Below are 110950 nucleotides of genomic sequence, written 5' to 3' on the forward strand. Positions count from 1 at the left end.
CAGCTCCAGGCGGTGTGCCAATGGATGCCGGGTCAGGTCGGCATAAAATCGCACCAGCTTCTGCGCCTCGTTTTTCCAGTTATAGGTCTGCTCGACGGCACGTCGGCCATTCGCGCCCAGGCGCCGCGCCAGCGCTGGGTCTTGCGCCAGGCGGTCGATGGCGGCGGCGATCGCGGCCGGATCGCGCGGATCGACGCACAGGCCGCAATCGCTGGCCTCGACGATGGCGCGCCAGCGCGGGAAGTCCGACGCGATCACGGGGATGCCGGCCGCCATGTATTCGAACATCTTGACCGGCAGCGCATCGCGGTAGCTCGCGGTCGGCAGCAGGGTGACCAGGCCGGCGAACGCGTTTTCCATGACCCGGCCCACGCCGGCGCGGTCGAGGTGGCCGAGCGCGCGGACGCGGGCCCAGCCCGGCAGCAGCGCCACGTCGCGCGCAAGCGCCGGGTCGGCGAAGCCGCCGGCCAGGGCCAGCCGGACCGGGGTGCGCAGCAGGGCGCAGGCCTGCACCATCTCGCGGATCCCGCGGATCGCCGAGATGCTGCCGACGTAGCAGATATCGGTGCGCGCATCCCAGCTGCGCTCGGGAGAGAATTCTTCGGGCAGCGGATAGTTGGCGACGTCGATCGTTTGCGCATTGCAGTGCGCCAGCCGCTCGCGGATGGGGGGCGTGGCGGCCAGCAGGCCGTCGAGGCGGCTGCAGGCGTAGCGTTCATAGCGCGCGTACAGGCCCGCGATCGCGCGGGCGACGCTATGTGCCAGGTAGGGTTTGTCGAGCAACTGGGTCGGCACGTCCTCGTGGGCATCGAACACGACGCGCATGCCGGCGCGCCGCAGGCGCAGGCCGGCCGGCAGCAGTTCCGGGTCGTGCAACTGGTAGGCATCGGCATCGAACGCCAGCGCGCGCGCCGCGACCCGGCGCGTGGTCCACAGCATGCGGTCCAGGCGTCCCACGAGGGCGCCTGGACGGCGTCCCACGACGGCGCCTGGACGGCGTCCGGATGGCCCGCCGGCGCGTTTTCCGGCGTCGACGATCCGAACCCCGTCGCGCAGCTCGTCGCCCAGGCCGTCGGCCACCACCAGGATCACCTCATGACCGTGGCTGGCCAGCGTTCGGCATTGCTTGACGAAGATCCTGGTGTCGTAGCGCGGGTGCGCCGAGGTCAGGTGAACGATGCGCGGCATGTTTCCTCTCGTAGGCATAGCGGCTGCAGGCGCCGAGGGTGGCGCTGAGCAGCATATCGGTGAAGTAATGGGACGACAGCAGCAACAGCACGGTCACGCAGGCGAAAGCGAAGGCCAGCAGGAACAGCGGGCGCCGGCGCGCGGCGAAATACTCGTGGAAGAACATCGGCGTGATCGGGACGATGGCGAGCGCGGCCACGTAGAGCATGCCGAACAGGCCCAGGTCGACCCAGGCCGACAGCACGTTGTGCGAGTAGTGGCCGGGCTTGTAGCTGCCATAGTCGCCCAGGATGGGATGGGCGGCGATCGATTGCACCGCATGCACGGTCAATTGTTGGCGCTTGTTGGCCGAGGTCGAGTGCGACAGGTCGAACAGTTCGAGGATGCGGTTCGAGGGCAGGGAGGCCAGGATCTGGTCGAGGTAGAGGCCGATGGCGGCGGCGATGCACACGCCGGCCAGCACGAAGTACAGCTTGTGGCGCGAATAATAGAATTCGATCAGGGGAATCGCGAACAGGAGGGCCACGAACTCGCTGCGCGCGGTGTTGACGAACAGGGTGGCCGCGCCCACGGCATGCAGGACCAGGCGCAGCGGCAGGTTGCGCGTGAAGGTGACCACCGCGAGGTAGGTAAACAGGTAGGAGCGCGAGAAACCCTGGTAGGTGGCGAGCGAATTGGCATCCTTGGCGATGCCGAGCGCCCCGAGGTAGAACACGCCGTCGACCGAGTACGAGAACACGATGGTCGACATCCCCGCCAGGCTGAGCAGGCCAACGACGCGGAAGCGGCGGCTGTCGAAGTCGATGAAGCAGAACTGCAGGTAGACCAGCACCATGAACAGGATGGCCAGCATGTGGTAGGCCACGATGGCGCGGTTGGCGCCGGCCGCCGCATTGACCACCACCACGCCGATGAAGTAGGCGAAGAAGACGCCGTAATGGACGTCGACCAGGGTCAGGCGCTTGGCATCGCGCCGCATGCGGGCAAGGTAGACCAGGCACATCGGGCCGGCAAAGGCCAGCGCCACCGGGGCGAAGTAACCGCCCAGGAAGGCGCCGGTGGTGCCGGTGCCGAGCAGGGTATGGTAGAAGAAGAAGCCCGGGAACAGCATGAAGAAGCAGGCGATCATCAGCCATTGCTCGCGCCGGGCGCGCGCCGCGCCGCGCTGCCGGGCGGGGTCGCGCAGTAGCGCTTGCTGCCAGGTATCGGCCGCGCCGCCGGCATGCAGGGCCGAAGGCGGCGCCGAAGGCGGAGCGACAGGCGGCGCAAGATGCGGCGTGGACGAGGGATTCATGCGGCGGCCAGCCCGTTGCGCGAGCAGTTCCAGGACATGTGCAAATAGACCAGGTAGAGGCACGAGTAGCCGATCACGTACCACAGCACGTTCTCGTGCACGCTGCCCGGCAGCAGGAAGGCGCCGAGGGTGGTGGCGAACAGCGTCACCTGCCACAGCAGGTCGGCCTTCTGGCGGCCGGCCACGAAGAACACATAGCTCAGCGGACTGGCGACGAAGTTCAGCAGGAACAGCGGCGCCATCAGCTGCGCCAGCTCGCCCGCCTCGCGCCAGGAGGGACCGAACACGGTGGCGAACAGGGTCGGGGCGAAAGCCATCAGCAGCAGCGCCGGGCCGATGCCCATCACCAGCAGCGCCTTGAAGGTATGGCGGTAGGTGCGGCTGCAATTGCCGTGCTCGCGGAATTCGAGCACCGATTCGCGCTTGAAGACTTCGAGCACCGAGGCCGCCAGCAGCGACACCGGCGCCGACAGCACGCGCTGGGTGAGCGCGTAGAGGCCGGCGGCCAGCGCGCCGTGGCGCATCCCGATCAGGAACAGCGGCAACTGGCTGACGGCGCCGTTGAGCAGGTTGGACGGCAGCGAGTAGCGCCAGAAGGCCTGGTGACGCCGCAGGTAGGCGCGCTGGTCGGGATCGGGCAGGCAGGCGATGGGCGCGCGCGGCGGACGCAGCAGGCGGCGCGCGTACAGGTAGCCGGCCAGCAGGCCGCACAGGTGGCCGGCGATCAGGCCGGACCCGCCAAGGCCGGCGTACAGCAGCGTGAGCTGGGTGAGGACGATGACGGCGGCCGCCACCACCTTGGCGCGCGCCGCCTTGCCGAAGGCGTTGTGCGAGGTGGCGTAGGCGAGCGTGGTCTGCATGCAGGCGATCAGCCAGGCGCCGGCGCCGATGGTGAGCAGGGCCGCCCATGGCAGGTGCAGGGCCGGTTCGAAGCCGGCCAGCCGCGCCGCGGTGGCGACCAGGGTCAGCAGCAATGCGGCGATGGTGGCGCTGTAGAACACGACCCGGAAGCAGGTGCGCTGGTGCTGTTCTTCGTGGTCGAGGATCATCGCCGCCTCCATGCGCAGGGTGGCGCCGATCGCCGACAGCGCGATCACGCCGAGCCAGACGCTGTAGGCGCCCAGCTCTTGCGGCGTGCACATGCGCGTCAGCAGCGGCGCCGCCAGCAGCGGCAGGGCCTGGGCGCCGAGGGCGCCACCGAGGACGGTGGCGACGTGACGCCAGAATGGCGGCAGTTGCCTCATGAAGTCGTGGCCGGCGTAACGGTCGTTGCGGAGGCCGAGGCAGTGGCCGAGGCAGTGGCTGAGGCGGTGGCGACGGCGGCGGCAGCCGGCGCGGACGCCGCCGCGTCCGTCGTGACGGCCGGCAGCGCGCTGCCCGTCTGGCGACAGGCTTGGAGCAGGGCCATGGCCACCCGCTGCACGCCGGCGTTGTCGAGGAACGGCCCCATCGGCAGGCTCAGGACGCGCCGGGCCAGTCCTTCGGCCACCGGATAGGCGTCCGGCGCCAGGTGGGCATAGGCGGCCTGGCGGTGGATCGGCACCGGATAGTGGACGGCGGTCGGGATGCCGGCGGCGGCAAGCTCGCCGCGCACCCGTTCGCGGTCGTCGACCAGCACGGTGTACTGGGCGTGGACGCTGCTGCGGTCGTTGCGCACGGCGAGGACGGGAATATGGTGGCGCAGCAGGGCGTCGTAGGTGGCCGCGGCGCGCTGGCGCTGCCCGACTTCCCATTCGAAGCGTTCGAGCTTGGCCAGCACCACGGCGCACTGCAGGGTGTCCATGCGTCCGCCCACGCCCAGCCGGGCGTGCACGTAGCGGTGCGACTGGCCGTGGACACGGATTTCGCGCATGGCCTGGGCCAGGGTGTCGTCGTCGGTGAACAGGGCGCCGCCGTCGCCATAGCAGCCCAGTGGCTTGCTGGGGAAGAAGCTGGTGCAGCCGATCGTGGACAGGTGGCAGCTCTGGCGCCCGCGGTAGGTCGCGCCGAAGCTCTGGGCGGCGTCCTCGATGACGGCGATGCCGTAAGGTTCGGCGATGGCGTTGATGGCGTCCATGTCGGCCGGCTGGCCGTACAGCGAGACCGGGAGGATGGCGCGCGTGCGCGGCGTGATCCGCTCGGCGACCAGGCGCGCGTCGATGTTGCCGGTGGCGGCTTCGACGTCGGCGAACACCGGGGTGGCGCCCACCAGCATCACCGCTTCGGCCGCGGCGATGAAGGAGAACGGGGTGGTGATCACCTCGTCGCCGGCCTTGATGCCGAGCGCCATCAAGGCGATGATGAGCGCCTCGGTGCCGGACGACACGGTGATGCAGTGGCGCGCGCCGGTGCGGGCCGCCAGGCGCGCCTCGAGCTCGGCGACTTCGGGGCCGAGGATGTACTGCCCGTGGTCGAGGACGGCCTGGATGCGGCTGTTGATCAGCTCGCGCGAGGCGAGATACTGGGATTTCAGGTCGATGAATTCCATGGATTATCCTCGTGCGGCGTTCTGGCTCGGGCTTGGATTCGGGTCGCTGGCCGTCAGGTCGCGCGCGCCTGACGGGCTGCCAGCCGGGCTGCCAGCCGGGCCGTCGGCCGGGCTGCAGGCGCCGTCTTGCAGAATGTAGGATTCGCCGGAAAGCGGGCAGCGGGCTTCGCCGTTGCCGCGCAAAGGCAGGGCCAGGCGGTCGCCGGAACGGCTGACCCAGCCGATCTGGCGCGCCGGCACGCCCGCCACCAGCGCATGCGGCGCGACGTCGCGGTTGACCACGGCGCCGGCGGCAACGAAGGCGTACTGGCCGATCGTCACCCCGCACACGACGGTGGCGTTGGCGCCGATGGTGGCCCCGCGCCGCACCAGGGTGCGCCGGTATTCGTGCTTGCGCGGCACCGCGGCGCGCGGGTTGTAGACGTTGGTGAACACCATGCTGGGACCGCAGAAGACATCGTCTTCGAGCGTCACGGCGTCGTAGATCGAGACGTTGTTCTGGATCTTGACCCCGTTGCCGATGCTCACGTCGTTGCCGACGAAGACGTTCTGGCCCAGCGAGCAGGCGGCGCCGATGCGCGCGCCGGCGCAGACGTGGGCGAAATGCCAGACGTGGGTGTCGTCGCCGAGCTGGGCGCCGCGGTCGACGATGGCGCTGGAATGGATGATGATGGCCATGGTCAGTACTCCAGCGGCAGGGCGACGCGGCGGCCGTCGCGCGCCGAGCGGTAGGCGGCGACCAGCACCTCGAGCGACTTCAGGCCCTCGCGGCCGTCGGTCTCGGGCTCGGCCTCGCCGCGCAGCACGCGGATCACGTTGTCGTAGTAGAGCGGATGGCCGAAGCCATAGACCGAGGTGGTCTGGTAGCTGGCATCAGCCACCAGGGCGTCGTCGGGATCGCCTTGCGCGAATTCCCATTGCTGGACTTCGTTGACGGCGACGCCGCCGATGCGCGCGCTGCCATGCTCGCCGAGGATGGTGATCGAGCCTTCGAGGTTGCGCGGCCAGGTCAGCATGGTGACGTTCATCGAGCCCAGCGCGCCATTGCGCCAGCGCAGGCTCATCACCCCGGTGTCCTCGACCTCGATGTCGCGCGCCAGGGTGGCGGTATAGGCTTGCAGGCTTTCGATCGGGCCGACGATCCATTCGAGCAGGTCGACGTAGTGGCTGGCCTGGTTCATGAAGGCGCCGCCGTCGAATTCCCAGGTGCCGCGCCAGCCGGCGCTGCGGTAGTACTCGTCGGGGCGGGTCCAGAACACATTGAGGTTGACCATGTAGATGCGGCCGAAGCGCTTCTTGTCGACCGCGCGCTTGAGCAGCTGCAGGGTGGCGTTGCGGCGGTTCTGCTTGACCACGAACAGCCGCACCCCGGCCTCGTCGGCGGCGGCGACCATGCGCTTGCCGTCTTCCCAGCGCGTGGCCATCGGCTTCTCGGTGATCACGTGGCGGCCGGCCGCGGCGATGCGGATCGCCTGGCCCGGGTGCAGCCCGGACGGGGTGGCGAGCACGAAGGCGTCGGCGTCGAGCTCGGCCAGCATGCGGTCGAGGCTGGCATACGGGCGGGCGCCGGTGATGCCGGCCGCTTCTTCGCGCGCGCGCGGGTCGATGTCGCAGACGCCGGCCAGCTCGCAGCGGTCGGCGTGCTCGCGCATGGCGTTCATGTGGTTGCGGGCGATGCGGCCGCAGCCGACCAGGGCGAAGCGGATCTTGCGGTCGAGGATGGGGGGAGGATAGTGGCGCATGCGGGCTCCGGGCGTGGCGGTGGGATCGATGATGTCGGTCGTGGACGATCGGCCGGCCGCTCAGGCCTGCACCACGTTCGGCAGCCGGTTCGGGTAGACGCCTCGGGTGTCCACGATCAGGTTGGCGTACTGGCGCACCAGGTCGTAGTCGAAGGCGCTGTGGCTGGTGGCCAGCAGCACGACGTCGTAGGACGCGAGCGAGGAAGGGTTCAAGGGCACGCTCGACAGTTCGAAGCGGTGCTCGCGCATGCGCGGGAAGACCGGGACGTGCGGATCGGAATAGTCGACCGCGGCGCCGCGCGCGCGCAGCAGCTCCATCAGCGCCACAGAGGGCGATTCGCGCATGTCTTCGACGTCCTTCTTGTAGGAGATGCCCAGCACCAGGATGCGGCTGCCCATCACCGCGCGGCCGCGCTCGTTGAGGGCGTCGGCCACCTTGCCGACCACCCAGCCCGGCATGTCGCTGTTGATCTCGCCGGCCAGTTCGATGAAGCGGGTGTGCAGGCCATACTGGCGCGCCTTCCAGGTGAGATAGAAGGGATCGATCGGGATGCAATGCCCGCCCAGGCCGGGGCCGGGGTAATACGGGGTGAAACCGAACGGCTTGGTGGCGGCGGCGCGGATCACTTCATGGATGTCGATGCCCATGCGGTCGGCGATGATCTTCATTTCGTTGACCAGGCCGATGTTGACGGCGCGGTGGATGTTCTCGAGGAGCTTGGTCAGTTCGGCCGCGCGGGTCGAGCTGACCGGCACCACCGTGTCGATCGCGGCGCGGTACAGGGCCAGCCCGGCTTCGAGGCAGGCACTGGTGGAGCCGCCGCATACCTTGGGGATGGTGCGGGTATGGAAATCGGGATTGCCCGGGTCTTCGCGCTCGGGCGAGAACACGAGGAACACGTCCTGGCCGACGCGCAGGCCGCGCGACTCCAGGCGCGGGCGCAGCTCTTCCTCGGTGGTGCCGGGATAGGTGGTGCTCTCGAGCGACAGCAGCTGGCCGGGACGCATGTGCGGCAGCAGGGATTCGACGGTGCCGATCACGAACGACAGGTCGGGTTCGCGGTAGGCGGTGAGCGGGGTCGGAACACAGATGATCAGGGCGTCGGCCTCGCCCGTGCGCGCGAAGTCGGTGCTGGCCATGAAGCCGGCGGCGCGCGCCGCTTCGATGGCGGGGGCGCCGATGTGGGCGATATAGCTGCCGCCGCGGTTGAGCCGCGCGACCTTGTCGGCGTCGACGTCGATCCCGAGGACGCGGAAGCCCTCGGCGGCGTAGCGCAGCGCCAGCGGCAGGCCGACGTAGCCGAGGCCGATGATGCCGATCACGGCATGGCGGTCGCGCAGCCGGGCCAGCAGCTGTTCCAGGTGGATTGATTGGTTCTCGTCTCGCATGGGTTTCCTCGACAGTGACGGTATGACGGCAGGTATGACAGCAACGATATGAAGGTGACGACGTTGGACGGCGGCGCTGACAGGCCCTAGATCCGGAACGGCACGAACCTGCGGATCAGGCCGGCAGGCGCGGGTTCCTCGGCGGGCGCCTGCGGCAACGGCGCCGGCGTCGATGGCAGGTATTCGGACACGATCGCCTTGACCATCGACTCGATGGGGCCGCGCTCGTGGGTCTCGCAGGCCATCATGAGACAGGTGATGCAGGTCTCGAGCACATTGGGCCGCAGCGCGCTTTCCTTCATGCGCATGATGCGCGGGTGCTCGCTCGGGAAGACGGTGCCGTCGGTGAGCAGTTCTTCGTGCAGTTTTTCGCCCGGGAACAAGCCGATGAACTGGATCTCGATGTCGCCGCGCGGCTGCTGGGGCGTGCGCTCGGTGAGGCCGTGCATGGCGATCATGGTGCGCGCCAGGTCCAGGATGCGCACCGGTTCGCCCATGTCGAGCACGAACACGTCGCCGCCCTTGGCCATGGCGCCGGCCTGGATCACCAGCTGGGCCGCCTCGGGAATGAGCATGAAGTAGCGCGACACCTCCGGATGGGTGATCGTCACCGGCCCGCCACGCGTGATCTGGCGCTGGAACAGGGGAATCACCGACCCCGAGGAACCCAGCACATTGCCGAAGCGGACCATGCAGAAGGTCGTGCCCGTCCGGTTGCCTGTCCCATGGGTCGGGCCATTGGCGGCGCCATTGCCGGCCCCAGTGCCGGCGCCATCGCCAGGTGCGCAGCCACCGGCGGCCCGGGCGGCGGCGGCCTGGAAGATCAGCTCGGCGATGCGCTTGCTGGCGCCCATGATATTGGTCGGCCGCACCGCCTTGTCGCTGGAGATCAGCACGCAGGTCTGGACGCCGTGGTGCGCCGCGCCGGCGGCGATGATCTGGGCTCCCAGCACATTGTTGCGCAGGCCTTCGACGATATTGGTCTCGACCAGTGGCACGTGCTTGTAGGCGGCGGCATGGTAGATGGTGTCGATGCCGCCGGCGGCCAGCACGCGCTCGACCAGGTCGGCATTGCAGACCGAGCCCAGGTGGGCGTGAATGGGCAGGTCGGGAAAGCGCGCCGCCAGCTCTTGCCGGATGGTGTACAGCGCGTATTCGGAATGGTCGATCAGGTGCAGGCGCGCCGGGCTCAGGGTGACGATCTGGCGACACAGCTCGCTGCCGATGGAACCGCCGGCGCCCGTCACCAGCACCCCCTTGCCGCGCACGCAGCGTGCGAACAGGTCGAGCCGCGGCGGCACCGGCGGCCGGCCGAGCAGGTCTTCGAACTTGATTTCGCGGATGGCGTCGCGCAGGACCGACTTGTCGCTGGCCTTGTCGTCGGCCAGGTCGACCAGCCGGGTAAGGATCTTGGTGGGCACGCCGGCCTGGCCCAGGCGCTGCATCAGTTCGCGCAGGCGCTCGGGCGCGGCGGCGGGCAGGGCGATGACGATGGTGCGGATGCCGAGCGCGGCGCCGAGCTCGACCAGGCGCGAGGTGTGGAACACGCGCAGGCCGGCCACGGTGCGCTCGTTCAGCGCGTGCTTGTCGTCGAAGAAGCACAGGGGGCGGTATTCGTCGCCGTCGCGCATGGTCTGGGCCAGCCGGGCGCCGGCCTCGCCGGCGCCGTAGATGGCGACCGCCAGCGCCTTGCCGGCGCAGGGGCCGCGCTTGCTGCGCAGCAGCTTGCGCACGCCGATACGCGACATGACGACATAAGAAAAAGCGATGAACCAATATATTGCCAGCGCGCTGCGCGGAAATCGCGCCTCATTGAGGAATACCAAAGTGAGATAGGCGCATAATATGGCAATGCCCAATGCCAGGCCGGTGAGGGTGAGCAGGCGATGGTCGATAAAGCGGATGACGGCCCGGTATAAATCGGATAACCAGAAAGCCGCAATCGTCAGCACCGCCACCAGTAAATAAGAGCCGGGGCTGAATTGTTTTGCAAGCTGTAAATCGCCACCGCGCAATATCATTGCGATTAAAAAACACATGGGAAGCGCGACCAGGTCGACCGCGATGGCCAGGGCGGCCTTCGCAGTGCGATGCATGGAGACGATTCTTGCGCAAAACTGGTGAGACAGGGTGTGGCGTTGAATTGACATGGCAATCGGCTTCTCGCTGAAAGAGAACGACATGCTGCTGCAATCAAAATAGTGGTTTACTGCACGATCAGTCGTTTTGAATAACGTGCTGTGTTGAATAGGGCTGAGCCGATTGGTTTTGTGTGTATAAGCTTATTATCTGTCTGCGATTGAATGGCAGGCTTGAGGTCACTCAACAGCGGTCAGGGATATAATGCGTGAATAGAGAAGTTGAAGTGAAGAAGTGAATATAAGAAATGGCCTTGAATAATAATTTCCAGCTGCTATTTATTTAATCTGGCGTATTCAGGCAAGGGCGGGATCGGCGAATGCCGACGGGAATGGCGGAAACAACAAGGCGTCCCGACCCGGCAGGCCGGAACGCTGGCGACGCTGTCAGGCCGGGGCCGGGCCTCAGGCCGCGGGACGCCCCGGACGCGGCTGCGGCGCCATCGGCGGCGCCGTGATCCGTTCGTTCAGGCGCAGGAACTTGAAGCCGGCCAGCGCCTGGCCGCGCTTGCCCGCGCGCGCATTGCGTTCCTGGCGTTCGAGCGTACGCCCGATATACGATTCGAACGTTTCCTCGCGCACCTGCGGTTCGGACGAATGCAGGAAGTGGCGCTCGCCGTTCGGTCCCAGCACCACCAGGCCCACGTGCGAGGCCCAGTACTCGCCGTCGCGGGTCGAGATCACGTTCACGAAATCACCTTCCTGCAACTGGCTGGCGATGGCCGCCACCTGTTCCTTCGGCACATAGGCCTGGCGGCTGGTCTCGACCGGGATGTCGCGCACCGTGTTGTGGCGGGTGGCCAGGAAGCGCGTGCGGTCGACCTTCATGTCGTACCACGGGCCGCCCGCTCCGGCCAGCTCGCCGCTGACGTCGGTCACCAGCCACCTGTTGGCCACGTTCCAGTCCATCTCGGTGTAGTGGTTGCGCGTGGCCACGCCGATCACGCCGTCGCGGTAGCGGATCCGCTGCAGCATCCAGAAGAACTCTTCCCACGAGCCGGACAAGGCCATCGCATAGGTGTGCTCGGCGAACACCACGCAGTCGCTTTGCGCCAGGCTGTACAAAGGCAGGCTGTCGTGGATCTCGTAGGGGAATTCCCCCAGCAGGTGCAGCGAGTAGGGCTGGCCGATGTTCTGGCGGCCGATCGCGGCGATACGCTTGCGCAGGTCCGGCTCGGCGCCCTGCATGTGGGCGATGTACTGGCCGGCTTCGAACGGCGTCATCTGGTAGACCTGCTTTTGCAGCAGCGCCGACAGGGGCGTGGGCGGCGGCGCGCCCGGGATGGGTTTGGTGGCGGGCGCGGTCGCGCACCCGGTCAGGACGGCGCTGGCAAGCAGCAGGCAGGCAAGGCGCATGGCGTTCATCAATGTGGGGAAAAAACGTCAAGCTAATCTGGTGCGCCCGGCTTGGGTAATGAAATTTCTTCGCCCAGCCATAACCCCGGGGAGGGCGCCATTTATGTACATTCCTTCAAGTTATATAGAAGCGAACACAAGTGATTATTCACCGGTGAAATGAACATGAATACTCCGAGCATGGCAGCCTTCAGCCTGCCTTAAGTAATAACGATAGCACTATTCCCAGGAGAGAGAGCATGTTCAAGCAGAAGCCGCTCGCAGCGGCCGTATCGATGGCAGTCTGGAGCCTCGCAGCCCTGCCGGCCATGGCCCAGGAAGCCGCAGCGCCGGTGCCGATGCAGACCGTGGAAGTGACGGGCATCCGTGCCTCGCTGGCCAAGTCCCTGTCGGTCAAGCGGGACGCTTCGGCCAACGTCGAGGTGATCACGGCCGAAGACGTGGGCAAGATGCCGGACAAGAACCTGGCGGACTCCCTCCAGCGCCTGGCGGGCGTGGCGGTGCGCACCGACTACGACGAAGCGGAAAAGGTGTCGATGCGCGGCACCAATCCGGACATGTCGCTGATCATCTTCAATGGCCACGCGGTCAGCAGCGCCGACTGGTACGTCGCCGACCAGGCCTCGAGCTCGCGCTCGACCAGCCTGTCGCTGATGCCGTCGCACGTGCTGCAGCAGGCGGTCGTGTACAAGACCTCGCAGGCGAACATCGTCGACGGCGGCCTGGCCGGCACCATCAACGTCAGCACCCGCAAGCCGCTGGCGCAGAAAGAGCGCTTCTCGGGCGTGGTCAGCGTCGGCGCCAGCTACGCCGACCTGCCGGGCCGCTACGCGCCGGACATGAACGGTTCGGTCACCTGGAAGAACGAGGCGGGCACCTTCGGCGTGCTGGCCGCGCTGTTCGCGGAAAAACGCCATGTGCGGCGCGACTCGGTATCGCGCTTCGCCTACGGCACCAACAGCGGCTGGGACGTGATCAACACCAGCACCATGAAGGGCATCACCGACGAATCGCTGGCCGGCACCGGCTATACCGCGGCGGACCTGAACGGCGTGCGCCTCCCGGGTTCGATGAGCTCGGAATTCGTGGAAGGCGTGCGTGACCGCAAGGGCGGCATGCTGTCGCTGCAGTTCAAGCCGAACCGCGACCTCGACGTCACCATGACCGGTTTCCACTCCGCGATGGAGGCCAACAACCACGGCCGCCTGACGTCGAGCGCCATCTACTCCATGCTGCTCGGTAAGAACGCGCCGCTGGGCGGCACCACCGCCGCCGCCGTCAACACCAGCCACAACGGCCAGCAGGTCTTCGCCCAGATCCGCAACCCGGTCATCGTCGACGAAACCACCGTCTACGGCCACCCGCTGAAGGTGCTGAAGGCCGCCGACATCGTCTTCGCCGACGGCACCAGCCCCCAGTACGTGGGCAACTCGGAGGGCTTCTACCGCGACGGCGCCAAGGCCGAGAGCTCCTTCCTCGACCTCGACGCGAAGTACCGCGTCAACGACGACCTCACCGTCAAGACCCTGCTGTCGACCACCCGCGGCGTCGGCCAGACCCGGCTCGACCAGGGCCTGACCCTGGCGCGCTACGGCACCGGCATCTCGTACGCGCTGGGCGACCTGCACGACGCGCCGTTCGTGCAGTACCATAACGCCGGCAGCAACCAGCCCGGCCTGAACGCGGACGGCAGCGGCTACACCATCGTCGACCGCGCCGCGTCGGGCGTCAAGACCGTCGACAAGGAGTGGAGCGCGCAGTTCGACGCCGAATACCGCGTCGACCGCGGTTTCCTGCAGTCGCTGGCAAGCGGCGTGCGCTTCGCCGATCACAAGCGCACCAGCGGCCGCCGCGGCCCCGCCTTCCGCAACGGCATCACGCTCGACCCGGTCACCGGCCGCGTGATCTCCAACACGCCGACGCCGCTCACCGGCTGGCAGGCATTCCCGGGCGACTTCGGCAAGGACCTCGACGGCCCGGCCGGCTGGGACAACACCGGCTTCACCTACACCCCGGAAGGCATCAAGGACTACATCGCCAGCAATACCAAGGTCACCAGCGACGCCTGGGAACGCCGCGTGAACTCCGAGATCGACATGCAGGAGCGCCAGAGCGCGGCCTACGTGATGGCCAACCTGGAAGGCGAGCGCTGGTCGGGCGACGTCGGCGTGCGCTTCACCCGCACCGAGGTCAAGGCGAACATCGCCACCCCGATCCCGTCCGGCGCCTGCCAGCGCGTGGAGCCGGGCCAGCCGGCGATCACCTGCGCCGCCTATCCGGGCGCGATCACCGATGCCGGCGACGCCACCGCCTACTTCGACGGCGTGCCGTTCAATCCGAATGCCGGCATCCTGTACTACAAGACGCCGACCAAGCGCACCTTCGACAACTGGCTGCCGAGCATGAACCTGCGCTACGACATGGGCAACGACATGCTGGCGCGCTTCGGCGTCAGCCGCACCATCGGCCGCCAGAACTACAACCTGCTGGGCAGCGGCTTCGGCACGCCGGGCTGCGACGCCAACGGCTGCCGCGTGACCGGTCCGAACCCGGACATGGAGCCGCAAACCTCGGACAACGTCGACCTGTCGTGGTCGTGGTATTTCGCGCCGCGTTCGATCGTGGCGGTGAGCGTGTTCCACTCGTCGATCGACGGCTATCCGAAGACCGGCGCGGTCGGCAGCGCCACCGTCGACCTGCTCGATCCGCGCGACCAGACCGTGAAGACCTTCTTCATCAACACGGCCTCGCAGCAGGGCGCCAGGATCAACGGCATCGAGCTGCAGTACGAGCAGCCGTTCGGCAAGACCAATTTCGGCTTCACCTCCAACGTCAGCCGCGCCAAGACAAAGGTCGACGACGGCCGTCCGATGGTGGGCGCATCCGAATGGACCGGCAACGTCGGCCTGTACTACGAAGACGACAAGCTGTCGACGCGCCTGGTGGCGAACTACCGTGGCGAGTACGTGAACAGCACCACCGCGCCGTCGCCGACCGCCAACAGCCAGGGCCTCTCGGTGATCAACGGCATCGCGATGCCGACCGCGCCGGCCTATGCCGACGCGGTGACCACGCTGGCGTTCTCCGCCAACTACTACTTCACCAAGAACCTGGAACTCGCGTTCAGCGCGACCAACCTGACCAATGCCAAGCGCGCCCAGTATCGCTACAGCGAAGAAGAGCAGCAGAAGTTGGATGTCAGCGGTCGCCAGTACTACCTGAACCTGCGCTACAAGTTCTGATCGGGCAGGGCACGGTAAAAGGGAAGCATCGGCTTCCCTTTTTTTTTCGTGCGTGACGGTCCCGCCGCGCGCATGACATGGCCTGCTCGGCCGTATTGACGCGCACAGTGTGCGTCACCTAACGGTGCAATGGCTGCGGTTTCGATAAGATGCACCTGTCTGAGTGAGGAACGCGCGATTCGATTCGCTGCCATCCGAAACCTCAACAGGTTAGCCGGTCGCCTCGAGGATCGGCACCAATTTCAGGGCCGCGCCGCCGCTGGTGCAGGCGCGGCCCGTAACGGAAGCGGAGGTTGCCATGTACGATGTCAAGCATCCACCCAAGCACCTGGTGCGCGCCTATCTCGAACGTCGCTCGCGCGACCCGAAACCGCCGCCGACCCCGGAAGAAATCCGGCGCCAGCTTGGCTGGGGCATGCTGATGCCGGCCGACCTCAAGTTGGGCACCAACCGCTCCTGAATGTCACTTTTTCCGCGCCGACGTCCCGCGAGGACGCGGCGCCCAGCCCCACCACAGGAGACATCCATGACCAGCAAGATCGGCAGCAAACACATCGCCCAGCACCGCGGCAAGAAGGAACGCCTCGAGATCAAGCGCGCCAACGTGGCGCGCGAAGCGGTACGCCAGGCTGAAGCCCGCGCCAAGTACCGCAACCAGCCGAAAGGCCAGGCCCAGCGCGAGCAGGCGCAGACGGCCGCCTGATCCACCCCGTACGCCTTATTTGGCCCGCCTGCGGCCCGCCCGCGAGGCGGGCCTTTTTACGTCCATCCTCCCCGATCTTCTTCATTCGCCGCCGCGCGCCGCGCGCGCTCGCCATTCGCCGCCTTCCACCCGCCATTCGCCGAATAGCGCTTTCGCGATTGCCTTCCCGCTTGTTATCGTGTATCCAGTTCGATAACGAGAGGAGTGACGCAATGGATACTGAAGACGCCTATCGCTGGCGCAAGCAGGTGCTGTGGGGCCTGCTCCTGATCGTGGTGGGCGCGGTGGTGCTGCTCGACCGCCTGCACTATATCGACGCCCAGGACTACTGGCATTACGCCCCCTTGCTGCTGGTCGTGGTCGGCATCGGCCAGACCATCGGCTACCCGAGCCCGAAGGAGTTCAGCAGCGGCTTATGGACCGTGTTCACCGGCCTGTGGCTGTTCGCCGTGCTGGAGAACGCCTTCGGCCTGACCTTCCGTAACAGCTGGCCGCTGTTCATCCTGATGTGGGGCGTCAAGCTGGTGCTGGATCCGTTCATCGCGCGCCGCTTCGCCAACAACCAAAGGAACCGCCATGAAAAATGATCCGCATGCCAAAGGCGTGACGAGCCAGGTCGTGCTCGGCCTGCTCGTGATCGGGATGGGGCTGCTGTTCCTGCTCGATAACCTGGGCTTCGTCGACATGCACCGCGCGTTTTCGTTCTGGCCGATGGTGTTCGTCATCGTCGGCGCCGTCAAGCTGTGCGACACCCGCACCCAGGGCGGCATCCTGCTCGGGGCCGGGCTGGTCGGCGTGGGCATCCTCCTGATGCTGGACCGGATGGACATCATCGACTTCAGCTGGCGCACCATCTGGCCGCTGGTCCTGATCGGCTTCGGCGCCTTGCTGGTGGCGAAGGCGGTGCGCAGCAAGCGCGCGCTGGAACACGGCGTGGCGTTGGCCGACGGCGCGCCCGCCGGCGCCGGCGAGGTGCTGGACATCACCGCCATCCTGGGCGGCTACGAGCGCCGCGTCACGACCCGGAACTTTCGCGGCGGCGAGATCACGGCGGTGATGGGCGGCTGCGAACTCGATATGCGCGGCGCGTCGATCCAGGGCGAGGCGGTGATCAATGTGTTCGCCTTCTGGGGCGGCGTTTCCATCAAGTGCCCGCCCGACTGGGCCATCGTGTTGCACGGCACGCCGATCCTGGGCGGCTTCGAGGAAAAGACCATCGCGCCGCCGGACGACGCCAAGCGGCTGGTCATCCGCGGCTACGCGATCATGGGTGGCGTGGAAATCCGCAACTGATGGGCGGCGGATTCTGGGCGCGGCGCGGCGCCGCGCTGTACCTGGCGGCCTGGCTGATGCTGGGGCTGATGCTGGCCGGGCTGCTGTCCGCCACCGGCGGCGCCGGCCTGGCGCCCAGTCTCCTGTTCGTGCTGCCGCTCGTGCTGGTCTACGCCGCCGTGTGCGGCTTCTCGGCGTATTACCTGTGCCGCGCCTATCCGCTGGCGCGCAAGTCGACGCCGGCGGTGCTGGGCGTGTTCTTCCTCACCGCCGTGTGCGCGGCCCTGCTGTGGTGCGCCGCGGCGTCCGGCTGGGCCGCCTGGTGGCAGTGGCTGGCGCCGGCCGGTGACGGCGTGACGATGTCGCGGCCGCTGACGGCGGTGATGTTCGGCGTCGGCGTGCTGCTGTACGGGATGACCGCCTGCGCCCACTACCTGGCGCTGGAGTTCGAGCGCGCGCGCGGCCTTGAGCGGCGCGAGCTCGAACTCAAGCTCCTGGCCCAGGACGCCGAACTGCGCATGCTGCGCACCCAGGTCGATCCGCATTTCCTGTTCAACAGCCTCAATTCGATCAGCGCGCTGACCGCGATCGACGCCGGCGCGGCGCGCGACATGACCTTGCAGCTGGCGGGCTTCTTTCGCCATACGCTGGGACTCGAGGCGCACCGCAAGGTGACGCTGGCCCAGGAGGTGGCGCTGGTCGGGCGCTTCGTGGCGATCGAGCAGGTGCGCTTCGGGCCACGCCTGGGCGTCGAGCGCCACGTGGACCGGGAGGCCGAGGCTTGCCTGCTGCCGCCCATGATCCTGCAGCCGCTGGTCGAGAACGCGGTCAAGCACGGCATCGGCCAGCTGCCCGAGGGCGGCGTGGTGCGGGTGCACGTCGAGCGCGCCGGTTCGCGGCTCAGGCTGCGGGTGGAAAACGACGTCGACCCGGATGGCGCGGATGGGACCAATGCGGCTGCGGGCGGCGGCGTCGGCCTGGCCAATGTGCGTGCGCGCCTGCTGGCGGAGTACGGGATCGACGCGAGCGTGCATGCGGCGCGCGTCGACAATATTTTCAGGGTGGAGCTGGCGCTGCCCGCCGACACAGGAGAATGAGGGATGCGAACCCTGATCGTGGACGATGAACACCTGGCGCGCGCGCTGCTGCGCGAGTACCTGGCGGCGCATCCCGACGTCGAGATCGTGGGCGAATGCGCCAATGGGTTCGAGGCGGTGAAGGCGATCGCCGAGCACGATCCCGACCTGGTCTTCCTGGACATCCAGATGCCCAGGCTGGACGGCTTCGAGGTGGTGGAGCTGGCCGGCGCCAGGCCGCACTATATCTTCGCCACCGCCTACGACCAGTTCGCATTGCGCGCCTTCGAGGTGCACGCGCTCGACTACCTGCTCAAGCCGTTCTCGCGCGAGCGCCTGGCCGAGGCGCTGGCGCAGGCGCGCCTGCGCGCGCCGCAGCCGGCCCGGGCCGGCATCGCCGCGGCGGTGAAGGATGCGCAGGCACGCCAGCAGCCGCTCGAACGGATCCTGATCCGCGACGGCGCCCGCGTGCACGTGGTCGCCGCCGGCAACGTCGACTACATCGAGGCCCAGGACGACTACGTGCGCATCATGGCGGGCGGGAAGGGCTACCTGAAGCACCAGCGCCTGTCCGAGCTCGAGGCGCAGCTCGACGGCGTCGTGTTCGTGCGCATCCACCGCTCGTTCATCGTCAATGTCTGCGCGGTCGAACGCATCGAGCCGGTCAGCAAGGACAACCATTGCGCGGTGCTCAGGGGCGGCGTCAGGTTGCCGATCAGCCGCAGCGGCTACCAGAAGATACGCGAACGGCTGGCGTGAGGTTCACCGGGACCCGAGCTCCCACCAGGCCGGCATCAGGTTCCGGATGCCCGGCTGGGCGAAGCGGTCGTCGATCAGCCACACCACGCCGCGATCCTGCTCGGTGCGGATCACGCGCCCGGCCGCCTGCACCACCTTCTGGATGCCGGGATACAGATAGGTGTAATCGTAGCCGGCGCCGAACAGCGCCTGCATCCGTTCGCGCAGCTGCTCGTTGACGGGATTGACCTGGGGCAGGCCGAGGGTGGCGACGAAGGCGCCGATCAGGCGCTCGCCCGGCAGGTCCACGCCTTCGCCGAAGGCGCCGCCCAGCACCGCGAAGCCGACCCCCGCGCCTTTGACGTCGAAGCGGTCGATGAAGCCCTGGCGTTCGTGCTCGCTCATGCGGCGTTCCTGGCGCCAGGCCGGGATGGCCGGATCCAGCCGCTCCAGCGCGTTCGCCACCTTGTCGAGATAGTCGAAGCTGCTGAAGAAGGCCAGGTAGTTGCCGGGACGTTCGCGGTACTGGCGCGCGATCAGTTCGGCGATGGGCTGGACCGAGGCGGCGCGCACCTGGTAGCGGGTCGAGATACCGCGCGCGACGTGGACCTCGAGCTGGCTCGCCTTGAACGGCGAGTCGACCTCGACCCAGGCCGTGTCTTCGGGCATGCCGAGGGTGTCGAGGCAGTAGTGCCAGGGCCCGAGCGTGGCCGAGAACAGCGTGCTCGAATGGGTGGCGGCGAAGCGCGGCCCGAGGAAGGGCGCCGGCACCACGTTGCGGATGCAGATCGTCGAATCGCGTACGGTGGGACGGTCGGCGTGCCGGCTCAGGTCGCACAGCGAGTGTGGCCCGAACGATTCGGCCAGCCGCACGAACCCCATGGCGTCGAAGTAAAAGCGCTGCAGGTCGGGGTCGAGCGGGCCGGGAAAGGCCGCCAGGTGTTCGTTGATGGCGCTGCCCGCTTCCTGCAGCGCGTCGACCAGCTTCGCTGGAATCTTCTCGAGCAGCTGGTAGGGCGCCGGCGCCGTCTTGTCGACCGCGGTCCAGGCGCGGCCCACGCGCTCCAGCACCTTCTTGACGGCTGGCGGCGAGCCGGCGCGGGCCAGGCGCAGCAGCTCGCGATCGAGCTCGGTGCTGTACATCGAGCGCGCGCGGCCGACCAGGTTGTGGGCCTCGTCGACCAGCAGGCTGGTTTTCCAGCCGTTGGCGAGCGCCAGCGCGTACAGCATGGCGCTGCCGTCGAAATAATAGTTATAGTCGCCGACGATCATGTCGGACCAGCGCGCCATCTCGCTGCCCAGGTAATAGGGGCAGACTTCGTGCGCCAGCGCGACCTCGCGCAGCGCCTCGCGGTCCAGCACGGGCACGGCCGTCGCGGCCGCGCGGGCGGCCGGCAGGCGATCGTAGAAGCCGCGCGCCAGCGGACAGGATTCGCCATGACACTCCTTGTCGGGATGCTCGCAGGCCTTGTCGCGCGCGGTGAGTTCGAGCACGCGCAACGGGGCTTTGCTGCCGGCGCACAGGGTCGCGGCGCCGTCCAGCGCCAGGCGCCGGCCGGGGGTCTTCGCGGCCAGGAAGAAGACCTTGTCCAGCTTCTCGCGCGGCATGGCCTTGAGCACCGGGAACAGGCTGCCCACGGTCTTGCCGATGCCGGTCGGGGCCTGCGCCAGCAGGCAGCGCCCACTGGCGTTGGCGCGGTAGAGGCTTTCGGCGAGCTGGCGCTGGCCGGGGCGGAAGTCGGCATGCGGGAACGACAGCGACTGCAATGCGGCGTCGCGCGCCGCGCGGTGCGCCGCTTCGCTGGCGGCCCAGCCCGAGAAGCGCTGGCACAGCTCTTCGAAGTGCGCGCGCAGCCAGGCGCTGTCGCGCGTCTCGCGCAGCACGGTTTCGACGCCGCTGACGATGTCGTAGTAGACCAGGGCCAGGTTGACCGACTCCATGCCCTGTTCCTGGCACAGCAGGTGGCCATAGACGCGCAGCTGGGCCCAGTGCAGGTGGCGGTGGTTGTCGGGAATGGCGTCCACCCGGCCGCGATGGGTCTTGACCTCTTCGATCAGATTTTCATTGGCGTCGTAGCCGTCGGCCCGGCCGCGCACGTGCAATTCGTTCCATTGGCCGGACAGCGCGACCTCGCTGCGGTAGCCGTCGCCGCGGCGGCCGGCCACGACGGCATGGCCGGCAATGCCTTCCTGGGCGCTGGGGGAGGGGGTGAAGCGCAGGTCGAGGTCACCCTGCTTGGCGGTGAACTCGCACAGGGCGCGTACGGCGATGGTGTAGCTCACGTAATCTCAGGCCGCCATCTCGGTAGGCTCGATCCACTGCAGGTAGCACACGGCGACCGGCATGTCATGCGCCGCGCAGTAGTCGATCCAGCGCAGCTGGTTGTCCTGCAGGCGGTCGCCCGGGCCTTTCACTTCGATCATCAGGTAACGGCCTTCGCTTGGCCAGAACTGGATCAGGTCGGGAAAGCCCGTGCGGTTTTCCTTGACGTCGGCCAGGATGCGTTCGCACCACTTGCGCAGGTGGGCGGCCGGGATGCAGGCCAGGGCCAGCTCGATGAGGTCCAGCGTGACGCCGTCCCAGTGCACGAACGGCGATTGCAGGCCGGCTTTCTCGCGGTACGTGCGCAGGATCGTGTCGCGGTAGCTGCCGCTGTCCAGCTCCGCCAGGCAGGCGGCGAATTCGGCCTGCCGGCGCTGGTGGAAGTCGGCGCTGTGCAGGTCGGCCGGGCCGCGGTGGAAAGGGTGGAAGAAGGCGCCGGGAATGGCGGCGAACACGGCGCGCCAGCACAGCAGGCCGAACAGGGTGTTGGCGAGCGCGTTCTCGACGTAGAACACGGGCGCATCGCTCCCGTGCAGGTGGCCGCGCACGGCGCCCTCGACCCAGCGTTCGCCGTTCGGCGGCGCCAGCGACAGCTCGATGCGCTCTACCTGCGTCTTGGCGCGCGGCGCCAGGCGCGCGTGGCCAAGGCGGCGCGCCAGGCGCGGCGCGATGCGGGACAGGTGCTGGCGCTCGGCTTCGTTCTCGGGCGCGCACTGAGCTGCAAGCAACAGGGCATGGGCCTGCTCGAAGCGCTCGTGTTTTTCGAGCACGCGGATCGCGCGCGCCCGCGCGCCGGGAAAGCGGCAGCGCGCGTAGGCGGCGTAGGCGCCGTCCCAGTCCTTCAGCTTTTCGTAGTGCTGGCCGATCTGGAACGTCAGTTTTTCGCGCCGGCTCTCGAGCCAGTCGTTGTCGAAGGCGTGCACGGGCAGGTCGCGCACCACCTCGTCGACGTCTTCGCCGGCGGCGAAGCGCTCGCGGCAGGCATGCAGCTGCAGGTAGTGGTCGACGTCGGCACGGCGGCGAAAACCGCGCGAGGCGGGCGAGATGTCCACGCTCTCGTAGCGGAACAGGCCGAGGTCGGACAGCACGAAGTCGGTCCAGCCCTGGTGCAGGTTGCCGAAAAAGACCAGGCGCAGGCGGTCGCACAGCGGCTTGACCAGGATGCGCCAGGCGACGTCGGGACAGGCCGGATGCCAGCCGGAGAAGCGGCGCGCCTCGGGGAATGCGGGGCGCAGGGCGTCCAGCTGTTCGTCCTTGCGCGCTGTCTTGCGCGGCAACTGCGCGCCGAAGGCGTCGAGGATCTCGGGCTTGGACAGCAGGTCGAACAATTCGTCGAGCGTGAGTTCGGGGTCGGGTTCGATCCAGCCGGTGCCGAGCAGGTGGGAGGCAGCCTCGACCGGACAACCGATCTCGGCATAGCTCAGTTTGCTGGCGCGGAACAGGTTACCTTTGCGCATGACCATGCGCACGAACAGGGCGCGCGCATTGTGCGGCAAGGTCGGGAACCGGGCCAGGAAGGCCTGTTCGCCGTCGTCGAGCAAATCGCCATAGCGTTCGCCGATCCAATCGAGAACCCGCTGGAAGTTATCCAGATAATAAAACTCGTTTTCCAACACCCTGATCATCACCGAACGCCCACCTGTACTTATATACAGTATAGCGTTTTCTGGCGGCGGCCGCCCGCCAGGTGCGGCCTATTTGCCACGCCTAGCGTGCAGGAGGGGCAGGGGTTTCATCTTCCGCCGGCGCGGCATGACCGTTGGCATGGTAGATCACGGCCGAGATCAGGGCGACGTCGCTGTCGTCCTGGGCCTCGCCGGCGCGTGCGGGATTCACCGTCCGGGCCTGACGCGCGGCCTGGCGTGGCGCCTGGACGCGAGAGCGGGCTGGGGCGGCGGCGCGCGCTTCCGGACGGCGCGCCGGGGCCGTCTTGACGGACGCCGGCGCGGCCTTGGCTGGGGCCGTCGTAGGCGCGGCGGCCGGTTCGAGCAGGCGCAGCGGCGGAACGGGCGCAGGCGCCGCCGCCAGCACCGGGTCTGGCTCCGGTTGGGGCGCCGTGTCGACGATCAAGGCCGTCTCGACCGGCGCCGGGTCCATGCTCGCGATCGGGGCGGGCGCCGCATCGTGCCGCGCCACTTCCATCGGCGCGGGACCGGCGCCGGCCGCCAGCCAGGCCAGGGTCGCCGTCAAACCGACGGCGACCGCCACCGCCGCGCCATACCAGGCCAGGCGCGCGCCGTGACCGGCGCCCGCGCGCCGCGCCGGCTCGCGCTCGAGCTTGGCGAGGATGCTGTCTTCGCGGCCGCCGCGGCGCGCCGACGACATCAGGTTGGGACGCATATGGGCATGCATGCGGTTGTCTTGATTTTCGTCTGATGGACGCACGACATTACTCCTAAGATTGGCTTCTCCTGTTCTGATTAGAAACAATCCTGGGGAGTCCGATGCTGATCTTGATCGCCCTTCTGTACGTTTGTCTCGCTTCAGGCCTGGCTTGGCTTGTTCTTTTTCCAAGTGGACGGGCCTGGATGGCGCGCGGGATGCATGCCATGCGTGGCCTGGCCGGCCGCGCCGGTGCCTGGAGCCATGCCGGCACGCGCGCCGCCGGCGCCATGCGCGACAGCGTCACCCTGTCGCTGCGCGAGCGGGTGGTGCAGGGAGTGCGCCGCCACCAGGTGCTGCTGGCCATCGGCGCGCCGGCGGTGTTGATTCCTTCGCTGCTGGCGCTGGCGCTGAGCAATCCGGCCATGCTGCCGGTGTACGAGGGCAGCAGCGCCTTGCCCGACGAACAGGTGGCGGCGCTGCTGGCCGGCGAGCAGCTGGTGCCGCCGGTGGCGCTGCCGCCCAGCGTGTTCACCACGGCCGAGGTCGAGCTGGTGCGGCCGATGCTGGTCGGCGCCAGCCGTAACTGGGGCTTGCTGCATCCCGACTTCAGCCAGCGCCTGCTGCTGGCGTTCAAGATCATGAAGGAACAGCATGGCTACGAGATGGCGCTGCTCGAGGGCTACCGCAGTCCGGCGCGCCAGGATGAGCTGGCCGCGACCGGCGGCCACGTCACCAATGCGCGCGCCTTCCAGAGCTGGCACCAGTATGGCCTGGCGGCCGATTGCGCCTTCCTGCGCGACGGCAAGCTGGTGATCTCGGAAAAGGATCCGTGGGCCATGCGCGGCTACCAGCTGTATGGCCAGGTGGCCGAATCGCTGGGCCTGACCTGGGGCGGGCGCTGGAAAATGATGGATTTCGGCCACATCGAGTTGCGCATGCGCGGGGTGATGGGGCGCTGAGGCGTCGTCGTCGGTGGGTTGTTGCGCGGTTTTTCGGATTTTGGCCGCATTGCGCAGAGTCAAGCAGCGTGCCGTATGCCCGTGCGACCATTTCCTGTGAGATCTTTCTACAAGAGACCCCGCCATGGCACGACTCTGGAAGTTCCTGACCGACAGCCGCGTGCTGGCCGCGATCGGTCTCACCGCGCTGGCGGCCATCCTGGTAATCGGCGCCGGCCTGCTCGGCGTCGGCCTCGTGTGGGCCGCGATCGGCGCCCTGGCGCTGCTGGCCTGCTGGGGCATCTGGTGGATGCTGCGCCGCGCCTGGCGCGCACGCCAGGCGCGCAAGCTGGCGGGCGCCATCGCCGGGGCAGGCGCCGGCGAGGACGGCGGCAAGGACGAAGTCGCGGTGCTGCGCAAGAACCTGCTGGAGGCGGTCGGCACCATCAAGACCTCGAAGCTGGGCCTGACGCGCGGCGCCGCGGCCCTGTACGAGCTGCCCTGGTACATGATCATCGGGAACCCGGCGGCCGGCAAGAGCAGCGCCATCGTGCACTCGGGGCTGAGCTTCCCGATCCCCGGCAACAAGGCGCTGCAGGGCGTGGGCGGCACCCGCAACTGCGACTGGTTCTTCACCACCGACGGCATCCTGCTCGACACCGCGGGGCGCTACTCGGTGCAGGACGACGACCGCGCCGAGTGGTTCGGCTTCCTCGACCTGCTCAAGCGATACCGCCAGCGCGCGCCGATCAACGGCATCCTGATCGCGGTCAGCGTGGCCGAGCTGATGGCCGGCCCGGCTACCGCCTCGCACGAACTGGCCAAGAACCTGCGCACCCGGGTGCAGGAACTGACCGAGCGCCTGGGCGTGCACGCGCCGGTGTACGTGGTGTTCACCAAGGCCGACCTGGTCGCCGGCTTCCTCGACTTCTTCCACGGCAGCGAACAGGCCGAGCGCGAGCGCATCTGGGGCGCGACCCTGCGCTACAACCGGCGCGCCGCGCCGCAGGACGTGCTGGCCTTCTTCGACGAGCACTTCGACGAACTGGTCGACGGCCTGAAGGAAATGAGCCTGGCCGGCATGGGCGCCAACCGCAGCACGACGCTGCGTTCCGGCGTGTTCACCTTCCCGCTGGAATTCGCCGCGCTGCGCACGCCGCTGCGCGCCTTCCTGGCCACGCTGTTCGAAGAGAATACCTATCAGTTCAAGCCGGTGTTCCGCGGCTTTTATTTCACCAGCGCGCTGCAGGAAGGCAGCGTGCAAGACCTGTCGAGCCGGCGCGTGGCCAGCCGTTTCGACCTGGCGCTGCAGGAGAGAAAGGGGGGGCGAGGGTGCCGGGGAGCCGGCAGGTTCGCAGGCGGGGGCGCAATCCGGTTATTTCTTGCTCGAGCTGTTCCGCAAGGTGGTCTTCGCCGACCGCGAACTGGTCAAGCGCTACACGAATCCGGCCGCGGCGCGCTGGAAGCTGGGCGCCTTCTTCGCCGCCACCATCCTGCTGGGCTGCGCGATGGGCGGCTGGTCGTGGTCGTACATGGGCAACCGCCAGCTGGTCGCCAACGTGCAGTCGGATCTCGACAAGGTGATGAAGCTGCAGGCGGGCCGCATCGACCTGCAGTCGCGCCTGGAGGCCCTCGACATCCTGCAGGACCGCATCGAGCAACTGGAGCGCTATGCCGACGACAAGCCGTGGGCGCTGGGCTTCGGCCTGTACCAGGGCGATATTCTGGCGCGCAAGCTGCGCGACGAATACTTCGCCGGGGTGCGCGCGGTGATGGTCGAACCGGTCGCCGGCGCGCTCGAGACCATGCTCACGGAGGTCAACAACAATGCAGCCGCCCTCGATCCGGGGCGCCAGGTGGCCGCGCCCGCGTCCGTGTCCGCCAGCGCGCCCAGGCTTGGCCAGCCTTACCAGGACGCGTCGCCCACGGATGTCGGCGACGCCTACAACGCGCTCAAGACCTATCTGATGCTGGGCACTAAATCGTATGCCGAGCCGGGCCACCTGAACGATCAGCTCACGCGCTACTGGCGCGGCTGGCTGGAGGCGAACCGCGGCAGCATGCCGCGCGAGCAGATGATCCGCAGCGCCGAGCGCCTGATGACCTTCCACCTGGCCCACATCGACGACCCGGCCTGGCCGCAGATTTCGCCCAAACTGAGCCTGCTCGACACCACGCGCGAGCACCTGCGCCGCGTGGTGCGCGGCACGCCGGCGCGCGAGCGCGTGTACGCCGACATCAAGACCCGCACCGCCACCCGCTTCCCGGCGGTGACGGTGGCGCGCATCGTCGGCGAGCAGGATGCGGCGCTGGTGGCCGGCAGCCACGCCGTCAGCGGCGCCTTCACCCGCGCGGCCTGGGACAAGTTCGTGCTCGGCGCCATCCGGGATGCCTCGAACAAGGAACTGAACACGGTCGACTGGGTGCTCAAGACCACCGCGCGCGACGACCTGACCCTGGAGGGCAGCCCCGAACAGATCCAGAAGGCGCTGATCGACCTGTACAAGGCCGACTATGCGCGCGAATGGTCGAAGTTCGTGCAGGGCGTGGCGATCGCCGACCTGCGCGGCTTCGACGCCAGCGTGCAGGCCATGAACCGCCTGGGCGACCCGCAATCCTCGCCGATCGCCAAGCTGCTGCGCACCATCTATGAAGAGACGGCCTGGGACAATCCGGGCGGCCTGCGCGCGCCCATCGGCAAGACCGAGCGCGGCGTGATCGAGTGGTTCAAGCAGGTGGTCTTGCGGCGGGCGCCGTCCGACGCGCGCACGCTGGCCGACAGCGTCGACCCGTCCCAGCTGCTGGCCCAGCAACAACAGGGGGCCGGCCCGATCGGACGCGAGTTCGCCGGCGTGGCGCGCCTGGTCGGCGCCAGGGAAAAGGAAGCGTCGCTGATGACCGGCTATCTCGACGCGCTGTCGCGGCTGCGCACGCGGCTCAACGCATTGAAGAACCAGGGCGATCCGGGTCCCGGCGCCAAGCAGTTCATGCAGCAGACGCTGGAGGGCAGCGGCTCGGAGCTGGCCGACGCGCTGCGCTACGTCGACGAACAGATGCTGACCGGGATGAGCGACAGCCAGAAACAGGCGCTGCGCCCGCTGCTGGTGCGCCCGCTCACCCAGACCTTCGCCATGATCGTGCTGCCGTCCGAGGCCGAGATCAACAAGACCTGGCAGGCGCAGGTGGTCGAGCCGTTTACCCGCACGCTCGCCGCCAAGTACCCGTTCGCCCAGGATTCCAGCGTCGAGGCGACGCCCGGCGAGATCGGCCAGGTGTTCGGCCCCGAAGGCGCAGTGGCCAAGTTCGTGGGCACGGCGATGGGGCCGCTGGTGGTGCGGCGCGGCGACGTACTGGCGGCGCGCACCTGGGCCGACATCGGCATCTCGCTGGCGCCGCAGGCGGTGGCCGCCTTCCCCGGCTGGGTGGCGCCGCTGTCGAACAACGGCGTGGCGGCCAGCGGGGCGGCCCAGACCGTGTTCCAGGTGCTGCCCCTGAGCGCGCCCGGCACGCTCGAGTACACGCTCGAGATCGACGGCCAGCAGCTGCGCTACCGGAACACGCCGCCCAGCTGGAACAATATGGTCCATCCGGGCCCGCAGGGCGTCTCGGGCGCGCGGGTCTCGGCGGTCACCTTCGATGGCCGCACGGTGGAGCTGTTCAACCAGCCGGGCCAGTTCGGCCTGCAGCGCCTGTTCGAGGCGGCCCAGCGCAAGCGCAAGGACGGCGGGGTGTTCGAGCTGCGCTGGAGCGCGCAGAACGTCTCGGTGGCGGTCGACCTGAAGATCGTCAGCAGCCCGCAGTCCACCGGGGGCGGCCAGAGCCAGGCCCAGGGTTTCCGCGGCCTGCGCCTGCCGCCGGCGATCGTCGGCCGCCATGAAGCCCAGGACGCGGCGCCGGCGCTGGCCAGCGCGGGAGGCCAATGATGCGCGCCGACCGCATCGGCTACTTCGGCAAGGTCCCGGCGCGCGCCGACTTCGTCAAGCTGGCCCACGACCCGGCCGCGATCGGCATGCTCGACGCCTGGCTGGCGCAGGTGATGACCCTGCTGCCGTCGGACGCGCGCTGGCGCTTTCACTACGATGCGATGGCGCCGGTGAGCTTCGCCCTGGTCGGCCCGGCGCGGCACCACGCGGTGGCCGGCCACCTGCTGGCCAGCCACGACCAGTCGGGGCGGCGCTTTCCCTTTCTCGCCACCCGCACGCTGGCGGTGAGCGATCCCGCCGCCTTCGTCGCGCGTTGTCCGCTGGCGTTCGCGCCGCTCTGGGTGTTCCTGGAAGAGATCTGCCCCAAGGTGCTGGGCGAGGGCGACCCCGCCGCCTACCTGCAGGCGATCGCCGACAGCGCGATCGGGTTGGGAGACGAGGCGGCGCTGGCGCGCTGGATGGAGCACGGCACGATCGCCTCGCTCGACGGCCTGCTGGGCCGCGCAGTGTCGAGCGCCAGCGCGAATGCCAGCGCGGCGCGCCTGGTGCTGGCGCTGGGATTGCTGCTGCAGCCGGTCATGCACAGCCAGCCGGCCGAGCTGCATAAGAGCCTGGTGCTGCCGCTGCCGCACAACGCGTCGGCGCGCTATCCGGTGGCCGCCTTCTGGCTCGAGCTGATCACGCCTTTCCTGCGCCGCGCGCAATTCGACCTGGCGCTGTTCATCACGCGCCAGGAAGAACGGCCGGTGCTGGTGGTGGGCTTTTGCGCGGCGCTGGCCGAAACCCTGCGCGCCGTGATCGATCCCCTGGTCGGCGCCGAGCTGCAGGTGCGCCTGCTGGACACGGACTGGATCGACGAGCAGCTGCAGTTCGACGCCGACGTGCGCCAGCTCTCCAGCCACCTGGCCCAGCCCGACCTGCCGCTGTCGCTGGCGCGCGACCTGTTCATGAAGACCTTCATCGGAGCCTGACGTGAAACTTCGCACCCTGACCCTGTTGCTTGGATTGGCCGCCGGATTGGCCGCCGGATTGCCGCTGGCCGCGCAGACGGCGCCAGGCGCGGCCGAGGCCCCGGTCGTGGTCAGCGGCATGGTGGCCGACGAAGCCGCCAAGGCCGCGCTGCTCGAGCGCCTGCGCGCCGTGTACGGTGCGCAGCGCGTGGTCGACCAGCTGTCGGTCGGCACCGTCTCGACGCCTGCCAACTGGAACAATTACGTGGGCAGCCTGATCGGGCCGAACCTGCGCCTGGTGAAGGGCGGCCAGCTGAAAGTCGAGGGCAACAGCGTCAGCCTGCGCGGTGACGTGGCGAGCGAAGCCCAGCGCCAGCAGATCGCCGGCGAGATCGCGGCCCGGCTCAATCCGACCTATACGGTCAACAACGGCCTGCGGGTGACCGTCTCGCAGCAGAGCGTGCTGGATGCGGCGCTGGCCGACCGCATCATCGAATTCGAGTCGGGCAAGGCGACCCTGACCCCGGCCGGCACCGAGGTGCTGGATGGGATGACGGCGGCCCTGAAGAAGCTCAATGGCGTGAAGGTCGAGGTGATCGGCCACACCGACAACGCCGGTTCGCGCGCCGGCAACCTGTCGCTGAGCCAGGCGCGCGCCGAGGCGGTGAAAGCCTATGTGGTGAGCCAGGGGATCGCGGAAGCGTCGATCGCGGTGTCGGGCGAAGGTCCGGACCGGCCGGTGGCCGACAACCGCACGCCGGAAGGCAAGGCGCGCAACCGGCGCATCGAGTTCAAGGTCATCCAATAAGACCTGGGTAGCAGGACCGGCGGCCCCGGGAACCACGATCCCGGGGCTGTTCTGCTTTCAGGGCAGGGTGATGGTCACGTGCGCGGCTTTCGGCGGCAGCTTGACCAGGTCGTTGTAGTGCGCCAGCGCCAGCTCGGACTCGTTGCCCAGCACGGTGCGAAAGCCCAGGTAGGCTCCCAGCCCGGCCAGCGTGAACACCGCCGCCAGCACCCACAGCGAGAGGTCGCTGCGCAGGCGGTTGACCACCTGGTCCGGCCGCTCGGCGTGCGGCGCGAAGCCGCGCGTGCGGCCGCGCATGCGCGCGATCTCGTCGCCCAGGCGCGCCACCAGGTAGTCCAGCTTGTCCTTGCCGTCCAGCGCATAGCGGCCCTGGAAGCCCAGCAGCAGGCACATATGGAAGACCTCCAGCGCCTCGACCTGCTGCGCTCCCTTGGCGCGCAGGTCTTCCAGCCGGTGGAAGAAGTGCTCGCCGGCGAGCTGGTCGCCGAACACGCGCAGCTGCAGCGGACGGGTTTCCCAGGCCTCGCGCACCTCGTAGCTCGAGCGCAGGATGATCTCGTCCACCGCCGAGCAGTAGGCGTACTTGGCCGCCGTCACGTCTTCGGCCGCGATGCCGAGCGCCTTGGCGCTGCGGTCGACGTCGGCCAGGAAGGCGGTCATATTGTCGGCGAAGGCGCCCTTGTCCTGCGGCCCGCAGCCGTTTTTCAGCAGGAACAGGGCGTGGAAGCCTTCGTACATGATGTCGACCAGGCGCTGGCGGCGGCTGCCGGGTTTTCCATCCTCGCCTCGTTGCGCGGCGCGGCGCTCGACGAAGGCGCTCATGCCGACACCGCGATCAGTTCGAGCCGCAGCTCGCGCACGCCGTTCGGCACGTAGACCGAGATCGCCTGGGTCTTGAGCATCGCCTCGTACAGCGCGCCGCGGCCTTCGAGCACGAAGTAATAGGTGTCGGGCCGCACCGGAATCGCGCTCGGCACCTGGGGCGCATGCACCAGCTTCACGCCGGGCAGCGCCGACAGCACGAACTTGTCGACGTCTTCCGGCGCGCCGACCTTGAACTGCAGCGGCACCGCCTCGACCAGGCGCAGCGCCGGCATGTCGGCCGCCACCGCCAGGTACAGGGTGGTCTGGGCATTGATGCGGCCCGAATCGAGCGCGCCCAGGTAGTAGGACGGGCGGTCCTTGTGCAGGGCGATGGTGAAGTAGCGGGACGAGATCACGGTATCCAACAGGTCGCGGATGATGCCGTCCAGGCGCGCGAACTGCGGGCCGGGATCGGCGTGGACGTAGGAAGGCAGGTCTTCGAGCCGGTAGCTGCGCGAATAGGTCATCAGGCCGCCGGCCAGCTCGAGCATGGCGCCGTACAGGCGCTCGGGATGCAGCTCGCGGTGGTGCAGGTAGTGGGCCAGCGCCGCATAGCCGGCGCTGGCCGTGTGCAGCAGCCAGAACGAGGACACGTCGCCGCCGCGGATCTCGACCACGTTGCGGCTCGGCTCGCGCAGATCGCCGTACAGCGCATTGACCTTGGCCAGCAGCTTTTCCATCAGCCGCGCCAGGCCGACGTAAAGGCCGGCGCCGGGCATCGTCACGGCGTCGATCGACAGGCTGGGTGGAATGAAACCGGGGTCGATCTCGAAGCCGCCGGTGGCCACGCGCCGCAGGCGCAGCAGCGCGAAGCTTTCATAGGCTTCCAGCGGCTCGCTGTCGGCCACCAGGCGCAGCGCCTTGCGCAGATAGGTCACGGGGGCGTCGGCGGCCTGGGTATACAAGTCCTGGGTCTCGCGGTCGATGCGCCCGAAGCGCACGTCGATGGTCTCCGGTCCGTCCGGGCCATTGGCGCAGTTGTCGCCGTGCGTGCGCAGCGCCGGCAGGGCGGCGTGATAGGTGACCGTTTGCTGCGCCGGCGGCAGGTCGCCAAGTCGCACCTGCGGCGGCAGCACGTCGTCGCCCGGCGCACGCACCACTTCGCCGTCCGGGAACAGCAGCGCGAGTTCGTCGATGCGCAGGATGTCGCTGCGCAGCGCGTCGAGATCGACCGCCAGCCTGCGCACGCCCCAGCAATACGGGTGCAGTGCGCAGGCGGTCTGGTTCAGGCGCGCTTCGTGGTAGCGGTCCTGCTGCTGGAAATGCTGGGGCCGCAGGAACAGTCCCTCGCCCCATAAGACCTTGGATGGCATGCTCACGATCGCCTCCTCGCCGTTCAGAAAGGACTAGCTTGCAGGAAAGTTGCAAACGATTATTGACAGCGCACAGAGCCCAGTGCCGAAGCGCCGTCTTTGGCGGCGGCGGAGCCCACGCTCATCGCACAGGCGTGCAGGCCGACGTTCAGGCCGTCGCGCTCGGCATCCAGGCTGCTGACCGCGGTGCGCCAGCGGCCGGCGGCCGGGGTGTGGAACAGGGCCACGATGCCGACGTGGCCGGCTTCGCGCGCGACTTTTTCGGTCACTTCGTAGCGTTGGCCCGGCACCAGCATGATCTCGCGCACCTCGACCAGGTCGGCGCCCAGGCTTTCGCGCTCCAGGCGCGGATCGAGGAAGGTGGCGTAGGGCGCGCCCTCGAAGGCATCCTTCTGGCGCAGCTTGTACAGGCGCACCGCCAGCGCCAGCGGCTGGCCGCGCGCGTCCACGTTCAGGCGCGTGGCGGCGTGCAGCTTGAGTGGCACATTGCGCGGCGGCTTTTGCGACTCGGGCAGTTCGGCCGGCTTGCGCAAGCCGGCCGCCTCCAGGGCCACGCTGGCCAGCGGCGCCAGCGCGGCGCCGCCGCAGCCGGCGAGCGCCGTTGTCAGCACGATCGCCGGCACGATGACCACGACCGGCAGCTTGAACGGGTTGGGCGTCCCCATCAACGATCTCCTCGCAATTGTCCTAAGGCACCAGGCTTGGATTGAACCCGATCCCCGCCAGTGCACACTGACACCGCGCAAACGCAAGCGACATCCAACACCCCTTGCTTGAACTCGCTTTTCATTGACAGTGCACAACTTCTTGGCAAGCACGATGCGAATAATGGGGGCTTGTTCACCCACTGGAGAGACGAACATGATCCGCAAACGCCTGTTACCCCTGCTGGTCGGGGTCGCCGCCCTGGCCGGGTGCGCCACCGACGGCACGGGCACGACCGCCAAGCGCGCCGCCGTGTCCGAAAACATCTATGCCGAAGCCGATGCCGCCCTCGCGGCCGGGCAGAGCGACAAGGCCGTGAGCCTGCTCAAGGACGCGAGCAGGGCGCATCCGGTCGACAAGAAGCCCTGGGTGCGCATGGCCCAGATCCGCTTCGACGCCACCCAGTACGGCGACGCCATCAGCAGCGCGCAGGAAGCGCTGGCGCGCGACCCCGACGACACGCTGGCCTACAGCATCCTGGCCGTCAGCGGCCTGCGCGTGGCCAGCAAGGCGCTGGCCGACCTGACGCGCAAGAACAATCTGCAGGGTTCGGTGCGCAGCGAAGCGCAAGACCTGGCCAAGCTGCTGCGCACCAGCCTGGGCGAAGAGGTGCTGGTCACGACCCGCCCGGCCGCGCGCCCGGCGTCGAGCCGCAGGACCCCGAGCCAGCCGGCGGTGGCGGCGCCGCCGCGTCCGGCGGCCAGCAGCGGCAGTCCGTTCGACGTGCTGCAATAAATCCATCTTCCCCCACTGGAGTCGACATGGCCAAGAGCGAAAGCGTACAAAAACGCTTGCAGAAGGTGCGCGCGCCGCGCGTGCAGATGACCTATGACGTCGAGATCGGCGACGCGATCGAGAACAAGGAGCTGCCCTTCGTGGTCGGCGTGGTCGGCGACTTCGGCCTGGATCCCAAGGCCGAGAAGAAGCGCCTCAAGGACCGCAAGTTCGTCAATGTCGACGCCGGCAACTTCGACGAGGTGCTGGGCGCCGTCGCGCCCGTGGCCACCTTCAAGGTCGACAACCACCTGTCGCCGGACGGCGGCCAGTTCGGGGTGCAGCTGCAGTTTCGCGAGATGAACGACTTCCGGCCCGAGTCGGTGGTGCGCTAGGTGGCGCCGCTGGCCGGGCTGCTCGATGCGCGCACCAAGCTGGCCGACCTGCGCAACAAGCTGGCCGGGAACGACAAGCTCGAAGACATCCTGACCGAGGTGCTGGGCAACACCGAAAAACTCGACAGCCTGCGCAAATCGGGCAAGGGAGAGTGAGATGGCGGCGGTATTCGAATCCACCCAAGCTGCGGCGGCGGCGCCGGAACTGGACGCTTCGCTGCTCGACCAGATCGTCGAAGAAAGCCGCGTGGCGGCGTCGAGCAGCGAGCACGAACGCGCGCGCGACCTGATCTCGGAACTGGTGACCCAGGTGATGCAGGGGACGATGGTGATCTCGTCCAACCTGTCGGCCACCATCGATGCGCGCCTGGCGGAACTGGACCGCATGATCTCCGATCAGCTCTCGGCGATCATGCATGCGCCCGAATTCCAGAAGCTCGAGCGCAGCTGGACTGGCCTCAACTACCTGGTCAGGAACAGCACCACGAGCGCCAACCTGCAGATCCGCATGCTCAATGCCAGCAAGCGCGAGCTGGTCAAGGACTTCCAGTCGGCGATGGAGTTCGACCAGAGCACGATGTTCAAGAAGATCTACGAGGAAGAATTCGGCACCTTCGGCGGCGCGCCGTACGGCACCCTGATCGGCGACTTCGAGATCTCGCGCCAGCCCGAGGACATCTACTTCCTCGAGCAGATGTCGCATGTGGCCGCGGCCAGCCACGCGCCCTTCATCACCTCGAGCAGTCCCGAATTGTTCGGCGTCGAGAGTTTCGGCGACCTGGGCAAGCCGCGCGACCTGGCCAAGGTGTTCGACACCGTCGAATACGCCAAGTGGAAGGCGTTCAGGGAATCCGAGGATTCGCGCTACGTCGGCCTGTGCCTGCCGCGCTTCCTGGGGCGCCTGCCATACCACCCGGCCGACGGCATGACGACCGAAGGTTTCAACTACGTCGAGGACGTGGACGGCAGCGACCACTCCAAATACCTGTGGTGCAACGCGGCCTATGCCTTCGGCGCGCGCCTGACGCGCGCCTTCGAGGACTATGGCTGGTGCGCCGCGATCCGCGGCGTCGAGGGCGGCGGCCTGGTCGAGAACCTGCCGACCCACACGTTCAAGACCGACGAGGGAGAAGTGGCGCTGAAATGCCCGACCGAGGTCGCGATCACCGACCGCCGCGAGAAGGAGCTGTCCGATCTCGGTTTCATCTCGCTGGTGCATTGCAAGAACACCTCGTATGCGGCCTTCTTCGGCGCCCAGTCGGCCCAGAAGGCGCGCAAGTACAACAACGAGGCGGCCAATGCCAATGCCGTGCTGTCGTCGCAGCTGCAGTACATCTTCGCCGTGTCGCGCATCGCCCACTACATGAAGTCCATGATGCGCGACAAGATCGGCAGCTTCGCCGCCGCCTCCAACGTCGAAGATTACCTGAACCGCTGGCTGACCCAGTACGTCCTGCTCGACGATAACGCGAGCCAGGACCAGAAGGCGCAATTCCCGCTGCGCGAAGCCAGCGTGCAGGTGTCCGAGGTGCCGGGCCGCCCCGGCGTGTATCGCGCCGTGTCGTTCCTGCGGCCGCACTTCCAGCTCGATGAGCTTTCCGTTTCGCTCCGTTTGGTCGCGGAGCTGCCGCAGTCGACCAAAAGCTAGCACTTATTCTTAACTTACTTGGAGTAGAACATGGCAATTGACGTGTACCTGCAGATCGACGGGATCAAGGGCGAATCGATGGACGACAAGCACAAGGACTGGATCGAGTGCACCTCGGTGGCGTGGGGCGTGAGCCAGCCGCGTTCGGCCACCGCATCGACCGGCGGCGGCCACACGGCCGAGCGCTGCGAGCACCAGGAGATCGCGCTGACCAAGCTGGCCGACCTGTCGTCGCCGATCCTGCTACAGACCTGCTCGGCCGGCAAGACGATCCCGAAAGCCAAGCTGGAATTCATGCGCGCCGACGGCCAGGGCGAGCGCATCAAGTATTTCGAGATCGAGCTCGAGAACGTCCTGATCGGCGGCATCAGCCCCAGCGTATCCGAAGGCAGCATCATCCAGGAGCAGGTCGGCCTGAAGTTCTCGAAGATCAAGTGGAAGTACACCCAGCAGAAGGTCACCGGCGGCGCCGGCGGCAACACCTCCGGCGGCTGGGACCTGGCGGCCAATAAGGTTGTCTGAGCGGCGTCGCCGTTCCCGTTCGCGCGGCGGCTGCACGTCTTGCATTGCAGCGCGCCGCGCATCCGACATCCCCGGGAGGCACCATGAAAGGCTTCACGCCGGGCCTGCTCGACCGCCTGATGGTCGACGAGGGCGCGGCCGGCGCCGCGCTGGGCGTCGAGCAGCTCAAGGACAGCGTCGCGCGCGACCTGGAAGCTCTGCTCAATACCCGCATCGCGCTGGACGTCGCCCACCTCGAAGGCTATCCGGCGGCGCGCACCTCGATCCTGCACTACGGCCTGATCGACTTCGCCGGTTTCTGCCTGACCAGCAGCATCGACCGCGCCGCCGTCTGCGCCAGCATCGAAGATGCGATCGCCACCCACGAGCCGCGCTTGCTCGACGCGCGCGCCGTGCTCGAGCCGGAGGCGGGCGACGTCAACCGCCTGCATTTCGCGATCCATGCCCGGCTGGCGGTCGACGGCCTGCTCGAGCCGGTCAACTTCAATGCGGTGCTGCAGCCGTCGTCGCTGCACTACGAAATCAACCGCGCCGCCCGGCCGCCCCGGGGCTGAAGACGCGGCGCCACCACGCCACCATGACAAGGGAGCCACGATGGACATCAACCTCAAGACGCTCATCTCCAAGCTGAACGACACCACCCGCGCCGCCGCCAGCCGCGCCGCCAGCATCTGCATGGGGCTGGGCCAGTACGAGGTCGACGTCGAGCACCTGTTCCTGGGCCTGATCGAACAGCCGGGCAGCGACCTGACCGCGATCGCGCGCCAGTGCGACATCAGCCTGACCGGCCTGGAAGCCGACCTGCGGCGCGAAGTGGGGCGTTTCGCCACCGGCAGCGCGCGCACGCCCGTGTTCTCGCGCCACCTGCCGCTGCTGTTCGAACATGCCTGGCTGATCGCATCATTGGGCTCGGGCCAGCCGAACCGGATCCGCAGCGCCCATCTGCTGCTGGCGTTGCTGACCGAGCCGTCGCTGGCCCAGCTGGCGCAGCGCGCATCGCCGCTGTTCGGACGCTTCCCGCTCGACCGCCTGAAACACGACCTGGAGCGCCTGACGCGCGGCTCGGTCGAGGCGCCCGAGCTCAAGGCCGAGGAAGCGGTCGGCGCCGGACCGGACCCCGCCTCGGAACTGAGCCAGGCCGCCACCCGCGCCACGCCGGCCCTCGACCAGTACACCTCCTGCCTGACCGGGCGCGCGCGCGACGGCAAGGTCGACCCGGTGATCGGCCGCGACATGGAGATCCGCCAGGCGATCGACATCCTGATGCGGCGGCGCCAGAACAACCCGATCCTCACCGGCGAGGCCGGCGTCGGCAAGACCGCCGTGGTCGAGGGCCTGGCGCTGCGCATCGCCCAGGGCGACGTGCCGGACGTGCTGAAGGGCGTCGAGATCCATACGCTCGACATGGGCCTGCTGCAGGCCGGGGCCAGCGTGAAGGGCGAGTTCGAGAACCGCCTCAAGAACGTCATCGACGAAGTCAAGAAGAGCCCACACGCGATCATCCTGTTCATCGACGAGGCCCACACGATGATCGGCGCCGGCGGCACGGCCGGCCAGAACGACGCCGCCAACCTGCTCAAGCCCGCGCTGGCGCGCGGCGAGCTGCGCACGATCGCGGCCACGACCTGGGGCGAGTACAAGAAGTATTTCGAGAAGGACGCCGCGCTGGCGCGCCGCTTCCAGGTGATCAAGGTCGAGGAGCCGGACGAAGACACGGCGGCGGCCATGCTGCGCGCCATGGCGCCGCTGATGGAACAGCACTTCGGCGTGCGCGTCTACGACGACGCCATCACCGAGGCGGTGCGCCTGTCGCACCGCTACATCAGCGGCCGCCAGCTGCCGGACAAGGCGATCAGCGTGCTGGACACCGCCTGCGCCAAGGTGGCGCTGGGTCAAAGCGCCACGCCGGCGCTGCTGGAAGACTGCGTGCGCCGCATCGAACGGCTCGACGCCCGGATCAGCGCCCTGAACCGCGACGGCAGCGCAAAGAGTGACGCAAATTCGAACCATGCCGAGGTGCTGGCGGCGCTGGGCCAGCAGCGCGCCAGCGCCGCGGCCGAGCAGGAGATGCTGCAGCGCAGGTGGGAAGAAGAGCAGGCGCTGGCCGGCCAGATCGGCAAGCTGCGCGCCGAACTGGAAGCCTCCGGCAGCCGCGACGAGAACAGCGGCGCGAAGGATCTGCGCGCGCTGAACGAAGCCCTGCGCGCGCTGCAGGGCGAGGCGCCGCTGGTGCCGGTGCAGGTAGATGGCCATACGGTGGCCGAGATCGTCGCCGCCTGGACCGGCATCCCGCTGGGCCGCATGGTCAAGGACGAGATCCGCACCGTGGTCAACCTGAAATCGATGCTGGACGAGCGCATCCTGGGCCAGGGCCACGCCAGCCATGTGGTGGCCCAGCGCGTGCGCACCGCGCGCGCCAACCTCGATGATCCGAACAAGCCCAAGGGCGTGTTCCTGTTCGTCGGCACCTCGGGCGTGGGCAAGACCGAGACCGCGCTGGCGCTGGCCGACATCCTGTACGGCGGCGAACGCAAGCTCATCACCATCAATATGAGCGAATACCAGGAAGCGCACAGCGTCTCCGGCCTGAAAGGCTCGCCGCCGGGCTACGTCGGCTATGGCGAGGGCGGGGTGCTGACCGAGGCGGTACGGCGCAATCCCTACAGCGTCGTGCTGCTCGACGAGGCCGAGAAGGCGCATCCCGACGTGCTCGAGATGTTCTTCCAGGTGTTCGACAAGGGCGTGATGGACGATGCCGAAGGACGCCAGATCGACTTTCGCAACACGATCATCATCCTGACCTCGAACGCCGGCTCGAGCCAGCTGATGGCGGCTTGCCTGAACAAGGCGGCGAGCGAGCTGCCCACGCCCGAGCAACTGGCCGAACTGCTGCGGCCGGCGTTGATGAAGCACTTCAAGCCGGCCTTCCTGGGCCGCCTGGCGGTGGTGCCGTTCTACCCGATCGGCGACGAGGTGCTGGCCAACATCATCCGTCTCAAGCTGGCGCGCATCGGCGCGCGCGTGCTGGACAACCACAAGGCCAGCTTCGAATACGACGACGCGCTGGTGGAGGCCGTGCTGCGGCGCTGCACCGAAGTCGATTCCGGCGCGCGCAACGTCGACAATGTCTTGAACGGCACCTTGCTGCCGGAGATCGCCGACAACGTGCTGGCGCGCATGGCCGACGGCGGCGGCATCGCCCGCGTGAAAGTCGGCGCCACCAAGGCCGGCAAGTTCAAGTACGCGATCGAACCGAGAGAAGCCTGAGGAGGGCGCCATGCTGGACACCGATGCTTTGCTGGCGCCGATCGCGCCCGACAATCCCTGCGGCGACGACCTGGCTTTCTCGCCCGAGGTCGACGAGATCGCACGCGCGCGCCTGGCCGACGACCCGTCGCTGGAGCAGGGTGCCTGGGTCACGGCGCTCAAGGAAGCCGACTGGAAGCTGGTCGGCAAGCGCTGCGCCGGCTTGCTGCAAACCCGCAGCAAGGACTTGCAACTGGCCGTGTGGCTGGCCGAGGCGAACGCGAAGACCGGCGGCATGCGCGGCCTGGCCGAGGGCCTGGGACTGGTGGCGGCGCTGTGCGAGCGCTACTGGGAAGGCCTGCACCCGCAGGCCGACGAGGATGGCTTCGAGCGCCGCATCGGGGTCCTGGCCTGGCTGGCGGGCCGGATCGCGCCGCTGGTCAAGACCATGCCGCTGGCGGAGAACGGCGTGCTGACCCTGCAGGCATGGGAAGTCGCGCGCGCCAGGGGACCGGAAGCGGTGGCCGAACTGGAGACCGCGCGCGCGCGGATCAAGGGCGATGTCGTGCAGGCGCTGCTGGCCGATTGCGAAGCCTGCCAGGCCGCCTTGCAAGAGCTGGAACGGGTGGTCGACGCCCAGCTCGGCGCCGATGGGCCGGGATTCAGCGTCGGGCGCGCCGCGCTGCGCGACGTGGACGACCTGATCAAGCCGGTGGCGATGGCGGGAGCGGCGCCGACCGAGGCGGCGGCGGCCGGCGGCGCGGGTATGGCGTCGACGGCGGCGCTGCCGGCGCGGGTCGACGGACAGGTGGCGCACCGTGACCAGGCGCTGGCCCAGCTGCGCCAGGTCGCCGAATTTTTCCGCCGCACCGAGCCGCATAGCCCGGTGGCTTACCTGGCCGAGAAAGCCGCGCGCTGGGGCGAGCAGCCGCTGCACGCCTGGCTGCGTTCGGTGATCAAGGATGACGCCTCGCTGGCGCGGCTGGAAGACTTGCTGGGGATCGAACATCCGGCGCCGTGACGCCGGACGTCCATGGGGCCGGTTACTCGGCTTTTTCGGTCCTGGCGGCGCCCGGCGTCACCATCGCGCTGGCGCGCTCGAACTGGGCTTCGACGGTCTGCACCGCCTGGCGGGTGGCCTGGGTCACCTGCTCGTAGCCCTTGAAGGCATTCTCGATCGCGGCCTTGATGATCTCGACCGCGTTTTCCGAGCCCGGCTTGACGTTCTGGGTGACGTCGTAGATCAGCGCCGACAGCGTGTTTTTCGCTTCCGCCACGTGGGCATCGGCGGCGCCGCGGAATTCGTCGTGCATCTCGTCGATGATGGCCTTGAGCTGGGCCGCGTATTCGGTGGCATTGGTGACGCCGGCGGCCGGCTGCATGCGCGCGGCCAGGGTGTCGAACGCCGCTTTCGGATTGCCGGCCTGGGTGGCTTCGGCCATGCTGCGGCCGGCCGCCATCGTGCTGTCGACCGAGGTCTTGGCGGCGTTCAGGTTGAGGGCGACGACCTGCTCGACGCCCTTGACGGTCTTGCCGGCCAGGGCGTTGAAGGTCTGCATCTGCAGGTCGAACAGGGTTTTCGTGGCGTTTGCGAACTGCTCCGGGTTGGTGAACATGGTCGTCTCCTCAGTGGCTGCTCTGTTATGGTATGAGATCGAACGGCGATGTTTGTCAACACGCCGCGCCTTCCACTTTCATTATTTAACAACAATGAGTTTTTCGCAACGCATGTCCCGATAGGGGCCGTTTGATTTTTCCCAGCCTTCGCCCAGCGGGGTCTGGGAACAGGCCAGCTCGCCGGTGAGCTTGCTGCGCCATTGGTAATAAGGCGCCGGTCCGGCCAGGGCGGAGGAGAGGATGAGGACGAGTGCCAGCCCGAGGGCCGCGGGTCGGAGAATCTGCATGGCTCCATGCTCGGACGTTCTCGACCGCAAGTCAAGCGTCGCTTGAGCTTCCCACGGTGGGAAGGTGTATGCTTGCTCGGGAAAAAGGTCGGAAAACAACGGGAGAAATGCCATGCAGTCCACACCCAAGCTGAACATCGGCGACGCCGCGCGCGCGTCCGGCGTGACGGCGAAGATGATTCGCCATTATGAATCGATCGGCCTGGTGAAAGCGCCGCACCGCACCGAGGCCGGTTATCGCCTGTACGGCGAACAGGACGTGCGGGTGCTGCAATTCATCCATCGCGGTCGCGCGCTCGGGTTTTCGCTGGACCAGATCAGGGATTTGCTGGCGCTATGGGAAGATAAACGCCGGGCCAGCGCCGACGTGCGCGCGATGGCGCTGGCGCATATCGCCGAGCTGGATCGCAAGATCGCGGAAATGGCAGCGATGCGCAGGACGCTGGAAAGCCTCGCCGCTTCCTGCCATGGCGACGATCGTTCGGATTGTCCGATCCTGGACGACCTGGCGACGCATTGAAAGCAGGGCGCAAGAAGGGAGAAAAACGCAAAACGCCGTAGTCCTCATGAGAAGGCTACGGCGTTTTGCGGGACGATGCGTCCGAAAAACAAGGTAGATTTTGGTGCCCACGGAGGGACTCGAACCCCCACACCTCGCGGCACATGGACCTGAACCATGCGCGTCTACCAATTCCGCCACGTGGGCACTGAAACAACCGCACAACCATACAACCAGAAAACGTTGGTGCCCACGGAGGGACTCGAACCCCCACACCTCGCGGCACATGGACCTGAACCATGCGCGTCTACCAATTCCGCCACGTGGGCGTTTTCTGTACAACAAACAACCAGTCAATCTGTTGGTGCCCACGGAGGGACTCGAACCCCCACACCTCGCGGCACATGGACCTGAACCATGCGCGTCTACCAATTCCGCCACGTGGGCACTGCAAACCAACTCTGCTACAATAGCAGGCTTTGTCATTTTCCGCTAGATCAACATTTCCAGATCGTCACGCCAACTACACCGCTTGCCACTGCTGCTTTCTTCGCTTCGTCGTTGCCGCCGTTGCTGAAGAGAGCGAGATTATAGCGGATGATTTTCAATAGTCAAAGACCCACGATGAAGTTCCGATCGGGGCAATGAATAAACTTCGCGCGATGTCCCGCAGCACGCCACGTTAGGCGAATCGGATGGACCTCCGTTACACTACGCCTGTCAAGGTGTCAATCAAGCATGACGCCGCCTATTATTCATGAGCGGCGCAATTACTGGCCAAAAGAAAAAAGAACCGATTTGAAGCAACCTACTCATACCATTCCAAGCCGCGAGGAAATCCTCGCAGTCTTCCGCGAAGCTTCAGGAGCGCTCGATGCGGCCGGCCTGGCGCGTGCCCTCAAGGTCAAGCCCGCCGCCCAGGAAGTCCTGGGCCGCCGCCTGAACGCCATGGAGCGCGACGGCCAGATCCGTTCCGACCGCAGCGGCACCTATATGCTGGCCGACCACTCCGGCTTCATCGCCGGCCGCGTCAGCGCGCATCGCGACGGCTTTGGATTCGTGATCCCGGACGAGCCAGGCCCAGACCTGTTCCTGTCCGACCGCGAGATGCAGAAAGTGCTGCACGGCGACCGCGTGATGGCGCGCGTGACCGGCCAGGACCGCCGCGGCCGCCAGGAAGGCTCGATCGTCGAAGTCGTCGAGCGCGCCAACACCCACATCATCGGCCGCCTCCTGAACGAAGGCGGGGTCTGGATCGTCTCGCCCGAAGACCAGCGCATCAGCCAGGACATCCTGGTCTCTGGTTCGCCGGGCAAGGCGCGCGCCGGGCAGGTGGTCAGCGTCGAGCTGCTCGAGCAGCCGGGCCGCTTCCAGAAGCCGACCGGCCGCATCACTGAAGTGCTCGGCGAACTGGACGACCCGGGCATGGAAATCGAGATCGCGGTGCGCAAGTTCGGCGTGCCGCACGTGTTCTCGGCGCCGGCACTGAAACAGGCCGCGCGCCTGCCGAACGAAGTCGTGAACGCCGACCTGGCGGACCGCGTCGACCTGCGCGACGTGCCGCTGGTGACCATCGACGGCGAGGACGCGCGCGACTTCGACGATGCGGTCTACTGCGAGCCGGTCAAGATCGGCGCTGCCCGCGGCTTCCGCCTGCTGGTCGCGATCGCCGACGTCAGCCACTACGTGAAGCCGAACGACGCGCTCGACGCGGACGCGATCGAGCGCAGCACCTCGGTCTATTTCCCGCGCCGCGTGATCCCGATGCTGCCCGAGAAGCTGTCCAACGGCCTGTGCTCGCTGAACCCGGCGGTCGACCGTTGCACGCTGGTGTGCGACATGGTCGTCACCGAGGACGGCGAAGTCACCGCCTACCAGTTCTACCCGGCCGTGATGCACTCGGCGGCGCGCCTGACCTATAACCAGGTGGCCGACATCCTGGCCAGTACCGACGGCGAGGAAGCGCAGAAGCGTCCGGCCATCGTCCCGCACCTGCTGAACCTGAACCAGGTGTTCCGCGCGCTGCTCAAGGCGCGCCAGGAACGCGGCGCGATCGATTTCGAAACGACCGAAACCTATATCGTCTGCAACGCGCTGGGCAAGATCGAGAAGATCATCCCGCGCACCCGCAACGACGCGCACCGCCTGATCGAGGAGTGCATGCTGGCCGCCAACGTGTGCGCCGCCGACTTCCTGCTGCGCCACAAGCATCCGGGCACCTTCCGCGTGCACGCGGTGCCGACCGAGGAAAAGCTGAACCAGCTGCGCACCTTCCTCAAGCAGGTGGGCCTGAACCTGGGCGGCGGCAGCAAGCCGACCGCGCGCGACTACGCCGCTGTGATGCAGGAAATCCGCGAGCGTCCCGACGCGGCCCTGTTGCAGACCATGCTGCTGCGCTCGATGCAGCAGGCGGTCTACAGCCCCGACAACGTCGGCCACTTCGGCCTGGCCTACGAGGCCTATGCCCACTTCACCAGCCCGATCCGCCGCTATCCCGACCTGCTGACCCATCGCGCGATCAAGGCGATCCTGCTGGGCAAGCGCTACGAGCCGAAGGGCATCGAGCTGGGCAAGCTGAACACGACCCAGTCGAACGCCGCGCGCAAGCAGGCCGCCAAGGACAAGGCCGAAGGAAAGCCGCAGAAGAGCGAGAAGGACCTGACCGTCTGGGACGCGCTCGGCGTGCACTGCTCGGCCAACGAGCGCCGCGCCGACGAAGCCTCGCGCGACGTCGAGAACTGGCTCAAGTGCTTCTTCATGCAAGACAAGATCGGCGAAGAGTTCACCGGCACCGTGGCCGGCGTGACCACCTTCGGCATCTTCGTGCAGCTCGACGAGCTGTTCGTCGAGGGCCTGGTGCACATCACCGAGCTGGGCGCCGACTACTTCCAGTACGACGAGGCGCGCCATGAACTGCGCGGCGAGCGCACCGGCCAGCGTTACCAATTGACCGACCGCGTGACCGTCAAGGTGGCCCGCGTCGACCTGGAGTCGCGCAAGATCGACCTGACCCTGGCGGCGCCGGGCGCCCAGGCCCAGGCCGAGCGGGCGCCGCAGGCGAAGGCGCCATCCGCGCCGGCGGCCCTGCCGTCGCCGCTCGAGCGCGCGCTGCAGGCCGCGCACGAGGCCACCGAAACGAAGCCGCCGAAGTCGCGCAAGGCGCGCGCCAAGGCCGTGGCCGAGGGCCTCTTGAGCGCGGCGGCGCCCGCTGCGGCTCCAGTCCCCGCTCCGGCTCCGGCGATCGAGGACGAGGCCGAGGAAGACGTGGTCTTCGTGCCGCCGCCACGCAAGCCGCGCGCGGCCAAGACCGCCGCCACCGGCGTCGCCAAGGTCCCGGCCAAGGCGGCGAAGAAGGCAGTGGCCGCGGCCCCTGTCGCCGAGGCCCCGGCGCAGGCGCCAGTGAAGGCGCCAGCGAAGGCGCCAGCCAAGCCGGCGGCGAAGAAGGCCGCAGCGAAACCGGTAGCGAAAACCGCCGCCAGGAGCACGACAAAAGAAGCCGCACCCAAGGCGGCCAAGACCGCATCCAAAACCAGCAAGACGAAGTAAGAGAAAGTAAGAGAAGAAGTAAAGAATGAAAAATAAAATGATTTTCGGCTTCCACGCCGTGACCTCGCGCCTGCGTCACGAGGCCCAGTCGGTGGAAGAGATCTTCGTCGACGCCGAGCGCAACGACGGCCGCATGAAGGACCTGATCGCCAATGCGAAGGCGGCCGGCGTGCGTGTGATGCCGGTCGACGCCTCGCGCCTCGACAAGATCACCGGCACCCGCCGCCACCAGGGCGTGATTGCCTTCGCCAGCCAGCTGGCGCTGGCGCGCAACCTGGACGAGCTGCTCGACGCCATCGAGGGTCCGCCGCTGCTCCTGATCCTGGACGGCATCACCGATCCGCACAACCTGGGCGCCTGCCTGCGCGTGGCCGACGGCGTCGGCGCGCACGCGGTGATCGTGCCGAAGGACCGCGCGGTCGGCCTGAACGCCACCGCCGCCAAGGTCGCCAGCGGCGCGGCCGAGACCGTGCCCTACATCACCGTCACCAACCTGGCGCGCACCATGCGCGAGCTGAAGGAGCGCGACATCCTCCTGATCGGCACCTCGGACGACGCCGAACGCGGCCTGTACGAAGCCGATTTCACCGGCCCGGCCGCCCTGGTCATGGGTTCGGAAGGCGAGGGCATGCGCCGCCTGACGCGCGAGACCTGCGACGTGCTGGTCAATATCCCGATGTTCGGCTCGGTCGAGAGCCTGAACGTGTCGGTCGCCTCGGGCGTCTGCCTGTACGAGGCGCGCCGCCAGCGCATCGCGCGCGAAGGCTGATGTTCTCGCCCGAGTAGTATGGCTGCAACGGCCTGGCATCGCGTCCAGGCCGCTTCCCTTCGCAGCAACATCCCCACGAGCATTCCATTCCCGGATCGGCTACCATGAAAGCCGTTCCATCCTGAGCGTCACCATGTTTTTCTCACGACTGCGCGAAGACATTCGCAACATCATCGAGCGCGATCCCGCCGCCCGCAACGGCTGGGAAGTGCTGACCTGCTATCCGGGCCTGCACGCCATCGTCGCCCACCGCTGGGCCCACGCCTGCTGGCGCATGGGCCTGAAATGGCTCGGCCGCTTCATCGCGCACCTGGCCCGCATCGTCACCGGCATCGAGATCCACCCCGGCGCCGCGATCGGCCGCCGGGTCTTCATCGACCACGGCTTCGGCGTGGTGATCGGCGAGACCGCCGTGATCGGCGACGACTGCACCATCTACCAGGGCGTCACGCTGGGCGGCACCACGCTGGTGGCCGGCACCAAGCGCCATCCGACGCTCGAGCGCGGCGTGATCGTCGGCGCCGGCGCCCAGGTGCTGGGCGCCTTCACGGTCGGCGAATACGCCAAGATCGGCTCCAACGCGGTGGTGGTCAAGCCGGTGCCGGCCGGCGCCACAGCGGTCGGCAATCCGGCCCACCTGATCCAGAAACAAGACCAGTCGCGCAGCGCGCGCATGTTCGCCGCCTATGGCGTTACGCCCAACGGCGACGACCCGCTGTCGAAAGCCCTGCGCGGCCTGATCGACCATGCCGCGCGCCAGGACGAGCAGATCGAGCGCCTCACCGAGACGGTGCGCGCGGCCGGCCTGTGCTGCCCGCGCGTGCAGGAGGGTGATAAACTCGACTCGGAACAACTGAACCGGTTGGTCGATTAAGTAGATTAAGTAGATGAAGGAATCGCATGACGAACGAAGCGACTGGCGGCGCCGACGCCGCAGCCGTGCTTGACCCGGTAGAGCTGCGCGTGCTGGCCGTGCTGGCCGAAAAAGAAGCGCTGACCCCCGATAACTATCCGATGTCGCTGAACGCGATCGTGAACGGTTGCAACCAGCTGTCGAGCCGCGATCCGGTGATGCAGCTGTCGGACGACATCGTGCTCGACACCCTGCAGCGCCTCACCGAACGCAAGCTGGTGGGTGCCATCTCGCAGGCCGGCGCCCGCGTGGTGAAGTACGAGCACCGGATGCGCATCAAGTGGACGCTGGAGCAGGACAAGCTGGCCGTGCTCACGGTCCTGATGCTGCGCGGCCTGCAGACCGCCGGCGAAATCCGCACCCGCAGCGGGCGCCTGCACGAGTTCAAGAGCGTGCAGGATGTCGAGACGGCGCTGCAGTTCCTGATCGACAAATACCCGCCGCTGGTGGTCAAGCTCGACCGCGCGCCGGGCACCAAGGAATCGCGCTACGGCCACCTGCTGGGCGGCGAGATCACCATCGTCGCCGGCAGCGAGCAGACGTCCAGCAGCGCGAGCGGCCTGACCCAGGGCGGCCGCATCGCCCAGCTCGAAGAAGAAGTGGCGTCGCTGCGCGGCCAGATGGGTGAGCTCAAGGCCCAGTTCGAGGCGTTTCGCCAGCAGTTCCAGTAGGCGTTTCTTATTCCAGTTCGACCAGCGCCTCGTCGCTCCACGACATGTCATGGAGCGGCGCCATGAAGCTGCGCCGGCGGGATTCGAGCAACGCGCTGCGGTTTCCCTCGTGCAGTATGGCGCGCACGAGCCGTTCCCGCACGTGGAAGGCATAGCCTGCCTTCCCCTTGTCGAGAAAGGTGCACCAGTCGCGGGTGCGCAGCAGACCGTTGATGGTCAGCGTCCACATCAGGCCGATCTCGTTCTTCGAGATCGCCACCCACACCTTGCACTCGAGCCGCAGGTCGCCCAGCCGGCGCACGTTTTCCGGCAGGCCCGGGGTGCGCACATGCGGCTGGATGCGATAGCGGCTGCTCTTCTGGTTCAGCACCAGCTCACTGTTCGCGGCCTTCGCTTCTTCGCTGCGCGGCACCACGTACTCGCCGCGCGCATCCGGCGCGATCGGCAAGACGAAACCGCCATCGCCCTCGAGCCGCACACGGACGGTGGCGTCGGACGCGGGATCGCGCGGTGGCTGGACCCGAAAGCGCAGGGCGTCGACGCCAGGCGCGAGGTGATGGTGATGGTCGAAGGCGTCGAGTCCGGCCAGGATCGACGTGTAGCGCCGGACTTCCGGATCGCGCACCGCATTGACGTTGATCGTATCCGGATTGTCCGGCGCGCTGCGATCGGCAGCGCTGGCCAGGCTGGCGCCGAACAGCGCGCCAGCCAGCAGCGCAGGCAGGACGCGCATCGCGCTCAGCCTTCGTCGCGCCAGCGGCGCAGGCGGATCGCCCCGTAGATCATCGCGCAGCCGGCGACGGCGGCGATCCACACCGCGGGCGAGGCCAGCGTGCCGTAGGACAGGCCGAGCAGCATCGGCGCGTCGAAGCCGGCATTCTGTTCGGCCAGCGCCCTGCCATTGACCTCGCCGAACCAGATGCCCGGCATCAGGCCGCCGAGGATGCGCGCCACCACTTCTTCGCCGAACCACTTGACGTTCAGGCTCAGCCCCGAGAAGCGGCCGACCAGGAAGTCGAACCAGGCCAGCAGGGCCAGCGCCACCAGGGGCACGCCCACCGCCCACAGGAACACCTTCGAGCGGGCCCAGCTCGACACCAGCAGCAGCCAGCCGACCGTCGGCAGCGCCCACAGGATGTACAGCGGCACGAAGGCCAGCAGGTAGAGCGGGGACAGGTAGAAGTTCGCGTTGGCCAGCACCGGGGCGATCAGGTTGACGCCCTTGACCGCGCTGGCCAGCAGGCCAAGCACCAGCAGCACGAGGGACGTGGCGATGCCGATCGCCACCGTCAGCAACGGCGCCACCACCAGCGCGACCGCGGCCTTCGAGAGCACGGTCTGCCCGTCCGACATCGGCAGCGACTTCCAGAACAGGATGCTGCGGTCGCGCCGTTCGTCGTGCAGGGCGGCCAGGCAGTAGAAGAACACCACCACCGGCAGCACCAGGAACAGCGGCGCCGTGATCGCCAGGTAGCTCGAGGCCGCCATCGCCGCCGCCTTGGCGACCATCTCCGGCGGGACGCCCTCGATCGTGATCATCTGCTGTCCATTGTGCTGGATATGGAAGGCGGAGGAGGACAACGCGTACAGGAAGCCGCCGCCGAGCAGCAGCACCAGGGCCGCCGCCACCGCCAGCGGCGCATAGACGAACGCGCCCTTGTGTTCCCACAGTTCGCGCCGGATCAGCCATTTCATCGTGCTCATGTGCGTGTTCATGCGTAGCTTCCTTTCATGGTGGCGACGAACAGGTCGGCCACGCTCGGGTGGCGCACTTCGCCGAGGGCTTCGAGCTGGCTGCGCGACAGGCCGCCCGCGCGCTCGGTATCGAACAGCATCACCGACTTGCCGAACATGGCGCGCTGGTCGAGCGGCTGCAGGGCGCGCGCCGCGGCGGCCTTTTCGTTCGGCACCATCACCTCGACGTAGCGCCGGCCGATCTCTTCCATCGAGGCCGCCAGCGCGATCTTGCCGTCGCGGATGAACAGCAGGTCGGTCAGGATGTGCTCGACTTCTTCCACCTGGTGGGTGGTGATGACGATGGTTTTTTGTTCGTCAAAGTAGTCTTCGAGCAGGTGCTGGTAGAACTGCTTGCGATACAGGATGTCGAGTCCGAGCGTCGGCTCGTCCAGCACCAGCAGCCGGGCGTCGATCGCCATCACCAGCGCCAGGTGCAACTGCACGACCATGCCCTTCGACATTTCCTTGACCTTCATGCCTGGCCTCAGCCTGGTGTTGGCGATGTAGCGTTCGGCCTTGCTGCGGTCGAAGCGCGGATGCACGCCCTCCACGAAGTCCACCGCGTCCTTGACCCGCAGCCAGCGCGGCAGGATGGCGACGTCGGCGATGAAGCACACGTCCTTCATCAGGTCGTCGCGCCGGGTGCGCGGATCGAGGCCCAGCACGGACAGCTCGCCCTCGAACGGGATCAGGCCCAGGGCCGCCTTGAGCGTGGTGGTCTTGCCCGAACCATTGGGGCCGATCAGGCCGACGATGCGCCCGGCCGGAATCTCGAAGTCGATGCCGTCGACCGCCACCTGCTTGCCGTAGCGCTTGGTCAAGCCGCGTGCGGACAGGACGGCGCCGGAGGCCGGGCTCGCAGACGTGTCATGGACCGCGTCTTGAACGGTGTTCATGCCGCACCTCCCTGTGGATTGCCGCTGTCGCGCAGCAGCTGTTCGACATCCAGCCCCAGGCGGCGGATGCGCTCGACCATGGCCGGCCACTCTTCGCGGACGAAACGTTCGCGTTCGCTTGCCAGCAGTTTTTCGCTTGCTCCCTCGGTGACGTACATGCCTATTCCCCTTCGTTTTTCCACCAGGCGCTCGTCGACGAGTTCCTGGTATGCCTTCGACACTGTTATCGGGTTCAGTTGGTACTCGGCGGCGATCGATCGCACCGAGGGCAGGGCGTCGCCGGCTTTCAACACGCCGTCGAGCATCATGCCGACCACCCGCTCCTTGAGCTGGCGGTAGATCGGGGTGCTATCGTTCCAGTCGGCGCTCATCGGTGGCCTCCCTCACGGCGCCTTGCAGTGTAATGCTCATGCATGCCTCCTTGGTGATGTATTGCGGTGGTGTTGTAGTGAACTATAACACCATAGGCGTAAATGTAAAGATGCAGACGTCGGGTTTCATCCCGACATCGCCGTTCCTACTGCGTCAGTTCGGTAAAGTCGTGGCGCACGATACTGCCGTCGGCGTGCAGCGCGAACCAGCCGCCGCGCATCGGCTCGGCGTCGAGTTCCCAATCGGGCAGCACGTAGCGCAGCTTCTTTCCATGCTCGTGCACGGCGGGGCGGTGGGTATGGCCATGGATGATGACGTCGGCCCCGGTCTCGAGGAACACGGCGTCGATCGCATCGGGCGTGACGTCCACGGTCTCGTACGCTTTCCCGGTGTGGGCGTCGCGCGAACCCTGGCGCAGGCCGGCGATGATCGCCTTGCGCTGGGCCAGCGGCATGCCGAGGAAGTTGGCTTGCCAGGCGGGTTGGCGCACCTGGGCGCGAAACGCCATGTATTGCGTGTCGAGCGTGCACTGGGCATCGCCGTGCAGCAGGGCCACGCGGCGCGCGCCGGCCTCGATCACGTGCGGGTCTGCCAGCTGCTGCAGGCCGGCGGCCTGGGCGAAGGCGTCGCCGACCAGGAAATCGCGGTTGCCGGCCATCCAGTAGACGGCGGTGCCGGCGTCGGCCACCGTGCGGATCGCGGCGACCACCTGCGCGTTGAACGGGTCGGCGAGGTCGTCGTCGCCGGCCCAGTATTCGAAGATGTCGCCGAGCAGGTAGAGCCGCTCGGCCTGCACCGCGCGCTCCTTCATGAAGGCCAGGAAGGCCTCCAGCGTGCGCGGGTGCGAGACCTGCAGGTGCAGGTCGGAGATGAACAGCGCGAACGGGCGCCCAGTACACGTCATCGGATTGACCGGTGCCAGTGCGCGCCGCGCATTACAGCACTTCGATCTTTTCGATGATGACCGCGTCGACCGGCACGTCCGAGTGCATGCCGCTGCGGGTGGTCTTGACGCCGTTGATCGCGTCGACCACGTCCTGGCCTTCGGTCACCTTGCCGAACACGGCGTAGCCCCAGCCGTCCTGGCCCGGGTAGTCGAGGAAGGCGTTGTTCTTGGTGTTGATGAAGAACTGGGCCGATGCCGAGTGCGGCGCCGAGGTGCGGGCCATGGCCAGCGTGTACTTGTCGTTCTTCAGGCCGTTCTTGGCTTCGTTCTCGACGGTCGCTTCGGTGGCTTTTTGCTTCATGCCTGGCTCGAAGCCGCCGCCCTGGATCATGAAGTCCTTGATCACGCGGTGGAAGATGGTGTTGGTGAAGTGGCCCTTGCCCACGTAGTCGAGGAAGTTGGCAACGGTCTTCGGTGCTTTTTCGGCGTCCAGCTCGGCGGTGATATTGCCCTGGTTGGTGGTGATGAGAATGGTCGTCATGGCTTGTCCTGTTCTATGGGTTGTTGTTTGCCCGGTATTGCAACTGCGGCAAAACCGTTATTTTACTAGCTTGTCGCCCTTCAGCAGGGTGACGTTCGTAATCTTGATCGGCACCACTGGCACGTTCTGCATGCCGCGCACGTCGTCGACGACCACGCCCTTGATCTTGTCGACCACCTCCTGGCCCTTCACGACCTTGCCGAACACGGTATAGCCCGAGCCCTTGACGAAGGGATGGTCGATGCCGGAATTGTCGGCCACGTTGATGAACCATTGCGAGGTCGCGCTGTCGGGGTTGTCCTCGCGCGCCATGGCGATGGTATAGGGCTGGTTCGACAGGCCGTTATCCGACTCGTTCTTCACCGGCTTGAGGGTTTTGCGGCCCTCGAATTTCTCGTTCATGCCGCCGGCCTGGATCATGAAGCCGTCGATCACGCGGTGGAAGATCGTGCCCTTGTAAAAACCCGACTTGGCGTAGGCGGCGAAGTTGGCGACGGTTTTGGGGGCTTTTTCCTGGTCGAGCTGGACGACGATCTCGCCCATGGTGGTCTTGATCGCATACTGCGGGCCGACCATGGCCGGGGCCGAGCTGGCCTCGGGCGCTGCCGCCGGATCAAAGGCTTCCTGGGCCGGCGCGGCGCCTGCGAACAGCAGGCCGCAGGCGAGCAGGGCGGTGGCGCCCGTCATGCGGGCGAGCAGGGATCGGCGGGTGATCGATGACGACATCTGGCTTCCTCTGATGGACCTCGCGCAAGGCGCTGTCAAGGGTTTTCCCGAAAAATAAAGCTGGACCGTAGGCGGCCAGCCGGGATTTTATCAATGCTATACTTTACGAAAGGCGTTCGTAGTCAAGCGCCCCATTCTATCAAATAAGAACAACACCGAGGAGCCAGGCGAACCCGACGCCGCACCCGCCCGATGCGCGCCCACTGCTGCGCCGGGTGGCTATTGCGGCTTGCGCTGCGCCCGGCGCTCCTCTTCCGAAACGGAACTCAATGAGCCAACTCAAGATTTACAACACGCTCGCGCGTGACAAGCAGGTATTCGTTCCCAAGGTCGCAGGCAAGGTCGGCATGTATGTATGCGGCATGACCGTCTACGATTACTGCCATGTCGGCCACGCGCGAATGATGATGGCTTTCGATGTCGTGTACCGCTGGCTGATGGCATCCGGCTACGAAGTCAACTACGTGCGCAACATCACCGATATCGACGACAAGATCATCCGGCGCGCGGTCGAGAATGGCGAGACCATCGGCGCGCTGACCAAGCGCTTCGAGAAATACATGGACGAAGACACGGACGCGCTCGGCATCCTGCCCCCGACCGTGGTGCCGCGCGCCACCGAATACGTGCCGCACATGCTGTCGATCATCGAGAAGCTCGAGCAAAAAGGGCTGGCCTATCAAACCGAGGATGGCGACGTCAACTACGCCGTGCGCGGTTTCGACGGCTACGGCAAGCTGTCCGGCAAGTCGCTGGACGACCTGCGCGCCGGCGAGCGCGTCGACGTCAAGACGGCCAAGCGCGATCCGCTCGACTTCGTGCTGTGGAAGGCCGCCAAGGAATCCGAACCGCTCGAGGCCAAATGGGATTCGCAGTGGGGCCGCGGCCGTCCGGGCTGGCACATCGAGTGCTCGGCCATGTCGTGCGCCACGCTCGGCGAGCACTTCGACATCCACGGCGGCGGCGCCGACCTGCAGTTCCCGCACCACGAGAACGAGATCGCGCAATCCGAAGGCGCCTTCGGCGGCCCGATGGTCAACTACTGGATCCACAACGGCTTCGTGCGCGTGGATAACGAAAAGATGTCCAAGTCGCTGGGCAACTTCTTCACCATCCGTGAAGTCCTCGCGAAGTACGACGCCGAAGTGGTGCGCTTCTTCATCCTGCGCGCCCACTATCGCAGCCCGCTGAATTACTCGGACGTGCACATCGACGACGCCAGGGGCGCGCTGACGCGCCTGTACACCGCGCTCGCCGACGTCGACCTGGGCGATGGCGAACTGGCCGTCGACTGGGACGAAGCGCACGCGAAGCGCTTCCGCGACGCGATGGACGACGATTTCAACACCCCGCTGGCGGTGGCCGAACTGTTCGACCTGGCGAGCGAAGTCAATCGCGGCAAGTCGGTCGAGACTGCACGCCAGTTGAAGGCGCTGGCCGCCGTGCTGGGCCTGCTCGAGCGCGCGCCGCAAGCCTTCCTGCAGGCGGGCACGCCGGGCAGTGGCGGGCTCGATGAAGCGGCGATCCTCGATGCGATCGCGCGCCGCGCGGCCGCCAAGGCCGCACGCGACTTCGCCCAGGCCGACGCGATCCGCAAGGAACTCACGGCAGCCGGCATCGTCCTGGAAGACAAGGCCGACGGAACGACCTGGCGCCGCGCATAATGGCAGCCAACAAGGACAAGGCCGGCGGCGCCGCCGCAGGCGCCAGCGTGGAGTCGCCTGCGCTGCCGGCGCAGGATGCGCTGGCGGTGCCGATCTATTGGGCCGAGGCCAAGCGCGAACTGATGCAGCGCGACCGCATCATGAACAAGCTGATCCCCCAGTTCGGCGACCTGCACCTGCGCGGCCAGCCCGACCCGTTCATCACGCTGGCGCGGTCGATCGTCGGCCAGCAGGTGACGCCGAAAGCGGCCGACCTGGCCTGGGGCAAATTGCTTGCCGTCTGCCCGAAACTGGCGCCGAGCCAGGTGCTCAAGCTGGGGGCGGCGCAGCTGTCGGGCTGCGGCCTGTCCAAGCGCAAGACCGAATACATCCTCGACCTGGCCGACCATTTCAAGGCCAAGCGGGTACATGCCGACCTGTGGTCGGAAATGGATGACGAAGCCGTCATCGCCGAGCTGGTCCAGATCCGCGGCATCACGCGCTGGACAGCCGAGATGTTTTTGATATTTAATCTGCTGCGGCCGAACGTCCTGCCACTGGACGACCCCGGCCTGATCCAGGGCATCAGCCAAAACTATTTCTCGGGCGAGCCGGTCTCGCGCAGCGATGCGCGCGAGGTCTCCGCCAACTGGGAACCCTGGCGCACGGTTGCTACATGGTATTTGTGGCGCAGCCTGGACCCGGTTGCATCCACCGTATCGCCCGCCAACTGAGCAATTCAGGCGTTCGATATGCTGTCGGCTTACGGTAGAATAGCGCCCTGATCCGCCGCGCATAACGGAGCGCGGCCAAGACATTACCCCGGAGGTACAATGACTAAAACAACTTTCCTCAATTTTGAGCAGCCGATTGCCGAGCTCGATTCCAAGATTGAAGAGCTGCGTTTCGTACAAGACGATTCCGCTGTCGACATCTCCGAAGAGATCGATCGCCTGGACAAGAAGAGCCAGCAGCTCACCAAGGACATCTATGCCAAGCTGACTCCGTGGCAAGTGTCGCAGATCGCGCGCCACCCGCAGCGTCCTTACACGATGGACTACGTGAACGCGATCTTCACCGATTTCCATGAGCTGCATGGCGACCGCACCTTCGCCGACGACCAGTCGATCATCGGCGGCCTGGCCCGCTTCAACGGCCAGCCATGCATGGTGATCGGCCACCAGAAGGGCCGCGACACCAAAGAGCGCGCGATGCGCAACTTCGGCATGCCGAAGCCCGAAGGCTACCGCAAGGCGATGCGCCTGATGAAGCTGGCGGAAAAATTCGGCCTGCCGATCTTCACGTTTGTCGACACGCCCGGCGCATTCCCCGGCATCGACGCCGAGGAGCGCGGCCAGTCCGAAGCGATCGGTCACAACCTGTACGTCATGGCCGAACTGAAGGTGCCGTTGATCGCCACCATCATCGGCGAAGGCGGTTCGGGCGGCGCGCTGGCGATCGCCGTCGGCGATGCGGTGCTGATGCTGCAATACTCCACCTACTCGGTGATCTCGCCGGAAGGCTGCGCCTCGATCCTGTGGAAGACCTCGGAACGCGCGGCCGACGCCGCCGAAGCCCTGGGCCTGACCGCGCACCGCCTGAAGGCGATGGGCCTGGTCGACAAGATCGTCACCGAACCGCTCGGCGGCGCCCACCGCGATCCGGCGCAGATGGCGCAAATGCTCAAGCGCGCGCTGGCCGATTCGCTGCGCCAGTTCCAGGGCATGAAAACCAAGGACTTGCTGGAAGCCCGTCACGCGAAGCTGATGAGCTATGGCAAGTTCAAGGAAACGCTGCCGCGCGAGGAGTAATCCTCTGAGCCGTTCCAACAGCGGGGCCAACCCGGCCGGGCTGGTCCCGGCATCGTTCGCGCAAGCCATGTCCGGCTTGCGCGCCAAATACTCCCCCCAATCCATCGCAGTTGCGTGTAGCGGCGGCCTCGATTCGATGGTCTTGCTGCGGCTGGCGCACGACTGGTGCGCGCAGCATGGCGTGCGGCTGCATGCCTTCCACGTTCATCACGGACTGAGCCCGCATGCCGACGACTGGCGCGCGCATTGCGAGCGCAGTGCGGCGGCGCTCGGCATCGGTTTCGACCAGCGCCGGGTGACGATCGGGCATGACGGTTCCGGCGTCGAGGCCGCGGCGCGCAAGCTGCGCTACGCCGCGCTGGGCGAGATGTGCCGCGCGCATGGCGCCAATCTGCTCCTGACCGCCCACCATCTCGACGACCAGGCCGAGACCGTGCTGCTGCAATTGCTGCGCGGTTCGGGGCCGGCCGGCCTGTCGGGCATGGATGCCGACAATCTCGCGCCAGGATTGCTGGGTGTCGCCGGCCTGCCGATGGCGCGGCCCTTGCTGTCGCAGCCGCGCGCCGCCCTGGAAGCGTATGCGGCCGAGCATGGATTGCAGTGGGTCGAGGACGAGTCGAACCAGGACCCGCGCTATACGCGCAACGCGCTGCGCCACCAGGTGATGCCGGCGCTGGCGGCGAACTTCCCCGGCTTCCAGGCGCGACTGGCGCGCGGCGCGGCCCACGTGGCCTCGGCCCAGCGCCTGCTCGACGAGCTGGCGGCCCAGGACCTGGCGGCCTGCCAGGATGGCGACGCCATCGACCTGGCCTGTCTTGGCAGCTTGAGCGCCGACCGCATCGACAACTTCATGCGCCACCTGTTCATGGTGCGCGGCCTGGCGATGCCGTCGACCGCCTGGCTGAACGAGATGGTGGCGCAGCTGTTCTCGGCGCGCGAGGATGCGCAATTGAAGGTCACGCATCCGGGCTGCCATATCCGCCGCCACCGCGGCAAGCTGTATCTCACGCCGCACTTGCCGGACTTGGCCGGCATGCGCGATCCCGACGATATCGGCGTGCTCGACAGGGAAGGGCAAGCGTTCCGCTGGCAGGGTGAGGCGTCGATCGCCTTCCCGGACTACGGCGGCGTGCTGCACTTCGAGACGGCGCAGCAGGGCTTCGATGCGGCCTGGCTGCGCGCGCAAACCCTGACCATCGATTTCCGCAAGGGCGGCGAGCGCCTGAAACCCGCGGCCAACCGGCCGTCGCGCAGCCTGAAGGCGCATTACCAGGCGCTGGGCGTGCCGGCGTGGGAACGCGAGCGGCTGCCGACGGTCAGCCGCGACCTCGACCTGCTGTTCGCCGCGGGCATCGGCATGGATTGCCGGCACTGGTCGGCGGTCGGGCAGGAGCTGATCGCGCTGCGCTGGGAAGTGAACTGAAGCTAGATTGTATAAGCAAGTGTATTCCGAAAACGCATTAGGTTATTTTCTTTCCATATAGCTTTTTCGATCTCCAAGCCTTGTGATGCCGCGTTGCAGCATGCTACATTAATAGTCTTCTTTTCTCTTTACACAAGCTGGAACCCTTCCTGATATGGCTTTAATTGTCCACAAATATGGCGGGACGTCGATGGGCTCGACGGACCGTATCAAGAATGTCGCGGCCCGGGTGGCCAAGTGGCATGACGCAGGTCACCAAATCGTCGTTGTGCCGTCCGCGATGTCGGGCGAGACCAACCGCCTGATTGGTCTGGCCAAGGAAATCATGCCGCAACCCGACCCGCGCGAACTGGACATGATCGCCTCGACCGGCGAGCAGGTGTCGGTTGGCCTCCTGGCCATGGCACTGCTGGCCATCGGCAAGGATGCGGTGTCGTACACCGGCTGGCAGGCGGGCATCCGCACCGACTCCTCGTTCACCAAGGCGCGCATCCAGTCGATCGACGACAGCCGCGTGCTGCGCGACGTCGCGGCCGGCAAGATCGTCATCATCACCGGCTTCCAGGGCGTGGATGAAGAAGGCAATATCTCGACCCTGGGTCGCGGCGGCTCGGATACCTCGGCAGTGGCGATTGCGGCCGCGCTGAAGGCCGAGGAATGCCTGATCTACACTGACGTCGACGGCGTCTACACGACCGATCCACGCGTGGTGGACGAGGCGCGCCGCCTGTCGAAGATCACGTTCGAGGAAATGCTCGAACTGGCCTCGCTGGGCTCGAAGGTGCTGCAGACTCGCTCGGTCGAGTTCGCCGGTAACTACCAGGTGCCGACGCGCGTGCTGTCGTCGCTGACCGATCCCCTGATGCCGCTGGAAGAAGAAGCCCAGTCCGGCACCCTGATTTCGTTTGAGGAAGAAAGCAATATGGAACAAGCCGTCATCTCCGGCATCGCGTTCAATCGCGACGAAGCAAAGATCACCGTCCTGGGCGTGCCGGACAAGCCGGGCGTGGCCTACCACATCCTGGGCCCGATCGCCGACGCGAACATCGAAGTCGACATGATCATCCAGAACCAGTCGGTGGACGGCAAGACCGATTTCACCTTCACCGTGCCGCGCAATGACTACGTGCGCGCGATGGGCGTTCTGGAGAGCCAGCAGCAGGCGCTGGGCGCCACCAAGGTGCTGGGCGACGCCAAGGTGTCGAAGGTGTCGGCGGTGGGCGTGGGCATGCGCAGCCACGTCGGCGTGGCGTCGCAGATGTTCCGCACCTTGTCGGAAGAGGGCATCAACATCCAGATGATCTCGACCTCCGAAATCAAGATTTCGGTGCTGATCGACGAGAAGTATATGGAGCTCGCAGTGCGCGCGCTGCACAAGGCATTTGGCCTGGAGCAAGGTTAACAAATTTCAAAATTTTTGGGCGTGCGTCCTTGACGCAATGAGGTCCAGCCCTTAAGATGCCTGCACTCAGCGCTGACGTGCAAACGCCGGTTCTGATGGGAGACGTGGCCGAGTGGCCGAAGGCACTTCCCTGCTAAGGAAGCATACGGCTTATACCCGTATCGTGGGTTCGAATCCCACCGTCTCCGCCAAGTTTCAAAGAGAGAAGCCACCGCAAGGTGGCTTTTTTCATTGTTGGGTCCGTCGGGCGAATATCTGCCCAAAGCCACCGGTGTGCTGGCCCAGCAATCTACAGAAAAATCCGCGCATACCCCCGTGCCGACAGCGCCGCCACATCGGCCAGCAGCGCCGGAAGAAACTTCCCGCTCGCATAGGCGATATACCGCGGCTCCCACACCGGATGGAATTTCTCCTTGTACGCGCGCAGCCCCTGGAATTTGTAGAACGACTCCCCATGCCGGTACACGAAGCCGGCCAGCCGGTTCCACATGGGCGTGGCCCGCGACGGGCGCACGCCGGACAGCGGCGCCATGCCGAGATTGAACCAGCGGTAGCCGTGCTCCTGGCCCCACAGGAAGACATGGGTGAGCAGGCCATCCATCAGGCCGCGCGGCGCCGCGTGCATGAAGCGCATCAGGTCGATCGACAGTTCCTCGCCGGTGGGCCCGCACAACAGGTTGGCGAAGGCCACGATGCGGCCTTCGCGTTCGAGCACCGCGACCGGTTGCCGCTTCAGGTAATCATCGGCAAAGAAACCCAACGAGAATCCCTTTTCGCCGCCCGCCTTGCCGGCCAGCCAGTCATCCGACACTGAGCGTAGTTGGGGCAGGATCGCCGGCACGGATTCCGGCGCCACGATCCGGAAATCCACGTGCTCGCGCTTCAGGCGCTGCATGGCCGCCCGCAATTCCTTGAAGCGGCCTCCCGCCAGCGACAACCCCTCGAGGCGGATGCGCGCTTCCTCGCCGAACTTGGCGAACGCCAGCCCCAGGTCGGCGTAGCAGTGCAGCTGCTCCGGATGCACCTGGTAGAACACCGGGGTGGCGCCGGCATCATCCGCGCGCTCGACGAAGTCGCGTGTCAAGGACGCGGCGGCGGACGGCGGGCCGACCGGATCGCCCAGCGCCACCCAGGTGCGGCCGCGCACGCCGTACATGATGAAGGCCGTACGCTCGGGGTTGAACAGCAGTTCCTTGTCGCGCAGCCAGGCCAGGTAGGGCAAGGTCGCGCCCTGGGCGCGCACGATGCGCTCGGCGTCGGCCAACGCCGCGCTCGATGGCGGTTCGGCCAGGTGCGGCGGTGGCCGGAGCAGGCGCGCGACCCCGACGGCAAACAGCGCCACGGCGACGCCCAGGCTGGCGCGCAGGAAGCGCGGCGCGTCGCCGTGCAGCGCCACCTGCCACCACAGCTCGTGCGAATAGTCGACGTGGCGATAGGCGAACATGCCGATCCACAGCGAGGCGCCGAAGGCGGCCGCGATCGCGACGATCCAGCCGGGCGAGAAACGGGTGTCGAACAGCGCCGCGCGCCTGTCGAACAGGCGGCGGCTCGGCGCGAACACCAGCAATAGCAAGGCCAGCAGCGTCGCTTCTTCCCAGTCGCCGCCCTTGAGCAGCGAGGCCGCGATGCCGGCGGCCAGCGCGCCGACGGCGAGCTGCCAGGCCAGCCGGATGCGGCGCGCGATCGCCTGCGCCAGCAGCAGCAGGGCCACGCCCACGACGCTGCCGATGAAATGCGACGCTTCGAACAGGCCGACCGGAAACAGGCGCGACAGCCAGTGCAGCCGTTCGTGCGCGGCCGGCGTGGCGCCCGAGACCAGCAGCAGCAGGCCGCCCATGAAGGTGAACAGCGCCAGGATCCTGGGCGCGAGCCGCACCGAGTGCTGGCCCAGCGACTGGCCGAGCTGCTGCAGGCGCCCGCGCCGGCGCCGCGTCTCGTCGCCGACCAGCAGGACCAGCGCCAGGCTCAGCGGCAGCAGATAATAGACCAGGCGGTACAGCAGCAGCGCCGCCACGATCTGGTCGGCGCGCAGGTACGGCGCCAGCAGCAGCGCCACGATGCCGTCGAAGACGCCGAGCCCGCCGGGCACGTGGCTGGCCAGCGCCACCAGTTGAGCTGCCAGGAAGGCGCCAAGCACGACGGGGTAGGGCGGCGCATCCGGCAGTAGGACATACAGGATGCCGGCCGCCAGCATCCAGTCGGTCATCGACACCAGCAGCTGGGCCAGCGTGAGCGGCAGCGGCGGGATTCGCATATCGAAGCCGCGCACCCGTAGCGGCGTCTTGCGCGCCAGCGGCAGGAACAGGTAGCTGCCCACCAGCGCCAGGCAGGCCAGGCCGAGCCACTGCGCGCCGCGTTGCGCCAGTTCGCCCTGGAGCCAGGCATGCGGGTGATTGACGAGGCTCCAGCCGCCCAAAGCCAGCAGGCCAAGCCAATAGGTGATGCCATTCAGCGCCACGATCCGGGACAGGTCGGCGCCGCCTACGCCCCAACGCGAATAGAAGCGGTGGCGCACGGCCGTCCCCGACAGCAGTGCGAAGCCGACGCTGTTGCTGATCGCGTAGCCGATGACAGCGGTCAGGGCGATGCGCGCGCGTGCGATGCGCTTGCCGATGTAGACGAAGGCCAGCTGGTCGTAGCAGCTCAGGACCAGGTAGTTGGCCGCGCAGCACAGCAGGGCGAGCAGCAGGTGCCCGGCGCCAAGGCGGGCCAGCGCCGCCTGCAGGTCGCGATAACGGATCTGCTGGAGTTCGCCGTGCAGGACCCAGACTGCCGCGCACAGGAGCACGGCCGCGACCAGCGGCGGCAGCCAGCTGCGCAGTCCGGCCTGCCGGCTGGCGATCGGGGCGGCGCTCACGGTGTGGACCTCGTGTCCATGCGGATGGGTGGATGTGGGATGTGCTCGCCGGGCACGGGCGCCGGCATCTTCCGTTCGAGCCGCGCCGGACGCGGTGGTTCCGTCCTGCGGGCCGGTTCATGTGGTGGGAGCGGGCGCATGTCGGTCCGGCGGGGGCGGATAGCGCAACGACGGATGCGGCCGCAGTCAGTCCCGATGCTATGATCGGGCAATGGAAATCCTGCAACATCGAGGCTTTCGCCGGTGGCCGGGCCGGCCTGGATCGCCCGCGCTGGCGGCATGCGCGCTCGCCTTGCTGGTGGCCGTCGGCATGGCCATGCCGGCGGCGGCGCAGGAGCATGCGCCCGAACGCCTGGAGCACCGGCGCTGGCTGTCGGCCGACGGCGGGCCGAGCCAGGTCGGCGCGATCGTCCACGGCGCCGACGGCTATCTCTGGCTCGGCACCAACGACTCGCTGGTGCGTTTCGACGGCCTGCGCTTCCGGCGCCAGCCACCCGGCGCGCGCGGGGCGCCCGCCATCGTGTCGTCCTTGCTGGCCCAGGGCGACGCCCTGTGGGTGGGCCTGCGCAGCGGCGGCGTGGCGCTGGCCCGTCCCGGGGCCGCCCTCGCGCGCGAGCGCGGCCCCGGCGCCCCGGCCGGGGTGGTGTACGGGCTGGCGCTGGACCGGGGCCGGGCCATCTGGGCCGCCGCCGAGGACGGCCTGGCGCGGCGGGTGAACGGCGCCTGGCGGCGCATCGGCCGCGACCAGGGTGTCGACGAGGCCGGCGCCCGCGCCGTGTTCGTCGACCGCGACGGCGTGCTGTGGGTTGCCGGCGAACGCAAGCTCCATTACCTGCGCGAGGGCGCCGGGCGCTTCACCGACACCGGCCTGCGGCTCGATGGCGTGAGCCAGATCGCGCAGGCGCCCGATGGCGCGCTGTGGCTGGCCGAGCGCCGGGGCGGCCGGATGCACCGCGTGGTGCTGCACGAGAATGGGCTGTCGTCCGGCACGGCGCCGCTCGATGCGCCCGCAACCAGCCTCGTGTTCGACGGCGCCGGCGGCCTGTGGCTCGGCACGGCCGGCCGCGGCCTGCTGCACGTGGCGCGCCCGGACGGCCTGGCGGCGCTGGCCGGCGCCAGCCGCTTCACGGCCAGGCACGGCCTGAGCTCGGACTTCGTGTGGCGGCTGCACCTGGATCGCGCCGGCAATCTGTGGGTCGGCACCAATGCCGGCCTGGACCGCTTTCGGCCGCGCATCCTGGCGCCGTCGGCGTTCCCGCCCGGCGCGCTGAACGTGGCGCTGGCCGCCGGCGGCGACGGCAGCCTGTGGGGCGGTCCGGGCAGCGGCTCGGCGCTGCGGCTGCAGGGCGGCAGCGTGCGGGCGCTGGCAATGCCGGCGCCGGTCAACAGCGCCATCAGCGACGCCGAAGGCGGCATCTGGATGGCCGGTCCGGCCGGCATCTGGCGCGCGCGCGGCGCCCGGCTGGAATTCGTGGCCGACCTGCCCCCGGCGCCGCCGGCCAGGCGCCGGTGCGCGCGATGGCGCGCGATGCGCAGGGCGTGCTGTGGGTCTCGATCAACAAGGTGGGCCTGTTCCGGCGCGAGGCGCAAGGATGGGTGCGCGCGCCCGTGGCGCCAGGGCGCGGCAGCCAGCGCATGCCGGTCAGCGCGCTGGCCGCGCCCGACGGCTGGTTGTGGTTCGGCTACCGCGACGGCCTGCTCGAAGCGCGCCGCGGCGGGCAGACGCTGCGCTGGAGCGCGTCCGACGACCTTGGCCATGTCACCGCGCTGGCGCACCACGCGGGCCGCACCTGGGTCGGCGGCCAGCATGGCCTGGCGTATGTCGAAGCGGGCCGCCTGCGCCGCCTGCCGCTGCCGGACGACGGCGCGTTCGACAACATCTATGCCATCGTCCCGGTCGCGGCGGCCACCGGGGCTGCCGATGTCGACCTGTGGCTGCATGCCAGGGCGGGCATTTTCCAGATCGGCGCCGCCGAGCTGCGGCGCGCGATGGCCAGGCCCGGCCACCGGATCCGTTATCGTTCCTTCGACGCGCTGGGCGGCCTGGCGAACGATCCGCACCAGGTGCTGCCGTTGCCGACCGCCGTGCGCGGCGCCGATGGCCGGCTGTGGTTTTCCACGAGCGGCGGGGTGGTGTCGCTCGACCCCGCGCGCCTGCCGCCCGCCGAGCCCGGGCCGATGGTCGGGATCGAGGCGGTCAGCGTGGACGGCGCCCGGGTGGACCCCGCTGCCTCGCTCGGTCTGGCGCCACAGGCGCAGCGCATCGCCATCGACTACACGGCGCCGAGCCTGGCCGCGCCGGAGCGCCTGGGGTTTCGCTACCGGCTGGATGGCTTCGACACCGACTGGGTGGACGCCGGCCGTGCGCGCCAGGCCATCTATACCGGCCTGGCGCCGGGCGCCTATCGCTTTCGCGTCATCGCCCTGAACAAGGATGGCGTGCCAAGCCCGCGCGAGGCGGTGTTGCCGTTCAGGGTGGCGCAGGCGTTCTACCGTCATCCGCTGTTCCTGGCCGGCGCCGCCGTGCTGGCGCTGGCCGCCCTGCGGCTGGCCTACCGGGCCACGGCGCGCCGCGCCGCCGAGCGCGTGCGCGACCGCCTGCAGGAACGCCACCGCGAACGCGAGCGCATCGCGCGCGAGCTGCACGACACCCTGCTGCAGGGCGTGCACGGACTGGTGCTGCGCTTCCAGGCGGCGGCCGACACGCTGCCCACGGACGCGCCCGCCCGCGCGCGCCTGGAACAAGCCCTGGTGCGCGCCGACCAGGTGCTGGTCGAGGGGCGCGAGCGCGTGCGCGCGCTGCGTGGCGGTCCGCTCGACACGCGCGAGCTGCACGAGGCGCTGGCGGCGGCCGGCGAGGAACTGGCCGCGCAATGGGCCTGCGGCTTCGCATTCGCGGTGCGTGGGACGGTGCGACGCCTGCAGCCGGCCGTCCTGGACGAGGTTTGCCGGATCGGTCTCGAGGCGCTGCGCAACGCCTTCGCCCATGCCCGGGCCGCGCAGGTCAGGATCGAGGTCGTGTACCGGCGCTCCGCCTTCGTGCTGACGGTCACGGACGACGGCCGCGGCATCGATCCGGCCTGGCTGCGCGAGCAGGGCCGCCCCGACCACTGGGGCTTGCGCGGCATGCGCGAACGCGCCGAGCGCATCGGCGCCAGGCTCGACATCCACAGCGGCGGCGGTCGGGAGGGATGGCGCGGCACGCGGGTGGCGCTGACGCTGCCGGCGCGCATGGCTTACCGGGGTCGCCCGTTCTGAGCAGGAGACGCAGCCGGAAGCTGGTGTGGCTTGCCCGAATTATTGAGAATGGGATATCATTATCGAATCGATGCCCTGGCATCCTTTCCCGTCGTACTCCTCTACTTCAATAATGAAAACAAAGCTCCTCCCCCTAGCGCTGGGCCTGTCCTCGCTCGCGTCCGCCGTCCACGCCGCCGACCCCACGATCGTGATGGGCGAAGTGCGCGTCAGCGCCCAGCGCGACGCCGGCGCGCTGCGTCCGAGCACCGTGCTGACCTCGGTCGACGTGCTCGGCGCCGACAAGATCGAGGACAAGCACGTCGCCAGCAGCTGGGAACTGGTCGGGCAGCTGCCGGGCACCCAGATGACCGAAACCCGCATGGGCGCCGAGTCGGGCAAGGCGACCTTCCGCGCCTTCAATGGCGAAGGGTATATCAACGCCATCAAGGTGCTGATCGACGGCATTCCGAGCAATGTCAACAGCGGCAACCAGCGCTTCATCGATATGATCTTCCCGCTCGAAGTCGACTATGTCGAAGTGGTGCGCGGCACCAACGACCCGCGCTACGGTCTGCACAACATCGGCGGCAACATCAACCTCGGGACGCGCCAGGGCGGCAACTACTTCGACGGCCGTTTCACCGTCGGCAGCTTCGACACGCGCGAAGCCCAACTGGTCTATGGGCGCGAGGCCGACGGCTTTTCCCAGAACTATGTCTTGGCAAGACAGGATGCCAACAGCTACCGCCGCAGCCACGGCGATTCGGAGCGCTACACGGCGGCCGGCAAGTGGTTCCTCACGTCGAAGGACAAGTCGCTCACCGGCGGCATCGTGCTGCGCACCTACAAGCATGACGCCGACGAGCCGGGCTTTTTGACCGCCACCGAACTGGCCGCCGACCGGCGCCAGTCGCCGGCCAAGAACGTCAACGACATCACCTACCGCGAGATGAACCACGCCAGTGCCCACCTGGACTGGCAAATCTCGAAAGACGCCTTCCTCAGCAACAAGCTGTACTACAACGATTACCACGACGACCGCCGCGTCACCTTCACCAGCAACCCGGAAGGCAACGGGCCGCGCCAGCGCCGCGAGTGGGATGAGCACCAGTTCGGCTTCATGAGCACGCTGACCTGGCGCGCCAGCGAGCGTGTCACGGTCGACGGCGGCGTGAACACAGAGCGCCAGAACAATTTCTACAAGCGTTCACGCTACGCGTATGCGATGCCGACCGATTTCAGCAATCCGGCGCGGGTGCAAAACGACGACCGCTATTACCTGAACAACGTTGGCGCCTACGCCCAGGCGGTGATCAAGGCCACCGACACGCTGCGCATCGTGCCGGGTTACCGGGTCGACCGTTTCACCGGCAGCAATCCGCTGCCCGGCGGCGGATCGGCCGGCCTGCAGGACTACGGCTGGATCAAGCAGCCGAAACTGAGCATGGTGTACTCCCCGGCCGAGGACGTCAGCGTGTACGCCAACTGGGGCCGCACCTTCCAGATTCTGACCGGATCGGTCATGCCGGCCTACCTGCTGCCGGGGCAGGGGCCGTTCGACGCCTCGAGCAATACCGGCAAGGAAATCGGCATCAAGCTCAAGCCGAGCGCGCGTTCCGACCTGCGCCTGGCGATCTGGCGCCAGGACGCCTCCGGCGAGGCGGCGAACATGCCGGCCACCGGCACCTCGGTGGCGCTCGGCGAGACGCGGCGCGAGGGCATCGACCTGCAATTGTCTGGCCGCCTGTCGGACCGGCTCCAGGTCTGGGCGTCGCATTCGCTCCAGAAGGCCGAGGCGGTGAGCGCCATGACCGACGCCGGCGTTTCGCTGGCCGGCAAGGAACTGTTTTCGACGCCGCGCTACATCAGCAACGTCGGCCTCGACTACCATCCGTCCGAGCGCTGGCACCTCGGCCTGCAGGGCCGGGCGCAGGGAGATTACTACATCGACCGTGCGAACCAGCTCGGCAAGTACGGCGGCTTCGTGTTGTTCGATGCCAATGTGTCGTATGCAATCACGCCACGCGTGAGCATCGACCTGCAGGTCAAGAACCTGGCCGACCGTCGTTACGAATATGCGTGGTACGACGAGTACTGGTGGCCGGCCGGTCAGGCCCAACCGATGTATTCGTCGGGCAACGGTCGCGCGGCGTATGTATCGCTGAACGTGAAACTGTAAGTCCGCGGCGGGCGGTTGGATCGACAGTCGCATGCAAAAGGGCGCGCCGGAGGGCGCGCCCTTTTTCAGCAGCCGGTCGACTTAGCCGGCCTGGCTGCCCAACGCCTCATCGTAACGACGCTCGACTTCGGCCCAGTTGATGATGTTGAAGAAGGCCGCGATATAGTCAGGACGCTTGTTCTGGTACTGCAGGTAATAGGCGTGCTCCCACACGTCCAGGCCCAGGATCGGCGTGCCGCCCGACATGCCGGCGAACTCGCCCATCAGCGGATTGTCCTGGTTGGCGCTGCTTTCGACCAGCAGCTTGCCGTCCTTGCCCAGGGTCAGCCAGGCCCAGCCGCTACCGAAGCGGGTCTGGGCGGCCTTGGTGAAGGCGTCCTTGAACCGGTCGAATCCGCCGAGGTCGTCCTCGATGGCCTTGGCCAGCTTGCCCGAAGGCTGGCCGCCATCCGGGCTCAGCACGGTCCAGAACAGCGCGTGGTTGGCGTGGCCGCCGCCGTTGTTGCGCACCACGGTGTGGATGTTCTGCGGCAGCGCGCCGATATTGCTGATCAGTTCTTCGACCGGCACCTCGGCCACGCTGGCCTCGGCCAGGGCGTTGTTGACGTTGGTGATATAGGTCTGGTGGTGCTTGGTGTGGTGGATTTCCATCGTGCGCGCATCGAAATGCGGCTCGAGGGCATCGTAGGCGTACGGCAGTGGCGGCAGTGCATAAGGCATGATCATTCTCCGTTCAGATGGTTGGGAACACTGTTCCGGCATGAAACGTTGCACCGGGACCGGTCGGTCCCGCGGTTTGCATGGTCAGGTCGTATTACACAACCTCAAGCGTGCTTGAGGTCAAGTGAAATGCGCGACCCTCTCGATCGCGCCGTTCCAGCGACGTGCCATGCGGGCAAAACCGGCAAGCAGGACGGGGCGTGCGGCCGCGCACCCCAGGGATGACTCACCGGGCGCCTGATCCTGTCCAGAATACCAGCATCCCGAGGATGCTGGCGCGCCAGGTGAGCGTGAAGGCGATCGTGAGCGTGGCGCCGGCCAGCGCCATGAACCATACCAGCACCGCGATCGACGGCGAATCCACCGTCAGGCAGAGCACCAGCGACAGCAGCAGGGCGGCGGCGCCGCCCAGGCGCAGGGTCTTGGCCAGGGCCGGGGAAAGAGGCGCCGCGCCCCTTGCCTGGGTCCAGTGCACGTTCATCGACAGGGCGAGCCACCCCATGCCGGCGACGCAGGCCAGCAGGGCCAGCAGCAGGAGCAGCGCGTCAGGCATGGCCGGCCTCCAGGGTCACGTTCTTGAGCGCCAGCGGGCGCGCTGCGCGCTGGCGCAGCTTGCGCGCGGCCAGCAGCGCCAGCGCGGCGCTGGTGAGCATGAACAGGTCGGCGCCGGCCACCGGCCAGTAGCCGGAGGCGACCGTGCGCAGCAGGTGGTCGCCGGTGGTGATCCAGTTGAGCACCGGCGCCGTCACCGCCAGCACGGCGATGGCCAGGCACTGCTCGCGCCAGGCCGGGGCCAGGCGGCCCTCGGCGACCGCGGCGGTGCGCCAGAAGGCGTGCGCGCCAGCCGCCACCCAGCTGCCCCAGAACAGGTATTTCTCCATGGCGCCGCGCAGCGGCCAGCCGGCCGGCATGACGTCGGGCAGCAGGCGGTTGGCGATCAGCATCGTCAGGGTGGCCACCAGCATGCCGGTGACGACCGTGACGGCCAGCGCGTCGACCACGCGCGCGCCGCTCACGCCCTGCCTGGCGTGCTGGCGCTTGCGCTTCTCGACGAAGAAGAACAGGCCGGTGGCGATGCAGGCCGCGCCCGACAGGCCGCCCAGCACGTACAGCCAGCGCAGCAGCCAGTGCTTGAAGTGCTGCAGGTGCAGGCCGGTCAGGAATTCATTGATGCGCGCCACCACGGTCGGCGGCGGATCCTCGCGCAGCAGCTCGCCGGTGGAGGCCTTGAAGTGGATGCCTTCGCCGGTCAGCTGGACGCGGTCGGTGCCGGCGCGGTACACGCTGACATAGCCGTTGGCGTCGCCCACGTGCTGGATGTTCAGGTAGCCGACGTCGCCGGCCATGCCCTTGGCGGCCCAGCGGCGCTGCGCTTCGGCCACCATGGCGTCGACCGAGGCGAGCGGGGCCGCCACGCCGGCGCGGTCGTGCGGCAGGCCGGTTTCCTTCGATTCCATCATTTCATGGCGGTCGTGCAGCGGGGTCAGTTGGGTATGCGTGACCGGGAAATAGATATAGGCGAAGATCACCAGGCCGGTGAAGGCGAAGAAGAAGTGGAAGGGCAGGGCCACGACGCCGGTCAGGTTGTGCAGGTCGAGCATGCTGCGCTGGGTGCTCTTGTTCGGGCGGAAGGTGAACAGTTCGCGGAAGATCTTGCGGTGCATGATGACGCCGGTGACCAGGGCCATCAGCATCATCAGGGCAGAGAAGCCCACGATCCAGTAGCCGACGTTCTTCCAGTCGAGGGTCAGGCTGTAGTGCAGCGGATAGAAGAATTCGCTGCCGATCTTGAGGCGGTCCACCGGCAGGGCCTCGCCCGTGCGCGGATCGACCGTGCGGTTGGCCCAGATCGACGTTTCATGGTCTTTCGCATTCGGCACTTCGTAGCCGGCGAACAGCAGCAGCACCGGATCGCGGTGGGTGGTGTATGCGCCCCAGCTGCGCGGCGTGTCGAAGTGGGCCGGCAGCGGGCCGTCGGCCAGCGGCGCCGTCATGGCGCGGGCCGCGGCGTCGGGCTGCATCTCCTTGAAGATCGGCGCCAGCATCTTGTCGAACGACGGCATCGGCTGCGGTTCGTAGCGGGTGTCGGGGATGGCCCAGCGGTCGATCTCGCGGTCGAACACGGACAGCGAGCCGAAGAAGAACACGACCATCAGCACCAGGCCCAGCGCCAGGCCGAACCAGGTGTGCAGCCAGGCCATCGTATGGCGGAAGTTGGGAAACATGTCAGACCCCCGACGCAATGATCAGGCTCTGCAGCCACCAGGCCACCGCGCTCATCAGCGCGCCGCCGCCCACCAGCACCAGCGCTACCTTGCGCAGCCCCTGGGTGGCGAAGGCCACCAGGAAGGCGGTCAGGAAGACCAGGAAACCGATAATGTAAGACAGGTGCTCGGCATCGTGGAATTCCATGCCGGCGCTGTACAGCAGGGCGATGCCCAGGGCGACGACGCCCCAGGTGAAGGCGTAGCCGCCGAGGATGGCCACCGCGGTGCGCGAGGCGATGTGGCGGGGCGTCAGAGTGAGTGAGGTCATGGTCGCGCTGGTTGGGCGTGGCAAGAATGATGGAAGCTGTAAATGAGACAGCAAATGATAATCATTCTCATGATAGATGCATCACGTCGCCTTGACAAGCAGTCACATGGAAATTGAACGTGGCCGTGGCCGACAAGCATCGGAGGCCGTGCCGGCCCGTCTGGCCGGCCAGGAGAAGGGGCGAGGGCTCAGCGCTGTGTCCGGAGGTCGCGCTGGGCCGCGAGCGGGCGGATTTCGGTGGTCTGCTGCATGGTATTGCGCCATCCCTCCGGCCCCAGCACCCACATGCGGACATACCGTCCGCGCAGGTCGCGGGGACCGTCGGCGCCCTGCGCCGCCGCCCGGAACCGGCCCGTGACCAGCGCCGCCTGGCCATTGTCGAGCATCCGGATCTCGGTATCGTCGACTTCGTAGGAGCGGAACTCGTATTCGTCGCGCGTCAGCAGTTGCAGGAACTCGGTCCTGGTGCGGGCGCGGCCGCGCGTCTCGACGTGGTAATAGTCGCGGCTGATCAGGTGCCGCAGAGTGGCCACGTCGCGGCTGGACACGGCCTGGGCGCGCCGCTGCTCGGCCGCGCGCACGGCCGCGCGCATGGCCTCGCGCATGGCCTCGACATCACGCGCGGCGCCGGTCATACCCGGCATGGATACGGCGGATGCGGGTTTGGGCGCGCCGGACAGGGTGACGTCTTCCGCCATGCCGGCGGCTGGCTGGAACACGGCGAGGCAGAGCAGGGCGCACGGCAGGAAGGGCAGGATTCGCATGGTAGACAAATGAATGTTCGCACGGCGCAAGTATATAAATTCTTGCGCGTAAACTTGTAACAAATTTTTGCCATCCCGCCGGGCGGGACGCTCCAGCCATCATGTGCGGGGGATCGGGTGTCTGCTCTGCTACAGTAAGGTACGGCCATTCGGCGAGCGACCTGGAGATGATTCTTTCTTGAGCCATGATTGCAGCCGCCCCGCCTCCCGATGAACACGAGCGTCTCGCGCTGCTGCGCGAGCTCGACCTGCTGGACACGCCGGCCGAGCTCGTCTTCGACCGGGTGGTCCGTCTGGCCAGCCGCCTGCTGGAGGTGCCGATGGCGGCGTTCTCGCTGATCGACGCCGAGCGCCAGTGGTTCAAGTCGCGGGTGGGCATCGAGGCCGGCGAAACGCAGCGCGCGGATGCCTTCTGCGCCCACACGCTCCTGCAGGACGAGCCGCTGGTGGTGCCGGTTGCGCGCCACGACCCGCGCTTCGCCGACAATCCGCTGGTCGCCGGGGCGCCCGCCATCCGCTTCTACGCCGGCGTGCCGGTGCGTTCGAGCGCCGGGCCGGCGCTGGGCGCCCTGTGCGCGATCGATGTCGTGCCGCGCCAGCTCGACGCCGAGCAGAAGGCGGTGCTGGTCGACCTGGCCGCCATCATCATGCGCGAGGTGCAGTACCGCGAGCGGCTGGCGGCGGCGCGCTCGCGGCTGCAGCACAGCGACGCGGTGCTGGACGCGAGCGAGGCCCGCTTTCGCGCCGTGTTCGAGATCGCCAGCGTCGGCATCGCGCTGACGACGCCGGACGGGCGCTGGATCAGCATCAACCGGGCGCTGAGCGAGCTGCTCGGCTATACGGCCGACGAGCTGCAGGGACGCGGTTTCGCCGACGTCACCCACGAGGACGACCGCGCCGAAGACGCGGCCCTGATGGGGCGTCTGGCACGGGGCGAGATCGACGCGCTGCGGCGCCAGAAGCGCTACCTGCGCAGGGACGGTTCGCCGGTGTGGGTCGAGGTCGACGTCAAGCGCAAGCGCGACCCCGCCGGGCGTCCCGAATACGATGTGTCGGTGATCAAGGACATCCACGCGCAAAAGCTGGCGGAAGAAGAACTGGCGCGCCTGCACGCCGATCTCGAGCGGCGGGTCGAGGCGCGCACGCGCGAGCTCGGCGAGCGCGAGGAAGAACTGCGCAGCGTGATCGACAACGCCAACGACGCCTACATCAGCCTGGACCGCAAAGGCCGGGTCACCGCCTGGAACCGCCAGGCCGAGCAGACCTTCGGCTGGAGCGCGAAGGAAGCGCTGGGCCGGCCGCTCGAGGCGCTGATCATCCCGGCCGAGCTGTCCGGCGCCCACCGCGACGGCATGCAGCTCTACCTGCGCACCGGCACCTCGCGCATCCTCGACCGCCGGGTCGAGCTGCCGGCGCTGCGGCGCGACGGCAGCCGGCTCACGGTCGAGGTGCGCATCCGCCGCCACGAGGTGCGCGGCGAACCCGTCTTCAGCGCCTTCCTGCACGACGTCACCCTGCGCAGGCAGCGCGACGCCCAGCGCGAATACGAGAACGACCTGCTGACCGGCCTGCAGAACCGGCGCGCGCTGATGGAGGCGCTGCCGCTGGCGCAGGCGCGCGCCGACCGCGGCCAGGGCCGGCTCGGCCTGCTGTTCATCGACCTGGACGGCTTCAAGGCGGTCAACGACCAGCTCGGCCACGACGGCGGCGACGCCTTGCTGCGGGCCATCGCCGAGCGCCTGCGCCAGGCGGTGCGGCGCACCGACAGCGTATTCCGACTGGCGGGCGACGAGTTCACGGTGCTGCTCGCCGACCTGGCCGGTGGCCTGGTCGATGCGCACCGGGTCGGCCGCAAGCTGGTCGAGGCGGTCTCCCTCCCCGTGCAGCTGTGCGGCGCGACGGTCCGGGTCGGGGCCAGCATCGGGATCGCGGTGCAGGCGCCGGGGCAGGCGCCCACGCCGGAAGAATTGATCAAGGAAGCCGACCACTGGATGTACGAGGCCAAGAAATCGGGACGCGGCTGCGTCCTGCCGCTTCCGCCCGCGCCGCAACAGGGTTAGGATAGCCGACATGCCATGCGCGCCGACCGGCGCCGGGTCTTTGCCGGGCGCAGGCTGTCAACCAGATTCATTCAGGAGAGCAAAATGCATACCGTTGGCTCACAGAAGCCCCTCGCGCACAAGGCCACGCTGCGCATCGACCTGCTGCGGGTCGGCCTGGCGACCGCGTTGATCCTGCTGGCGCCGCTGGTCGCCATGGAATTCACGCGCGAAGTCGCCTGGACGGGCCGTGATTTCGGCGCCGCCGCGCTGTTGCTTGCGGGCGCGGGGCTGGCCTGCCTGCGCACGGCGCGCCGGGTGGCGCACTGGCAGCCTTGGCGGCGGCTCGCCGTCGTCGGTGCGGTGGCGCTGGTATTCGCCGCGCTGTGGGTCGAACTCGCGGTCGGCGTCTTGTTCAACGTCGGCAGTTGAAGCCGGCCGCGCCAGGCGCGACGCCCACCTGCCGGAACAGGCTCTCAGCGCAGGCGCAGGTCTTCCAGGCGCAAGGGCTGGGCGATGAAGACGGTGTTGCAGGCCGTGGTCGGGTAGGCGTAATCGAAGGCCACCTGGCCGGCGCTGTCGACGGCGATCAAGCGCGCCAGCGTGTTCGTCTCCAGCGCGGCGTAGGCCATCAGGTAGCGACCGGCGGCGCCTTCGTAGGCGGATGAGCAGACGTTCGACAGGAGTTTGTGGTCCCCATCCCAGGTCCAGACTTCGCGCGCAGTGCGCGCCGTTTCGTCGATCGCGTAGCGCGACGGCGTACTGTAGCTGCGGTTTTCGCCCGCTGGCGCGCCCGGGGGCGGGTTGAGGCTGGCCAGCCCGTTGTTGAACATGATGAGCTCGCGGTTCGGCGCGACCGACAGCGAATGCTGGCCGATCGGCGCCTTGCCTTCGGTGACGCGCAGGGCCAGCGCGCGCAGCGACGGATAGTTGACGTACCAGTGCTTGCTGGTGTCGCCCAGCAGCCAGCGGATGGCGCCCGTCTCGTAGTCGAGCTTGACGACGAAGTTCTCGCGGCTGGAGATCAGTAGCGAATTGTCGTGGGCGTCGTAGATGGCCGAGTTCATGTGGAACCAGTCGATGCCGTCGCGCACGAAGTTGTCGGGATTGTCGCCGCCGGCGCGCATCGCCGCGCGGAAGATCTGGCCCAGGTCCCATTCCTTGAGCACCCGCCCCGAGATGTCGATCTCGGCCAGGATCGACTCCACCAGCTGCACGCCGCCGACCAGGGCGTCGAGCTCGGCCAGGAAGCCGGTCTTGCCGCGCGCCAGTTCGTGGTGGAAGTTGGTGAAGCGCGTGTCGTCGAGGCGGCTGCTGCGCACGCTGCCATCGACGTCGACCTGGTGCAGCAGCGGGGCGTCCTGGTCGCCGACATAGAAGGCGTCGTCGCCGAACAGCGAGGAGAACGAGCTGCCAGGTGCGGCGCCGGCCCAGCGCATCTGGCCGTCGCTGTCGAGGATGACCGGCATCGTGACGCCGTTCTTGATCAGCATGTACTCGACACCGGGCGAAGCCGCCCCGCGCGCGGTGCGCACTTCGGGCGTGGCGTAGACGGTGGCCGGGCCGGTGTAGGGGCCGGTGGCCAGCGCCACTTGCGCCACGTGGGTGGATCCATCGCGAAAGCGCGTCGTGAGCGTGAGCTCGTTGAGGTGGCTGGCATACAGGCCGAAGACGGGGAAGGCGATGCGCCTGGCAGATGCGTCCCAGGCCGCGCGCCGCCCGAGCCAGGCGTGGTCGTAGGTGACCGCGACCGGCAGCGAATGCGAGCCCGGGCGGCCGGCGATCGTGTAGCGCACGCTGTCGAGGTGGGCGAAGTTGTCCAGCGTATAGCTCAGCTGCGCGACGAAAGGCGTGGCCCCGGCGGCCTGGTCGATGGCGCCGATGCCGGCGCGTTCGGCCTGGGACCGGTCGTCGTCGCTGCCGCAGGCGGCCAACAAGACCGTCATCAGTATCCAGAGCAATAGCGTGGTTGGCGACTTCATCAGCGCGTTCATCGATCCTCCGCGGGTCGGTGCCGAATCCTCGAAACGAGGCCCAGCTCCTTTGTATTCCGTTTGGCGGGCCCGTGCCTGCGACCGGCGCAAGCCCTTCGCGCGAACTAAATAACAAACGCTTGACCTTCCCATGGTGGGAAGGACTATGCTGTTGGTATGGATTCAAAGAACAAGCAAATGAACAACACTGTCCTGAACATCGAAGGCATGACCTGCGCCTCTTGCGTGGCGCGGGTCGAGAAGGCGCTGCGCGCGGTGCCGGGCGTGAGCGGCGCCAGCGTCAACCTGGCCACCGAGAAGGCCAGCGTGCAGGGCCAGGCCGCGCCCGAGATCCTGATGGCGGCCGTGCACGCGGCCGGGTACGAGGCTGAGCTCGAACTGCCGGACGCCGCCGGCGCGGCCCCGGCGCGGCGCAAGGAAACCGGCGCGACGCTGCCGGCCTGGTGGCCGGTGGCCGCCGCCATGCTGCTGAGCCTGCCGCTGGTGCTGCCGATGCTGGCCGCGGCGTTCGGTCATCGCCTGGCGCTGCCCGGCTGGCTGCAGCTGGCGCTGGCCACGCCGGTCCAGTTCTGGCTCGGCGCACGCTTCTACCGCGCCGGCTGGAAGGCGCTGCGCGCCGGCAGCGGCAATATGGACCTGCTGGTGGCGCTCGGCACCAGCGCCGCCTATGGCCTGTCGGTCTACCTCCTGCTGGGCGCGGGCGCGCACGGCGCCCATCCCGAACCGCACCTGTATTTCGAAACGTCGGCGGTCGTGATCACGCTGGTCTTGCTGGGCAAGTGGCTGGAAGGCCGCGCCAAGCGCCAGACCCTGGCCGCGCTCGATGCCTTGGGCCGCCTGCGGCCCGCCGAGGCGCTGGTGCGGCGCGACGGCCACGACGTGCTGGTGGCGCTGGCCGCGCTGCGCGTGGGCGAGCTGATGGTGGTCAAGCCCGGCGCGCGGGTGCCGGCCGACGGCGTCGTGGTCGACGGCCGCAGCCACCTGGACGAGTCGCTGCTGACCGGCGAGAGCCTGCCGGTGGCGAAGGAGCCGGGCGACCGGGTGGCCGGCGGCGCCGTCAATGCCGACGGCCTGCTGCTGGTCGAGGCGACGGCGGTCGGCGCGGCGACGATGCTGTCGCAGATCATCCGCATGGTCGAGGATGCGCAGGCGGTCAAGGCGCCGATCCAGCGCCTGGTGGACCGGGTCAGCGCGGTGTTCGTGCCGGTCGTGCTGGCGATCGCGCTGGCGACCCTGCTGGGCTGGGGCCTGGCGGGCGGCGACTGGCAGGCGGCGCTGCTCAATGCGGTGGCGGTGCTGGTGATCGCCTGCCCGTGCGCGCTGGGCCTGGCCACGCCCACCGCGGTCATGGTCGGCACCGGCGCGGCCGCCCGCCACGGCATCCTGATCAAGGACGCCGAGGCGCTCGAGACCGCGCATGCGCTGGACGTCGTGGTGTTCGACAAGACCGGCACCCTGACCGAGGGCCGGCCGCAGCTGGTGGCCCACGAAGGCCGCGAGCCGGCGCGGCTGCTGGCGCTGGCCGCCGCCGTGCAGCAGGGCAGTTCGCATCCGCTGGCCGGCGCCGTGCTCGAGGAGGCGGCGCGCCAGGGCCTGGCGCTGCCAGCGGCGCGCGCCGCGCGCGCCTTGCCGGGTCGTGGGGTCGAGGCCGAGGTCGACGGCGCCACCATCGTGCTCGGCAACCGGCGCCTGATGATCGATCTCGGCGTGCCGGCGACCGGCGCCGAGGGCCATGAAGCGGCCGGACGCACCGTGTCGTGGCTGGCCGAGCGCCGCGACGGCCGGGTGCGGGTGCTGGGCCTGCTCGCCTTCGGCGACCGCATCAAGCCGGGCGCATCAAGCGCCGTCGCGCGCCTGAAGGCAGCCGGCATCGAGCCGGTCCTGCTCAGCGGCGACAGCCCCGGCGCCGCGCGCACGGTGGCGCAGGCGCTCGGCATCGCGCGCGTGCATGCCGAGGTGCTGCCCGCGGACAAGGCGCAGGTGGTCGCCAGCCTGCGCCAGGGCGGGCGCAAGGTCGCGATGGTCGGTGACGGCATCAACGACGCGCCGGCCCTGGCGGCGGCCGACGTCGGCATGGCGATGGCGACCGGCACCGATGTCGCCATGCACAGCGCCGGCGTGACCCTGATGCGCGGCGATCCGCGGCTGGTGGCCGACGCCATCGCGGTGTCGCGCCGCACCTACCGCAAGATCCGCCAGAACCTGGGCTGGGCTTTCATCTATAACGTGATCGGCCTGCCGCTGGCGGCCTTCGGGCTGCTCGATCCGGTGCTGGCCGGCGCCGCGATGGCGCTCAGCTCGGTCAGCGTGGTCGCCAACGCGCTGCTGCTGCGGCGCTGGGCGCCGGCGCCGGCCGCCGCGACGCCCGAGGCTGCCACCGTATCCGCATCCGAACCCTTTTCAACCACCGGGACATCGATGTCCCATCCGACAGGAGAACACAGCATGTATGAACTGACCGTGGAAGGCATGAGCTGCAATCACTGCGTGGGCCGCGTCACCAAATCGGTGCAGGCGGTCGACGCCGACGCCAAGGTCGCGATCGACCTCGACAAGGCCAGCGTGCGGATCGACAGCCACGCCGACCTCGACCGCATCGTGGCCGCCATCGACGGCGCCGGCTATCCGGTCACCGCGCGCGCCCCGGCCTAGGGCTTTTTCGCCACGCAGTATCAAATGTGGACGATTAGATATTGAATCTGCCCCCTATGCAGTGGGAATTGCGTTATATTTTATTGAAACGACAATAACACCAGGCGCCGCCCGGACAGCCGCAAACCCCTGCTGCCCCGCCGGATCCTGCACGGGGACATCTATGCGACACGGCGTTCTGGCGGAACCGACGGATCTGGCAAGGCATCCTCCGAGCGGCGCCCAGTTGCGCCACGTGGTATGGGTGCTGGCTTGCCTGGCGCTGGCCTTCGCGCTGCTGGCGCCGGCCGCCGGGGTGCCGCTGGCGCGGGCGCCGGAATTCATTCCCCTCTACGGCGCGGTGCTGATCGGCGCCAATCTGCTCACCGGCATCCTGCTGCTGGGTCACGTGCACACGGGACGCTCGCGCGCGCTCGGCATCCTGGTGCTGGGGTATCTGCTCACGGCGCTGATCGCCAGCGCCCACCTGCTGACCTTTCCTGGCCTGTTCGCCGACCAGGGCGTGCTCGGCGGGAACAACCAGACCACGCCCTGGCTGCACATCGCCTGGCATGCGCTGTTCCCGCTGTTCGTGCTCGGCTATACCCGCAGCACCCACGCGGCGCCGTTGCCGCCGCACTTCATGCGCTTCGGCGCCTTGCTGATCGTGCTGGTCGCGGCGCTGCTGGTGCTGTTGTCGACCTCGGGCGCGGCCTGGCTGCCGCCGGTGATGGCGGGAACCCGCACGCTGCCGCTGTACCACTGGATCGCGGGGGCGGTGCTGGCGCTGTCGGTCGGGGTCTTGTGGGCCATCGTGCGCAAGCACCCGCGCACCGTGCTCGATGCCTGGCTGGCGGTGGCGCTGGCGGCCTGGGTGTTCGAGGTGGCGCTGTCGTGCGTGCTCAATGGCGGCATGTTCGACCTGGGCTTCTATGCCGGCCGCCTGTACGGCCTGGCCGCCGCGCTGTTCGTGCTGGGCGCGCTGGCGATCGACAATATCGCGCTGCACGCGCGCCTGCACGCGACTTTCCAGGAAATGATGGAAACCCGCGCCCATGCCCAATGGCAGAGCCTGCTGGGGACGGTGCTGCGGCAGTTGCCGGACGGGGTGCTGATCGTCGACGCGGCGGGGCGCTGCGTGATGGCCAACGACCAGGCCGGCCGGATGGCGGCCTGCTTCCAGCCCGGGGACGCCGATGGCGCGCAGGATGTGGCGCAATCCGTGGCGCCATCCGTGGCGCAAGCCGGCATGACAGCCATGCTGGAGCTGATCCGCGATCCGGTGGCGCGTGCGATCGGCGGCGAGACCTTTCGCGAGGCCTTGCTGGAAAGCGAGCGCAACGGCGTACGGCGCGCCTACACGGTGAGCGGCGCGCCGCTGCGCGACGGCGCGGTCGAACTGGCGGCGGCGGTGATCGTGGTGGACGACATCACCGAGCGCACCGAGGCCAGCGCGGCCCTGGCGCGTGCGCTGGACCAGACGCGCTACCTGATTCAACATACGCCGCTGGCCGTGATCGAATGGAACCGCGAGCTGGTCGTCACCCTGTGGAACGGGCGCGCCGAAGAGCTGTTCGGCTGGCGCCAGCACGAAGTGATCGGCGAGCGCATCGATGCGCTGCCGCTGATCCACGAGGGCGACGCCGACCAGGTCGGGGCAATGATCCGGCGCCTGCTCGATTCGCCCACCCGCCACGCCAAATCGAGCAACCGCAACCGCACCCGCGACGGCCGCGTGCTGTGCTGCGAATGGTACAACTCGGTGCTGGTCGACGAGGCCGGCGACATCCTGACCGTGTTCTCGCTGGTGCTGGACGTGACCGAGCGCGAACAGGCGATGGATGGCCTGCGCGAAGCCGACCAGCGCAAGGACGTGTACATCGCCACGCTGGCGCACGAACTGCGCAACCCGCTGGCGCCGATCGCCAACGCGGCCTCGCTCCTGCGCGTCAAGTCATTGCCGCCCGAGCGCATCGAGTGGATCGCCTCCATGGTCGGGCGCCAGGCGGCCCAGATGGCGCGCCTGCTGGACGACCTGCTGGACGTCTCGCGCATCGGGCGCGGCAAGATCGAGCTGCGGCGCGCGCGGGTCGAACTGGGACGCCTGATCCGCGACGCCCTGCAGGCCAGCATGCCGCTGATCGAGAGCGGGCGTCACCAGGTGGCGCTCAGGCTGGTCGACGAACCCCTGTGGGTCGAGGCCGACGCGCTGCGCCTGACCCAGGTGTTCGCGAACCTGATCAACAATGCGGCCAAGTACACGCCGCCCGGCGGGGCGCTCGAGATCGGGCTGCGCTCGGAGAACGGCGAGGCGGTGGCGTGGGTGGCCGACAATGGGGTCGGCCTGGATCGCGGCATGATCGAGCGCGTGTTCGATGCCTTCGTGCAGGTCAGCAGCGCGCGCCACCTGGCCCAGGGCGGCCTGGGGATCGGGCTGTCGCTGGCCAAGGGTTTCGTCGAGCTGCATGGCGGCAGCATCCACGCCGACAGCGAGGGGCCGGGACAGGGCGCCACCTTCATCGTGCGCCTGCCGCTGTGCGAGGCGGCCGCGCCCGAGGCCCAGGCCGAAGGCCAGGCGGCCGGCGGCGCCGTCGTCGGCAAGCGCATCCTGGTGGCCGACGACAACCTCGATGCCGCCGAGTCGCTGTGCTGGCTGCTGCGCTCCGAAGGCGCGAGCGTGACGGTGGCGCACGACGGCGCCCAGGCGCTGCGACTGTATAACGAACAGGGCGCCGACATCGCCGTGCTCGACCTGGGCATGCCCGAGATGAGCGGACTCGAAGTGGCGGCCATCCTGTCGGCCAGGCGTCCGCGGCCCTACCTGGTCGCGGTCACGGGACGCGGCCGGCAGGAAGACCGCGCTGCTTCGCTGGCGTCCGGCTTCGACCAGCACTGCACCAAGCCGGTCGCGCCGCAGCAGCTGCTCGAGCTGCTGCGCAAGGTGGCGCAGGAGCAGCCGCGCGCTCAGTGATGGTGGCCGCCGTGGTCCTTCGGGCCCGGCTTGCGCGCGTTGAGTGCCGGGCCGGCCGGCGCCGCAGGGGTGGCCGCCGGTGCGCTGGCGGGCGCCGGCACGTCGCCGGTCCATTCGCGCGCGACGCTGCCGGCGGGATGGCTGTACCAGCCGGGATCGCGGTAGTCGCCGCGCTGCAAGCCTTCGCGTACCTTCAGCACCGTGAACATGCCGCCCATCTCCAGGTTGCCGAAGGGGCCGTCGCCGCTCATCATCGGCAGCGTGTTGTGCGGCAGCGCCATCTTCATGTCGCCCATCGAGCCGCCCTTGTCGCCCATGACCATATAGCCCGGCACCAGCTTGTTGATCTTCTCGGCCACGCCGCGGTGGTCGACCCCGATCAGGGTCGGCACGTCATGCCCCATCGCGTTCATCGTGTGGTGCGATTTATGGCAGTGGAAGGCCCAGTCGCCGGGCGCGTCGGCCACGAACTCGATCGCCCGCATCTGGCCCACGGCGACGTCGGTGGTCACCTCCGGCCAGCGCGCCGACTTCGGCACCCAGCCGCCGTCGGTGCCGGCCACTTCGAAGCGGTGGCCGTGCAGGTGGATCGGGTGGTTGGTCATGGTCAGGTTGCCGACCCGGATGCGCACCTTGTCGTTCAGCCGTGCGACCATCGGATCCAGGCCCGGGAACACGCGGCTGTTGATGGTCCACAGGTTGAAGTCGAGCATGGTATTGGTGCGCGGGGTGTAGCTGCCCGGCTCGATGTCGTAGGACGACAGCAGCATCACGTAATCGCGGTCGACGGCGTGCTGGCGCGGATTCTTCGGGTGCGTGACCCAGAAGCCCATCATGCCCATCGCCATCTGCTGCATCTCGTCGGCGTGCGGGTGGTACATGAAGGTGCCGGCGTGGCGCGCCACGAATTCGTAGACGAAGGTTTTACCTGGCTGGATGCCGGGCTGCGTGAGGCCGGTGACGCCGTCCATCCCGCACGGCAGCAACTGGCCGTGCCAGTGCACGCTGGTGTGCTCGGGCAGCTTGTTGGTCACGAAAATGCGCACCCGGTCGCCTTCCACCACCTCGATCGTGGGGCCGGGGCTCTGCCCGTTATAGCCCCACAGATTGGCCTGCATGCCGGGCGCCAGCTCGCGCACCACGGGTTCGGCCACCAGGTGGAATTCCTTGACGCCGTCCTTCATGCGCCAGGGCAGGGTCCAGCCGTTGAGGGTCACGACCGGGTTGTAGGGACGCCCGCCCGGCGGCGCCAGCGGGGCCGCGGTGGCGGCGGAGGTGTGGACGGGGGCTTCGGGCAGCGCGGCGGCGCCGGCGCGGCTCACCAGCGAGGCGCCGAGCATGGTCACGCCGGCGCCGGTCAGGAACGATCTGCGATTGGTCATTGTGCTTCCTTGTGGTCGTGTGCGTGGCCGTGCTTGGTAGCTGGGGCGGAGGCGGGGGCGGGCAGGCGTCCTCCCAGCGCGGCTTCGAGGTCGGCCTCGGCCAGCCAGAAATCCTTGAGGGCGTCGATGGTGGCGTGCACCGCCGCCGCCTGCTCGCGCGCATCGGCCAGCAGCTCGAAGGGACTGGCCAGCATGCCGTTGTAGCGCAGCAGGGTCTCGCCTGCGATTTTCTGGCGCAGCGGGATCACCTGGTCGCGGTAGTGGCGCGCCACGTCATGGCTGGCGCGGTAGCCCAGGTAAGCGGCGCGCGCTTCGCTGCGCGCATTCACGGCGGTCTCGGCGACCCGCCCGAGCGCCTGCATGTACACGCTCTGCGCGCGCGCCACGCGGGCGCCGCCCCAGTCGAACAGCGGCAGTTCGAGCGAGATGTCATAGCCTTCGCTGCGCGCTTCGCCGGTCTCGCTCTTGCTGGCATAGCCCAGGTCGAGCACGTTGACCATGCGCGTGGCGCGCGTCAGGCCCAGGTCGGCGGCGGTGCCGGCGGCGGCGGCGCGCGCGGCGCGCACGTCGAGCCGCCGTTCCAGCGCCAGGCGCTCGATGCCGGCCAGTTCCACCGGCCGGGCGGGCAGTTCGGGCAGGCGTTCCGGCAGCGCATAGCCGGCATGAACGCCCCACAGGCCGAGCTGGCGCGTCAGGTGTTCACGCGCGGCGTCGCGCGCGCGGCCGGCGCGCAGCACGGCGGCGCCGGCTTCGGCATGGAAGGCCGATTCGCGCGCCAGGTCGAGCGCGCTGGCATTGCCGGCCAGGGTCATGCGTTCCATCAGTTCGCTCGAGGCGTCGGCGGCCGCGGCGACCTGGCGCGCGTACTCGAGCGCCTGGCCGGCGGCCACGGCCTCGATCCAGGCGCGCCGGGTGGCGATCGCGTGGCGCTCGATGGCGGCGGCCACCTGCAGGGTGGTCTCCTGGTGGCGCCGCTCGGCCATGCGCTGGCGCAGCGGCATGGTGAGCAGGCCCGCCAGGTCGAGCGACACGCCGCGCTCGATCTCGCGGCTGCCGCCGCCATCCATGCGCGAGAACCCGAACGAGGGATTGCGCAGGCGCGCGGCCTGGGCCAGGTCGGCCTGGGCGATGCCGGCGTCCCAGTAGCTCGCCTGCAGGCCGGGGTGATTCAGGACGGCGATGCGCACGGCGGCGTCCAGGCCGAGGGGCTCCCTGAGCAGGGCGTCGATTTCACGCGCCAGCGCGCGCCGGTCGTCGTCGCTTCTCAGCAGGCGCGCCTCGACGCCGGTGCGCTCGCGCGCCTCGTCGGCGCTGACACGGAATGCGGCTTCAGGATCGGTGCTGGCGCAGCCGGCCAGCAGCAGGGCGGCAGCCGCGGCCAGCGCGCTGCGCGTCATCATCGGGGCGGCCATCAGTGGTGTTCTCCATGCCCGTGGTGGCCCTGGTGGTCGGCCTTCGGTTGTTCCTTCTGCGCAGGCTTGGCGTGGCCGGCATGCGCCGAATGGTCGGCATGGTCGGCATGTGTGGCGTCATGGGCATGCGCCGGCTGGCTGGCCACGATGCGGTTGCTTTCCTGCCAGTTGCGGTCCGGCGTGGTCGCGGCGGCGACGGGCGGGCGCTGGACGTGGGCGCTCTGGTAGCGCGTCTCGGGAACGCCGGCGGCGGGATTGTCGGCGGTGTGCTGGGCGACGGCGGGCATGGCCGCAAGCATGGCGCTCAGCAGGGCGGCCGCGCGCCATGGCGCGGCGGTGTGGGTAAACATGGTGTCCTCGTTCGGATGAAATGCGTCGGACCGCGCGGTGCGCGCGGCGGGCGAAATCAGGCGAGCGGGAAGCGGGGCGGTCGTTCGGGCAGAGCGAGGTCGACCGCGGCAAGGCGGCCGGTCGCGGCCACGAGCAGGGCTTTGGCCAGCGATGGCGCCGGCGGGTCGAGGCTTGCCGCGGGCGCCATGGCGGCGCCCATGCAGCATACGGTGCAGGCGCTGCAATTGCCATCGTGATCGTGCGTATCCTGGGCAAGGTCGGATGCCCCGTCGCGCATCTTCTGCGTCTCGTGGCAAGGGCTGCTTGCGGCATCGTGGTGAGGCGTCGCATGCGCGGCCTGCTGCGTCCCTTGCGGCGCATCATGCGCGCACGCGAGCATGGCGGCCGAAGCGATTCCCTGGAACGGGATCGCCAGCAGCATCAGCCATACGAACAGGAGACGGACGGAATATTTCACGCGGCGATTCTAGCACGCCCGGCGCCCCGGGCGGCAAGCCCCGGCTTCGACGCGCCGTCGGGTCACGGCGTTTGATACGATGAGTCACTACTTGCCGCTGGAAAGGCCCCATCAATGAGCGTCCGCAACCTGCACTACCTGTTCGCGCCGAAATCGGTGGCCCTGATCGGCGCCTCCGAGCGTCCCGGCAGCATGGGCACGACCTTGCTCGAGAACCTGCTGGGCGGCGGCTTCAAGGGCAAGTTGTACGCGGTCAACCCGAAGTACGAGCAGGTCGGCGAGCTGCCCTGCTACGACAGCGTGGCCGACCTGCCCGAGGCGCCCGAGCTGGCCGTGATCTGCACGCCGCCGGCGACCGTGCCGCAGCTGGTGCGCCAGCTGGGCGAGCGCGGCACGCGCGCGGCCGTGGTGCTCAGCAGCGGCATGGCCAGGGCGCGCGATGGCCGCGGGCGCAGCCTGCGCCAGGCCGCGCTCGATGCGGCCCATCCCTATCTGCTGCGCCTGCTCGGGCCGAACAGCGCCGGCCTGCTGGCGCCCGGCCTCGGCCTGAACGCCAGCGTGGCCCACAGCGGGGCGCTGCCGGGGCGGATCGCCTTCGTCTCGCAATCCGGTTCCCTCATGACCGGCGTGCTGGACTGGGCGCGCACGCGCGGCATCGGCTTCTCTCACTTCATCTCGCTGGGCGACTCGAGCGACGTCGACCTGGGCGACGTGCTGGATTACCTGGCCAGCGACGGCCACGCGGGCGCCATCCTGCTGTATGTCGACCAGCTGCGCTACGCGCGCAAGTTCATGTCGGCCGCGCGCGCCGCGGCGCGCAGCAAGCCGGTGCTGGTGCTCAAGTCGCGCGCCCTCGACGACGGCGTGCGCGCGGTGGCCAGCGAGAGCGGGGCCCTGGCCAGCGAGGACGATGTGTTCGACGCCGCGGTGCGGCGCGCCGGCATGCTGCGGGTACACACCACCGAGCAGCTGTTCGCGGCGGTCGAGACCCTGGCCTATGCCCGCCCGCTGCATGGCGAGCGGCTGGCCATCGTCAGCAACGGCGCGGGTCCCGGCGTGCTGGCGCGCGACGCGCTGCGCCATGGCCGGGGCACTGCCGCCATGCTGTCGCCCGACTCGGTCGCCCGGCTCGACGCGCTGCTGCCGGGTGCGGCCAGCGCAGGCGCGGCCAACCTGCCGGTCAACCTGCTGGGCGGCGCGCCGCCCGAACGCTATGCGGCCGCGCTCGAGATCCTGCTCAAGGATCCGCAGGTCGACGCCGTGCTGGTGGTGCATTCGCCGACCGCCACCGTCGACAGCCGCGAAGTGGCGAACGCCATCGCGCCGCTGGCGCGCGCCGCCTCGCGCCCGATCCTGTCGTGCTGGCTCGGCGGCGCCTCGGTGCTCGAGGCGCGCACCATCGCCGCCAGCGCGCGCATGCCGACCTTCCGCACTCCCGAAGACGGCGTGGCCGGCTTCCTGCAACTGGTGAACTACCGCCGCAACCAGAACCTCCTGATGGAAGTGCCGCCCTCGATGGTCGGCCACATGGCGCCCGACCGCAGCGCGGCGCGGGCGCTGGTGCGCGAGGCGATCGCCAACAAACGCCTGCTGCTGTCCGATCCCGAGACCAAGGCCATCCTGCGCGCCTATGGCCTGGCCCTGGTCGAGACCCGCGCCGCGCCCGACGTCGAGGCCGCGGTGGCGGCGGCGCGCGCCATCGGCTATCCGGTCGCGGTCAAGATACTGACCCCCGACGTGATGCACAAGTCGGACTTCGGCGGCGTGACGCTCGACCTCGATTCCGACGACGCGGTGCGCGCCAGCGCCCAGCGGATGCGCAAGCGCCTGGACGAATTGTTCCCGCAGGCGCGCTTCGACGGCTTTTCGGTGCAGGCCATGTGCCGGCGCGCCAACGGCCACGAACTGATCGTCGGCGCCGCCACCGATCCGGTGTTCGGGCCGGTGCTGGTGTTCGGCCAGGGCGGGGTGGCGGTGGAGGTCACCGACGACCATTCGGTGTCCCTGCCGCCGCTGAACCTGGTGCTGGCGCGCGACCTGGTCGACCGCACGCGGGTGGCGCGCCTGCTGGCCGGCTACCGCAACCGTCCGCCGGCCAACCTGGACGCGATCCTGGCGGTGCTGATCCAGGTCTCGCGCCTGGTCTCCGACATCCCCGAGATCGTCGAACTCGACATCAACCCGCTGCTGGCCGACAGCCGTGGCGCGACGGTGCTCGACGCGCGGATGCGCCTGGCGCTGGCCGACCGCTCGGGCAGCACGCTCGACCGCCTGGCGATCCGTCCCTATCCGCGCGAGCTCGAAGAGACCATCGACTGGCATGGCGCGCCGCTGTTGCTGCGCCCGATCCGTCCGGAGGACGGTCCGGCCCACCTGGCGTTCTTCGACGCGCTCACGCCGGACGACATCCGCTACCGCATGTTCGTGCGCATCCGGGAGCTGCAACCCTCGCAGCTGGCGCGCTTCACCCAGATCGACTATGACCGCGAGATGGCCTTCATCGCCACCCGCAAGAATGCCGACGGCGTGAACGAGACGCTGGCGGTGGGCCGCGTGGTGGCCGACCCCGACAACACCAGCGCCGAATTCGCCGTCACCGTGCGCTCCGACCTGAAGGGCATGGGGCTGGGGCGGATCATGATGGAAAAGCTGATCGGCTACTGCCGCGCGCGCGGCACCGGCGAGATCGTGGGCGAGGCGCTGCCGCAGAACTCGCGCATCGTCGCCATGGTCAAAAAGCTGGGTTTCGAGGTGACGATCGACGGCGAAGAGGGCATCCGTAAAATGCGGCTTGCATTACGTTAGGGTTTTCCGGCGTTTCGTGACAAAGGGTGAATTTTGCATGCGGCCACGGTGGTATCGTAGCGCCCAATCCAAGCCGTACTTGTCGCCCTGTCACGTCGTGACGATCCGCCACAGCATTTGCAACCCGAACCTCGTATCGATCACGATGTCCCGACTCGGTCTTTTCTTTTGCGCTCCCTACGCGCTATTCATTGCGACCTGCCTCGGCTTCGTCTCGCTGGGTTACGTCGATTACCAGTCGCAATTCGCGTATCTCGAATTGCCGATCGCGGCCCAGCTGGCGCTGGCGCACTGGCTGGGCCTGGGCCGGGCGCTGGAATTCATCTCGTGGCCCGACGCCTACGGCCTGTTCATGACGCCGGTCTTCATCCTGCTGTACGCGGTGGGTGCGGCGCTCGAGCGCAGGCTCGATCGGCGGCGCGGGCTCGCGGACGCGATCGGTCAACGAGGCGCAGGCAAGAAGATGGCCGCAAAGCGAAAGGCGGCAGGCTGATGAGCGAAGCGCATGCGATCAGATGGCGCACGCTTCGTGAAGCCGGCATGGCATCGTGGATCGTCAAGCGGGGATTGCTCGCGTACGGCATACCGATGTACCTCTTCTTCGTGATCTCCGCCTGGTTCAGCAATCCCGAACGGTTCGTGCCGTCCCTCGTCTACAACATCCCGTCCTGGCTGATCGCCGGCGCCGTGTTCGGCGTCCTGACCTGGCATATCTCGGAGTGGCAATACCGGCGCCATGTGGCGAAGAACGGGGCGCCGCGCCCCTGACGTCCGCTGGGCGATGCGGCCCTTGCCGTAGAATCGCTTTCATTTGCGGATCCGCCATGCCAGACCATATCCCGAACCTCGCAATCGCGGTCGAATCGACGCCCGACTACCGCGATGCCAACGTCGTCATCCAGGGCCTGATCGACTACAACGCCGCACATGCCGGCGGCGCGGCGCCGCTCGACCTGTTGGTGACCTTGCGCGACGCGCAGGGGAAGGTGGTGGGCGGCCTGTCCGGCGACACCTGGGTCGGCTGGCTGCAGGTGCATGCGCTGTGGCTCGCGGACGAGCTGCGTGGGCGGGGCATGGGCCGCGCCCTGATGCTCGCGGCCGAGCGCGAAGCCGTGCGGCGCGGCTGCACGCAGGCCTTCCTCGAGACGCTCAGCTTCCAGGCCCTCGGTTTCTACGAGAAGCTCGGCTACACGGTATTCAGCCGCCTCGACGGCTTCCCGCCGGGCGGCGCGCGTCATGCCTTGCGCAAGGCGCTGGAACCGGATAGCGCAGACTGAGCCCGCGCCCTAGCGCCGGAAGCGCACGTCCTCGCTGACCACCGGCGCGTCGCCCTTCGGCTTCTTGGGCTTCTTCGGCTTCTTGACGATCTGCCCCTTCGCGTCCGTCATCGGCACCCGGTGGTCGGGCGCGAAGCCCGGTTCCTCGACCCGCTCGAGCGCTTGCCGCGTCAGCACCTCGATCGCCGCCAGCTGCTCGACTTCGTCGGCGCACACCAGCGACACCGCCTCGCCGGTGGCGCCGGCGCGGCCGGTGCGGCCGGTGCGGTGCACATAGTCTTCGGCCACGATCGGCAGGTCGACGTTGATCACGGCCGGCAGGTCGTCGATGTCGATGCCGCGCGCAGCGACGTCGGTCGCGACCAGCACCCGCACCTCGCCCGCCTTGAACCGTTCGAGCGCGCGCAGGCGCGCCGGCTGCGGCTTGTCGCCGTGGATCGAGTCGGCCGTGATGCGCTTGGCCTCGAGCAGGGACACCAGCTCGTCCACGCCCTTGCGGGTGCGGGCGAAGGCCAGCACCTGGGTCCAGTCATGGCGCTCGAGCAGGTGCACGAACAGCTCGGGTTTGCGCTTCTTGTCGACCGGGATGATCCACTGCTTCACCGCGGCGACGGTGGTGTTGCGCGGCGAGGCCTCGATGCGCACCGGATCGCGCAGCATCTGGTTCGACAGCGCACGGATCTGGTCCGAGAAGGTGGCCGAGAACAGCAGGGTCTGGCGCTTCTTGGGCAGCAGTTTCATGAGGCCGTCCAGCTCGCGCGCGAAGCCCAGGTCGAGCATGCGGTCGGCTTCGTCCAGCACCAGGGTCTTGACTTCGTTGAAGCGCACCGCGTTCTGGCGCTGCAGGTCGAGCAGGCGGCCGGGCGTGGCGACCATCACGTCGACGCCCTTGCGCAATGCCATCATCTGCGGATTGATGCTCACCCCGCCGTAGGCGACCATGGTGCGCAGCGGCAGTCCTTCGGCGTAGGTGCGCACGCTTTCGTGCACCTGCTCGGCCAGCTCGCGGGTGGGCACCAGGATCAACGCGCGCACCGCGTTGCTGCCCACCGTGCCGCTCCTGGCCAGGCGCTGGAGGGTCGGCAGGGTGAAGCCGGCGGTCTTGCCGGTGCCGGTCTGGGCCGCGGCCATCACGTCGCGGCCGGCCAGCACGGCGGGAATCGCCTGTTCCTGGACGGCGGTGGGAGTGTGGTAGGCGAGGGCGTCGAGGGTGCGGACGATCTGGTCGATCAGGCCGAGGGATGCGAACGACATGGGTGGGACAACCTTGGGACGAAAATGGACAGCGCGTAGTTTACCCTGCCGCGGCCGGCATGGCGAGAACGGCGGCTGGCCGACGGCCGGCGCCGGCGGATCAGGCGCAAAATCAGTCGCGAGCAGGCTGGCTTGACAGGCCCAGGCTCAGGTCGGCGATCGGCTTGACCGGCTCGTTGTGTTCACGGCAACCGCCGAGCAGCAGGCAGCTCGCGGTCAGCGCTGCGGCGAGAATTCGGCGTGGCAACATGATGGACTCCCTCCCGATGGTGGAAGCCCATCATACGCCGGCCGCGTCAGCCAGGGCGCGCGTTCGGCATGGCCGGCTGGACAGGGTCGATCAGAAGCTGTACGACACGCTGGCGCGCAGCACCGGGAAGAACTTGTAGTCCGACAGTTCTTCGGCCAGGCGCGCTTCTTCGCGCGCGACGTCGGTCGCGAGCACGGTGCAGGTCACGCGCGAGCTGGTGCAGCCGCGGCTGACCAGGTTCACGTGCGCCTTGCCCTGGTAGAAGGCGCCGAGGTCGGCGCTGAACTGCCAGCGCTTGCTCGGCGTGAGGGCATTGCCCCAGCCGATGCCGATGTAGGGCGCGGCCTTCTGGAAATCGACGTCCGCGTCCAGCGCGCCGACGTCGGCCGCCGTGTAGCCGCGGCCATTGATCAGGTATTGGCCGTTGGCATTCGGACGGCCGCGGCCCTTGATCTCGTTGCCGTTGTAGAGAACGCCGCCGGTCAGGCGGAATGGGCTGTCGGCGATCACGTACCAGTCGAACAGCACGTCGAAGGTCTGCAGCTTGCCCTTGGCGTCGTAGTCGATGCCGCCGGTGCGCTTGTCGAAATCGTGCTGGAAGTAATTGATGCCGAAGCGACCGTTGAGATTGCTCTCCATCGGCACGACCAGGTGCAGGCCGGCGCCGGTGGTGCCCAGCGTGGCGGTGACGGCGGCGCCGATCTCGGCGTGGGCGGTGGCGGCGGCCAGCGTGGCGGCCAGCATGACGACGATGCGTTTCAGTACCATCTGTAAAACCTTTTGATCGGAAAGGCGAGATTGTAGCGGGCAGGGGCGGGGGAGGGCATGTCTGAAAATTGTAACGAGAGGTAGAAAGCAACAGTCTGCTCGCCCGGCCATGCACCGGCTCCATGCCGCCCGGCCCCGGTTTCGTCGGCCCAGTCCCGGCTCCGTCGCATAATGCTGTCTTGCAAGGAATGGATAGCCTATGGTGGGCCCATTCCCAACCCTTGAGAGCACATCATGTTTGCAAGCCTGTTCCACGTTTTCCGCCTGTTGCTGGCCTGGCTGGCGGTCTATCTCGCCCTGTGCATCACCCTCAACGAGACCTGGCTGGAGCGGGTCGACGTCGACCTCGGCCCGATCGGTCCCTTGCTCGGCTTCGGCGTGTGCGCCTGGGTGCTGCTGGAAGTGTTCTCGCACATGCGCCGGGTGCGCCTGGTCATTGGCCACCTGGACGCCAGCACGCTGTCGAACCGCCAGCGGCGCCAGATCGAGATTCCGCTCGAAGCGGGCGAGGCCTTCGACATGATCGATGCGGCGATCCGCGAACTGCCGGGCGCCACCGTCGTCGACAGCGCGCGCGACAGCCTGCAGGTGCGGGCCAAGGTCGCGCGCATCGACCCCTACGGCAAGGAGGCTTCCCAGCTGTGGGGCCTGGACATCTTTGCGAACCGGCGCAACCAGATCCTGGCGACGGTCACGCCCAACGGCGACGTGGCCGGCAGCGTCACCCTCATCTGCGAGCCCGAGGCGCCGGCCTGGCTCGACTGGTTCCTGGTCGACCACGGCACCAACCTCGAGAACGCCGAGGCCGTGGTGCGCGCCATCGCGCGCCGCATCGCCGAGCGGCGCCGCGTGGAAGCGAATCAGGTGCGCGAAAGCGTGACCGAGAAGGAGCTCACGGTGGCGCGCCTGAACCTGCTGCACGCCCAGGTCGAGCCGCACTTCCTGTACAACACGCTGGCCAGCGCCCAGGTGCTCACCCGCAGCGACCCGGCGCGCGCCGACGCCATGCTGGGCAACCTGATCCAGTACCTGCGCCATTCCCTGCCGCGCACCGAGGATGCGCCGTCGACCCTGGGCGAGGAGCTGGAGCGATCGCGCGCCTACCTCGACATCCTGGCCATTCGCATGGGGCCGCGCCTGTCGCTGCAGGTCGACGTGCCGGACGAGCTGCAGCGGCTGGTGTTCCCGCCGATGATGCTGCAGACCCTGGTCGAGAACGCGATCAAGCACGGGCTGGAGCCCAAGCCCGGCGGCGGCACGGTGTGGATCCTGGCGCGGGCGGTGGGCGGCGAACAGGCGCAGGCGGTGGCCGTGACCGTGGCCGACGACGGCCGCGGCTTTTCGAGCGAAGGCGCCGGCACCGGCGTCGGCCTGCGCAACGTGCGCGAGCGCCTGCGCCTGGCCTACGGCAATGGCGCCAGTTTCGCCATCGTCGCCAACTTCCCGAGCGGGGTGGCGGCGACCATCACGGTGCCGCTGGCGCTGCAGGGAAGCGGAGGCCGCCATGCCGCCTGATGCCGTCAAATGCGTGGTCGCCGAAGACGAAGCGCTGCTGCGCGACGAACTGGTCAAATTGCTGCTCGAAGCCTGGCCCGGGCTGGAGATCGTGGCCGTGTGCGAGGACGGCGGCAGCGCGCTGGAAGCGATCGAGACCCACCGGCCCCAGGTCGCCTTCCTCGACATCCGCATGCCGGGGCTGTCCGGCCTGGAAGTCGCGTCGAACCTGCTGGCGGCGGGCCTGCGCACCGAGGTCGTGTTCGTGACCGCCTACGACCAGTATGCGCTCGACGCCTTCGATCGCGGCGCGGTCGACTACCTGCTCAAGCCGGTGGCGCGCGAGCGCCTGAACGCGACCGTGGCGCGGGTGCGCGAGCGCCTGGCGCGCGGCGGGGTCGACGCCACCCAATTGGCCGAGCTGCTGGCGCGCCTGCAGCTGGTTTCTCCGCCGGCGCCGCGCGCGCAGCCCCTGGTCTGGCTGACGGCCAGCCGCGGCGCCGAGACGCGCCTGATCCTGGTCGACGACGTGGTGTATTTCCAGTCCGACGCCAAGTACACGGTGGTGATGACGCGTGACGGCGAATCGCTGCTGCGTAAACCCATCCGCGACCTGCTCGAGGTGCTCGACCCGACCATGTTCAAGCAGGTGCACCGCTCGACCATCGTCAACCTGCGCGCGGTAGCCGGCGTGGCGCGCGACGAAAGCGGGCGCGGCACGATCCGGCTCAGGAACCGGCCCGAGACGCTGACTGTCAGTCAGTCCTTCATGGGGCTCTTCCGTAATATGTAGTCAACTATATTGACAAGCGCTACGTTATTCACGCCGCCATAGTAAAATCGACATTGTCCGAGGATCCGGCGCCGTTGCCGGACAGGGCATTGTGAAGGAGGCAACTTGCATAGCGATATCGTGATCGTGGGTGGAGGCGCCGGCGGACTCGAGCTGGCCTGCAAACTGGGCCGCAAACTGGGCCCATCCAAGGTGACGCTGGTCGACAGCCGCCTTTATCATATCTGGAAGCCGTCGCTGCACGAAGTCGCGGCCGGCACCCTGGACATCCACCAGGAAGGACTGTCGTACGCCATGCTGGCCCACGACAATGGATTCAATTTCGTGCTCGGCCCGATGACGGGGCTCGACGCCGCCGGCCAGGCGATCGAGATCGGCGCGGTGCGCGCCGCCAGCGACAATGAAGAAGTGCTGCCGGTGCGGCGCCTGGGCTATGGCTCGCTGGTGATGGCGATCGGCAGCACCTCGAATTATTTCGGCGTGCCGGGCGCCGAGGAGCATTCGATCTCGCTGAACGCGACCGAGGACGCCGAGCGCTTCCGCCTGCGCATGCTGCGCCTGATGCTGGCCGTCGAGCAGCAGCGCGAAGAAGGCAAGGAAACCGGCCTGGACGTGGTCATCATCGGCGGCGGCGCCACCGGCGTCGAGCTGGCCGCCGAGCTGCGCGAAGCGTCGGGCGCCTATGCGCGCTATGGCTTTGCGCGCATGGACGTCAAGCGCGACGTGCGCATTACCATCCTGGAGGGCGCGCCGCGCATCCTGGCGCCGCTGCCCGAGCGGGTCTCGACCGCGGCGCACGACCTGCTCGGCAAGCGCGGCATCAATGTGGTGGCCGACTGCCGCGTCACCGCGATCGAGGCCGACAAGGTCATCGACGGCAAGGGCAACGTCTACCCGGCCGACCTGTGCGTGTGGGCCGCCGGCATCCGCGCGCCCGAACTGCTGGCCGGCCTGGGCCTGCCGACCGCGCGCGGCGGCGGGCTCGACGTCGACGCCCACCTGCGCGTCAAGGGCGTGCCGAATATCTGGGCGCTGGGCGACTGCGCCGTCTGCATCGACGGCAACGGCGCGCCGGTCCCGCCGCGCGCCCAGGCCGCGCACCAGCAGGCCGACTACCTGGTGACGGCCTTCCTGCGCATGGACAAGGGCCAGGCGCCGCAAGACACGCCGTACGAGTACCGCGACTATGGTTCGCTGGTCTCGGTCGGGCAGAGCACCAGCGTCGGCAGCCTGATGGGTTCGCTGCGCGGGGCCAGCTGGTTCGTGCAGGGCGCGCTGGCGCGCACGATGTACGCCAGCCTGCACCTGATGCACCACCGGGCGGTGATGGGCATCACCCGCACCGCGCTGCTGGCGGTGGCGCGCTTCCTGATCCGGCGCAGCACGCCGCTGGTCAAGCTGCACTGAGCGTACCAGTACCAACGACAACGGCGGCCGATGGCCGCCGTTGTCGTTTTTCGCGTTGTCGTTTTCCGCGTTGTCGTTTTTAGTTCGCCTGCGCGTCAGGCCGCCAGCTCGCGCGGCAAGGTCATCTGTAATATCGCGCCGCCGCTCTCGCCGCGCGCCAGGGTCAGGTTGCCGCCCAGGTAGCGCGCGCGTTCGCGCAGCAGGCGCAGGCCGTGGCAGCCCTTCGACGATTTTTCCAGCGCATCCGCGCTCGGCCCCACGCCATCGTCGCGCACGGTGAGCATGGCCATGTCGCCGTCGTCGTCCAGGATCACGTCCACGCGCGTGGCCTGGGCGTGGGCGGCGGCGTTGCGCAGGCCTTCCTCGGCGCAGCGCAGCAGCAGCACGCCGTGTTCGCGCGACCAGGCGCCGTCGTCGTCGGGCAGGCTGGCGCGCGCCTTCAGGCCGCGTTCGGCGCCGAAGGCGGGCACCAGCTCGGCCAGCGCGGCGCGCAGGCCCAGGAACTCGAGCTTGTCGTTCCATAGCTCGAGCTGCATCTTGCGGTTGGTTTCGATGATGCCGGCCAGCAGCGTTTTCATCTGGGCGGCGCGGTCGCGCGCCTTGCTGTCGGCCGGCAGGTTCTGGGTCAGCAGGGCCAGGTGCATGGTCAGGGCCGTCATCGACGAGCCCAGGCTGTCGTGCAGCTGGCGCGCCAGCTGGCGGCGTTCCTGGTCCCAGCAGTTGGCCAGCCAGGCCAGCATCTCGGTGAGTTCAGCGGTGCGCGCCGCGACCTGGCGCTCGAGTTCCGGGTCGGGGGGCGATGGTGCCGGTGCGGTCATCGTAGGCTCTGTTAAATGTTTCCCAAATCATACAACAGTTGGCAATTCGGCGGCGCGCGCCCCGCATGGCAAGTCATCCCGGCGTTGTTCCTGCACAGCGTGCGCTCCCGTACAGTCTGCGCGGCGCGCACGGCGCATGCTGGAAACGTGGTCAACGAGCCACTCACACCATACAGAATACGGGGGTATTACCATGAGCAAGAACGACAAGCCACAAGACGCCATCGAACTCCTGATCAGCCAGCACGACGAAGTCAAGGCGCTGTTCAAGCAATTCGACGAACTGGGCGAGCGCGCCACCACCAGCAAGAAGAAGCTGGCGAACGAAATCTGCGAGCAGCTGATCATGCACACGCAGATCGAGGAAGAGATTTTCTATCCGGCGCTGCGCTCGGTGTCGAAGGAAATGGAAGACATGCTGGACGAAGCCGTGGTCGAACACGCCTCGGCCAAGGACCTGATCTCGCAGATCCAGGAGATGGAGCCGGGCGACGACCTGTACGACGCCAAGGTCACGGTGCTGGGCGAATACATCGAACACCACGTCGACGAGGAAGAAGAGGACATGTTCCCGAAAGTGCGCAAGCTCAAGCTCGACCTGGACGCCCTGGGGGCCGAGATGGCGGCGCGCCGCGACGAGCTGCTCGCCACGGCCTGACCGCGCCGCCGCTGCCGCAACTGCCGCGGCGTCAGGCGGCGGTGGTGCCGGCCGGGGCTGGGGCCGTCACCGGCGCCAGCGCTTCCAGCAGGCGCTCGATCTGCACCGGCTTGACCAGGTGCTGGTCGAAGCCGGCTTCCATCACGCGCCGCTGGTCGTCCGGCAGGCCGTAGCCGGTCACGGCGATCAGGCGGATCGCGCGCGTGGCGGCGTCGGCGCGCAGGCGCCGCGCCACCTCGTAGCCGTCGATGCCAGGTAGGCCGATGTCGACCAGCGCGGCGTCCGGCCGGCAGGCATGCGCCTGGCTCACGCCCTGCAGGCCGTCGGCGGCCTGGAACACCGGGTAGCCGAAGGCGGCCAGCATGGTCGCCATCATCTCGCGCCCGTCTTCATTGTCTTCGATCAGCAGCACCGAGGGCTTGCCCGCTTCCAGCGGCGCCAGCGCCGGTGCGCTCCGTTCGGCCGGCTCGGCCTGGCTGGCGTAGGGAAGACGGATCGTGAAGCTGGAGCCGAGTCCGGCGCCGGGGCTGTCGGCGGCCACGCTGCCGCCGTGCAGCTCGACCAGGCGCCGCACCAGCGACAGGCCGATCCCCAGGCCGCCCTGCGAGCGGTCGATCGAGATCGCGCCCTGCACGAACACGTCGAACACCTGCGGCAGCAGTTCGGGCGGGATGCCGACGCCCGAGTCGCGCACGCTGAGCACGACCTCGTCGCCGGCGCGCGCCAGGGCGATGTCGATGGCGCCGCCGCTGGGCGTGTATTTGAGCGCATTGTCCAGCAGGTTCGACACGATTTGTTCGAGACGGGTCGGATCGCCATCGACCCAGCCCGGCGCCAGGTCGACCGCGATGCGGTAGCCCGCCGTGCGGCCGGTGGCGCGGAAGGTCTCCAGGCAACTGGCCACCAGCGTCGACAGGTCGGTGGCCTGGCGCGCCAGCAGGATCTTGCCCGACATCGCGCGCGACAGGTCGAGCAGGTCGTCGACGATGCGCGACAGGTGCTGGCTCTGGCGCTGGATGATGGAGCGGGCGCGCAGCACCGTGTCGGGCGCGGCGCCGGGCAGGCCGATCAGGCTCGAGGCGCTGGTGATCGCCGACAGCGGATTGCGCAGCTCGTGGCCCAGCATGGCCAGGAACTCGTCCTTGGCATGGCTCTTTCTCTCGGCCGCGCGCCGCTCTTCCATCTCGCGCACCAGGCGCCGGTTGGTGGCGGTGAGTTCCGACGCGTGCTGCGACAGCTTCTCGGCCTGGCGCTTGAGTTCCTCGTTCTTCATGGCCAGGGTGACGAATACCGACACCTTGGCGTGCAGGATCTGCGGAATCACCGGGGTGAACAGGAAATCGGCGGCGCCGCGCTGGTATGCCTTGAGGCGGTCGATCTCGTCGGCCAGGAAGGCGGTGACGAAGATGATCGGGATGTCGGCCGAGCGCGGACGCTGGTGGATCGCCTCGGCGGTCTCGAAGCCGTCCATGCCGGGCATGTTCACGTCGAGCAGGATCACGGCGAAATCGTGCAGCAGCACCTGGCGCAGCGCTTCCTGGCCGGAGCGGGCCGACAGCACGCTGTAGTTGCCCTCGTCGGCGCGCCCGTCGAGCAGGCTGGTCAGCGCCAGCAGGCTGGCGGGGTCGTCGTTGACCACCAGGATCTTGGGTTTATCGCTGTTCGCCACGATGGATTCCGTCAACATTGCCGTGCTTGCCCGACCAAATGGAGTCTAAACTTGTATTACGCCTGAGTAAATACCTTGCAAAACAAGCCATCATATCATGTGACATAAGTGCCACTAGGCAAATAAATCAATCGTGCGGCAGGTGAGGGTGTTCGCTGCCGCACATACGTCGGTACAGCGCTATGCCATAGTGGAATCGAACCGGTTCGCTGGCGGACGGGGCGCCTATACGAAAGGACATAATATGAATATCGACACCATTGTAAATGAGCAATTTCACGGTAAAACCTTCCGCGAGCTGGCCGATGCGCCGCTATCCGCGCTGCGCGGCATCGGCGAGCAGCAGGCGTCTGCGCTGGCCGACACGCTGGGCGTGAAGACGATCGGCGACCTGGCCAACCTGGAAGTCATCCGCTATGCGATCGCCATCAAGGCGCTGTCCGGCTGCGAAGGCCTGTCCAACAAGGAAAAGGCCGAGGAAACGCTGCTCGACGACGCGGTCGAGATGACCTTCCCGGCCAGCGACCCGATCTCGGTCGACGCCGGCATCACCCGCATCGAGGTGGCGCCGGACATGGTCGACGCGGGCCACGACCACCAGCACGCGCAGTCGATCGAAGAAAAGAGCAAGATTCGCGAGTGCCCGGTGGAAGAGAAGCGCTGAGATTTTCTTCACGGCGGGAGACGACAGGCCATGCGGCGCAAGCCGCATGGCCTGTTGCTTTATGGATTCGCCAAGGGTCATCGTGCGCGCTTTCCCAAATGAGGCGGGCCCGGCGTCCCAATCAGATGGAAGGCCGGACCCGTCGTGCAAACGAAAGAAGCAGCGCCCGCTTCAGCGGTGGTGGGTCGCCAGCTCGACCGGCGGGCTGGCCGGGGCGCTGGCCTGGCTCGGCGCCGCCGAGGTCTTGGCCGCCGCCTGGCGGTTCGCCGCCGGCGAGCAGAAACGGTTCTTGCCGGCGCGCTTGGCTTCGTACAGCGCGTAGTCGGCGATATTGATCAGCGCATCGACCGACTCGGCATCGTCCGGATAGATGCTGATGCCGATCGAGGTCGACAGCCGCAGCGTGAGATCGTTGATGAAGAAGGGCTCGGACAGCGCCTCGACCAGTTTCGAGGCCGGTCCCTGGGCGTCGGCCAGGCTGTGGATGTCGCCCAGCACGACCATGAATTCGTCGCCGCCGAGGCGCGCCACGGTGTCTTCCTTGCGCGAGCTCGACAGCAGGCGCTGGGACACCATCTTGAGGATCTCGTCGCCGTAGGCATGGCCGTAGGTGTCGTTGATCGCCTTGAAGCCATCCAGGTCGAGGTACATGACGGCCGCCTTGGCATGGCTGCGGTTGGCGTGCTGCAGCGCGGTCTCGATGCGGTCTTCGAGCAGGCGCCGGTTGGGCAGGCCGGTGAGGGCGTCGTGCAGGGCCAGTTCCTGTTGCGCCTTGGAGTATTGCGCCAATTCCTTGTACAGCAGCCGCACCTCGAGCATGTTGTGGATGCGCTTGTGCACTTCGAGCAGGTCGAAGGGCTTGCTGATGAAATCGCGGGCGCCGGCTTCGAGCGCGGCGATCTTGAAGCTCGGCTGGGCAGTCAGGGCCAGCACCGGCAGGTAACCGCCTTGCTCGATCTCCTTGAGCCCCTTCATCACCTGGAAGCCATTCAGGCCCGGCATCTGCAGGTCGAGCAGGATCAGGTCGTAGTTGTGCTCGCGGTGGAGCGGGCAGACCTGTTCCGGCAGCATGGTCGAGCTGACGCAAGCGTAGCCTTCTTCGCGCAATATCTCTTCCATCAGTTCGATATTGTCGGGCGAATCGTCCACTACCAGGATTTTCGCGTTCAAAATGTCTTGTCTGCTCGGCATGCTTTTCTCTTCTCTCGTATGGAGCGGATTCCCTTCTGGGTGGAATCGGGCTTGAACCCATCACTACTTAGTCTAGCAAACAGCTCAAAATTTCTTGTAGGACAGCGCCGCGTGCGTGGGTAGGAACATGAACGATCGGTGGACAACGGCTGCTCCTCATTGCCCCACTTTCATTGGCCATCCATCAGTGGCCAACGCTCAACGGCTGACCACGCGTCTTCCTCCATTGACCAGCGGCGCCGCGGGCGGCGCCATCACCATGCCGATCGCGGCCATCAGCTCGGTCTGCTCGACCGGTTTCGAGACATGGGCCGAAAAACCCGCCTCCAGCGCCTTGAGGCGGTCTTCGGAGCGGGCGAAGGCGGTCAGGGCGATGGCCGGCACCAGCCCGCCGGCGTCGCGCGGCAGCGCACGCACCCAGGACAGCAGTTCCAAGCCGTCGACCTCGGGCATGCCGAGGTCGCTGATCAGGAGGTCGGGCGGCGCGGCGCGCAGCAGCTCGAACGCTTCGCGCGCGCTGGCGGCCAGGCGCACGCTGGCCTGGCAATCGGCCAGGATGCGGGCGATCAGCTCGCGCGCATCGCGGTCGTCGTCGACCACCAGCACCGAGGTGCCGCGCAGGTCGCGCACCGCGGCCTCGGCCGCCTGTGCGTCGGCCTCCACGGCAGACGACGTCGCCGGCGGCGGCGCCGGCTGGCGCGGCGCGGCGCGGGCGGCATCGGCGCTGGCGGCGGGAGCGGCCTTGGCCAGCGGCAGCTCGATGGTGAAGCTGGCGCCCTGGCCGACCCCGGCGCTCTCCGCGCGCACCGTGCCGCCGTGTTGCTCGACCAGGTGCTTGACGATCGACAGGCCCAGGCCGAGGCCGCCGTGGCTGCGCGTCATCGAGGCGTCGGCCTGGCGGAAGCGCTCGAACACGTGGGTGATGAATTCGGGGCCGATGCCGGCGCCGTTGTCGCGGATCGTGATCGCCACCTGTTCGTCGCGCTGGCCGACCTCGATCGTGACCAGGCCGTCGCGCGGCGTGAACTTGATCGCGTTCGACAGCAGGTTCCAGATCACCTGCTGCAGCCGGCTCGGGTCGCCCGCCACCGCCGGCGTCTCGCTGCCGTAATGGCGCTCGATGCGGATGCCCTTGGCGTCGGCCGCCGGGCGCACGGTTTCGATGGCGGCGTCGATGAAGGCGGCCGGGGCCACGGTCTGCATGTCGAGCAGCACCTTGCCCGAGGTGATGCGGCTCATGTCGAGCAGGTCTTCGATCAGCTGGGCCTGGGCGCGCGCATTGCGCTCGATGGTCGACAGGCCGCGCTGCAGGTCGGCGCCGTCGCGGCTGCCGCGGCGCAGCACCTGCGACCAGCCGAGAATGGCCGACAAGGGCGTCCTCAGCTCGTGCGACAGGGTGGCCAGGAATTCGTCCTTCATCTGGCTGGTGCGCTCGGCCTCGGCGCGCGCCTCGCGCTCGTTCTCGAGCAGCACCTTGCGCTCTTCGGCGGCGCGGCTGGCGGCCTCCACCAGGCGGATATTGTCGACCGCGATCGCGGCCTGGGCCGCGATGCCGCTGACGATGCGCTCGCTGCGTTCGGTAAACACGCCGGGCTCGGGATGGCCGAAGAACATCGTGCCCAGCAGCTCGCCCGAGCGCGCCGTGACCGGCACCGACAGGTAGCTGCGCACCGGCGGATGGCCGGCGGGCAGGCCGAACTGCGGCGCCTTGGCGGCGTACTGTGGTGCGTTGCCGATGTCGCCCAGGTCGCCGATCCGCACCATGCCGTCGGCGCGCAAGCCCGGACCGAACAGCGCGCTGGCGCCCGGTTCGGCGAAGTCCTGGAACTCGGCCGAAGTGGCGCCCGACAGCGTGTACAGCGAGAACAGCGTGCCCGCGCCCTGTTCGCCATAGTGGAAGAAGGCGCCGAAACGGGCCCCGCAGACGCCGGCGGCGGCGTCGGTGGCGGCCTGCATCAGCGAGCGCAGGTCGCGCGTCGAAGCGAGGATGGCGCCGGTGCTGTTGAGCAGTTCGAGCACGTGCGATTCTTCGCGCAGCGCCTGCTCGGCGCGTTTGACCTGGTCGACATCGGTATTGGTGCCGAACCAGCGCACCACGCGGCCGTCGCGGTCGTGGACGGCCTCGACCCGGGTGAGGAACCAGCGGAAGTTGCCGTCGGCGCCGCGGATCGGGAATTCCATCTCGAACGGCGCGCCGGTGCGCACCGATTCGTCCCAATGCTCGAGCACGGCCGGCAGCACCGCCGGATCGTACACCGCTTTCCAGCCCCAGCCGGTGGATTCGCTCGGCGTGATGCCGGTGTATTCGTACCAGCGCTGGTTGAACCAGACGATGGCGCCGCTGGGGTCGGCCATCCAGGCCAGCTGCGGGATGGTGTTGGCCAGCGCCCGCAGTTCTTCTTCGCTCTGGCGCAGGTGGTCGTCGGCTTCGCGCCGGGCGCTGATGTCCTGGGCCATGCCGGTCATGCCCAGCACGGCGCCGCCCTGGGCCGCGCTGGCATGGTCGGGGCGGCCGACCAGGGCCACGCAGCGCGCGGCGGCCTGGTTCTCCAGGGCGCCGCCGGCGTGGCCGTCGAGCGGCAGCAGGCGGCATTCGAGGTCGAGGTCATTGCCTTGCGAAAAAGCCGCGAGCACCGCGCGCCGTACCCGCGGCCGGTCTTCCTGGACCAGGCGCGCGCGCAGCAGCGGCCACGCGAGCGCCACGCCCGCGGGCAGGCCGAGGATCTCGGCCGCGCGCGCGCCAAAGGTGACGCGGTCGCTGGCCGCGTCCCAGCGCCAGTCGCCCAGGCGGCCGGCCGCGATCGCGAGCTGCAGCCGGTTGTTGTTGTCGATCAGCGCTTGCTGGTCGAGCTTGCGCGCCGTGATGTCCTGGAAGTACAGGGTCAGGCCGTCGGGCGAGGGGTACACCCGCATGTCGAGCCAGCATTGCAGGCGGCGGTAGAAAAATTCCTTGTTGACGGTGATGCGCTGCTCCATCGCGCGCCGGCAGTCGGCGGCGACCGAGGTGCCGTGCAGGTCTTCGAACTCATCCCACAGCCGGCGCCCGACCAGGCTGTCGCGGCTCTTGTTGAGCGGCGCCACCATCTGCAGCGCGCGGCCGTTGATATACGTGATGTTCCAGTCGCGGTCGACCGCGCAAAAGCCGTCGGTGAGGCTTTCGAGCATGTTTTCCATGCGCTCGTTGGCGCGCTGCAGCTCTTGCCGGGTGGCTGCCAGGTCTTGCTCGGACACGTGGCAGGGAGTGCTGCTGCTGGATAGGTCGGAGGGAGTGTTCATGCCGGGGGTGCGGAACGCCCGAGACCGGGCAGGATGTGTTTCATTGTAGACCAGACAAGCGGGTCCGACACACACGCTTGATGCGCGCCTGGCGCCGGTCCGCGTTTCAAACGCGCTTCACGGCGTTTCCGTGCAGCGCTCCTTGCGGCGCTGTTCAGCCGGACTTGCCCGCCTGGCGCGCGACCTTCGACAGGGCGTCCTGCAACTGGTCGATCTCGTAGGGCTTCTGCAGCGACTGGTAAGGGAAGGACAGGTGGCGCAGCAGGGTGTCGCCGTAGCCGGAGGCAAAGATCACGCGCAGCGACGGATCGTCCGCGATCGCGCGGGTGGCGAGGTCGACGCCCGACATGCCGGGCAGGCTGACGTCGGAGAACAGCACGTCGTAGCGCTGGCGCGCGAGCAGGGCCAGGGCGTCGTCGGGATGGGCCACGCCGTCGGCCTCGTGGCCGAAGGCCTTGAGCATCTCGCACACCAGGTACTGCGAATCGACGTTGTCCTCGACCACCAGGATGCGCATGGCGCCGCCGCCGGCGTCTTCCTGCGCCGGCGCCTCGGTGGCCGGGGCCAGCACCACCTGCACGCCGCGCACCGCGCCGGTCTCGTCGCGCAGCGGGGTCAGGCGCAGGTCGAAGCGCGACTCCTGGCTGCCGTCGAGACGGCGGAAGGTGAGCGGGGCGTCCTGCACCACGCCGGCTTCGCCGCGCCAGGCTGCGTCCAGCGCCTTGCCGGCCGCCGCCAGCGGGGGCGGCAGCACCGGCGGCACCGAACCGCCGGGAACCCGGCCGTAGCCGGGGCCGGCCAGCAGCGCATACGCCTCGTTGAACACCGTGATCGTCTCGGTGCCCCAGACCAGCAGGGTGGGGAGCGGCGCGTTGAGCAGCAGGTCGCTGGCAAGCCGCAGCGGCAGGGGCCAGCGGGCGGCGTCGCCCAGCGCGGTCGCCGACCAGTCGTAGGATGCGGTGCTCCGGGCGGAGGTGTCGAGGTCGGGCATGGGCAAGCTAGTTGTAAAAACGAAAATATGGCCGGCATCGTACACCAAAAGCCTATCGTTTGCTTCAACAAGCGTGCGCGGCGGCGTAGTTGCGATTTGTAACTAACCAACTTATGAGCCGATTGCGCGGATGGTGAGGCCGCTATCGCGGCCTTGCAGCAGGCAAAAAAAAACCCGCTTCGTTAGAAGCGGGCTGAATCTATTTCCTAGGAGGAGAATAGAGGAGACAGGTGAATGATGCTGCATTGCGTCAAATCAGTCCAATTTATATTTCCAATACCAGTCATAGCCTCAATAAATATCCTGGGCGGATTGTCAAGTGCGCACTGTAGCGTGTGCGCACTTGGTGGGTGCGAGAAAATGTTCTACGATGGCAACTATGTCATCTTCTTCGTTGCTCGCTCGCACCGGTATCGCGCTGCTGTCCTGCGCCTGCGCCTGCGCGGCGCAGGCACATGCACGGCCAGTCGATCCGCCGGGCCAGGCCGTGGCGCTCGTCGACTATTCCCTTGAACAGCTTTCCGATATCGTGGTGACCTCGGTCTCGCGCCAGGACGAAGCGTTGGGGCGCGCGCCGGCCTCGGTCTACGTGATCCAGGGCGCCGAGATCGCCCGCTCCGGCGCCACCACCTTGCCCGAGGCGCTGCGCCTGGCGCCGAACCTGCAGGTGGCGCGCATCGGCGCCGGGTCGTATGCGATCAGCGCGCGCGGCTTCGTCTCGCCGCTGGCCAACAAGCTGCTGGTGATGGTCGATGGCCGCAGCGTGTATTCGCCGCTGTTTTCCGGCGTGTTCTGGGAAATGCAGGACGTGGCGCTGGAAGACGTGGACCGCATCGAGGTGGTCAGCGGCGCCGGCGGCACCGCCTGGGGCACGAATGCCGTCAACGGCGTCATCAACATCATTACCCGCAGCGCCGCCGAGACCCATGGCGGCCTGGCGACGGCGCATGCCGGCGCCGGCGAAAAGGGCGCCAGCGTGCGCTATGGCGGGCAGCTCGCCGGCGGCGCGCACTGGCGCGCCTATGCGCGCGGCATGGATGTCGAGGGGCTGGCGTTCGATGGGGGCGGGCCGGGCGCCGGCGGCATGCGGCGCCAGCAGGCGGGCTTTCGTCTCGACCGGGAAGCCGAGGCCCTTGATCTGACCTTCAGCGGCGACGTCCACGACGGCCGCCAGCGCGCCGGCGCCGACCAGGCGCGCACCGAGACCTCGGGCGCCAACCTGCTGGGGCGGGTCGAGCATCGGCTGGACGAGAACCAGAGCGTGCGCCTGCAGGCCTGGATCGACCATGCGCGGCGCGACCAGCAGGGCGTCGGCGCACAGCGCCTGGACACGGTCGACGTCGAGGCCCAGCACCTGCTGCGCCTGGATGGCCACAGCCTGGCCTGGGGCGGCGGCTATCGCTACAGCCGCGACCGGATCGACAACGGTCCCTTGCTGCGCTTCACGCCGGCGCGGCGCAGCCTGCGCTGGTCGCACCTGTTCGTCCAGGATGAATTCAAGCTGGCGCGCGACTTGCGCGCCAGCGCCGGCGTGCGCATCGAACACAATGTGTATACCGGCAGCGAGGTGCTGCCCAGCCTGCGCCTGGCATGGGACGTCGATGCGCGCTCGATGCTGTGGACGGCACTGTCGCGCACGGTGCGCGCGCCGTCGCGCCTCGACCGCGATTTCTACGTCGTCGACCCGCTCGACCCGAACGCCTATCTGGTCGGGGGTGGGGCGGACGTGGTGGCGGAAACGGCGCGCGTGGCCGAGCTGGGCTACCGTGCCCAGCCCACCCCCGCGCTGTCGTGGTCGGCCACCGTCTTCTATACGGATTTCGAGCGCCTGCGCACGCTGGAACGGGCGTCGGTGGGCGCCATTCCGCCGGCTGCCTACGTCCTGCAAAGCCTGGGCAAGGGCGCGCTGCGCGGCGTCGAGCTGTGGGCCAACTGGCAGGCCGCGCGCGGCTGGCGCCTGCATGCGGGAGCGGTGGTCCAGGACGTGGACGTCGGGCGCGAGCCTGCCAGTCGCGACAGTACCGGCCTGAGTTTTCTTGCTGGCAACGATCTGCGCATGACCTGGACCGTGCGCAGCGCGCACGACCTGGGGCCGCACCTGCGCGCCGATCTGGCGCTTCGTTACGTAGCGAGCATGCCGCAGGCGGCCCTGCCAAGCTATCATGAGCTCGACGCACGGTTGGCGTGGCAGGTGCGCCCCGATCTCGAGATCGCCCTTGTCGGGCGTAACCTGCTGCACCGACGCCACGCCGAATACGGCGCGGCCGGCAGCCGCCAGCTGATCGAGCGATCGGTGTTCGCCAGCGCGGCGCTGCGTTTTTGACTGGCCAATGGATTCCATGACAATCACTCAACCTGAAAGCCCGCAGCGCCGCCTGGCATGCCGGGCCCTGGCGCTGCCCCTGCTGCTGGCCGGCGTCGGCGCGCCCCTGCTGCCGCTGGCCGCGCAGGCCGCGGCGCCGGCGCTCGAGCGGCGCGTGAAGGCGGCTTTCCTGTATAAATTCCTCGGTTACGCCGAATTTCCGCCGCAGGCTTTCTCCGACGCCGCCACGCCCCTCACCCTGGGCGTGTTCGGCGCCGACGACATGGCGGCCGAGCTGACGCGGATCGCCACCGGGCGCATGGTGGCGGGACGCACGATCGCCGTGCGCGTGCTGCGCGAGCAAGACCTGGCCCAGCCGGTGCACCTGCTGTTCGTGGCCGGCCAGGACGGGGCGCGCACGGCGCGCCTGCTGCGCGCCTCGCCGGCCTGGCTGACCGTGAGCGAATGCGAGGGCTGCCTGCAGCACGGCAGCGTGATCAATTTTACGATCGTCGATGAGCGCGTCCGTTTCGACGTCTCGCTCGATGCGGCGGAAAAGAAGAATGTGAAGCTCAGTTCGCGCCTGCTGACGGTCGCGAACCGCGTGCAGAAAGGAGCCTCCTGATGCCGATGCACGATACCGGCTCCGTCCGGAGCAAACTGATCCTGATGGCGGTGGCGACCACCGTGGTGGCCCTGCTCAGCGCGGGCGTGGCGATGCTGCTGCTCGACCTGCGCACCTTCCAGCGCTACTGGATCGATGACCTGACCACCCAGGCCGACATCGTCGCCAGCGTGACCGCGCCCGCGGTCTCGTTCAACGATACGGCCGACGTCACCCAGAGCCTGACCCTGCTGCGCGTGCGCCCGCAGATCGTGGCGGCCGCGGTCTACACGGCCAACGGCACCCGCTTCGCCACCTATGTGCGGCCCGACGTGCGCGCCCAGTTGCCGGAGCGGCCCGAGCCGGCCGGCTACCGCATCGAACGCGGCGAAGTCGTGCTGTACCGCGACATCGTCGAGAACGGCGAGCGGATCGGCACCGTCTACCTGCGTTCGCGCTACGGCGTGCTGGACCGGGCCCTGAGCTATGGCGCCATCCTCGGCGGCGTGCTGCTGGGCGCGCTGGTGATCGCGGCCCTGGTGGCTTCGCGCCTGCAGGCCTCGATCACGCGTCCGCTGGAGGCCGTGACCGACGTCGCGCGCCAGGTGATGCTGCGCCGCGACTTCTCGCTGCGCGTGCCGGGCAAGGAGAAAGGCGAGATCGGCGTGCTGGTCGAGGCCTTCAACGACATGCTGGCCGAGATCGGGCGCCGTTCGGACGCGCTGCAGGCGGCCAACCGCACGCTCGAACACGAGATGGAAGTGCGCCAGCGCGCCGAAGGCGCCCTGATCGTGGCCGACCGCCGCAAGGACGAATTCCTGGCCACCCTGGCGCACGAGCTGCGCAACCCGCTGGCCCCGATCCGCACCGGCCTCGACATCCTGCGCATCCGCAGCGGCGACGCCCAGGCCACCCAGCGCGCCACCGACATCATGGAACGCCAGCTGCGCCAGATGGTGCGCCTGGTGGACGACCTGCTGGACGTCTCGCGCATCAACACCGGCAAGTTCACCATCAAGATGGGCCGTGTCGAACTGAAGGCCGTCGTCAACGACGCGCTGGAAGTGGTGCGTTCGTATATCGAGCTGCACGGGCACGAGCTGGTGCTGGAGTTGCCGGACCGTCCGGTGTTCCTGCACGGCGACGCCACGCGCCTGGCCCAGATCCTGTCGAACCTGCTGAACAACGCCGCCAAGTACACCAACCGCGGCGGCAAGGTAATGCTCAAGGGCGCGGTGGAAGACAAGACCCTGGTGCTCGAAGTGGCCGACACCGGCATCGGCCTGGCGCCGGACATGCTCGATTCGGTGTTCGAGATGTTCGTGCAGGTCGATTCGACCCTGGAGCGCAGCAATGCCGGCCTGGGCGTGGGCCTGTCGCTGGCGCGCAAGCTGGTCGAGCTGCACGGCGGCACCATCACCGCCCACAGCGAAGGCCTGGGCCTGGGCAGCCGCTTCCTGGTGCGCCTGCCGATCGTGGTCGAGCCCGAGCCGCCGACCAAGCCGACCCCGGCCGCCTTCATCAGCACCGAGAGCTACCGCATCCTGCTGGCCGACGACAACGTCGACTTCGTCAACAGCATCGGCGCCTTGCTCACCGCGATGGGCCACAGCGTGGTGATCACCCACAACGGCCCGGACGCGCTGGCCGCGGCGGCGCGTTTCTGTCCTGACTACGCCTTCCTCGACATCGGCCTGCCGCACATGTCGGGCTACGACCTGGCGCGCGGCATCCGCAAGCTGCCGACTGGCGCCCTGACGGTGCTGATCGCGGTGACCGGCTGGGGCCAGGAAAAAGACCGCCAGCTGGCCTTCGAGGCCGGCTTCGACCACCACATGGTCAAGCCGGTGCGCTTCGAGCAGATCGAGGAAATCCTGGGCACGCGCAGCGTCGTCAAGAAGTTGCGCACATAAAAAAACGGAAGCGTGTGCAACGCTTCCGTTCGTGCTGCTGCAGATCGGCAGGGCGTCAGCCCTGCTTCGCCCGGCGGCGGTGGGCCAGGAAACCCAGCACGCCCAGGCCGCCCAGCATCATCCCGTAGGTGCCCGGCTCGGGTACCGGCGCCAGCGCCACCGCGCCGCCGAAGCTGGCGCCGTCGGCCGACAACAGTTCGCCGCTCACCTGCAGGTAATAGTCGCCGGCCCCCAGGTTGTCACTGGCGAGGGTCCACAGGTCGACGGCGCCGGCCTGCACTTCTTCGCCCGCACTGATGAGGACGTCATCGGCGCCGTACAGGGCCAGGCCGGTGATGTCCAGGCCGACGTCGCCGCTGCGGCTGCTCGAGGCGACCACGGCGTCGAGATTGTGGCCGATCGTGCTCGCGATCGTGAAGGTGAACTGGTCGGCGAAGGTGTTGCCCTGGTTGTCGGCGGCGAAGGTGTCGCCGAAGTAGGCGGTCAGATCGACCAGGTCCAGGGCTTGCGGCGAGTCTCCGATGACGTCCTGCGCCATCACGGCGGAAGAACCGAACGACGACGCGCCAGCCAGCACCATTGCAGCAATGAGAGATCGTTTCATGTCTTTCCTCGCAAAAGGTCAGCCGCGAAATCTGCCGCGACATCAGCCGCAACCCGCAGCCATGGTTTCAAGAAGGGGAACTTCATGCTAACAAAAGAGCAAAGAAAAGCATCCCCCTGCGCTATGTGGCTTATGGAACAGGAAATGTGTGCTCGAGGCTAACTATTTTCTGGGGAGATAGCTATCGGATAACGTGTCATAGGAGAGCGTCGCTATCTGGCGTTGTAGAGCAGAAAATCACGTGGGTTTGCTCAACCTATGTAGGGCAGGTCTTACAAGAACTGCGGTGATGATCCGGCGCAGAGGCCGTTGACACCCGACGCAGGGTCCTGAACAGGGCGAAAGGGATGAGCGACAATGGCGCGTGTGAACTTATGCTCAAACGACTGAGCGCGCGAGAATGAAATGCAGGCAGAAAAGAAAAATGGCTCAGAATTTCTTCTGAGCCATTCTCTTTGAAACAGTTGGTGCGGCTGGCAGGAATCGAACCCACGACCCCTTGGTTCGTAGCCAAGTACTCTATCCAGCTGAGCTACAGCCGCCCGAGGCACGCATTATAACGGCAATCAGCCAGAACGCCAAGCAAGGATTCTGCATTGCAGAAACCGTGTTCAGCAAAGAAAAATGGCTCAGAATCTCTTCTGAGCCATTTTCTGTGAAACGGTTGGTGCGGCTGGCAGGAATCGAACCCACGACCCCTTGGTTCGTAGCCAAGTACTCTATCCAGCTGAGCTACAGCCGCCCGGGGCACGCATTATAGCGGCATGTGGCTAGTTCGCCAAGCGGCTGTTGGCGCCGGGCAAGCCGGGCGCTGTGCGCCGGATCGGCCGGCGCCAGGCCTTGCTTGCCTGTCAGCATGTGAATACACTGGCAGGCACGGTTCGATCATGCGCCATGCGCGCAGTCTGGAGCTATTCACATGCGACTCGTCTTTACCAAGGGCGCCGGGAAGTTCGACCGGATGACCATCGTGCGCCCGGGGCGCCCGCCAGAGCAGGTCGACTGCCCAAAGCAAGGAATCATTCCGCACGATATGGTGCATTACGCCGTGGAGCATACCTTGGCCGTGCGCGGATTTCTCGCCAGGGTGGGCGAGGGAGAGGCGGCCAGCTTCGGGATGCAGGGCGAGCCATGCAGCGACGCGGTCGAGCGTCTGGTGGAAGTCTTCCAGGGCGACCAGTGGTCCGGCGGCGATGCCCCCGCAACGGATCTCATCGACCTGTACCGGGTCACATGCCATGCGAGATCGTGCCCCATGCTCGATATCGACGCGGCGGCCATCGATGCGGTGCGCTGCGCGCTCGCCGAGCTGACTGCAAGGTGGGCGGCGGTGCCGGTCGGTGGTCATCTCGAGGTCGGCTTCGCGCAGGCGTTTGGCGAGCCGGAAAGAAAAATGGCTCAGAATTTCTTCTGAGCCATTCTCTTTGAAACAGTTGGTGCGGCTGGCAGGAATCGAACCCACGACCCCTTGGTTCGTAGCCAAGTACTCTATCCAGCTGAGCTACAGCCGCCCGAGGCACGCATTATAGCGATGCTTGTTCGTCTTGGCAAAGGGTTATCGGGAAATTGTTAGCGCAAAGTAGTAATGTCCCCTCTCCGCTAAGTAGAAATGTCCCCTAGGATGCCCTGAAGGGGGACGGGACAGTGCTCAAGATGACAGCC

At 68.0% G+C, this 110950-nt stretch carries 89 protein-coding genes, 7 tRNA genes and 3 pseudogenes (1 of these 99 cut by a window edge); 49 read left to right on the forward strand and 50 right to left on the reverse strand.

What is annotated here, in order from left to right:
- From ABIB42_RS11955 to ABIB42_RS11995, 9 genes are all read right to left on the reverse strand, one after another.
- Nucleotides 1-1188: the 5' portion of a glycosyltransferase gene (locus ABIB42_RS11955; RefSeq protein ID WP_429248403.1), read on the reverse strand. Its footprint begins 6 nt before the window's first position; the window shows 1188 of its 1194 coding nt (coding positions 1-1188); it begins with the start codon at nucleotides 1186-1188; the stop codon falls past the left edge of the window.
- The gene (locus ABIB42_RS11960) at nucleotides 1094-2482 is read right to left on the reverse strand and encodes a hypothetical protein (protein WP_429248404.1); all 1389 of its coding nucleotides are present in this window, start codon (nucleotides 2480-2482) and stop codon (nucleotides 1094-1096) included. Before ABIB42_RS11960 ends, ABIB42_RS11955 begins: the two co-directional genes overlap by 95 nt.
- A complete protein-coding gene (locus ABIB42_RS11965) occupies nucleotides 2479-3726 on the reverse strand; it encodes a lipopolysaccharide biosynthesis protein (RefSeq protein WP_313633033.1) in 1248 nt (415 codons plus the stop codon). Before ABIB42_RS11965 ends, ABIB42_RS11960 begins: the two co-directional genes overlap by 4 nt.
- The gene (locus ABIB42_RS11970; RefSeq protein WP_429248405.1) at nucleotides 3723-4949 is read right to left on the reverse strand and encodes a DegT/DnrJ/EryC1/StrS family aminotransferase; all 1227 of its coding nucleotides are present in this window, start codon (nucleotides 4947-4949) and stop codon (nucleotides 3723-3725) included. The genes ABIB42_RS11965 and ABIB42_RS11970 overlap by 4 nt, the downstream gene beginning before the upstream one ends.
- A gap of 3 nt (nucleotides 4950-4952) precedes the next feature.
- On the reverse strand, nucleotides 4953-5627 hold the full coding sequence (locus tag ABIB42_RS11975; RefSeq protein WP_273029295.1) for an acyltransferase: 675 nt from the start codon (nucleotides 5625-5627) through the stop codon (nucleotides 4953-4955).
- A gap of 2 nt (nucleotides 5628-5629) precedes the next feature.
- The gene (locus ABIB42_RS11980) at nucleotides 5630-6691 is read right to left on the reverse strand and encodes a Gfo/Idh/MocA family protein (protein ID WP_005669828.1); all 1062 of its coding nucleotides are present in this window, start codon (nucleotides 6689-6691) and stop codon (nucleotides 5630-5632) included.
- 60 nt (nucleotides 6692-6751) lie between these two features.
- Nucleotides 6752-8080 carry a nucleotide sugar dehydrogenase gene (locus tag ABIB42_RS11985; RefSeq protein ID WP_313633027.1) on the reverse strand — a complete coding sequence of 443 codons (1329 nt, stop codon included), beginning with the start codon at nucleotides 8078-8080 and terminating at the stop codon, nucleotides 6752-6754.
- Between the two features lie 86 nt (nucleotides 8081-8166).
- Complete coding sequence (locus ABIB42_RS11990; protein WP_429248406.1) at nucleotides 8167-10230, reverse strand: polysaccharide biosynthesis protein; 2064 nt, start codon at nucleotides 10228-10230, stop codon at nucleotides 8167-8169.
- A gap of 393 nt (nucleotides 10231-10623) precedes the next feature.
- A complete protein-coding gene (locus tag ABIB42_RS11995; RefSeq protein ID WP_429248407.1) occupies nucleotides 10624-11583 on the reverse strand; it encodes an N-acetylmuramoyl-L-alanine amidase-like domain-containing protein in 960 nt (319 codons plus the stop codon).
- A 230-nt stretch (nucleotides 11584-11813) separates the two neighbouring features.
- Between ABIB42_RS11995 and ABIB42_RS12000 the strand changes: the two genes are divergently transcribed.
- The 7 genes from ABIB42_RS12000 (at nucleotide 11814) to ABIB42_RS12030 (ending at nucleotide 18626) form a co-directional block, all read left to right on the forward strand.
- Nucleotides 11814-14816, forward strand: a complete 3003-nt coding sequence (locus ABIB42_RS12000) for a TonB-dependent receptor (protein ID WP_429248408.1) — start codon at nucleotides 11814-11816, stop codon at nucleotides 14814-14816.
- 298 nt (nucleotides 14817-15114) lie between these two features.
- Nucleotides 15115-15276, forward strand: coding sequence for a hypothetical protein (locus ABIB42_RS12005; protein WP_005669836.1), 162 nt, complete (start codon nucleotides 15115-15117; stop codon nucleotides 15274-15276).
- A gap of 66 nt (nucleotides 15277-15342) precedes the next feature.
- Nucleotides 15343-15519, forward strand: a complete 177-nt coding sequence (locus tag ABIB42_RS12010) for a hypothetical protein (RefSeq protein WP_177185564.1) — start codon at nucleotides 15343-15345, stop codon at nucleotides 15517-15519.
- A gap of 212 nt (nucleotides 15520-15731) precedes the next feature.
- Nucleotides 15732-16106, forward strand: coding sequence for a LiaI-LiaF-like domain-containing protein (locus tag ABIB42_RS12015; protein ID WP_005669839.1), 375 nt, complete (start codon nucleotides 15732-15734; stop codon nucleotides 16104-16106).
- On the forward strand, nucleotides 16096-16812 hold the full coding sequence (locus ABIB42_RS12020) for a LiaI-LiaF-like domain-containing protein (protein ID WP_313633021.1): 717 nt from the start codon (nucleotides 16096-16098) through the stop codon (nucleotides 16810-16812). Before ABIB42_RS12015 ends, ABIB42_RS12020 begins: the two co-directional genes overlap by 11 nt.
- A complete protein-coding gene (locus ABIB42_RS12025) occupies nucleotides 16812-17888 on the forward strand; it encodes a sensor histidine kinase (protein WP_005669841.1) in 1077 nt (358 codons plus the stop codon). Before ABIB42_RS12020 ends, ABIB42_RS12025 begins: the two co-directional genes overlap by 1 nt.
- A 3-nt stretch (nucleotides 17889-17891) precedes the next feature.
- Entirely contained in the window at nucleotides 17892-18626 is a 735-nt protein-coding gene (locus ABIB42_RS12030) for a LytR/AlgR family response regulator transcription factor (protein WP_005669843.1), read from the forward strand.
- A 3-nt stretch (nucleotides 18627-18629) separates the two neighbouring features.
- Here ABIB42_RS12030 and ABIB42_RS12035 read toward each other — a convergent pair whose 3' ends face one another.
- The 3 genes from ABIB42_RS12035 to ABIB42_RS12045 form a co-directional block, all read right to left on the reverse strand.
- On the reverse strand, nucleotides 18630-20888 hold the full coding sequence (locus ABIB42_RS12035) for an ATP-dependent DNA helicase (protein ID WP_219863680.1): 2259 nt from the start codon (nucleotides 20886-20888) through the stop codon (nucleotides 18630-18632).
- Between the two features lie 6 nt (nucleotides 20889-20894).
- Complete coding sequence (locus tag ABIB42_RS12040) at nucleotides 20895-22553, reverse strand: VRR-NUC domain-containing protein (RefSeq protein WP_219863682.1); 1659 nt, start codon at nucleotides 22551-22553, stop codon at nucleotides 20895-20897.
- Between the two features lie 82 nt (nucleotides 22554-22635).
- On the reverse strand, nucleotides 22636-23280 hold the full coding sequence (locus tag ABIB42_RS12045; RefSeq protein ID WP_040777692.1) for a hypothetical protein: 645 nt from the start codon (nucleotides 23278-23280) through the stop codon (nucleotides 22636-22638).
- A gap of 92 nt (nucleotides 23281-23372) precedes the next feature.
- Between ABIB42_RS12045 and ABIB42_RS12050 the strand changes: the two genes are divergently transcribed.
- The 4 genes and pseudogenes from ABIB42_RS12050 to ABIB42_RS12065 all read left to right on the forward strand — a co-directional run bounded on the left by ABIB42_RS12050 (nucleotide 23373) and on the right by ABIB42_RS12065 (nucleotide 29872).
- Entirely contained in the window at nucleotides 23373-24212 is an 840-nt protein-coding gene (locus ABIB42_RS12050) for a M15 family metallopeptidase (RefSeq protein WP_040777695.1), read from the forward strand.
- A gap of 124 nt (nucleotides 24213-24336) precedes the next feature.
- Nucleotides 24337-28114: pseudogene (gene tssM, locus ABIB42_RS12055) on the forward strand (type VI secretion system membrane subunit TssM).
- Complete coding sequence (gene tagF / locus ABIB42_RS12060) at nucleotides 28111-29085, forward strand: type VI secretion system-associated protein TagF (RefSeq protein WP_040777698.1); 975 nt, start codon at nucleotides 28111-28113, stop codon at nucleotides 29083-29085. Before tssM ends, tagF begins: the two are co-directional and overlap by 4 nt.
- A 1-nt stretch (nucleotide 29086) precedes the next feature.
- Nucleotides 29087-29872 (forward strand): OmpA family protein, encoded by a 786-nt coding sequence (locus ABIB42_RS12065; protein ID WP_219863687.1) that lies wholly within the window; start codon nucleotides 29087-29089, stop codon nucleotides 29870-29872.
- 57 nt (nucleotides 29873-29929) lie between these two features.
- Here the strand turns inward: ABIB42_RS12065 and icmH are convergent, their stop codons facing one another.
- Genes icmH through tssJ form a run of 3 tightly spaced genes read right to left on the reverse strand, consistent with a single transcriptional unit; the run spans nucleotide 29930 to nucleotide 32714 of the window.
- Complete coding sequence (gene icmH, locus ABIB42_RS12070) at nucleotides 29930-30694, reverse strand: type IVB secretion system protein IcmH/DotU (protein ID WP_071363217.1); 765 nt, start codon at nucleotides 30692-30694, stop codon at nucleotides 29930-29932.
- Nucleotides 30691-32049 (reverse strand): type VI secretion system baseplate subunit TssK, encoded by a 1359-nt coding sequence (tssK, locus tag ABIB42_RS12075; RefSeq protein WP_219865034.1) that lies wholly within the window; start codon nucleotides 32047-32049, stop codon nucleotides 30691-30693. The genes icmH and tssK overlap by 4 nt, the downstream gene beginning before the upstream one ends.
- A gap of 59 nt (nucleotides 32050-32108) precedes the next feature.
- Complete coding sequence (tssJ, locus tag ABIB42_RS12080) at nucleotides 32109-32714, reverse strand: type VI secretion system lipoprotein TssJ (protein WP_219863689.1); 606 nt, start codon at nucleotides 32712-32714, stop codon at nucleotides 32109-32111.
- A gap of 196 nt (nucleotides 32715-32910) precedes the next feature.
- On the opposite strand from tssJ, the gene ABIB42_RS12085 reads away from it, so the two are divergent.
- The 7 genes and pseudogenes from ABIB42_RS12085 to tssA all read left to right on the forward strand — a co-directional run bounded on the left by ABIB42_RS12085 (nucleotide 32911) and on the right by tssA (nucleotide 40300).
- On the forward strand, nucleotides 32911-33489 hold the full coding sequence (locus ABIB42_RS12085; protein ID WP_219863691.1) for a tetratricopeptide repeat protein: 579 nt from the start codon (nucleotides 32911-32913) through the stop codon (nucleotides 33487-33489).
- 26 nt (nucleotides 33490-33515) lie between these two features.
- A pseudogene (gene tssB, locus ABIB42_RS12090) lies at nucleotides 33516-34019 on the forward strand (type VI secretion system contractile sheath small subunit).
- 1 nt (nucleotide 34020) lies between these two features.
- Nucleotides 34021-35511: a type VI secretion system contractile sheath large subunit gene (gene tssC / locus ABIB42_RS12095; RefSeq protein WP_005669861.1), complete on the forward strand. Its 1491-nt coding sequence runs from the start codon at nucleotides 34021-34023 to the stop codon at nucleotides 35509-35511.
- Between the two features lie 30 nt (nucleotides 35512-35541).
- Nucleotides 35542-36033 carry an Hcp family type VI secretion system effector gene (locus ABIB42_RS12100; protein ID WP_005669863.1) on the forward strand — a complete coding sequence of 164 codons (492 nt, stop codon included), beginning with the start codon at nucleotides 35542-35544 and terminating at the stop codon, nucleotides 36031-36033.
- 83 nt (nucleotides 36034-36116) lie between these two features.
- Nucleotides 36117-36587 carry a type VI secretion system baseplate subunit TssE gene (tssE, locus tag ABIB42_RS12105; RefSeq protein WP_005669865.1) on the forward strand — a complete coding sequence of 157 codons (471 nt, stop codon included), beginning with the start codon at nucleotides 36117-36119 and terminating at the stop codon, nucleotides 36585-36587.
- Between the two features lie 40 nt (nucleotides 36588-36627).
- Nucleotides 36628-39300 carry a type VI secretion system ATPase TssH gene (gene tssH, locus ABIB42_RS12110; protein WP_219863693.1) on the forward strand — a complete coding sequence of 891 codons (2673 nt, stop codon included), beginning with the start codon at nucleotides 36628-36630 and terminating at the stop codon, nucleotides 39298-39300.
- A 10-nt stretch (nucleotides 39301-39310) separates the two neighbouring features.
- Nucleotides 39311-40300, forward strand: coding sequence for a type VI secretion system protein TssA (gene tssA, locus ABIB42_RS12115; RefSeq protein WP_005669869.1), 990 nt, complete (start codon nucleotides 39311-39313; stop codon nucleotides 40298-40300).
- Nucleotides 40301-40322: 22 nt separating this feature from the next.
- On the opposite strand, the gene phaP is transcribed toward tssA, so the two are convergent.
- The gene (gene phaP, locus ABIB42_RS12120; RefSeq protein ID WP_005669871.1) at nucleotides 40323-40895 is read right to left on the reverse strand and encodes a TIGR01841 family phasin; all 573 of its coding nucleotides are present in this window, start codon (nucleotides 40893-40895) and stop codon (nucleotides 40323-40325) included.
- An 81-nt stretch (nucleotides 40896-40976) separates the two neighbouring features.
- Nucleotides 40977-41297: a hypothetical protein gene (locus tag ABIB42_RS12125; RefSeq protein ID WP_229409906.1), complete on the reverse strand. Its 321-nt coding sequence runs from the start codon at nucleotides 41295-41297 to the stop codon at nucleotides 40977-40979.
- Between the two features lie 16 nt (nucleotides 41298-41313).
- Between ABIB42_RS12125 and cueR the strand changes: the two genes are divergently transcribed.
- On the forward strand, nucleotides 41314-41703 hold the full coding sequence (cueR, locus tag ABIB42_RS12130; protein ID WP_273029310.1) for a Cu(I)-responsive transcriptional regulator: 390 nt from the start codon (nucleotides 41314-41316) through the stop codon (nucleotides 41701-41703).
- A 101-nt stretch (nucleotides 41704-41804) separates the two neighbouring features.
- On the opposite strand, the gene ABIB42_RS12135 is transcribed toward cueR, so the two are convergent.
- From ABIB42_RS12135 to ABIB42_RS12145, 3 genes are all read right to left on the reverse strand, one after another.
- A tRNA-Leu gene (locus ABIB42_RS12135) sits at nucleotides 41805-41889 on the reverse strand.
- A gap of 37 nt (nucleotides 41890-41926) precedes the next feature.
- A tRNA-Leu gene (locus ABIB42_RS12140) sits at nucleotides 41927-42011 on the reverse strand.
- A gap of 33 nt (nucleotides 42012-42044) precedes the next feature.
- A tRNA-Leu gene (locus tag ABIB42_RS12145) sits at nucleotides 42045-42129 on the reverse strand.
- A gap of 351 nt (nucleotides 42130-42480) precedes the next feature.
- Between ABIB42_RS12145 and rnr the strand changes: the two genes are divergently transcribed.
- The 4 genes from rnr (at nucleotide 42481) to ABIB42_RS12165 (ending at nucleotide 47581) form a co-directional block, all read left to right on the forward strand.
- Nucleotides 42481-45228, forward strand: a complete 2748-nt coding sequence (gene rnr / locus ABIB42_RS12150) for a ribonuclease R (RefSeq protein WP_081589981.1) — start codon at nucleotides 42481-42483, stop codon at nucleotides 45226-45228.
- A 25-nt stretch (nucleotides 45229-45253) separates the two neighbouring features.
- The gene (gene rlmB / locus ABIB42_RS12155) at nucleotides 45254-45997 is read left to right on the forward strand and encodes a 23S rRNA (guanosine(2251)-2'-O)-methyltransferase RlmB (protein WP_005669879.1); all 744 of its coding nucleotides are present in this window, start codon (nucleotides 45254-45256) and stop codon (nucleotides 45995-45997) included.
- A gap of 133 nt (nucleotides 45998-46130) precedes the next feature.
- A complete protein-coding gene (gene cysE, locus ABIB42_RS12160; RefSeq protein WP_005669881.1) occupies nucleotides 46131-46871 on the forward strand; it encodes a serine O-acetyltransferase in 741 nt (246 codons plus the stop codon).
- A 26-nt stretch (nucleotides 46872-46897) separates the two neighbouring features.
- Nucleotides 46898-47581: a YceH family protein gene (locus ABIB42_RS12165; protein WP_219863697.1), complete on the forward strand. Its 684-nt coding sequence runs from the start codon at nucleotides 46898-46900 to the stop codon at nucleotides 47579-47581.
- A gap of 7 nt (nucleotides 47582-47588) precedes the next feature.
- Here ABIB42_RS12165 and ABIB42_RS12170 read toward each other — a convergent pair whose 3' ends face one another.
- The 7 genes from ABIB42_RS12170 to ABIB42_RS12200 all read right to left on the reverse strand — a co-directional run bounded on the left by ABIB42_RS12170 (nucleotide 47589) and on the right by ABIB42_RS12200 (nucleotide 52739).
- Nucleotides 47589-48314 (reverse strand): hypothetical protein, encoded by a 726-nt coding sequence (locus ABIB42_RS12170; protein WP_219863699.1) that lies wholly within the window; start codon nucleotides 48312-48314, stop codon nucleotides 47589-47591.
- Nucleotides 48315-48319: 5 nt separating this feature from the next.
- On the reverse strand, nucleotides 48320-49285 hold the full coding sequence (locus tag ABIB42_RS12175; protein WP_040777876.1) for a hypothetical protein: 966 nt from the start codon (nucleotides 49283-49285) through the stop codon (nucleotides 48320-48322).
- An 8-nt stretch (nucleotides 49286-49293) separates the two neighbouring features.
- Nucleotides 49294-50214 carry an ABC transporter ATP-binding protein gene (locus ABIB42_RS12180; protein WP_184237814.1) on the reverse strand — a complete coding sequence of 307 codons (921 nt, stop codon included), beginning with the start codon at nucleotides 50212-50214 and terminating at the stop codon, nucleotides 49294-49296.
- Nucleotides 50211-50585, reverse strand: coding sequence for a GntR family transcriptional regulator (locus tag ABIB42_RS12185; protein WP_005669890.1), 375 nt, complete (start codon nucleotides 50583-50585; stop codon nucleotides 50211-50213). Before ABIB42_RS12185 ends, ABIB42_RS12180 begins: the two co-directional genes overlap by 4 nt.
- A 146-nt stretch (nucleotides 50586-50731) precedes the next feature.
- Nucleotides 50732-51490 (reverse strand): UDP-2,3-diacylglucosamine diphosphatase, encoded by a 759-nt coding sequence (locus tag ABIB42_RS12190; protein WP_219863700.1) that lies wholly within the window; start codon nucleotides 51488-51490, stop codon nucleotides 50732-50734.
- A 31-nt stretch (nucleotides 51491-51521) separates the two neighbouring features.
- On the reverse strand, nucleotides 51522-52013 hold the full coding sequence (locus ABIB42_RS12195) for a peptidylprolyl isomerase (protein WP_005669893.1): 492 nt from the start codon (nucleotides 52011-52013) through the stop codon (nucleotides 51522-51524).
- A 57-nt stretch (nucleotides 52014-52070) separates the two neighbouring features.
- Nucleotides 52071-52739: a peptidylprolyl isomerase gene (locus ABIB42_RS12200; protein ID WP_005669895.1), complete on the reverse strand. Its 669-nt coding sequence runs from the start codon at nucleotides 52737-52739 to the stop codon at nucleotides 52071-52073.
- Nucleotides 52740-53008: 269 nt separating this feature from the next.
- On the opposite strand from ABIB42_RS12200, the gene cysS reads away from it, so the two are divergent.
- From cysS to ABIB42_RS12230, 6 genes are all read left to right on the forward strand, one after another.
- Nucleotides 53009-54403, forward strand: coding sequence for a cysteine--tRNA ligase (gene cysS, locus ABIB42_RS12205; protein ID WP_005669896.1), 1395 nt, complete (start codon nucleotides 53009-53011; stop codon nucleotides 54401-54403).
- Nucleotides 54403-55116, forward strand: coding sequence for a DNA-3-methyladenine glycosylase family protein (locus tag ABIB42_RS12210; RefSeq protein ID WP_005669898.1), 714 nt, complete (start codon nucleotides 54403-54405; stop codon nucleotides 55114-55116). Before cysS ends, ABIB42_RS12210 begins: the two co-directional genes overlap by 1 nt.
- 99 nt (nucleotides 55117-55215) lie before the next feature.
- Nucleotides 55216-56193, forward strand: a complete 978-nt coding sequence (locus ABIB42_RS12215) for an acetyl-CoA carboxylase carboxyltransferase subunit alpha (protein ID WP_005669899.1) — start codon at nucleotides 55216-55218, stop codon at nucleotides 56191-56193.
- Nucleotides 56194-56260: 67 nt separating this feature from the next.
- Complete coding sequence (gene tilS / locus ABIB42_RS12220) at nucleotides 56261-57616, forward strand: tRNA lysidine(34) synthetase TilS (RefSeq protein ID WP_219863701.1); 1356 nt, start codon at nucleotides 56261-56263, stop codon at nucleotides 57614-57616.
- A 154-nt stretch (nucleotides 57617-57770) separates the two neighbouring features.
- Nucleotides 57771-59018, forward strand: a complete 1248-nt coding sequence (locus ABIB42_RS12225; protein WP_040777701.1) for an aspartate kinase — start codon at nucleotides 57771-57773, stop codon at nucleotides 59016-59018.
- A 98-nt stretch (nucleotides 59019-59116) separates the two neighbouring features.
- A tRNA-Ser gene (locus ABIB42_RS12230) sits at nucleotides 59117-59209 on the forward strand.
- A 98-nt stretch (nucleotides 59210-59307) separates the two neighbouring features.
- On the opposite strand, the gene mprF is transcribed toward ABIB42_RS12230, so the two are convergent.
- The gene (mprF, locus tag ABIB42_RS12235; RefSeq protein ID WP_219863703.1) at nucleotides 59308-61875 is read right to left on the reverse strand and encodes a bifunctional lysylphosphatidylglycerol flippase/synthetase MprF; all 2568 of its coding nucleotides are present in this window, start codon (nucleotides 61873-61875) and stop codon (nucleotides 59308-59310) included.
- A gap of 946 nt (nucleotides 61876-62821) precedes the next feature.
- Here mprF and ABIB42_RS12240 point away from each other — a divergent pair.
- The 3 genes and pseudogenes from ABIB42_RS12240 to ABIB42_RS12250 form a co-directional block, all read left to right on the forward strand.
- Nucleotides 62822-63052: pseudogene (locus ABIB42_RS12240) on the forward strand (hypothetical protein); the annotation flags it as partial.
- Nucleotides 63053-63393: 341 nt separating this feature from the next.
- Nucleotides 63394-65133: a sensor histidine kinase gene (locus ABIB42_RS12245; RefSeq protein ID WP_005669910.1), complete on the forward strand. Its 1740-nt coding sequence runs from the start codon at nucleotides 63394-63396 to the stop codon at nucleotides 65131-65133.
- A 112-nt stretch (nucleotides 65134-65245) separates the two neighbouring features.
- Nucleotides 65246-67294, forward strand: a complete 2049-nt coding sequence (locus ABIB42_RS12250) for a TonB-dependent receptor (protein ID WP_005669911.1) — start codon at nucleotides 65246-65248, stop codon at nucleotides 67292-67294.
- Between the two features lie 81 nt (nucleotides 67295-67375).
- Here the strand turns inward: ABIB42_RS12250 and ABIB42_RS12255 are convergent, their stop codons facing one another.
- The 5 genes from ABIB42_RS12255 to ABIB42_RS12275 all read right to left on the reverse strand — a co-directional run bounded on the left by ABIB42_RS12255 (nucleotide 67376) and on the right by ABIB42_RS12275 (nucleotide 71313).
- Nucleotides 67376-68014: a superoxide dismutase gene (locus tag ABIB42_RS12255; RefSeq protein WP_005669913.1), complete on the reverse strand. Its 639-nt coding sequence runs from the start codon at nucleotides 68012-68014 to the stop codon at nucleotides 67376-67378.
- Between the two features lie 226 nt (nucleotides 68015-68240).
- Entirely contained in the window at nucleotides 68241-68567 is a 327-nt protein-coding gene (locus ABIB42_RS12260) for a DUF3325 family protein (RefSeq protein WP_219863705.1), read from the reverse strand.
- Nucleotides 68560-70239: a PepSY-associated TM helix domain-containing protein gene (locus tag ABIB42_RS12265; protein WP_219863707.1), complete on the reverse strand. Its 1680-nt coding sequence runs from the start codon at nucleotides 70237-70239 to the stop codon at nucleotides 68560-68562. The genes ABIB42_RS12260 and ABIB42_RS12265 overlap by 8 nt, the downstream gene beginning before the upstream one ends.
- A gap of 1 nt (nucleotide 70240) precedes the next feature.
- Nucleotides 70241-70549, reverse strand: a complete 309-nt coding sequence (locus ABIB42_RS12270) for a hypothetical protein (RefSeq protein WP_005669920.1) — start codon at nucleotides 70547-70549, stop codon at nucleotides 70241-70243.
- Between the two features lie 188 nt (nucleotides 70550-70737).
- A complete protein-coding gene (locus ABIB42_RS12275) occupies nucleotides 70738-71313 on the reverse strand; it encodes a nuclear transport factor 2 family protein (protein ID WP_229520518.1) in 576 nt (191 codons plus the stop codon).
- Between the two features lie 185 nt (nucleotides 71314-71498).
- Between ABIB42_RS12275 and ABIB42_RS12280 the strand changes: the two genes are divergently transcribed.
- Together ABIB42_RS12280 and ABIB42_RS12285 are read left to right on the forward strand one after the other, a co-directional pair.
- On the forward strand, nucleotides 71499-73373 hold the full coding sequence (locus tag ABIB42_RS12280) for a PAS domain S-box protein (protein ID WP_429248409.1): 1875 nt from the start codon (nucleotides 71499-71501) through the stop codon (nucleotides 73371-73373).
- 84 nt (nucleotides 73374-73457) lie between these two features.
- Entirely contained in the window at nucleotides 73458-73784 is a 327-nt protein-coding gene (locus ABIB42_RS12285; protein WP_312487274.1) for a hypothetical protein, read from the forward strand.
- 44 nt (nucleotides 73785-73828) lie between these two features.
- Here the strand turns inward: ABIB42_RS12285 and ABIB42_RS12290 are convergent, their stop codons facing one another.
- Nucleotides 73829-75298 carry an aryl-sulfate sulfotransferase gene (locus ABIB42_RS12290; protein ID WP_219863714.1) on the reverse strand — a complete coding sequence of 490 codons (1470 nt, stop codon included), beginning with the start codon at nucleotides 75296-75298 and terminating at the stop codon, nucleotides 73829-73831.
- 204 nt (nucleotides 75299-75502) lie between these two features.
- On the opposite strand from ABIB42_RS12290, the gene ABIB42_RS12295 reads away from it, so the two are divergent.
- Together ABIB42_RS12295 and ABIB42_RS12300 are read left to right on the forward strand one after the other, a co-directional pair.
- Nucleotides 75503-77998 carry a heavy metal translocating P-type ATPase gene (locus tag ABIB42_RS12295; RefSeq protein WP_370661999.1) on the forward strand — a complete coding sequence of 832 codons (2496 nt, stop codon included), beginning with the start codon at nucleotides 75503-75505 and terminating at the stop codon, nucleotides 77996-77998.
- A gap of 163 nt (nucleotides 77999-78161) precedes the next feature.
- Nucleotides 78162-80948, forward strand: a complete 2787-nt coding sequence (locus ABIB42_RS12300; RefSeq protein ID WP_219863718.1) for a PAS domain S-box protein — start codon at nucleotides 78162-78164, stop codon at nucleotides 80946-80948.
- Here ABIB42_RS12300 and ABIB42_RS12305 read toward each other — a convergent pair.
- The 4 genes from ABIB42_RS12305 to ABIB42_RS12320 are packed head-to-tail and all read right to left on the reverse strand — an operon-like array spanning nucleotide 80942 to nucleotide 84550.
- On the reverse strand, nucleotides 80942-82330 hold the full coding sequence (locus ABIB42_RS12305) for a multicopper oxidase family protein (protein WP_005669928.1): 1389 nt from the start codon (nucleotides 82328-82330) through the stop codon (nucleotides 80942-80944). The genes ABIB42_RS12300 and ABIB42_RS12305 overlap by 7 nt on opposite strands.
- Nucleotides 82327-83742: a TolC family protein gene (locus ABIB42_RS12310; protein WP_219863720.1), complete on the reverse strand. Its 1416-nt coding sequence runs from the start codon at nucleotides 83740-83742 to the stop codon at nucleotides 82327-82329. Before ABIB42_RS12310 ends, ABIB42_RS12305 begins: the two co-directional genes overlap by 4 nt.
- Complete coding sequence (locus tag ABIB42_RS12315) at nucleotides 83742-84092, reverse strand: hypothetical protein (protein ID WP_005669930.1); 351 nt, start codon at nucleotides 84090-84092, stop codon at nucleotides 83742-83744. Before ABIB42_RS12315 ends, ABIB42_RS12310 begins: the two co-directional genes overlap by 1 nt.
- A gap of 56 nt (nucleotides 84093-84148) precedes the next feature.
- Nucleotides 84149-84550: a DUF2946 family protein gene (locus ABIB42_RS12320; RefSeq protein ID WP_051205159.1), complete on the reverse strand. Its 402-nt coding sequence runs from the start codon at nucleotides 84548-84550 to the stop codon at nucleotides 84149-84151.
- 114 nt (nucleotides 84551-84664) lie between these two features.
- Here ABIB42_RS12320 and ABIB42_RS12325 point away from each other — a divergent pair, with 114 nt between their 5' ends.
- From ABIB42_RS12325 to ABIB42_RS12340, 4 genes are all read left to right on the forward strand, one after another.
- Nucleotides 84665-87355, forward strand: coding sequence for a bifunctional acetate--CoA ligase family protein/GNAT family N-acetyltransferase (locus tag ABIB42_RS12325; protein ID WP_071363185.1), 2691 nt, complete (start codon nucleotides 84665-84667; stop codon nucleotides 87353-87355).
- A gap of 97 nt (nucleotides 87356-87452) precedes the next feature.
- Nucleotides 87453-87848 carry a hypothetical protein gene (locus tag ABIB42_RS12330; RefSeq protein ID WP_143054603.1) on the forward strand — a complete coding sequence of 132 codons (396 nt, stop codon included), beginning with the start codon at nucleotides 87453-87455 and terminating at the stop codon, nucleotides 87846-87848.
- Nucleotides 87848-88123, forward strand: a complete 276-nt coding sequence (locus ABIB42_RS12335; protein ID WP_005669933.1) for a hypothetical protein — start codon at nucleotides 87848-87850, stop codon at nucleotides 88121-88123. The genes ABIB42_RS12330 and ABIB42_RS12335 overlap by 1 nt, the downstream gene beginning before the upstream one ends.
- Before the next feature lie 56 nt (nucleotides 88124-88179).
- Nucleotides 88180-88632, forward strand: a complete 453-nt coding sequence (locus ABIB42_RS12340) for a GNAT family N-acetyltransferase (protein WP_219863722.1) — start codon at nucleotides 88180-88182, stop codon at nucleotides 88630-88632.
- Between the two features lie 9 nt (nucleotides 88633-88641).
- On the opposite strand, the gene ABIB42_RS12345 is transcribed toward ABIB42_RS12340, so the two are convergent.
- The 3 genes from ABIB42_RS12345 to ABIB42_RS12355 form a co-directional block, all read right to left on the reverse strand.
- A complete protein-coding gene (locus tag ABIB42_RS12345) occupies nucleotides 88642-89886 on the reverse strand; it encodes a DEAD/DEAH box helicase (RefSeq protein ID WP_219863724.1) in 1245 nt (414 codons plus the stop codon).
- A gap of 112 nt (nucleotides 89887-89998) precedes the next feature.
- Nucleotides 89999-90136 (reverse strand): hypothetical protein, encoded by a 138-nt coding sequence (locus ABIB42_RS12350; protein WP_005669937.1) that lies wholly within the window; start codon nucleotides 90134-90136, stop codon nucleotides 89999-90001.
- A gap of 90 nt (nucleotides 90137-90226) precedes the next feature.
- Entirely contained in the window at nucleotides 90227-90904 is a 678-nt protein-coding gene (locus ABIB42_RS12355) for a hypothetical protein (protein ID WP_219863726.1), read from the reverse strand.
- Nucleotides 90905-91138: 234 nt separating this feature from the next.
- Here ABIB42_RS12355 and ABIB42_RS12360 point away from each other — a divergent pair, with 234 nt between their 5' ends.
- The 3 genes from ABIB42_RS12360 (at nucleotide 91139) to ABIB42_RS12370 (ending at nucleotide 94598) form a co-directional block, all read left to right on the forward strand.
- Nucleotides 91139-92419 (forward strand): sensor histidine kinase, encoded by a 1281-nt coding sequence (locus tag ABIB42_RS12360; protein WP_005669940.1) that lies wholly within the window; start codon nucleotides 91139-91141, stop codon nucleotides 92417-92419.
- A complete protein-coding gene (locus tag ABIB42_RS12365; protein WP_071363182.1) occupies nucleotides 92409-93191 on the forward strand; it encodes a LytR/AlgR family response regulator transcription factor in 783 nt (260 codons plus the stop codon). Before ABIB42_RS12360 ends, ABIB42_RS12365 begins: the two co-directional genes overlap by 11 nt.
- A 105-nt stretch (nucleotides 93192-93296) precedes the next feature.
- A complete protein-coding gene (locus ABIB42_RS12370) occupies nucleotides 93297-94598 on the forward strand; it encodes an NAD(P)/FAD-dependent oxidoreductase (protein ID WP_219863728.1) in 1302 nt (433 codons plus the stop codon).
- Nucleotides 94599-94693: 95 nt separating this feature from the next.
- Here ABIB42_RS12370 and ABIB42_RS12375 read toward each other — a convergent pair whose 3' ends face one another.
- The gene (locus ABIB42_RS12375; RefSeq protein WP_005669945.1) at nucleotides 94694-95416 is read right to left on the reverse strand and encodes a sensor histidine kinase; all 723 of its coding nucleotides are present in this window, start codon (nucleotides 95414-95416) and stop codon (nucleotides 94694-94696) included.
- A 193-nt stretch (nucleotides 95417-95609) separates the two neighbouring features.
- Between ABIB42_RS12375 and ABIB42_RS12380 the strand changes: the two genes are divergently transcribed.
- Nucleotides 95610-96074 (forward strand): hemerythrin domain-containing protein, encoded by a 465-nt coding sequence (locus ABIB42_RS12380; RefSeq protein WP_005669947.1) that lies wholly within the window; start codon nucleotides 95610-95612, stop codon nucleotides 96072-96074.
- A 31-nt stretch (nucleotides 96075-96105) separates the two neighbouring features.
- Here ABIB42_RS12380 and ABIB42_RS12385 read toward each other — a convergent pair whose 3' ends face one another.
- Entirely contained in the window at nucleotides 96106-97743 is a 1638-nt protein-coding gene (locus ABIB42_RS12385; RefSeq protein ID WP_229520401.1) for an ATP-binding response regulator, read from the reverse strand.
- A 244-nt stretch (nucleotides 97744-97987) separates the two neighbouring features.
- On the opposite strand from ABIB42_RS12385, the gene ABIB42_RS12390 reads away from it, so the two are divergent.
- A complete protein-coding gene (locus ABIB42_RS12390) occupies nucleotides 97988-98407 on the forward strand; it encodes a hypothetical protein (protein WP_005669950.1) in 420 nt (139 codons plus the stop codon).
- A 171-nt stretch (nucleotides 98408-98578) separates the two neighbouring features.
- Here ABIB42_RS12390 and ABIB42_RS12395 read toward each other — a convergent pair whose 3' ends face one another.
- The 3 genes from ABIB42_RS12395 to ABIB42_RS12405 form a co-directional block, all read right to left on the reverse strand.
- A complete protein-coding gene (locus ABIB42_RS12395; RefSeq protein WP_005669952.1) occupies nucleotides 98579-99598 on the reverse strand; it encodes a GGDEF domain-containing response regulator in 1020 nt (339 codons plus the stop codon).
- A 198-nt stretch (nucleotides 99599-99796) separates the two neighbouring features.
- Nucleotides 99797-102874 (reverse strand): ATP-binding protein, encoded by a 3078-nt coding sequence (locus ABIB42_RS12400; protein ID WP_083415513.1) that lies wholly within the window; start codon nucleotides 102872-102874, stop codon nucleotides 99797-99799.
- 154 nt (nucleotides 102875-103028) lie between these two features.
- A complete protein-coding gene (locus tag ABIB42_RS12405; protein ID WP_273029592.1) occupies nucleotides 103029-103865 on the reverse strand; it encodes a response regulator in 837 nt (278 codons plus the stop codon).
- Nucleotides 103866-104244: 379 nt separating this feature from the next.
- On the opposite strand from ABIB42_RS12405, the gene ABIB42_RS12410 reads away from it, so the two are divergent.
- Genes ABIB42_RS12410 through ABIB42_RS12420 form a run of 3 tightly spaced genes read left to right on the forward strand, consistent with a single transcriptional unit; the run spans nucleotide 104245 to nucleotide 108684 of the window.
- Nucleotides 104245-106188 (forward strand): TonB-dependent receptor plug domain-containing protein, encoded by a 1944-nt coding sequence (locus ABIB42_RS12410; protein WP_429248410.1) that lies wholly within the window; start codon nucleotides 104245-104247, stop codon nucleotides 106186-106188.
- A gap of 16 nt (nucleotides 106189-106204) precedes the next feature.
- Nucleotides 106205-106792: a YfiR family protein gene (locus tag ABIB42_RS12415; RefSeq protein WP_429248411.1), complete on the forward strand. Its 588-nt coding sequence runs from the start codon at nucleotides 106205-106207 to the stop codon at nucleotides 106790-106792.
- The gene (locus ABIB42_RS12420; protein WP_071363179.1) at nucleotides 106792-108684 is read left to right on the forward strand and encodes a hybrid sensor histidine kinase/response regulator; all 1893 of its coding nucleotides are present in this window, start codon (nucleotides 106792-106794) and stop codon (nucleotides 108682-108684) included. The genes ABIB42_RS12415 and ABIB42_RS12420 overlap by 1 nt, the downstream gene beginning before the upstream one ends.
- Before the next feature lie 55 nt (nucleotides 108685-108739).
- Here ABIB42_RS12420 and ABIB42_RS12425 read toward each other — a convergent pair whose 3' ends face one another.
- From ABIB42_RS12425 to ABIB42_RS12435, 3 genes are all read right to left on the reverse strand, one after another.
- The gene (locus tag ABIB42_RS12425) at nucleotides 108740-109288 is read right to left on the reverse strand and encodes an FxDxF family PEP-CTERM protein (protein WP_184237750.1); all 549 of its coding nucleotides are present in this window, start codon (nucleotides 109286-109288) and stop codon (nucleotides 108740-108742) included.
- A 465-nt stretch (nucleotides 109289-109753) separates the two neighbouring features.
- Nucleotides 109754-109830 (reverse strand) — tRNA-Arg (locus ABIB42_RS12430).
- A gap of 123 nt (nucleotides 109831-109953) precedes the next feature.
- Nucleotides 109954-110030: transfer RNA gene (locus ABIB42_RS12435), tRNA-Arg, on the reverse strand.
- Between the two features lie 177 nt (nucleotides 110031-110207).
- Between ABIB42_RS12435 and ABIB42_RS12440 the strand changes: the two genes are divergently transcribed.
- Nucleotides 110208-110702: a hypothetical protein gene (locus tag ABIB42_RS12440; protein ID WP_005669968.1), complete on the forward strand. Its 495-nt coding sequence runs from the start codon at nucleotides 110208-110210 to the stop codon at nucleotides 110700-110702.
- Nucleotides 110703-110722: 20 nt separating this feature from the next.
- On the opposite strand, the gene ABIB42_RS12445 is transcribed toward ABIB42_RS12440, so the two are convergent.
- Nucleotides 110723-110799, reverse strand: a tRNA-Arg gene (locus ABIB42_RS12445).
- Nucleotides 110800-110950: the final 151 nt, after the last annotated feature.

It is taken from the genome of Massilia sp. UYP32 (genome assembly GCF_050434365.1).
Lineage (GTDB): Bacteria > Pseudomonadota > Gammaproteobacteria > Burkholderiales > Burkholderiaceae_D > Telluria > Telluria timonae.

Bases quoted from the DNA above. Each gene is read 5' to 3' on its own strand.
- ABIB42_RS11960 (WP_429248404.1), bottom strand. From the start codon at position 2,482: ATGAATCCCTCGTCCACGCCGCATCTTGCGCCGCCTGTCGCTCCGCCT.
- ABIB42_RS11965 (WP_313633033.1), bottom strand. From the start codon at position 3,726: ATGAGGCAACTGCCGCCATTCTGGCGTCACGTCGCCACCGTCCTCGGT.
- ABIB42_RS11970 (WP_429248405.1), bottom strand. From the start codon at position 4,949: ATGGAATTCATCGACCTGAAATCCCAGTATCTCGCCTCGCGCGAGCTG.
- ABIB42_RS11975 (WP_273029295.1), bottom strand. From the start codon at position 5,627: ATGGCCATCATCATCCATTCCAGCGCCATCGTCGACCGCGGCGCCCAG.
- ABIB42_RS11980 (WP_005669828.1), bottom strand. From the start codon at position 6,691: ATGCGCCACTATCCTCCCCCCATCCTCGACCGCAAGATCCGCTTCGCC.
- ABIB42_RS11985 (WP_313633027.1), bottom strand. From the start codon at position 8,080: ATGCGAGACGAGAACCAATCAATCCACCTGGAACAGCTGCTGGCCCGG.
- ABIB42_RS11990 (WP_429248406.1), bottom strand. From the start codon at position 10,230: ATGTCAATTCAACGCCACACCCTGTCTCACCAGTTTTGCGCAAGAATC.
- ABIB42_RS11995 (WP_429248407.1), bottom strand. From the start codon at position 11,583: ATGAACGCCATGCGCCTTGCCTGCCTGCTGCTTGCCAGCGCCGTCCTG.
- ABIB42_RS12000 (WP_429248408.1), top strand. From the start codon at position 11,814: ATGTTCAAGCAGAAGCCGCTCGCAGCGGCCGTATCGATGGCAGTCTGG.
- ABIB42_RS12005 (WP_005669836.1), top strand. From the start codon at position 15,115: ATGTACGATGTCAAGCATCCACCCAAGCACCTGGTGCGCGCCTATCTC.
- ABIB42_RS12010 (WP_177185564.1), top strand. From the start codon at position 15,343: ATGACCAGCAAGATCGGCAGCAAACACATCGCCCAGCACCGCGGCAAG.
- ABIB42_RS12015 (WP_005669839.1), top strand. From the start codon at position 15,732: ATGGATACTGAAGACGCCTATCGCTGGCGCAAGCAGGTGCTGTGGGGC.
- ABIB42_RS12020 (WP_313633021.1), top strand. From the start codon at position 16,096: ATGAAAAATGATCCGCATGCCAAAGGCGTGACGAGCCAGGTCGTGCTC.
- ABIB42_RS12025 (WP_005669841.1), top strand. From the start codon at position 16,812: ATGGGCGGCGGATTCTGGGCGCGGCGCGGCGCCGCGCTGTACCTGGCG.
- ABIB42_RS12030 (WP_005669843.1), top strand. From the start codon at position 17,892: ATGCGAACCCTGATCGTGGACGATGAACACCTGGCGCGCGCGCTGCTG.
- ABIB42_RS12040 (WP_219863682.1), bottom strand. From the start codon at position 22,553: ATGATCAGGGTGTTGGAAAACGAGTTTTATTATCTGGATAACTTCCAG.
- ABIB42_RS12045 (WP_040777692.1), bottom strand. From the start codon at position 23,280: ATGCATGCCCATATGCGTCCCAACCTGATGTCGTCGGCGCGCCGCGGC.
- ABIB42_RS12050 (WP_040777695.1), top strand. From the start codon at position 23,373: ATGCTGATCTTGATCGCCCTTCTGTACGTTTGTCTCGCTTCAGGCCTG.
- tagF (WP_040777698.1), top strand. From the start codon at position 28,111: ATGATGCGCGCCGACCGCATCGGCTACTTCGGCAAGGTCCCGGCGCGC.
- icmH (WP_071363217.1), bottom strand. From the start codon at position 30,694: ATGAGCGCCTTCGTCGAGCGCCGCGCCGCGCAACGAGGCGAGGATGGA.
- tssK (WP_219865034.1), bottom strand. From the start codon at position 32,049: ATGCCATCCAAGGTCTTATGGGGCGAGGGACTGTTCCTGCGGCCCCAG.
- tssJ (WP_219863689.1), bottom strand. From the start codon at position 32,714: ATGGGGACGCCCAACCCGTTCAAGCTGCCGGTCGTGGTCATCGTGCCG.
- ABIB42_RS12085 (WP_219863691.1), top strand. From the start codon at position 32,911: ATGATCCGCAAACGCCTGTTACCCCTGCTGGTCGGGGTCGCCGCCCTG.
- tssC (WP_005669861.1), top strand. From the start codon at position 34,021: ATGGCGGCGGTATTCGAATCCACCCAAGCTGCGGCGGCGGCGCCGGAA.
- ABIB42_RS12100 (WP_005669863.1), top strand. From the start codon at position 35,542: ATGGCAATTGACGTGTACCTGCAGATCGACGGGATCAAGGGCGAATCG.
- tssE (WP_005669865.1), top strand. From the start codon at position 36,117: ATGAAAGGCTTCACGCCGGGCCTGCTCGACCGCCTGATGGTCGACGAG.
- tssH (WP_219863693.1), top strand. From the start codon at position 36,628: ATGGACATCAACCTCAAGACGCTCATCTCCAAGCTGAACGACACCACC.
- tssA (WP_005669869.1), top strand. From the start codon at position 39,311: ATGCTGGACACCGATGCTTTGCTGGCGCCGATCGCGCCCGACAATCCC.
- phaP (WP_005669871.1), bottom strand. From the start codon at position 40,895: ATGTTCACCAACCCGGAGCAGTTCGCAAACGCCACGAAAACCCTGTTC.
- ABIB42_RS12125 (WP_229409906.1), bottom strand. From the start codon at position 41,297: ATGGCATTTCTCCCGTTGTTTTCCGACCTTTTTCCCGAGCAAGCATAC.
- rlmB (WP_005669879.1), top strand. From the start codon at position 45,254: ATGAAAAATAAAATGATTTTCGGCTTCCACGCCGTGACCTCGCGCCTG.
- cysE (WP_005669881.1), top strand. From the start codon at position 46,131: ATGTTTTTCTCACGACTGCGCGAAGACATTCGCAACATCATCGAGCGC.
- ABIB42_RS12165 (WP_219863697.1), top strand. From the start codon at position 46,898: ATGACGAACGAAGCGACTGGCGGCGCCGACGCCGCAGCCGTGCTTGAC.
- ABIB42_RS12170 (WP_219863699.1), bottom strand. From the start codon at position 48,314: ATGCGCGTCCTGCCTGCGCTGCTGGCTGGCGCGCTGTTCGGCGCCAGC.
- ABIB42_RS12175 (WP_040777876.1), bottom strand. From the start codon at position 49,285: ATGAGCACGATGAAATGGCTGATCCGGCGCGAACTGTGGGAACACAAG.
- ABIB42_RS12180 (WP_184237814.1), bottom strand. From the start codon at position 50,214: ATGAACACCGTTCAAGACGCGGTCCATGACACGTCTGCGAGCCCGGCC.
- ABIB42_RS12185 (WP_005669890.1), bottom strand. From the start codon at position 50,585: ATGAGCGCCGACTGGAACGATAGCACCCCGATCTACCGCCAGCTCAAG.
- ABIB42_RS12190 (WP_219863700.1), bottom strand. From the start codon at position 51,490: ATGACGTGTACTGGGCGCCCGTTCGCGCTGTTCATCTCCGACCTGCAC.
- ABIB42_RS12195 (WP_005669893.1), bottom strand. From the start codon at position 52,013: ATGACGACCATTCTCATCACCACCAACCAGGGCAATATCACCGCCGAG.
- ABIB42_RS12200 (WP_005669895.1), bottom strand. From the start codon at position 52,739: ATGTCGTCATCGATCACCCGCCGATCCCTGCTCGCCCGCATGACGGGC.
- cysS (WP_005669896.1), top strand. From the start codon at position 53,009: ATGAGCCAACTCAAGATTTACAACACGCTCGCGCGTGACAAGCAGGTA.
- ABIB42_RS12210 (WP_005669898.1), top strand. From the start codon at position 54,403: ATGGCAGCCAACAAGGACAAGGCCGGCGGCGCCGCCGCAGGCGCCAGC.
- ABIB42_RS12215 (WP_005669899.1), top strand. From the start codon at position 55,216: ATGACTAAAACAACTTTCCTCAATTTTGAGCAGCCGATTGCCGAGCTC.
- tilS (WP_219863701.1), top strand. From the start codon at position 56,261: ATGTCCGGCTTGCGCGCCAAATACTCCCCCCAATCCATCGCAGTTGCG.
- ABIB42_RS12225 (WP_040777701.1), top strand. From the start codon at position 57,771: ATGGCTTTAATTGTCCACAAATATGGCGGGACGTCGATGGGCTCGACG.
- ABIB42_RS12245 (WP_005669910.1), top strand. From the start codon at position 63,394: ATGGCGCGCGATGCGCAGGGCGTGCTGTGGGTCTCGATCAACAAGGTG.
- ABIB42_RS12250 (WP_005669911.1), top strand. From the start codon at position 65,246: ATGAAAACAAAGCTCCTCCCCCTAGCGCTGGGCCTGTCCTCGCTCGCG.
- ABIB42_RS12255 (WP_005669913.1), bottom strand. From the start codon at position 68,014: ATGCCTTATGCACTGCCGCCACTGCCGTACGCCTACGATGCCCTCGAG.
- ABIB42_RS12260 (WP_219863705.1), bottom strand. From the start codon at position 68,567: ATGCCTGACGCGCTGCTCCTGCTGCTGGCCCTGCTGGCCTGCGTCGCC.
- ABIB42_RS12265 (WP_219863707.1), bottom strand. From the start codon at position 70,239: ATGTTTCCCAACTTCCGCCATACGATGGCCTGGCTGCACACCTGGTTC.
- ABIB42_RS12270 (WP_005669920.1), bottom strand. From the start codon at position 70,549: ATGACCTCACTCACTCTGACGCCCCGCCACATCGCCTCGCGCACCGCG.
- ABIB42_RS12275 (WP_229520518.1), bottom strand. From the start codon at position 71,313: ATGCGAATCCTGCCCTTCCTGCCGTGCGCCCTGCTCTGCCTCGCCGTG.
- ABIB42_RS12280 (WP_429248409.1), top strand. From the start codon at position 71,499: ATGATTGCAGCCGCCCCGCCTCCCGATGAACACGAGCGTCTCGCGCTG.
- ABIB42_RS12285 (WP_312487274.1), top strand. From the start codon at position 73,458: ATGCATACCGTTGGCTCACAGAAGCCCCTCGCGCACAAGGCCACGCTG.
- ABIB42_RS12290 (WP_219863714.1), bottom strand. From the start codon at position 75,298: ATGACGGTCTTGTTGGCCGCCTGCGGCAGCGACGACGACCGGTCCCAG.
- ABIB42_RS12295 (WP_370661999.1), top strand. From the start codon at position 75,503: ATGGATTCAAAGAACAAGCAAATGAACAACACTGTCCTGAACATCGAA.
- ABIB42_RS12300 (WP_219863718.1), top strand. From the start codon at position 78,162: ATGCGACACGGCGTTCTGGCGGAACCGACGGATCTGGCAAGGCATCCT.
- ABIB42_RS12305 (WP_005669928.1), bottom strand. From the start codon at position 82,330: ATGACCAATCGCAGATCGTTCCTGACCGGCGCCGGCGTGACCATGCTC.
- ABIB42_RS12310 (WP_219863720.1), bottom strand. From the start codon at position 83,742: ATGGCCGCCCCGATGATGACGCGCAGCGCGCTGGCCGCGGCTGCCGCC.
- ABIB42_RS12315 (WP_005669930.1), bottom strand. From the start codon at position 84,092: ATGTTTACCCACACCGCCGCGCCATGGCGCGCGGCCGCCCTGCTGAGC.
- ABIB42_RS12325 (WP_071363185.1), top strand. From the start codon at position 84,665: ATGAGCGTCCGCAACCTGCACTACCTGTTCGCGCCGAAATCGGTGGCC.
- ABIB42_RS12335 (WP_005669933.1), top strand. From the start codon at position 87,848: ATGAGCGAAGCGCATGCGATCAGATGGCGCACGCTTCGTGAAGCCGGC.
- ABIB42_RS12340 (WP_219863722.1), top strand. From the start codon at position 88,180: ATGCCAGACCATATCCCGAACCTCGCAATCGCGGTCGAATCGACGCCC.
- ABIB42_RS12345 (WP_219863724.1), bottom strand. From the start codon at position 89,886: ATGTCGTTCGCATCCCTCGGCCTGATCGACCAGATCGTCCGCACCCTC.
- ABIB42_RS12350 (WP_005669937.1), bottom strand. From the start codon at position 90,136: ATGTTGCCACGCCGAATTCTCGCCGCAGCGCTGACCGCGAGCTGCCTG.
- ABIB42_RS12355 (WP_219863726.1), bottom strand. From the start codon at position 90,904: ATGGTACTGAAACGCATCGTCGTCATGCTGGCCGCCACGCTGGCCGCC.
- ABIB42_RS12360 (WP_005669940.1), top strand. From the start codon at position 91,139: ATGTTTGCAAGCCTGTTCCACGTTTTCCGCCTGTTGCTGGCCTGGCTG.
- ABIB42_RS12365 (WP_071363182.1), top strand. From the start codon at position 92,409: ATGCCGCCTGATGCCGTCAAATGCGTGGTCGCCGAAGACGAAGCGCTG.
- ABIB42_RS12375 (WP_005669945.1), bottom strand. From the start codon at position 95,416: ATGACCGCACCGGCACCATCGCCCCCCGACCCGGAACTCGAGCGCCAG.
- ABIB42_RS12380 (WP_005669947.1), top strand. From the start codon at position 95,610: ATGAGCAAGAACGACAAGCCACAAGACGCCATCGAACTCCTGATCAGC.
- ABIB42_RS12390 (WP_005669950.1), top strand. From the start codon at position 97,988: ATGAATATCGACACCATTGTAAATGAGCAATTTCACGGTAAAACCTTC.
- ABIB42_RS12395 (WP_005669952.1), bottom strand. From the start codon at position 99,598: ATGCCGAGCAGACAAGACATTTTGAACGCGAAAATCCTGGTAGTGGAC.
- ABIB42_RS12400 (WP_083415513.1), bottom strand. From the start codon at position 102,874: ATGAACACTCCCTCCGACCTATCCAGCAGCAGCACTCCCTGCCACGTG.
- ABIB42_RS12405 (WP_273029592.1), bottom strand. From the start codon at position 103,865: ATGCCCGACCTCGACACCTCCGCCCGGAGCACCGCATCCTACGACTGG.
- ABIB42_RS12410 (WP_429248410.1), top strand. From the start codon at position 104,245: ATGTCATCTTCTTCGTTGCTCGCTCGCACCGGTATCGCGCTGCTGTCC.
- ABIB42_RS12415 (WP_429248411.1), top strand. From the start codon at position 106,205: ATGACAATCACTCAACCTGAAAGCCCGCAGCGCCGCCTGGCATGCCGG.
- ABIB42_RS12420 (WP_071363179.1), top strand. From the start codon at position 106,792: ATGCCGATGCACGATACCGGCTCCGTCCGGAGCAAACTGATCCTGATG.
- ABIB42_RS12425 (WP_184237750.1), bottom strand. From the start codon at position 109,288: ATGAAACGATCTCTCATTGCTGCAATGGTGCTGGCTGGCGCGTCGTCG.
- ABIB42_RS12440 (WP_005669968.1), top strand. From the start codon at position 110,208: ATGCGACTCGTCTTTACCAAGGGCGCCGGGAAGTTCGACCGGATGACC.